Genomic DNA, 112,318 nt, shown 5'->3' with positions numbered 1-112,318 from the left:
TTAGCCCGGCTCAGCCCGCCGTCGGTGCCGCCGCCGCCTGCAGGTCCTCGCCGACGTCCCCGCTGACGCCGCGGCGCACCGCGCGCCGCCCGAGGGTGAACACATACGCGAAGAAGAGGCCGAGGGCCAGCGCGCCGATGCCGACCCGTGCCCACGTCGGCAGGGGCGAGGGCGTGACGAAACCCTCGATGAGGCCCGACACGAGCAGCACGAAGACCAGCCCGATCGCCACCCCCGCGGCCGTCCGGCCCTCGGCGGCCAGGTTGGCCAGCCGGGTCCGCCGCCCGGGCGCCACCCACGCCCAGAACAGCCGCAGCCCCACCCCCGCCGCGACGAAGATCGCCATGAGCTCGAGCAGGCCGTGCGGCGCGATGAGGCCCCAGAAGACGTCGCCGCGGCCGTGCCGGTGCATGAGCGAGCCGATCACCGCGACGTTGGCGATGTTCTGCCACAGCAGCCAGATGACCGGCAGGCCGAGCACGCCCATCCCGATGCAGCGGGCCGCGACCCAGGCGTTGTTGACCCAGACGAGGGTGGAGAAGCTGCTGGCGGCGTTCTCGGAGTAGTAGGACTCGAAGCTGACGTTGACCAGCTCGGTCACCTCCTCCGGCGACAGCAGCGACTGCTCGACGACCGGGTTCTGCACCAGCCACCAGCCGAGCACGAGCCCCACCACGACGTTCGCCAGGGCGGTGATGCCCCACCACCAGCGCAGCCGGTAGAGCGCCGCTGGGAAGTCCTCGGCGAAGAACCGCCCGATCCCCGACCAGCTCGCGGTCCGCACCCGCCCCGCCCGTGCCCGGGCCCGGGCCACCAGCGTCGACAGGTGGGTCACCACGCCGGCGTCCGGCGCGCTGGACCGCACCACGGACAGGTCGGTCGCCGCCCGCTGGTAGCCGTCGAGCAGCTCGTCGGCCTGCTGCCCGTCCAGGTGGCGCTGACGGGAGAGGCGGTCCAGCCGCTCCCACGCCGCGCGCCGGCGCCCGACCAGGGCATCGAGGTCCACGGCACCACGGTAGGTCATCCGACCGCTCGCCCGGACTAGAGTGCGGGACATGGCGACCCGGGGGATCTTCGAGGCGCAGCGCTTCGTGACCAGCGAGGCGGTGGAGGTCGAGCTGCCCGCTGCCCCGGTGCCGACGCGCATGGTCTCCGGGCTCATCGACCTGCTCGTCATCGCGGCCGGCGTCGTCGCCCTGGTCCTGCTGCTGCCCGGTGACCTGTTCGAGGCGGACGCCGCCCTGGGTCAGGTGTTCTTCATCGTCCTCACCGTGCTGGCGATGGCCGGGGTCCCCATCACCCTGGAGACGCTCACCCACGGCCGGACCCTGGGCAAGCTCGTCATGGGGCTGCGCACCGTGCGGGACGACACCGGCCCGATCGGGCTGCGGCACGCCGTCATCCGTGCCCTGGTCGGTGCGTTCGAGATCTGGATGACGCTCGGCAGCGTGGCGCTCATCACCGCCATGACCAACGAGAAGGGCAAGCGCCTGGGCGACTTCCTGGCCGGGACGTACGTCGTGCACGACCGGGTCCGGCTGCGGCTGCCCGAACCCCCGCAGGTGGACCCGGTCCTCGCGGACTGGGTGGGGGGCGCCGACATCGGGGTCGTCCCCGACGCCCTGGTGGTGGCCACCCGGCAGTTCCTCGCCCGGGCCCCCAGCCTGACGCCGGCGGCGCGCGCGCAGACCGGCAGCGAGCTGTATGCCGCTCTGCTCGGCTACGTCGCGCCGGCGCCACCGCCCGGCTCCCACCCCGAGCAGGTCATGGCCAGCGTGCTGGCGCAGCGCCGGCGCCGCGACGAGGAGCGGCTGGAGCGGGCCGACGCGCTGCGTGCCCGGGTGCTGCCCGAGGGGCGCTGAGGCCGCCGGCCACCCGGCGACGCGCACGGCGTGCCCGTCGGGCGCCCGGTCAGCCGTCGTAGGCCGGCTTGAGCACTCCCTCGATGAGCGCGAGCCGCTCGTCGAAGGGCAGGAACGCCGACTTCATCGCGTTGACCGCTACCCGCCGCAGCTGCGGCATACCCCACCCTGCCTGGTCCACCAGCAGCTGCGCCTCCCGCGTCATGGTCGTCGCGCTCATGAGCCGGTTGTCGGTGTTGAGGGTCACCCGGAAGCGCAGCGCGTCGAGCAACGTGATGGCGTGCTCGGCGATCGAGGGCGCGGCGCCGGTCTGGACGTTGCTGCTGGGGCACATCTCCAGCGGGATGCGCCGGTCGCGCACGTAGGCCGCGAGCTCGCCCAGCGCGAAGGCACCCGGGTCCACGCGGGCCCGGTCGACGGCGGCGGCCACGTCCTCGCCGACGGGCGCGCCGTCCAGGGTGATGTCGTCGATGATGCGGATGCCGTGCCCCAGCCGCTCCGCGCCGCACCACTGGATCGCCTCCCAGATGCTGGGCAGCCCGAAGGCCTCGCCGGCGTGGATGGTGAAGTGCGCATTGGCCTGGCGCAGGTACTCGAAGGCGCCCAGGTGGCGGGTCGGCGGGAAGCCGTCCTCGGCCCCGGCGATGTCGAAACCGCAGACCTCCTCGGCGCGGTGGCGCACCGCCAGCTCGGCGATCTCCCGGCTCCGCGCGGCGTGCCGCATGGCGGTGAGCAGAGCCCGCACCCGGACCGGCCCGGCGGGGGCGTCCGCGTCTCCCGCGGCCACGACCGCCTCCCCCTCGCGGAACCCGGCGTTGACCGCCTCGACCACCTCGTCCAGGCTCAGCCCGCCCTCGAGGTGCTGCTCGGGGGCGTACCGCACCTCGGCGTAGACCACCCCGTCCGCGGCCAGGTCGAGCACGCACTCCCGGGCCGTCCGGCGCAGCGCGTCGGACGTCTGCATGACCCCGACCGTGTGGCTGAAGGTCTCCAGGTAGCGCACGAGCGAGCCGCTGTCCGCCGACGCCGCGAACCACCGCGACAGCGCGTCGACGTCGTCGGCCGGCAGTGCGGCATACCCCTGCTCACGGGCGAGGTCGAGCACCGTCGCGGGGCGGACGCCGCCGTCGAGGTGGTCGTGCAGCAGCACCTTGGGCAGCCGGCGGACCTGCTCGGCACCGAGCGCCTCAGACATCGCGGTTCGCCCGCTGCAGCGTGAACGCGGGGGCGCAGACGGCGAGGTACTCGGCCCCGCCGGGCCCGACCGAGTAGCGCACCCACTCCCCCGCGCGCGTCAGGATGCACTCCCCCGCCCCCAGCTCGACCTGCCCCTCGTCGTGCTCGACCACGAGGTGACCGGCGAGGACGTAGGTGATCTCGTCGAACTCAGGCCGCTGCCCCGGCTCGTCCCACCCCGCCGGCGCGGTCATCCGCGCCACCGAGACGGTGTCCTGCCCGGTGCTCGCGGCACCGGCCAGCTCCTGGATCAGCTTCTCCCCGGTCCCGGGCACCCGGACCGGCCGCAACATCGTCGGCATGGCGAAGATCCTATTCTGGAGGGTATGTCGCACACGATCACCCCTGGCACCACGCTGACCACGCAGGATGTCGCCGACCTCATCGACCACGCCCTGCTCAAGCCCGAGCTCACCCCGGACGAGGTCGAGCAGGCCTGTCGCGAGCTCGCCGCCGACGAGATCTGGTCGGTCTGCGTGCGTCCCTCCGACGTGCGCCTCGCGCTCGCCGCGGTCGACGGGCACCGGACCCGGGTCTGCACCGTCATCGGCTTCCCCCACGGCACCACCTCCACCGCGGCCAAGGTCGCCGAGGCCCGGCAGGCGCTGGCCGACGGCGCGACCGAGCTCGACATGGTGCTCAACATCGGCCGGCTGCGCGGGGGTGACCTCGACGCCGTCAAGCAGGACATCGCTGCCGTCGTGGAGGTGGGCCACGCCGTGGACGCCCTGGTCAAGGTGATCTTCGAGACCGCCCTGCTCGACGACGAGCAGAAGCAGGCCGCCTGCCGGGCGTCCGAGGAGGCCGGCGCCGACTTCGTCAAGACCTCGACCGGCTTCGCCGGTGGAGGCGCGACCCTGCCCGACGTGCGTCTCATGCGGGCGCACGTGCCGGACACGATGCAGGTCAAGGCCTCCGGCGGGGTGCGTGACATCGACACGCTCCTCGCGATGGTGGCCGAGGGCGTCACCCGGATCGGCACGTCGTCGACGCAGGCGCTGCTCGCCGGCGCCCGGGAGCGCGAGGAGGCCGGCACCCTCGTCGTGCCTGAGCCGGGATCCGACGTCGCGGGTGCGGACGGCCAGGGCTACTGACGCCGGTCCGGTGCGCGTCCGGTGCGTGCTGGGCGCGCGTCCGGTGCGTGCTGGGCGCGCGTCCGGTGCGTGCTGAGCGCGCGTCCGGTGGGGGAGGTGGCGGGCGAGGTCAGCTCACGCGGTCGATGACGATGCTGTCGGCCGTCTCCACCTCGTCGGCGGACCCGATGGCCCAGGACCCGTCGAGCGCGGTGGTGGCCCGCTCGATGCGGCCGGCGTCGTCGGTGTGCAGCGTCATGAACGGCTGACCCTTGCGCACCTCGTCGCCCGGCTTGGCGTGCATGACGACGCCGGCGGCGGCCTGGACCGGGTCCTCCTTGCGGGCCCGGCCGGCCCCCAGCCGCCAGGCGGCCACGCCGACGGCGAGGGCGTCCAGCCGGGTCAGGACGCCGTCCGCGTCCGCGACGACCTCGTGGCTCTCCTTCGACTCCGGCATCGCGGCGTCCGGGTCGCCGCCCTGCGCGGCGATCATCCTGCGCCACACGTCCATCGCGCGACCGTCGGCGAGCGCGTCCGCCGGGTCGACGTCGCTCACGCCCGCGCCCTCCAGCATCTCCCGGGCGAGCGCCACGGTGAGGTCGACGACGTCCTGGGGTCCACCGCCGGCGAGCACCTCGACGGACTCGGCCACCTCGACGCCGTTGCCGGCGGTGAGCCCGAGCGGGGTCGACATGTCGGTGAGCAGGGCGACCGTGTGCACCCCGGCGTCCTGCCCGAGCGCCACCATGGTCTCGGCGAGCTCGCGCGCGTCCTCCTCGGTCTTCATGAACGCCCCCGACCCGACCTTGACGTCGAGCACCAGCGTGCCCGTGCCCTCGGCGATCTTCTTGCTCATGATCGAGGAGGCGATGAGCGGGATGGCCTCGACGGTGCCGGTGACGTCGCGCAGGGCGTAGAGCCGCTTGTCCGCCGGGGCGAGGCCGGAGCCCGCCGCGCAGATGACCGCGCCGACGTCCTCCAGCTGGTCCAGCATCTCCTCGTTCGACAACGACGCCCGCCAACCGGGGATCGCCTCCAGCTTGTCCAGGGTGCCGCCGGTGTGACCCAGGCCCCGTCCGGACAGCTGCGGCACCGCCACCCCGCAGGCGGCGACGAGCGGCGCCAGCGGCAGGGTGATCTTGTCGCCGACCCCGCCCGTGGAGTGCTTGTCGGCGGTCGGACGGGACAGCGAGGAGAAGTCCATCCGCTCACCCGAGGCGATCATGGCCTTGGTCCAGTCGCTGATCTCCCGCCGGTCCATGCCGTTGAGCAGGATGGCCATCGCCAGCGCCGACATCTGCTCGTCGGCGACGGCGTCACGGGTGTAGGCGTCGATGACCCAGGCGATCTCCTCCCCGCTCAGCTCCCCCCGGTCCCGCTTGGTCCGGATGATGTCCACGGCGTCGAAAGACTCGCTCATCCGCACAGTCTGACGTATGCCCCGCCCCGGGCGCTCGACCGGTCGACGCACACCCTGCTCGACCGGTCGCCCCGCCGCGCGGCTGCCCGGGCCGGCCCACCCTCCGGGGCGTCTAGGCATACCTCCCGGTGCTGGCCAGGGCACCGCAGGTCCGGACCACCCTGCCCACCTTGCTCCCGGCCGGCTCCTCGCCGCGGGCCGCGTCGACCTCACCGCCCAGGCGTCGCAGCCCGGACTCGAACTCCTTGCGCCCGCTGCCCGGGCCGCCGTAGGCGCCGGAGAGCATCATCAGCGAGCGCTCGACCAGCTGCTCGACCTCGCCGAGCAGACGGGCGACGTCCGGCCTGGCGCCGGTGCGCGCGGCGGTGTCCAGCTCCCGGCCCAGCCGCCCGAGGTGCAGCTGGCCGAGGGAGACGACCGGGTCGGTCGAGGTGCTGGTGGGGTATGCCGTGGCCTCGGGCCGCGGGGCACCCGGCGCCGCCCACGGGTTCGCGCGCGGCCCGCCCTGCTCCTCGGCGCCGTGGCCGGGCGCCCCCGGGCCCTGGGCGGGCAGGGGTGGCGGGGGTGGCGAGGTGCCGTCGGAGGAGCGCGGGGCGCCGTCGGGGTAGCGCGGCACGTCGATGCGGGGCAGCTCGGTGTCGTCGTCGTGGTGCCGGCCGTCATCTCCCGCGTCGTCGGGCCGTGGCCGCCGGCCGACCGGGGCCGGGCGGCGCCCGAGGCCGGTGACCATGCTGACGACGACCAGCCCGAGGATGATCGGGACGACCGGGATGTTCCCCTGGGTGATCACGTTGAACAGCACGACCACGGCCACGATGCCGAAGATCGGCACCTTCGGTCTCTTCATCCGGTCTCCCCTTCTCGTCCGCCACCGGTCCGCTGCCGGTGTGACATCCTGAGCGACGTGCTCCTCGCTGACATCATGGCCCTCGTCGCGCCGCCCGTCACGGATCTGCTGCGCCGCTCCCGCAGTGTGACGCAGGACCCGCAGCCGATGTTCCCCACCATCGTCGCCGTGCGCAACGACCGGGTCCTGGCCACCGTCTCCACGCTGCGCATCGAGGCGACGATGTCGGCCGCGCCGACGATGGCCGTCGGCCTGGACCCGCAGGCGCTCGTCGTGGCCACCGAGGCCCGCGTCGACGACCGGCCGGCCCTCACCTACGCGGTCATGACCCGCGAGCGCCAGGCACGGTGGGTCCTGCAGGAGATCCACGGCGACGGCCCGGAGGTGCGCTTCTCGGTGCCCGTCGACGGGGGTGAGCCGCGCGGGCAGGCCGCGGGCACCCTGCGCGTGCTGGCCGAGGCCCTCAGCCAGCGTCCGATGGACGTGTCGACGGTGGCGCGGCAGGACCGCTCCGGCACCTTCGGAGAGGACACCTTCCTCCCGCCGCAGCAGGGCCGGGTCGTGGTCGACGCGGGCGCGATGACGACGTTGCACGAGCGGGTCGCCGACATCGGCGGCCAGGTGCTCTACCTCCCCCGCAGCCACGAGGCCGGTCGCCTGGCCCTCGAGGCGGGCCTCCCCCGCGCCTGTCTCATCGTCCCGGACCCTCCCGCCTCGTCATGACCCCCACCGACTTCGGCACGCGTCCGCACTTCTGGCGGGTCATGGGGGGCGCCGCCGTCGTCGGGCTGATGGCCGGGGCGGCCTGCGTCGTCTACCTCGCGGTCGAGCACCTCGTCACCGGGCTCCTGTGGGGCGAGGACGGCACGCCGCTGGGGCTGTTCACCGGTTCGCTCGCGGGTGTCCTCGTGGTCCTGGCCGCGGGCGCCCTGGTGGGCTGGATCCGCAGCCGCACGGGTCTGACCGGCCCTGACCCCAACTTCGTCGGCGAGATGATCGAGGGCGAGGTCCCGCTGCGGCGCGGCGTCCGCTACGGCCTGCTCGGGCTGGTCAGCCTGGTCGGCGGTGGGTCCGTCGGGCCGGAGGCGCCGCTCGGCACCCTCGGCGGCGGCCTCGGCACCGCGGTGGGCCGCCGCTACGAGCGGCAGGAGGAGGCGACGCAGGACCTCACCTTCGCCGGCATCTCGGGGGTCTTCGGCGGCCTGGGCACCTTCCCCTTCACCGGTCCGATCATGGCCTGGGAGGTGCACCACCAGCGCTGGCAGCAGGCTCCTCACCGCATGCTCCCCGGCATCGTCTCGGCGACGACGGCCCTCGTCGTGCTCTACCCGCTGCTCGGCACGCCCTTCCTGAGGGTCTACGACCTCGGCGCTGCGGAGCTGCACGTGTGGTGGATCGGGCTGGCGCTCCTCCTGGGCGTCGTGGGGGCCGGGCTCGGGGTGGTGTGCGTCCTGGCGATGACGGCGTCGCAGCGGCTGAGCCGCCGGGTGCCGCACGTCATCGTCCGCGCGCTCGTCGGCGCCGCGGTCGTCGCCGCGATCGGGTATGCCGTCCCGCTCACCCTCTTCTCCGGCCGCGCCCAGCTGAGCGGAGTCCTGGAGGGGGGTGCCGCGGTGACCGTCGTCCTGCTCCTGCTGGTGCTCGCCGGGAAGATCGTGACCTTCGTGGTCTCGATGACCTGGGGCTTCTTCGGCGGCCCCATCTTCCCGCTGGTCTTCGTCGGGGCGGTCGCCGGGGTGCTCGTCCACCAGCTGCTGCCCGGCATACCGCTCGCTGTCACGGTGCCGGCGCTCGCCGCGTCCGTCACAGTCGCGCTCGTGCCGCTGCCGTTCATGGTCCTCGTCATCACCACGATGATGTTCGGCCTGCAGCTCGAGCTGGGCGTCCTGCCCGCGGTGGCCGTCGTCACGTCCTACGTGCTGGTGCGGGGGACCGGCCTCGCCGACCGCCTCTCCCGTCCCACCGCCCCCTCCGCCACCGCCGTGCGGAGAAACGCGCAGCGACCGGGGAAATAACGCTGTTCGCCGTGCAGATCGCCGCAGGATGTGTCCGCTGTGTCTCAGGGGACGCCGATAGCTCTGCCAGCGGCGTCCCGGCCGTCGTGAGAGGAGACCGTCCGGTGCAGGCCCGCGCCAGGCCGGCCCTGCAGCCCGCGTCGCGCCCGGCTCAGCGGCGGTCGAGGTCCTCCGGGCCGAAGGCCTGCGGGAGCGCCTCGTCCATCCGCAGCACCCCCTGCGGCGTCTGCAGGAGGCAGCTCGCGCCGCCGTGCTCCCACAGCAGCTGGCGGCAGCGCCCGCAGGGCATGATCGTCTCGCCCCGGCCGTCGACGCACCACACCGCGACCAGCCGGCCGCCGCCGCCGGCCACCAGGTCGGAGACCATGCCGCACTCGGCGCACAGGGTGACGCCGTAGCCGGCGTTCTCCACGTTGCAGCCCGCGACGACCCGTCCGTCGTCGACGAGCCCGGCCACCCCGACGGGGTAGCCGGAGTAGGGCGCATAGGCCCGCCGGGTCATCGTCACCGCCGCGTCGTGCAGCGGCTGCCAGTCGATCTCGGGCACGGGGGCCTCCTGGGGGTATGGGCCGGCGCGGCTCGGTCTGGGCCGGGCGCTCAGCTCTTGGTGTAGGGCACGCCCTCGGCGGCCGGCGGACGGACCCGCCCGACGAAGCCGGCGACGGCCAGGATGGTGATGACGTAGGGCAGCATGAGGAGCAGCTCGGAGGGGACCCCGCTGCCGATGCTCGACAGCACGTTGCCGAGGTTCTTGGAGAAGCCGAAGAGCAGCGCGGCCATGACCGCGCCCCACGGGTTCCACTTGCCGAGGATCATCGCCGCGAGCGCGATGTAGCCCTGGCCGGCCGACATCTCCCGCCCGAAGGCGAGCCCCGAGCCGACGGTGAAGAAGGCGCCGCCGAGACCGGCGATGGCACCACCCAGGATCGTGTTCCAGACGCGGCGCACGTTGACCTTGATGCCGACCGTGTCGGCCGCCTTGGGGTGCTCGCCGACGGCGCGGGTGCGCAGGCCCCAGCGGCTGCGGAAGAGCATGAACTGCAGCCCGAAGATGAGGGCGTACATGAGGTAGACCAGGATCGTCTGGTCGAAGAGCACCGGCCCGACGACGGGGATGTCGGACAGCAGCGGGATGGGGAGGCGCGGCAGCGGCATCCGGCTGTTCCACAGCTCCTTGTTGTCGGACAGCACGGTCGAGAACAGGAAGCCGGTGAGCCCGATGATGAGGGTGTTGAGCACGACGCCGACGATGATCTGGTTGACCCGGAAGGACACCGAGAACCACGCCAGCCCCGCCCCGACGAGAGCACCGGCCAGGGGCGCCGCGACCAGACCCAGGTAGGCCGACCCGGCGGCCGAGGCGACGACGGCGCCCATGAACGCCCCGGAGAGCAGCTGGCCCTCGATGGCGATGTTGATGATGCCCGAGCGCTCGCAGATGACACCGGACATCGCGCCGAAGACCAGCGGCACCGACAGCGCCAGGGCCCCCGCGAGGAGCGAGACCATGGGGATGACGGTGCTGCGGCCGGCGCCGACGAAGGTGAGGAACGCGAGGACGAAGGCGACCCCGACGACGACGTGCGCCCAGGACGGCATCGGCCGCCGGTCCCGCCAGCGCCACACGGAGAACCCGGTGGCGACGAGCATGACGACCAGCAGCACGACGAGGAAGCCCAGCGCCGGGACGTCGATGTCGGGGATGCTCACCAGGTCGCCGCTGGTGCCGAACTGGAAGGTGGTCCGGGCGTCCGCCGGGGTGTCGAGCACCCAGGCGAGCAGGGTCACCAGGGCGGCCAGGGCGTAGACGACGGTCGTCTTGAGACCCACCTTGCGACGGGCGCGCTGCGGCTCCTCCGGCAAGGAGGTGGTCTGCGGGGACGGGGTGGCGGTGCTCATGCCGTCGCCTCCTGGGGGGTCGTGCCGGGGCCGGCCTTGCGCCGTCGCCTCCGGTCGGGGTCGGGCAGCCGGAAGACGGTGCGCACCAGCGGGGGCGCGGCGATGAACAGCACGATGAGCGACTGCACCACGAGGACGATGTCGATCGGGGTGGAGGTCAGCGACTGCATGAGGAAGCCTCCGGCCTTGAGCGCCCCGAAGAGCAGCCCGGCGAAGAAGGTGCCCCAGGGCCGCGAGCGACCGAGGAGCGCGACGGTGATCGCGTCGAAGCCGAAGGACGCGGCCACGCCCGCGGTCAGCGAGCGCTCGGTGCCGAGCACCTGCCCGGTCGCCGCGAGGCCGGCCAGGGCACCGGCGACCACCATGGTGATGACGGTGATCCGGCCGACCGACATGCCGGCGGTGCGGGCCGCGGCCGGGTTGGCGCCGACCGCGCGGATCTGGAAGCCGACCGTGGACCGCTCCATGAGCCACCACACGAAGACGGTCGCGAGGATCGCGACGACGAAGCCCCAGTGCAGGCGGAAGCCGTTGTCCGGCCACAGCCACTGCGGCACGAGCAGCGGGTAGGTGGCGTCCGGGCTGACGGCCGGGCTGCGCTGCCCGGTGCGGCCGGGGTTGAAGCCCGGCTGCTTGAGGATGTAGCTGATGAGGTAGACCGCGATGTAGTTGAGCATGATCGTGACGATCACCTCGTTGGCGCCGAACCGGGCCTTGAGGACACCCGGGATGCCACCCCATACCGCCCCGCCGATCGCGCCACCGAGGATGGCGACGAGCAGGTGGATCACCGGCGGCAGGTCGAAGGCGAAGCCCAGCCAGGCGGCGACGATCGCGCCGACGATGATCTGACCCTGGGCACCGATGTTGAACAGCCCGGCCCGGAAGCCCACGGCGATGCCGAGGCCGGCGAGGATGAGCGGGATGGCGAAGACCATCGACTCGGTCAGCGGCTTGACCGCCCCGGCGAAGGTCGCCGCCTGCCAGTCGAAGACCGACCCGCGGAACATCGCGACGTAGGCCTCGGCCATCGCCGTCCACCCGGCCGAGATGGTGTCGAGGGGCCGGGCGAAGAAGTAGGTCGCGGCCTCTCTCGTGTCCTCGTCGGCGAACGCGATGAGCAGCCCGCCGATGAACAGCGCCAGCACGACGGCGAGCACCGACATGAGGGCGCTGCCCCCCAGGATCTGCTGGAGCACGCCGGGGCGCTCCTGCTCGCGCACGGTGGGGCCGCCGGTCTCCCCGGGCGGCGTCGCCGCGACGGACTGCTCCTCGCCGGCGTCCGGACGCTCGGGGGTGTGGCCGGGGGTCTGGTCGCTCACGGGCGCTCCTCGGTGCTCGCAGGGGCGGAGGTATGCCGGGTCTCACCCTCGGCGGAGGTATGCCGGGTCTCACCCTCGGCGGCGGGGCGCGGGCCGTCGTCGCCCAGGTCGGCGGCACCGAGCACCGAGTGGTGCTCCGCCGCCTGCCGCTGGGCGTCCTCGAGCGGCACGCCGGCCATCATGAGCCCGAGCACGTCGCGGTTGACCGGGGCGCCGTCCTCGCCCTTCGCGTCCACGATGCCGACGATCCGCCCGCGGTACATCACCGCGATCCGGTCGGCCAGACCGAGCACCTCGTCCAGCTCGGTGGAGACGATGATGACGGGGGTGCCGCGGTCGCGCTCGGCGACCACGCGACGGTGCACGAACTCGATGGAGCCGACGTCCAGTCCCCGGGTGGGCTGCGAGGCGACGAGCAGGCGCAGCGGCCGGGACATCTCCCGGGCCAGCACGACCTTCTGCGCGTTGCCGCCGCTGAGGGTGGAGATGGGGTCGTGCACCGAGGTGTAGCGGACGTCGAACTCCTCGGTGCGCTGCTCGGCGTTGGCGGTGACCTTGGCCGGGCTCATCGACACCCCGCGGGCGAAGGGCTGGGTGTCGTAGAGGTCGAGGACGAGGTTCTCGGCGATGGAGAAGCTGGACACGACGCCGTCGGTCGACCGGTCCTCGGGCACGAAGCCGATGCCCGAGCGCAGCCGCTCCTTGACGCCCTTGCCCAGGAGGTCCTCGCCGTCGAGGCGGACCGACCCGGAGTCGGGCTCCTCGATGCCGAGGATGACCTCGGCGAGCTCGGTCTGGCCGTTGCCCTGGACCCCGGCGACGCACAGGATCTCCCCGGCGCGCACGTCGAAGGAGATGTCGTCGACGAGGACGGTCCCGTTGGGTGCGACGACGGACAGGTTCTCGACCTCGAACGTGGCCTCGCCCGGCTGCGCCGGCTCCTTGTCGACGGTGAGGCTCACCGAGCGACCCACCATGAGCGAGGCCAGCTCGGTCTCGGTGGACGTCGGGCTGGCCTCCCCCACGACCGTGCCGCGCCGGATGACGGTGATCCGGTCGGCGATCGCCCGGACCTCGCGCAGCTTGTGGGTGATGAAGACGATCGAGGTCCCGGACTCCTTGAGCTCGCGCATGATGCGGATGAGCTCGTCGGTCTCCTGCGGGGTGAGGACCGCGGTGGGCTCGTCGAGGATGAGCACCTGCGCGTCCCGCGAGAGCGCCTTGATGATCTCGACCCGCTGCTGGACCCCGACCGGCAGGTCCTCGATCCGGGCGTCCGGGTCGACCTGGAAGCCGAACCGGTCGGAGATCTCGCGCACCCGACGGCGCGCCTCCTCCAGCCTGAGCACCCCGCCCGCGCCGGTGGGCTCGTAGCCCAGGGCCACCGACTCGGCGACGGTGAAGACCGGCACGAGCATGAAGTGCTGGTGCACCATCCCGATGCCCGCCGACACCGCGTCTCCCGGCCCCTTGAAGGTGGCCGGGGAGCCGTCCAGCAGGATCTGCCCGTCGTCGGGGTCGTAGAGCCCGTAGAGGACGTTCATCAGGGTGGACTTGCCGGCGCCGTTCTCGCCGAGCAGGGCGTGGATCTCCCCGGGCTCGACGACGAGGTCGATGTGGTCGTTGGCGACCAGCGAGCCGAAGACCTTGGTGATGCCCTGGAGCTCGAGCTTCATCGCAGAACCTGCTTCATACCTACCTCACGGGTGGGGCGGGCCGGGCGCCGGTGGTCGGGCGCGACCGGGTGGTGCGGAGGGACAGCGTAGCGGCCCGGCCCGAGGGGGGCCGGGCCGCTACCGGGGCGGTGGTCCGCAGGTCGGGGAGCCGACCGTCAGACCCTCACCTCACTGCTGCGGGCTGTTGGGCGAGTCGACGGTGATGTCCCCGGAGACGATCATCTCCTCGAGCATGGTGACCGCCTCGGCGAGCGACACCTCCTCGCCGTCGGGGCCGGTGACCATCGTGCCCTCGACGTCGCCGGCCATGTCGTGGTACTCGGCCAGGCCGACCCCGTCGTTCTCCAGCGTGCCGACGTAGGGCTCGTTGGTGAAGCCGCCCTCGACCGCCTCGGTGACGGTGGTCTCGACCGCCGGGCCGATCTGCTTCAGGACCGAGGTGAGCATGAGGTCGGAGTACTCCGACGCGGTGAGGTAGCCGTCGGAGTCCACCCAGATGATGTGCACGCCGTCCGCCTCGGAGGCCGCCGCGGCCGCGCCGAGGCCGACCGGCCCGGCGACCGGCATGACGATGTCCGCGCCCTGGGAGATGAACTGCTCGGTGAGGGTCTGGCCCTGGCTCTGGTTCTCGAAGTCACCGGAGAAGGCGCCCTCCTGGGCCTCCTTGTCCCAGCCCAGCAGGTTGACGTCGGTGCCGTTGTCCTCGTTGAACTTGTCGACGCCGTCGGAGAAGCCGTCCATGAAGACCGCCACCGACGGGATCTGCAGCCCGCCGAAGGTGGCGACGGTGCCGGACTCGGTCATGCCCGCCGCGAGGTAGCCCGCGAGGTAGCTGGCCTCCGCCGTGTTGAACAGGATGGGCTTGGCGTTGTCCAGCTCGACGGGGTTGAAGTCGGCGTCGCTGAAGGCGGAGTCGATGAGGGCGAAGTTGGTGTCCGGGTTCTCCTCGGCGGCCGACTGGATCGCGTCCTCGAGCAGGAAGCCGACCCCGATGGTGATGTTGCAGCCCTGGGACACGAGGTTGGAGACGTTGGTGGCGTAGTCGGTGTCCGCCTGGGACTCGACCTCGACCGGCTCCACGCCCAGCTCCTCGGCGGCCGCGTCGAGGCCCTCCTTGCCGGACTGGTTGAACGACTGGTCGTCGAACCCGCCGGAGTCGGAGACCATGCAGGCCTTGAAGTCTTCGGCGTCGCCACCGGCCGCGTCGCCCTCCTCGGTGCTCTCGGCGCTCTCGCCGCCGCCGGCGTTGGTGTCGTTGTCTTCGGGGGCCTCGCCGCAGGCGGCAAGGACGAGGGTGGCGGCCGCACCGGCGGCTGCGAGCTTCAGGACCCGACGCACGGGATACTCCTTTGTCCTGTGGGTATGACGCGACGATGGTAACCCTCGTGACTCACGGGTAGGTGCGTCGCCACCCGGAGTCCGGCCCAGACGTGACGAAGTCGTGACCTGCGACGTCACAGGCATCACACGCGTCCCACCCCCGGGGGTGGAGCGGTCAGGGACGCATCTCCCCCAGCGCGGTGAACACGGCGCCGGCGAGCAGCTTGGCGCCCACGAGGACCGACCCCTCGTCCACGACGAGGTCGCCCTGGTGCAGCTCGTAGGTCGGCCCGCCGGGGGCGCGCGTCCCGAGCCGGGCCATCGCCCCGGGCACCTGCTGGAGGTACCACCCGAGGTCCTCGCCGCCCATGGACTGCTTGGTGGGCTGCACCGAGCCGGCGCCCAGCAGCATCATGCCCGCCTTGGAGAGCGCCACCACCGACGCGTTCTCGTTGTCCACCGGGGGCACACCCTTGGTGTACTCGACGGTCGCGGTCACGCCGTAGGGCGCCACCACCGCCTCGACGGTCTCGGTGAAGATGGGCTCGACGACGTCCCACAGCTCGGCGTCCAGCATCCGCAGCGTGCCGAGGGCCTCGCCGCGCGCCGGGATGACGTTGGCCGCCGCCCCCGCCCGCACCACGCCCCAGACGAGGATCGCGGCCGCTCGCGGGTCCAGCCGCCGGGTCAGCGCCGCCGGCACCTCGGTGACGACCTTGGCCAGCGCGTAGGTGATGTCCTGGGTCAGGTGGGGGCGGGAGGTGTGCCCGCCACGGCCGGTGATGACGACCCGGACCTCGTCGGACGCCGCGGTGATCGGTCCGACGCGCAGGCCGACCCGCCCGACGTCGACGGAGGGGTCGCAGTGGACCGCCAGCATCCGGTCGACCCCGTCCAGCCCGCCCTGCTCCATGACCTTGAGGGCGCCGCCGGGGTGGGTCTCCTCGGCCGGCTGGAAGACGAGCCGGACCGCGGCCTGCCGCGCGACCAGCTCCTCGGACAGCTCGTGCAGGGCGAGGCCGGCCCCCAGCAGCCCCACCGTGTGCACGTCGTGGCCGCAGGCGTGGCAGACGCCGGCCGTGGTGGAGGCGAAGGGCAGACCGGTCGCCTCCTCGATGGGCAGGGCGTCCAGGTCCGCACGCAGCGCGATGCGGGTGCGCGGCTCCGGGTGACCGATGTCGACCAGCGCGCCGGTGCCGGGCAGCGTGCGGACCTGCGCCCCCGCCTGGGACAGCACCCCGGCGACGAGCTCGGTGGTGCGGTGCTCGGTCCAGCACAGCTCGGGGTGCTGGTGCACCTCGCGGCGCCAGCGCAGCAGCTCCTCGGCCCGACCGTCGACCACACCCTCGATCCGGCGCATCACCTCGGCGAGGGGGCTGGGGCCGGACGGCGCCCCCGCGCTCTGGTCGGGGGCGGTCTCGCGCTGGGTGCGGGCGTCGGTGGTCAACGGCTCTCTCCGGAAGGGGTTGGGGGCACCCTCGAGCATACGCGCGGCCCCGTCACCGCCCGCCCCGCCCCACCGGGCGCCGCGCATGGTTGCCCTCACCCCCACCGGGCGCCGCGCATGGTTGCCCTCACCCCCACCGGGCGCCGCGGATGGTTGCCCTCACCCCCACCCGGAGCTGCGCAGGGTCGTCGCGGCCACCGCGTCCGCGACGAGGGCGGGCCCGGCATACACCAGGCCGGTGTAGAGCTGGACCAGGTCGGCACCCGCGTCGACCAGCGCGGCCGCGTCCGCCCCGGTCAGCACACCACCCACCCCGATGACCGGCAGGTCGGTCCACCGACGCACCTGGCCGACGACCTCCCGGGCCCGCAGCGTCAGGGGTGCGCCGGAGAGCCCACCGGTCTCGGCCTGGGCCCGCACCCGGTCGACCGCCGCGACCCCGTCCCGCGACAGGGTGGTGTTGGTCGCGATGACACCGCGGACCCCGGAGTCCACCGCCACGCCCACCGCCTGCTCCAGCGCCGGCTCGGTGAGGTCGGGGGCCACCTTGACGAGCACCGGCACGTCGGCGGCCCGTACGACCGCGGTGAGCAGCTCGGCCAGCGGCCCGGCGTCCTGCAGCGAGCGCAGGCCGGGGGTGTTCGGGGAGGAGACGTTGACCGCCAGGTAGTCGGCGACCCCGGCGAGGGCGCGGACCGATACGAGGTAGTCCTCGACGGCCTCCTCCACGGGGGTCACCTTGTTCTTGCCGATGCTGACCCCGACCGGCAGCCGCACCAGACCGGCGGAGCGGGCCGCCCGGAGCCGGGCCGCGAGCGCCTCGACCCCCTCGTTGTTGAACCCCATCCGGTTGACGACCGCCCGGCTGGCCGGCAGCCGGACGAGCCGGGGCCGGGGGTTGCCGGGCTGCGGCCGGGGGGTCACGGTGCCGAGCTCCACGTGGCCCAGGCCCAGGGCGCCCCAGGCCGGGACCGCGCGCCCGTCCTTGTCCATGCCGGCCGCGAGACCGACTCGGTGGGCGAAGCGCAGGCCCAGCACCTCGACGCCCGCACCCCGCGGCACCGCCGCGCCGCCCACCGCGAGCAGGGCCCGGGTGAGCGGGGTCCGGCCCAGCAGGTCGAGCGCGTCGACGGTGGCGTGGTGAGCCCGCTCGGCGTCCGTGCGCCAGGCCACGGGCCGCAGCACCCGGCGGTAGCCGACCCGCTCCACGGCGCCGAGGACGCGGCGCGGGGCACCGGCGGACGACAGCGACGTGGGCATGGGGCAACCCTAGACTGGCGGGGGTGAGCACCTCTCCCCGCACGGTCGGCACCGACGACGCCTTCGCCGACCTCACCGCCGTCGTCCCGGCGGGGGGTGCCGGCACGCGGCTGTGGCCGCTGTCGCGCAGCGCCGCGCCCAAGTTCCTGCAGGACCTGACCGGGTCGGGGAGCTCTCTGCTGCAGGCGACGGTCGACCGGGTGGGCCGGCTCGTCGGGGACCGGGTGCTCGTCGTCACCGGCCGCGGTCACGCGGAGGCCGTGGCCCTCCAGCTCCCGGAGCTGGCCGACCACGGTCTCCTGCTCGAGCCCTCCCCCCGGGACTCCATGCCCGCGATCGGGTGGGCCGCCGCGGTGCTCGAGCGGCGCGACCCGCAGGCCGTCCTCGGCTCGTTCGCGGCCGACCACGTCATCGACGACGAGGAGGCCTTCGCGGAGGCCGTCCGCCAGGCGGTGGTGGCCGCCCGGGCCGGAGCGCTGGTCACCCTGGGCATCCGGCCCCGCTACCCCGCGACCGGGTTCGGCTACGTCGAGGTCGGCGAGCCGCGGTCCCACCCCGGTGCCTCCGACGTGCGCCGCGCCGCCTCGTTCGTGGAGAAGCCCGAGCTGCCCGTGGCCGAGCGCTACCTCGCGGGCGGTCGTCACCTGTGGAACGCCGGCATCTTCGTCGTGCGCGCCGGCGTCCTGCTCGACCTGCTCGCCGCCCAGCACCCGGAGATGGTGCGCACCCTGCGGCTGCTGGCCCGCCAGCCCGACCGGCTGGACGAGGTATGGGGCTCGCTCCCCGCCGTCTCCATCGACCGGGCGGTCGCCGAACCCGCCGCGCAGGCCGGTCACGTGGACGTGGTGCCCGCGGACCTGGGCTGGGACGACGTCGGCGACTTCGCCTCCCTGGCGACGCTGCTGGAGGAGCACCCGCGGCACGCGGGGGTGCGGGTGCTGGGCGACCCGTCCGACGTCGTGTCCAGCGACTCCAGCGGCCTGGTCGCGGCCCGCGGGGGTCGGACCGTCGTGACCCTGGGGGTGGAGGGGGTGGTCGTCGTGGACACCCCGGACGCGGTGCTCGTCACCACCCGGGAGCGCTGCCAGGACGTCCGGTCCGTGGTGTCCGCGCTGCAGCAGCTCGGCCGGGAGGACCTCACCTGAGATGACCTCCTCCCAGCACCCGACCCGACGGCGCCCCCTGCGGGACGGCCTCGGGCACCATCTGGTCACCCGGCGGCCACCCGACACACCCCCGGCATCCCCCGACGACACACCCCCGGCGACGAGGATGGACCACGTGCGCGTCGCCATCGTCACCGAGTCCTTCCTCCCCGCCCTCAACGGTGTCACCACGAGCGTGTGCAAGGTGCTGGAGTGCCTGCGCGAGCAGGGCCACGACGCGCTCGTCATCGCCCCGGGCACCAGCCCCTGGAGCCCGGTCATGACCCCGGAGCACTACGCCGGCTTCCCGGTGCACACCGTGACCAGCCTGCCGGTGCGCAAGTTCCGCGTGGGCCTGCCCTCCTACGAGCTCGAGACCGTCCTGCACCGCTTCGCACCCGACGTCGTGCACGTCGCCTCGCCCTTCGTGCTCGGGGTGCGCGGCCTCGTCGCCGCGCGGGCCCTCGGGATCCCGTCCGTCGCGATCTACCAGACGGACATGCCGTCCTACATCCGGCAGCACGCCGGACCCGCGGGCGACCTGACGGCGCGCGCCGCCTGGCGCTGGATCCGCCGCATCCACGAGCAGGCCGACCTCACCCTGGCCCCCTCCACCTCGGCGGTGGCCGACCTGGCCGCCCACGACGTCCCGCGGGTGGCGCTCTGGGGCCGTGGCGTCGACAGCGACCTCTTCCACCCGGACCGCCGTCAGGACCCGGCCGCCACGGCGCTGCACGACACGCTGGCGCCGCGCGGCGAGACCGTCCTGGGCTACGTCGGCCGGCTCGCACCGGAGAAGGAGCTGCACCGGCTCACCGAGCTCGCCTCCCTGCCCGGGACCCGGCTCGTGCTCGTCGGCGAGGGGCCCAGCCGGGAGATCCTGCAGGCGCAGCTCCCGGAGGCGGTCTTCCTCGGCCGGCGCGAGGGGGCCGAGCTGGCCCGCGCGTACGCCGCCTTCGACGTCTTCGTGCACACCGGCACCCGGGAGACCTTCGGCCAGACCCTGCAGGAGGCCTCGGCCGCCGGTCTGCCCGTCGTCGCCCCGGCGCGTGGCGGCCCGGTCGACCTCATCGAGCCGGGCAGGACCGGTGCGCTGTTCGACCCCGACGTCCGCGGGGCGCTGCGCGAGGCGGTCCTGCCCCTCGTCGGCCCCGGTGAGGTCGAGCGGGAGCTGCGCGGGCGGCTCGGCGCGGCCGGACGCCACCGGGTGGAGGAACGCTCGTGGCCCGCGCTGGTGGACCAGCTGGTCGAGCACTACTCCCGGGTCGTGCACGGCGCCACCCGCTCGGTGGCCTGAGGCCCTCGTCGCCGGACGGTCCTGGCGCGCCGAGTAGGATGCGCCGATGACCACCGGCCCCTCCCCCGACCCCGCGGTGGACCAGGTGGTGGTCGGGGTGGCCATCCCTGTCCCCGAACCGTGGGGAACCCACCTGCAGCGACTGCGGATCGGCTACGGCGAGGAGCGCGCCGCGCGGATCCCCACGCACATCACCCTGCTCCCGCCGACGCCGGTGGACCCGGCCGTGGTGGACGACCTGAGCGGGCACCTGGCGCGGGTGTCCGCGGCCGAGGCGCCGTTCGAGATCCTGCTGCGGGGCACAGGGACCTTCCGCCCGGTCTCCGACGTCGTCTTCATCCAGGTGGCCAAGGGGGTGGCGCCCTGCGAACGGCTCGAGCAGCAGGTGCGCTCCGGCCCGGTGCGCCGCACCGTCGACTTCCCCTACCACCCGCACGTCACCCTGGCCCACGACGTCCCCGCCCCGGCGCTGGACCGCGCGTTCGCCGACTTCGCGGCGTTCGGCTGCTCGTTCACCGCGGACGTGGTGCGCCTCTACGTCCACGAGGGCGACGGTCTGTGGCGCACGCGCGCCGACCACCCGCTCGCCGGCTGAGCCGCGGCCGGGCGGAGTCCGACGCGCTCGACCGGGTCTGCCAGGTCCGCGGGTTCAGCCGCGCGGCACCTTGAACACCTGGCCGGCGAAGACGAGGTCCGGCTCCTCGATGTTGTTGAGGCGGGCGATGGCGTCGGCGTCCACCCCGTGCCGGGCCGCGACGTCGGCGAGGGTCTCTCCGGGCTGCACGGTGGTGGTGGGGTGGCGCTCGGCCGCCGGGGCGGTCGCCGGCGCCTGCTCAGGTGTCGTCGCGGCCGCGGACGCGGACACGGACGCTTCTTTGGCGCCGGGACGGTCGTCGTGCTGCGGCCGCGCCTCGTCCCGGGTGGCGGTGCCGTCCGCATCCGTGCGGCGGCCGCGCAGGGCGCCCCTGATCCGGTCGATGAGTCCCATGCTCCACTCCGTTCCTGCGGGCCGGGCGGGGACGGCACCCCGCGCGCGACGGCCGTCGTGCCCGCGCACCGTAGCCCACCACCGTGCGGCCCGGCCACTCGGACGCGGCGCCCCCTCGGCAGGGTGCTAGCGTCGCTCGCACCAGCCGTCCGGCGGCACGGATCCTGCCTGGCACCGTGCGGGCACGGCGCCAGTCCAGCTGCACCCGAAGGAAGGTCCTCGCTCGTGAACACTCCCGTCAAGGTCGCCGTCACCGGAGCTGCCGGTCAGATCGGCTACAGCCTGCTCTTCCGCATCGCCTCCGGCGAGCTGCTGGGGCCGGACACCCCGGTCGAGCTGCGGCTGCTGGAGATCACCCCGGCCCTGGGCGCCCTCGAGGGCGTCGTCATGGAGCTCGACGACTGCGCTTTCCCGCTGCTCACCGATGTCCAGACCGGTGACGACGCCGACGTCGTCTTCGACGGCGTCAACGTGGCGCTGCTCGTCGGCGCGCGGCCGCGCACCAAGGGGATGGAGCGGGGCGACCTGCTGGAGGCCAATGGCGCCATCTTCACCGCCCAGGGCAAGGCCCTCAACGACCACGCCGCCGACGACGTGCGGATCACGGTGACGGGCAACCCGGCCAACACCAACGCCCTCATCGCCATGAGCAACGCTCCCGACATCCCGGCCGAGCGGTTCTCGGCCCTCACCCGGCTGGACCACAACCGGGCCATCGCCCAGCTGGCGGCCAAGGTCGGCTCCCCCGTCACCGACGTCTCGCACATGACGATCTGGGGCAACCACAGCGCCACCCAGTACCCGGACCTCTTCCACGCCCAGGTCGGTGGCCGCAACGCCGCCGAGGCCGTCGGCGACCAGCAGTGGATCGAGGACACCTTCATCCCGACCGTCGCCAAGCGCGGGGCCGCCATCATCGAGGCCCGCGGGTCCTCCTCCGCCGCGTCCGCGGCGTCGGCCACCATCGACCACGCCCGTGACTGGCTGCGCGGCTCGCCCGAGGGCGACTGGGTGTCGATGGCCGTGCGCTCCGACGGCTCCTACGGCGTCGAGGAGGGCCTCATCAGCTCCTTCCCGGTGACCACCCGCGACGGGTCCTACGAGATCGTCCAGGGCCTCGACATCGACGACTTCTCCCGGGGCCGGATCGCCGCCACGGTCGCCGAGCTGTCCGAGGAGAAGGCGGCCGTCACCCAGCTCGGCCTCATCTAGTCCGGCTCGCCCGTGGCGGGGCGAGGGAGGGCATACCCGGTATGCCGTGACCGGCGCAGGTGCGTGACGACCGCGGCTCAGCCCAGGCGCAGGGTGGCCGCGACGGCCACCGTCGCGGCACCGAGCAGCAGCAGGGTGACGATGTCGGTCGCCCGGCCGCGCACCGCCAGTCCCCCGGCCCGCCCGGGCGGGAGCACGGCGCGCAGGAGGGCCAGCACGCCCAGGGTGGCGCCGAGGGCGTAGCCGTAGGCCCGCAGGTTGGAGGACGTCAGGAGCACCGCCGAGACGACCAGCCCCAGCACGCCGACCCACCACGGGCCGAGCGGCTGCGTGGAGCCGCCCGCCTCCCGGCGCTGCTCGTCGCCCAGCGGGCCGCCCATCACGCCGCGTCGGCGGCGCGCTCCGCGGCCTCGACGACATTGCTCAGCAGCATGGCCCGGGTCATCGGGCCCACCCCGCCGGGGTTCGGGGTCAACCACCCGGCGACCTGCGCGACGTCCGGGTGCACGTCACCGGCGATCTTGCCGTCCCGCCGGGCCACGCCGACGTCCATGACGGCCGCGCCGGGCTTGACCATGTCGGGGGTGATCATGTCCGGCACCCCGGCCGCGGAGACGATGATGTCGGCCGACCGGGTGTGCGCCGCCAGGTCCCGGGTCCCGGTGTGGCACAGGGTCACCGTGGCGTTCTCGCTGCGCCGGGTGAGGATGAGCCCGAGCGGCCGCCCGACGGTCAGCCCGCGCCCGACCACGACCACCTCGGCGCCGGCGATCGGCACGTCGTAGCGCCGCAGCAGCTCCACGCAGCCCACCGGGGTGCACGGCAGGGGGGCCGGCTCGTTGAGGACGAGGGCGCCCAGGTTGGTGGGGTGCAGCCCGTCGACGTCCTTGGCCGGGTCGACCCGGGACAGGATCGCGAACTCGTCCAGCCCGGTGGGCTGCTGGACGAGGAAGGCGGTGACCGCAGGGTCGGCGTTGAGCTCGTCCACGGTCGCGAGCACCTCGTCGAGACCGGCCCCCGCAGGCAGCTCGCGCCGCACGGAGGTGATGCCGATCGCGGCGCAGTCCTTGTGCTTGGCCCCGACGTACCACCGGCTCGCCGGGTCGTCGCCGACGAGGACGGTCGCCAGCCCGGGGACGACGCCCCGCCGGGCCAGCGCCTCGACCCGGGTGCGCAGCTCGTCCTGGATGGTCGCGTGCACGGCCTTGCCGTCGAGGATCGTCGCGGTCATGGCGTCGAGTCTAGGACGCGGGGACGCCCCGGCTCACTCCCACTCCGGCTGGTCGTCGGCCTCGACGTCGAGGTCCACGAGCAGCTCGGAGGCCAGGGCCTCGAGAGCCTGGCGCAACGCTCCCTGGTCGGCCGTGCCGGGCACCCGCAGGCGCGCCTTCGCCGCGAAGAGGTCGCCACCGGCCTGCGGGGCCGGCACGACCTTGGTCTGCAGGTCCTCGACCGAGACGCCCTGCTCGGCGAGGACCGCGCTGATCTCCTTGACGATGCCGGGCCGGTCGTTGCCGATGAGGTCGAGGTGCAGCAGGTCGCCCTCGGGCACCGTCCCGGGCCCGGCGTCCGCGTCGTCGCCCACCAGCTGGACGGTGGTCTCCAGCACGCCCCCGAGCTCGCCCAGGGCCTCGGCCAGGGCCGGTGCCCGGCTGTCGGGGACCTGAACGGTGACGATCCCGGCGAACTTGCCGGCCAGCTCGGCCAGCTGGCTGCGCTCCCAGCTGCCCCCGTGCCCGGCCACCGCGTCGGCCAGCACGTTGACCAGTCCCGGACGGTCGTCGCCGATGACGGTGATCACGAGAGTCGCCATGGCGGGGAGCCTACCGGTGGGGGGCCGCCGCGGGCGAGGACACGCCCCGCCGCCTCGAGGGGCGGGCCAGCGCCGCCCAGACCGAGGCGGTGAGGGCCAGGAGCACGCCGAGCAGCAGCTGCGGGCCGAGCGCCGCCCGCCCGACCGGGTCGAGGGCGTCCAGCAGCATCCCCACCAGCAGCTGGGTGGTGATCGTCACCAGGGCGAAGACGAGCACCGGCAGGTGCTGCACGGCGTAGGCCGCGAGCGCGATGAAGACGATGCCCATGACGCCTCCGGTCCACGCCCACCAGGGCAACCCCGGCGCGACGGCGCTGGGGCGCAGACCACCGGCGGCGGAGGAGACGAGCCCGATCAGCACGAGCGTCAGCGTGCCCGTGAGGAAGTTGACCCAGGCGGTCGCGACCGGCGCCCGGCTCACCGTCGTGACCACGCCGTTGAGGGCCTGCTGCACGGAGGTCAGCGCGCCGGCCGCGCACACCAGCGTCAGCGCGAGGGCGAAGCCCACGCCGGCGCCGCCCCCGGGTCCGTCGTCGGCCGGCCGGGCGGAGGAGGCGACCGCCACCCCGACGACGGCCAGCAGCGCCGCAGCGGCCCGCCCGACCCGCAGCGGCTGTGCGGGTCCCGGCCCCAGCCCCACGCGGTCCACGAGCAGGGCGCTCACCGACTGCCCGCCGATCACCGCGACGAGGAAGGCGGTGACGCCGACCTGCGGCACGGCATACGTCTGGCTGGCGACGAGCAGGGCACCCCCGACCCCGCCCACGACCTGCCAGCGGCGCAGCCCCCCGGAGCGCACCGCGGACCAGATCACCGCGGCACGGCGCCGCAGCGGGGCCAGCCCCAGCAGCAGCGTGAGCACCACCAGGCCGCTGCCGAAGGACAGGGTCGCCGCGGGCAGCGCCCCCACCTGCTCCGAGAGCACGCCGTTGACCCGCGACTGGACCGGCAGCACCGCCCCGCAGGCACCCGCCGCGAGCAGCGGCAGCACGGTGCTGACGAGCGGCGCGGACCCGGCCGCCCGCTCCTCGGCGAGGTCAGTGGGCAAAGTGCCGGGTGCCGGTGAAGTACATCGTCACCCCCGCCTGCTCGGCCGCGGCGACGACCTCCTCGTCCCGGATCGAGCCGCCGGGGGCGACGACCGCACGGACGCCGGCGTCGAGCAGCACCTGCAGCCCGTCGGCGAAGGGGAAGAAGGCGTCGGAGGAGGCCACCGACCCGGCCGCCCGCTCCCCCGCCCGGCGCACCGCGAGCTGACAGGAGTCCACCCGGTTGACCTGGCCCATGCCGACGCCGACGGAGGCGCCGTCGTCGGCGAGCAGGATGGCGTTGGACCGCGTCGCGCGCACCGCGCGCCAGGCGAACTGCAGGTCGGCGAGGGTGGCCTCGTCGGCCGGGGCGCCGGCCACGAGCCGCCAGCGGTCGGCGTCGTCGCCGCCGCCGTCCACCTCGGCGTCGACGGCGTCGACCTCCTGCACGAGCAGACCGCCGGAGACGGCCCGGGTCTCCACACCGCCGGGTCGGGGCGAGGCGACGCGCAGCAGCCGGAGGTTCTTGCGGGCCTGCAGCACCTCGAGGGCGGCCGGCTCGAAGTCGGGCGCGACGACGACCTCGGTGAAGACCTCGGCGACCTGGCGGGCCATGGCCTCGGTGACCGGTCGGTTGGTCGCCACGATGCCGCCGAAGGCGGAGACCGGGTCGCAGGCGTGCGCCCGGGCGTGCGCCTGCGCCACGTCGGCGCCGACGGCGATGCCGCACGGGTTCGCGTGCTTGATGATCGCCACGGTCGGCTGGTCGCCGTGGTCGTGCGCGGCGCGGCGGGCGGCGTCGGCGTCGACGTAGTTGTTGAAGGACATCTCCTTGCCGCCCAGCTGCTCCGCCCCGGCGAGCGCCGGCCCGGTGCTGGCGGCGTCGACGTAGAGCGCGGCCCGCTGGTGCGGGTTCTCGCCGTACCGCAGCACCGCCGCGCGCTCCCAGGTGGCGCCCCGCCAGGCGGGGAAGCCGGTCCCGTCCCCGGTGTCCGCGAGGGCGTCCGCCATCCACGACGCGACGTGCACGTCGTAGGTCGCGGTGTGCACGAAGGCGTCAGCGGCCAGCCGCTGCCGCTGCGCCAGGGTGAAGCCGCCGCCGGCCACCGCGTCCAGCACCTGCGGGTATGCCGCGGGGCTAGTGACGACGGCCACGCTGCGGTGGTTCTTGGCCGCGGCGCGGACCATGGACGGCCCGCCGATGTCGATCTGCTCGACGCACTCGTCCTGGTCGGCCCCCGAGGCCACCGTGTCGGCGAACGGGTAGAGGTTGCCCACGACCAGGTCGAAGCCCTCGATCCCCAGCTCCTCGAGCTGGCGGACGTGCTCGGGGTCGGTGGTGTCGGCCAGCAGGCCGGCGTGCACGCGGGGGTGCAGGGTCTTGACCCTGCCGCCGAGGCACTCGGGGAAGCCGGTCAGCTCCTCGACCCGGGTGACGGGCAGGCCCAGCCCCTCGATGCGGGCGGCGGACCCGCCGGTGGAGACGAGGGCGACACCGGCCTCGGACAGCCCGGTGACCAGCTCGTCCAGGCCGGTCTTGTCGTAGACCGAGACCAGGGCGCGGCGGACCGGACGGCGCCCGTCGGTGGGGGTGTCGCTGGAGGGGGAGGGGGTCGGGATGCTCACGGCGGATCGCTCCTCGGGTGCGTGCCCGACGGCCGGTGCGGACCGTCGGACGGACGGTGCAGGCACCCAGGCGGGCGATGCCCACGCGTGCACTCCCCGGTGGTGTCCCACCCGCGCCAGTCGTGTCCGGCCAGTCTACCCGCGCCCGGGCACGCCTCCGCCCGGTAGGTTCGGGGCGTGGACGACAGGCAGGCGCGGCACGCGCGGCGCTGGGACCAGGTCGCCGACCGCTACGACGAGCTGTCGGCCGGCATCGAGCGCCGCCTGCTCGCACCGAGCCGTCCGTGGGTGGCCGGCCGCGCCCGCGGGGAGGTGCTGGAGGTCGGGGTGGGGACGGGGGCCAACCTGCCGTACTACCCCCCGGACGTCCGGCTGACCTGTCTGGAGCGCAGCGAGCCGATGCTCCAGCAGGCCCGGCAGCGGGCGGCCGACCTGGGCCGGCCGGTGACCTTCGTGCGGGGCGACGCGGGTGCCCTGGACGCCGAGGACGCGTCCTTCGACGCGGTCGTGTCGACCTTCACCCTGTGCTGCGTGCCCGACGTGGGGGCCGCCCTCGCCGAGATGGCCCGGGTGCTGCGCCCGGGAGGGTCCCTGCTGCTGGCCGACCACGTCGCCTCCGACCGCTGGTGGGTGCGGCTGCCGCAGGCGCTCGCCGACCTGGTGACCGTGCCGCTGGCGGGCGAGCACCTCGGCCGTCGCCCGGCGCCGCTCCTCGCGGCCGTCGGCCTGGAGGTGGCGGAGTCGGAGCGGACGTCGCTAGGCGTCGTCGAGCGGGTGCACGCGCGCCAGCCGGGGTAGCGCGGCCACCAGCATCTCCCGCTCGGCGACCTTGATGCGCTCGTGCAGGCTCTCCTCGGTGTCACCGTCCAGCACCGGCACGGCACGCTGGTCGAGGATGGGCCCGGTGTCGACACCGGCGTCGACCTCGTGCAGCGTGCACCCGCTGACCTTGACGCCGTGGGCGAGCGCGTCCCGGACGGCGTGCGCCCCCGGGAAGGAGGGCAGCAGGGCCGGGTGGGTGTTGACGACGCGGTGCGCCGCGAGCACCGACGGGCCGAGGATCCTCATGAACCCCGCGCTCAGCACCAGGTCCGGGTGGTGGGCGCCGATCCGGTCGGCCAGCGCCACGTCCCAGGCGTCCCGGTCCGGGTGGTCGGAGAGCGGCTCGACGAAGGTCGGCAGGCCCCTCCGGCGGGCCCGGTCCAGGCCCTCGATGCCGTCCCGGTCGGCACCGACGGCCACCACCTCCGCGGCGTAGGCAGGGTCGGCGCAGGCCTCGAGCACGGCCTCGAGCAGCGTGCCGGCACCGGAGACCAGGGCCACCACCCGGGGCCGGGGCAGCCCGCTCACCGGCGCCGGGCCGGGCTCACCGGCGTCCCCGGAGCCGTCGCCGGCTCAGGTGCAGCGCGGTCACGACGACCAGCCCGCCCACGGCCAGCTCCAGCAGCAGCAGTCCGGACGTCCGCCACGGCTCCACGCCGACGGTCCCCAGCAGGCCGGGGGTGAGCCCGCCCGTGGCCAGCCAGGACAGGATCAGCACGACCGCCGCGACGGCCACGCAGGAGGCCAGCATGATCTGCGCCTTGGTCCACCACGAGGACAGCCGGGACGCCGCCCCGACGGCCCGGTGGCCGAGCCAGCCGCCAGCGACGAGGGGCACCAGCGCGAGGGCCCACGGGCCGGGCGGCAGGGGCCCCGCCTCGGGCAGCGCGCCGAGGACCGGGAGCACCGGCAGGTCTCCCGGCGTGGTGGCGTTCCAACCCACGTGCACGGTGCCGACCGTCACCCCGGACCCGGTCATCCACGCCAGCGCCCACACCATGAGGTTCGGGAGCGCCAGCAGCTGGCCCACGGTGAGCAACGAGGTGCCGACGACCCCGGCGTCGAGCGAGCCGTAGAGGGTGATGATGCGCTCGCCGCGCAGCACCAGCAGCCCGAGCACGAGCAGCAGCGCCACGGTGACGAGGCCGACCAGCACCTCGGCGACCGGCGGCAGGGCGCGCCGCACCAGCACGGGGGTGCGCGCCTCGAGGAAGGCCAGGCCGGCGCCGACGGTGGGGTGCTCCTCGCGCCGGTGCTCTCCCAGCCACACCAGGCCCAGCGCCACCAGGGGCACGAGGACCGCTCCGGGCACGAGGGTGAGCAGCCGGACCGGGGCCAGCCCGAAGCTGGCCGTGTGCGCGACGAGCAGGCCGGCGAGGAGGTAGCCGAGGACGAAGGCCGTGCCGTCGGACCCGCCGAGGGCGCTCCACGCGGTGCGCCAGCCGCCGATCCTCGGGACCCGCGCCGTGAGGTGGTGGCGGCTCAGGACGACCTGGCGCGCGGCATACCAGCAGAGGCCGAGGAAGAGCAGGGTGAGCAGCAACGGCGCCAGCACCAGCTCGGCCGCGGGGGTGACGACGCTCGCGCGGTGGGCGAGCGCCCAGACGTCCACGCCGACGCCCACCGACTGCCAGAAGCTCGCCGTGCTGCGCTCGTCGACCACCCACGCCAGCACGGTGGGCAGCACCACGACGAGCAGGCCGAGCAGGACGCACACCACCCCGGCCGTCCCGGCCCCGAGCAGCTCCCCCAGCCGTCGGACGGTCAGCACCGGGCCCCGCCCGGCCACGCCGTCACGTGCCGCCTCGGGGGTCCGTCTGCCGCTCGTCCGCTCCGCCACAGTCATCCCCCTCATGGTCGGCGACGGGGGGTGGTCCCGGCGTGCGCGTGGTGCCCGTCAGCCGAGGCCGGCGATGATCTCCCGCATGAGCTCGGCGGTCTCCGACGGCGTCTTGCCGACCTTGACACCGGCGGCCTCGAGGGCCTCCTTCTTCGCCGCGGCCGTGCCCGAGGAGCCGGACACGATGGCGCCGGCGTGGCCCATCGTCTTGCCCTCCGGCGCGGTGAACCCGGCGACGTAGCCGACGACCGGCTTGGTGACGTTGTCCTTGATGTAGGCGGCGGCCCGCTCCTCGGCGTCGCCGCCGATCTCGCCGATCATGACGATGGCGTCGGTGTCCGGGTCGTCCTGGAAGGCCTGCAGGCAGTCGATGTGGGTGGTGCCGATGATCGGGTCACCGCCGATCCCGACGGCCGTGGAGAAGCCGATCTCCTTGAGCTCGTACATCATCTGGTAGGTCAGCGTGCCCGACTTGGACACCAGCCCGATCCGGCCGGGGCCGGTGATGTCCGCCGGGATGATGCCGGCGTTGGACTGCTCGGGGCTGATGAGCCCGGGGCAGTTGGGGCCGATGATCCGGGTGGTGCCCTTGTCCTGGGCGTAGGAGAAGAACTCCGCGGTGTCCTGCACCGGCACGCCCTCGGTGATGACGACGGCCAGCGGCATCCCCGCGTCGACCGCCTCGACGACGGCTGCCTTGGTGAAGGCCGGGGGCACGAAGAGCACGGACACGTTCGCGCCGGTCGCCTCCATCGCCTCGGCGACGGAGCCGAAGACCGGCACCTGCACGCCGTCCTCGAAGTCGACCGTCTGGCCGGCCTTGCGCGGGTTGACGCCGCCGACGACGCGGGTGCCGGAGCGCAGCATGCGCTGGGTGTGCTTCATCCCCTCGGAGCCGGTCATGCCCTGGACGATGACGTGGGAGTCGTGGGTGAGAAAGATCGCCATGGTGGTCTCGTCGTTTCCTTCGGTATGTCGTGTCGGCAGGGTCAGTTCGCGGCCAGCTCGGCGGCCCGGCGGGCGGCGCCGTCCATGGTGTCCTCGATGGTCACCAGGGGGTGGGCGGCCTCGGCGAGGATCGCGCGCCCCTCCTCGACGTTGTTGCCGTCCAGCCGGACGACCAGCGGCTTGGTCGCCTCGTCGCCCAGGATCTCCAGCGCCTTGACGATGCCGGTGGCGACCGCGTCGCAGGCCGTGATCCCGCCGAAGACGTTGACGAAGACCGACCTGACCTGCTCGTCGTTCAGGATGACGTCGAGCCCGTTGGACATGACCTCGGCCGAGGCACCACCGCCGATGTCGAGGAAGTTCGCCGGGCGGGCCTGGCCGGCGGTGTGCTCCTCGCCGGCGTAGGCGACCACGTCGAGGGTGGACATGACCAGCCCGGCGCCGTTGCCGATGATGCCGACGTTGCCGTCGAGCTTGACGTAGTTGAGGCCCATCTCCTTGGCCTTCGCCTCCAGCGGGTCCGCGGCGGCCGTGTCGGCCAGGGCCGCGTGGTCCTCGTGCCGGAAGTCGGCGTTGTCGTCGAGGGTGACCTTGCCGTCCAGGGCCAGCACCTGGCCGTCCTCGGTGCGCACCATCGGGTTGACCTCGACCAGCGTCGCGTCCTCCCCCTTGTAGACGTCCCACAGGCGCACCAGCGCCGGGGCGATGGCGTCCACGTCGGCGGTCTCGAAACCGGCCTGCTCGAGGATCTCGCGGGCCTTCGCGTCGTCGATGCCGGTGCCGGGGTCGACGGCGACCCGGGCGAGGGCCTCCGGCCGCTCCTCGGCCAGCGTCTCGATGTCCATCCCGCCCTCCTTGCTGCACATGGCGAGCAGCGAGCGGTTGGTCCGGTCCAGCAGCAGCGAGAAGTAGTACTCCTCCGCGATCCGGGCCCCCTGGGCGATCATCACCGCACCGACGGTGTGGCCCTTGATGTCCATGCCCAGGATCTGCTCGGCGGCCTCCACGGCCTCCTGCGGGCTCTTCGCCAGCTTGACGCCCCCGGCCTTGCCGCGCCCCCCGACCTTCACCTGGGCCTTGACGACGACGACCCCACCGCTGTCGGCGCCGACCCGCTCGGCCGCCGGACCAGCATCGGCGGCCTCGGTGACGACCTCGGCGGCGAGCACGGGTACCCCGTGCTTCTCGAAGAGGTCACGTGCCTGGTACTCGAACAGATCCACAGTTGCGGTTCCCGTCTGTCGATGGTCGCCGGAGGTGCTCCGGCATGCCGGTGGACACCGCACGACCGCACGCGAACTGCGCCGTCGGCGGCACTGCGAGGCAGACTATCGCAGGCCCGTTCAGAGCTTGACCAGCGGCGCCACCCGCACGAGCAGGCGTTTGAGCCCGGCGTCGCCGAAGTCGACGTGGGCCATCGTGTGCTGGCCGGTGCCCTCCACGAGGACCACCGTGCCCATCCCGAAGCTGTCGTGGCTGACCTTGTCGCCGGCCGCCAGACCCGCCAGCTCGGCCTCCTGCTCCTGGGTCCGGTCGCGGCGCGGGGCGCTGCCCCGGGGGTCGAGCCGCACCGCGGCGGGACGACCGCCGCCGGAGGACCCGCCCCGCCCCCCGGCATACCCGCCGGACCAGCTCAGCCCTAGGCCCTCGGCCGCCGAGCGACGACCCCCCATGCTCATGCGGTCGGAGTCGGTGCGCTCCCAGGTGACGAGCTCGTCGGGGATCTCGTCGAGGAAGCGGGACGCCGGGAACCACTGCGGGGCGCCGAAGGCGGCCCGGCTCCCGGCCCGGGACAGGTGCAGCTGCTCGCGGGCCCGGGTGATCCCGACGTAGGCCAGCCGTCGTTCCTCCTCGAGCTCCGCGGGGTCGTCGAGGCTGCGCTGGTGCGGGAACGTGCCGTCCTCCAGGCCGGTGAGGAAGACGACCGGGAACTCCAGCCCCTTGGCGGTGTGCAGCGTCATCAGCGTGACGACGCCCTGGTCCGGGCCGGCGCCGGCCGGACCGTCCGCCGAGCCCTCGGGGATCTCGTCGGCGTCGGCGACCAGCGAGACCTGCTCGAGGAAGTCGACCAGCCCGCCCTCGGGGTAGTTGTCGTCGAACTCGCGGGCCACGGTGACGAGCTCGGTGAGGTTCTCCACCCGCGTCTCGTCCTGCGGGTCGTGGCTGGCGCGGAGCTCGGCGAGGTAGCCGGTGCGGTCCAGGATCGCCTCGAGCAGCCGGCCGATGCCCGAGTCCTCCTGGGCCGCCAGCTCGCCCAGCTCCTCCAGCAGCGCCGTGAAGCCGCTGATCGCGGCGACCGACCGGGAGGCGATGCCCGGCGCGTCGCCGGCCCGCCCCAGGGCGGCGACGAAGGGGATGCGCTCGCGCTCGGCGAGCGCCGTCACCGCCGCCACGGCCCGGTCGCCGATCCCCCGCTTGGGCGTGTTCAGGATGCGCCGCAGGTTGACGTCGTCCGCCGGGTTCGCGATGACCCGCAGGTAGGCCAGCGCGTCCTTGATCTCCCGACGCTCGTAGAAGCGGGTGCCGCCGACGACCTTGTAGGGCAGCCCGGTGCGGACCAGCACCTCCTCCAGGGCGCGCGACTGCGCGTTGGTCCGGTAGAACACGGCGACGTCACCGGGCCGGACCCCCCGCTCGTCGGCCAGCTCGTCGATCCGCCGGGCCACGAAGGACGCCTCGTCGTGCTCGCTGTCGGCGACGTAGCCGACGATGGACGCCCCGGTGCCCTGGTCGGTCCACAGCCGCTTGTCCCGGCGCTTGGGGTTGCGGGCGATCACCGCGTTGGCGGCCGAGAGGATGGTGCTCGTCGACCGGTAGTTCTGCTCCAGCAGGATGGTCCGCGCCTCGGGGTAGTCCTGCTCGAACTCGACGATGTTGCGGATGGTGGCGCCGCGGAAGGCGTAGATCGACTGGTCGGCGTCACCCACGACGCACAGCTCCGCCGGGGGCAGCTCCCGGCTGCCCCCGTCGACGATGTCGCCGGCGTACCCGACCAGCTCGCGGACCAGGGCGTACTGGGCGTGGTTGGTGTCCTGGTACTCGTCGACCATGACGTGCCGGAACCGGCGCCGGTAGTGCTCGCGCACCGCCGGGAAGGCCCGGAGCAGGTGCACGGTCGTGGAGATGATGTCGTCGAAGTCCAGGGCGTTGGCCGCGCGGAGCCGCCGCTGGTACATCGCGTAGGCCTCGGACACCTTGGCCTCGTAGTTGTTGGCCCCCACGGTCGCCGCGAAGGCCTCCTCGTCGACGAGCTCGTTCTTGGCGTTGGAGACCTTGGCCAGGAAGGCCCGGGCCGGGTAGCGCTTGGGGTCCAGGTCGAGGTCGCGGATCACCATGCCCATGAGGCGCTGGCTGTCGGCGGCGTCGTAGATCGAGAACGAGCTCTTCAGCCCGGCGGTCTGCGCCTCCCGGCGCAGGATCCGCACGCAGGCCGAGTGGAAGGTGGAGACCCACATGGCCTTGGCCCGGGGCCCGACGAGTGCCGCGACCCGCTCGCGCATCTCGGCGGCCGCCTTGTTGGTGAAGGTGATGGCCAGGATCTGCCCGGGGTGGACGTGCCGCTCGGCGAGCAGGTAGGCGATGCGGTGCGTGAGCACCCGCGTCTTGCCGGAACCGGCACCGGCGACGATGAGCAACGGGCTGCCCTGGTGCCGCACCGCCTCCGCCTGGGGCTCGTTCAACCCGGACAGCAGCTCCTGGACGGTCGGCCCGGGGTGCTGCCGGCCGCGCGCCGACGCGGACGGTGGGGTGTCTCCGGACACCGCCCAGGCCGGCACGCCGCGGTCGTCGACCGGCCCGTCGCCGGGGTGCGGGTGGGCGTGCCCGCTGGCCGCGTCCGCGCTCATCGGGGGGACCGGGTCGTCGAAGGGGAGGTGGTCGAAGAGGCCGCTCATCGCCCTCCATCCTAGGCAGCCGCACCGACGTGCCCACCCAGGTCGTCCACAACCGGGAGCCCTACCCTGGTGGGCGTGACCCCCGCCCCCGTGCCGCAGGTGCCCACCCGTGACGACTGACTCCTCGGCCTACCTCGACGTCCCCACCCTCGCCGTCCTGGTCGGCGGCATGGTCGTCGCCGTCGCCTGCCTCCTGGCCGGCCTCAACGGCCGGGCGCCCGGGAAGGTGACGGTGGGCCTGACCCTGCTGCTCCAGGCGGGGGTGGTCGCCTACTGCGGGAGCTACCTCGGGCGACAGCTGGGGGGTGCCGCCCCGGTGGGTCCCGGCTGGGAGCTGTGGGCCTACCTCGTGACCATCCTGCTGCTGCCGGCGCTCGCGCTGGTCTGGGCGCAGCAGGAGCCGACCCGCTGGAGCACCTTCGTGCTCGCGGTCGCGGCCTTCACCGTGGCGGTCATGGCCGCGCGCACCGCCCAGATCTGGTACGGCCTGGGGACGTCCGCGTGAGCCGCGTCGTCGCGGACGCGGGCGACCGGAGGCACGGCCCCGGACGGGTCATCCTCGCGCTCTACCTCGTCTTCGTCATCGGCACGGTCTCCCGGTCGGCGGCACAGATCTCCACCCGCTTCGACCAGGCTCCCCTCGCCTACTCGCTGTCCGCCGTGGCGGCACTCGTCTACGTGGTGGCGCTCGTGTCGCTCTCGCTGCGGGGCCGGTCCGCGTGGTGGGTGAGCCTGGTGGCGCTCTCGGTGGAGCTGACCGGGGTGCTCGTCGTCGGCACCTGGAGCTACCTGGCCCCCGCGATGTTCCCGGACCAGACGGTGTGGAGCCACTACGGGCAGGGCTACCTCTTCATCCCGCTCGTCCTGCCGGTCGCCGGGCTGTGGTGGCTGCTGTCGGCGCGCGGGGCCCGCGCCGTGTCGCGCCCGTCCCCGGACGAGGACTCTGCCAGCATGAAGGGCATGCCCCGGGGATCGACGTGAGCGAGGAGCCGCGCGAGCCCGCGCTGCGCCGCCTGACGTGGCGCGACGCCGCCGGGTCGGTCGCGGGCACCACCGCCGCCGCGCTGCTCATCGCCGTCGGCCTGCCCCACTTCCTGGACACCTCGTGGGCGGAGATCGGGACGCAGCTGGGTCGCATCCGCCCCGGCACGGCGGTCGTCATGGCCCTCCTCCTGCTCGGCGGCCTGTTCAGCTACACCTGGGTGCTCATCGGCTCGTTGCCGGGCCTGGGCCACGTGCAGGCGCTCAAGGTCAACGCCGTGTCCGCGACCGCCGCCAACCTCCTCCCCCTCGGCGGGGCCGTGGGGGTGGGCCTCATGGTCCTCATGCTGCGCTCCTGGGGCTTCGCCCGGCGCGCGCTGTCCTCGAGCATCGCCGTGGTGGGGCTCTGGAACCTGCTGGCCCGGGTCGCGCTGCCGGTCGTCGGGTGCCTGGTGCTCGTGGCCGGCCCCATCGACGCCCCGGAGGTGGTGGTGCGCGGCGGCTGGGTCGCGGTGGGGGCGGGCACCGCTCTGGTGCTGCTCGCCAGCCTGCTCGTGCTCTCGGACCGCGTGGCGGACGCGCTCGTCGACCTCAGCCGTCCGGTCCTGACCCGCGTCCTGCGCCGCCGCCCCGGGCGCGCACCGGTCGACCAGCTCCTCACCGACCAGCGGCGCCGCGTCGCGGACGTCGTCCGCACGGGCGGCGTCGCCATGACGCTGGGGATGGCCGGCCAGTTCCTCCTGCTCTTCGGGCTCTACTGGTATGCCGCCCGCGTGGTCGGCCTGGACGTCCCCCTCGCGGAGCTGGTGTGCGCCTACACCTTCCGGCAGTTCCTCACCGTGGTCGCCGTGACCCCCGGCGGGCTCGGCGTCACCGAGGTCGGCACGGCGGGGCTGCTCGTGCTCCTCGGCGGGGACCCGGGCGCGGCGTCCGCGACCGCCCTGCTCTACGCGATCTACGCCCACGTGGTGGTGGTGCCGCTCGGCGTGGCGGCGCTGGGCGCGTGGTGGCTGTCCCCCGCACGGTCCGGCGCGCTGCCGGCTCAGGAGCCGAGCAGCCTGCGGACCTGAGCCGCGTGGGCCCGCTCGGCGACGGTGTCGTCGACCTCTGCCGGGTCCCACCCGCCGGTGGCCCGGCGGGCGGCGATCTCGAGCAGGCCGTCGGCGAGCGCCGGGTTGGCGGGCAGGACCGGCCCGTGCAAGTAGGACCCGACCACGTTGCCGGTCCGGGCGCCCTCGTGCCCGTCGGTGCCGTTGTTGCCCTGCCCGTGCCGGACCCGGCCGAAGGGCTGCTGCCCCGCGCCCAGCACGGTGGACCCGGAGTGGTTCTCGTAACCCACCACCGAGCCGAAGTCGGTGTCCAGCACGACGGGGCCGATCATCCGGGTCGCGTTGCCGCGGGTGGTGACGTCGAGGATGCCCAGGCCGGGCAGGCGCTGGCCCTCGACGGTGATGAAGGCCTCGCCGAACAGCTGGTACATCCCGCAGATCATGAGCATCGGCAGCCCGTCGGCGGCGAGCTCGCGCAGCCGGTCCGCGTGCCGCGCCAGGTCGTCGGTCACCCGGGCCTGGCCGCTGTCCTGGCCGCCCCCGCCGAGGAGGATGTCGGCCCGCTCCGGCCAGGCGGCGCCCGGGTGGTGGTCGTGCACGACGGGGCGGTAGCCGTGCCACCGCAACCGGGCCGCGAGGCACCGCGTGTTGCCGAGGTCGCCGTAGATGCTCATCTCGCGCGGGTAGAGGTGGACGACGTGCACCTCGCCCTTGTCGGCGGGCACGTCGGCCAGCGCGGCCACGTCCGCCGGCAGCGCCTGCGCGACGCCCTGGCCCTTGCTCATGCTGCCGGGTCCTCTCCGAAACGGGCCAGCCCGAAGCGGTCGGCCAGCCGGCGACGCAGGTGCATCATGGCGGTGTAGGTGCAGAAGACCCGGGTCGGGCGACCCCGGTGGTCGGCGAGGAAGCGGTCCAGCGCGAGGTCGAGATCCTGCTCGACGTGGTCCACCTCGACCCCGTCGTAGCGCAGCCGCAGCGCCATGTCCCAGGCCCGGACCCCCGACGTGAGTGCCACCCCCCGCTCGCGCAGGGAGTCGAAGGAGACGTCGTACAGCCACGACACGTCCCGCCCGTCGGCGTAGTTGTCGTTGATGGCCACCATGGTCGCCACCGGCTCCGCGCCGTAGGTGCCGAGCGCCACGGTGAACCCGGCGGGGTTCTTGACGAGCACGAGCTCCAGCGGCGCCCCGTCGACGTCGATGACCTCGCCGCGGCCGAAGGGCGGGGACACGGCCGCGAGAGCCTCGGCGGCGGTGACGGCCGAGAAACCCGGGCCCAGCAGATGACGGGCGGTGGCGGTCGCGGCGGTGGCGTTGATCATCGCGGCCAGGCCCCGCTGCCGGAGCGTGACCGGCCCGACGTCCACCGCCTCGTCGTCGACGAACCGGACGGTGAACGCCCGGCCGTCGTCCTCGGGCAGCAGCAGCGCGTCGCCGGGCCCCGGATCCCGGCCCGGGTCGGCGTCCTCGAAGCGCACGTCGGCCTCCTGCAGCTCGGGCAGCCGGTCGGCGATGCTGGGGTCCACCCCGAACCACCGCACCTGCACCCCGTCGGCGACGTGGCCACGGATGCGCGAGATGAACGGGTCGTCGGCGTTGAGGACGACGCCGTCGGTCGTCTGCTCGGCCAGCGTGGTGAGCAGCCGCGCGGTGTGGTCGATCTCGGCGAAGCGGTCGAGCTGGTCGCGCGCCACGTTGAGCAGCAGCGACTGGGTGGGGGGCACCTGGGCGCTGAAGTGCAGGGCGTGCGCCTCGTCCAGCTCCACCACCGCCACGTCCGCGGCGAGTCGGCCGGAGAGCCCCACCTCCCCCAGCAGGGAGGAGATGACGCCCCGGGTGAAGTTGGACCCGGTCGGGTTGGTGAAGACCCGCAGCCCGTGGGCGCGCAGCAGCGCGGCGAGCATCTTCGTGGTCGTCGTCTTGCCGTTGGTCCCGCTCACCACGACGACGCCGTGCGGCAGCTCCCCGAGGGTATGCCGCAGCACGGCCGGGTCGAGGCGCTCGGTGACGAGACCGGGCAGCGCCGACCCCCCGCCCCGGAGCCGGGAGATCGCCCGGGCGCCCTTCCCGGCGGCCAGGGCGACGCTGGTCCTCACTCCCATTCGATCGTCCCCGGCGGCTTGCTGGTCACGTCCAGGGTCACCCGGTTGACCTCCTCCACCTCGTTGGTGATGCGGGAGGAGATGCGGGCGAGCACGTCGTAGGGCAGGCGGGTCCAGTCCGCGGTCATGGCGTCCTCGGACGACACCGGGCGCAGCACCACGGGGTGGCCGTAGGTCCGGCCGTCGCCCTGGACGCCCACCGACCGCACGTCCGCGAGCAGGACCACCGGGCACTGCCAGATCTCGCGGTCCAGGCCGGCGGCGGTGAGCTCCTCCCGGGCGATGGCGTCGGCACGCCGCAGGATGGAGACCCGGTCCGCGGTGACCTCGCCGATGATGCGGATGCCCAGCCCGGGGCCGGGGAACGGCTGGCGCCAGACGATCCCCTCGGGGACGCCCAGCTCCAGTCCCACCTGGCGCACCTCGTCCTTGAAGAGGGTGCGCAGGGGCTCCACCAGGGAGAACTGCAGGTCCTCCGGCAGACCGCCGACGTTGTGGTGGCTCTTGATGTTGGCGGCACCGGTGCCGCCGCCGGACTCGACGACGTCCGGGTAGAGCGTGCCCTGGACGAGCCAGCGCACCGGGTGGTCGTGCTCGCCCGCGGCCGCGTCGTCGGGCTCGGGCTGGTGGGCGCGGACGACGTCGCGGGCCGCCTGCTCGAAGACCCGGATGAACTCGCGGCCGATGACCTTGCGCTTGGCCTCCGGGTCGGTCACCCCGGCCAGGGCGTCGAGGAAGCGCTCCCGGGCGTCGACGACGACGAGGTCCACCCCGGTCGCGGCGACGAAGTCGGTCTCGACCTGCTCGGCCTCCCCCTCCCGGAGCAGCCCGTGGTCGACGAAGACGCAGGTCAGCTGGTCCCCCACCGCCCGTTGGACGAGGGCCGCCGCCACCGAGGAGTCCACGCCCCCGGACAACCCGCAGATGACGCGGTCCTGCCCGATCTGCTCCCGCACCTGCTCGACGAGCTGGTCGGCGACGTTCTCACTGGTCCAGTCCGGGGTGAGCCCGGCGCCCCGGGTGAGGAAGTTGCGCAGCACCTGCTGGCCGTAGGTGGAGTGCAGCACCTCCGGGTGCCACTGGATGCCGTAGAGCCGGCGCTCGTCGTCCTCGAAGGCGGCGACGGGGGCGCCCGAGGTGCGCGCGGTGACCGCGCACCCCTGGGGCGCGGCGGTCACGGCGTCCCCGTGCGACATCCACACGACCTGCTGCTCGGGCTGGTCGGCGAACAGCGTGCTCGGGGGGCCGGCGACGGTGGCGTCGGCCTGGCCGTACTCCCGGCGACCGGTGCGCTCGACGGTGCCGCCCAGGGCTTGGGCCATGGCCTGGAAGCCGTAGCAGATGCCCAGCACCGGGACCCCGGCCGTGACCAGCGCCGGGTCCAGGGAGGGGGCGCCGTCGGCATACACCGAGGAGGGTCCTCCGGACAGGACGATCGCCGACGGGTCGCGGGCGAGCATCTGCTCCACCGGCATCGTGTGCGGCACGATCTCGCTGTAGCAGTCGGCCTCGCGGACCCGACGCGCGATGAGCTGGGCGTACTGCGCGCCGAAGTCGACGACGAGAACCGGGCGGGCGTCCAGAGGGGGTGCCGAGGTCACGCGGTCACCCTACCGGCGGCCGGGTCCGCGGCCTCGCCGCCCTCGATCTGGGCGCGCGCCTGCCGGGCCACCCGGTGCTCGACCCAGAAGGACAGGAACGGGACGCACCCGGCCAGCATCACACCCACCATCCGGCCCAGGCTCCAGCGCAGCTCGAAGCCGAGCAGCGCGGTGGCGACGAGGTAGACCATGTAGACCCAGCCGTGCGGCGAGGGCCACCAGGCGAGCGCGTGGCTGCCGAAGCCGTAGCGCAGCACCATGTGCACGACGAGCAGGAGCAGGCCGACGCCGACGACGAAGGCCATGAGGCGGAAGAACAGCAGCTTGCCGCGGGGGGTCATGGGCGGGGCTCCTTCACGGGAGGGGCGGAGACCGGCAGCGCGGGCTCCGACGTGGTGGTGTCGGACGACCTGCGCGAGGCGTCGCGCAGGAAACGGAGGTACATGTAGACGGCGAACCCGGCGAAGAGGAACCACTGCAGCCCGTAGCCGACGTTGCGCCAGATCAGGCCGGTCTCCCCGAACACCGGCGGGGGCACCCGCTGCACCGCCGACCCGGTCAGGTCCGGACGCTCCTCGGTCGCGAAGAGGAAGCCGTCGTAGATGGGCGCGTCCCAGTCGTTGACGAGCTCGGCGGTGTCGATCGACCCGCGCTGCCCCTGGGGCAGGCCGGCGGGGCCGGGCGCCTCCCCCGGCGCCAGCGTGCCGGTGAGCTCGACCCGGGTGCCCGGCGGCCGGTCGGCCTGCGCCGGGTCGGTGACGAACCCGCGCACGACCGGCAGCAGCGCGCCGGTGGGCTCCACCCGGACCGGGGTCACCACCCAGTAGCCCTCCTGCCCCTCCAGCAGCCGCCGGGGCACGAGGAACTGCTGGTCGGAGCGGTAGCTGCCGGTGACCAGGACCGACCGGCCGGCACCGTCGTCGGGGAAGGTGCTCTGGGGATCGATCGCCTCGGTGAGCGGGACCGTGGGGCGGGCCGCCTGCTCGGCCGCGAAGTCCCGGGAGGCCTCGCTCGAGCTCACCCCGAGCTGCCACATACCGAGCTGGTAGAACGCCACCACCACCACGACCAGCAGCGCGAGCAGCGCCAGCCAGGCTGGTCGGAGGGCGGTCCGGATCACCCCACCAGGGTAGGTGGTGGACCTGGGCGGTCAGAGCAGGCTGCCCTGGTCGTCGAAGACGTAGATCGAGCCGCCGTAGCAGGCCACCCAGACGGTGTTCGTCACGGGGTCGTAGTCGATGCCGATGGGGTTGGCGTCCACGTCGACCGTGTCGATGACCTCCATGTCGGAGGTCCGCACCTTGGACACGCTGGCCTCGTCGTAGTTGACGACGTAGAGCGCCTTCTCGTCCGGGCTGAGGGCCACGCTGCGCGGCTCCACCCCCGGCGTCGCCTCGTCGACCACCTCGTCGGTGGCGGTGTCCATCTTGAGGACGGCGTTGCCGCCGCTGGTCGTGAGGTAGAGCGTCCGGCCCTCGTCGGCCAGGTTGAGGTGGCGGGGCCGCGGCGGCGTCTGCATGACCACCTCGGCGGTGCCCTCCGCGAGGTCCACCTTGTAGAGCTCGTCGGCGTACATGGCCACGGCGTAGACGGTCCGGTTGTCCGGCATGATCGCCAGCCCGCGCGGCGCGGCGGCCAGCTCGACGGTGCCGGTCTCCTCGCCCTTCTCGGTGTCGACGACGCTGAGCGTCGCATCGCACCAGTTGCTGACGAGCAGGGTCCGCTGGTCGGGGCTGAGCGCGAGGTACTTCGGCACCGCACCCACCCGGAACACCTGGTCCCAGGCCATCTCCTGGGCGTCGAAGCGGTAGACGAAGGAGGCGCCGACCCCGCTGTCGCGGGTGCACGCGTCGAAGCCCTCGACGCCGAAGTTCTCGCCGTACATCGTGTACTGGGACACGTAGGCGTAGCGGCCGTCCGCGGTCCACACCGCCTCGACCGGCGATCCCTGGGAGATCCCCGGGTGACCCTCGATCCCGAAGGCGGCCAGGTCGACCCCGTCCTGCAGCACCTCCACCTGCTCCCGGGTGGTGCTGTCGAAGACGGTCGAGGTGTGGGAGTACATCATGTTGTTGGCGATCATCAGCCCGTGCCCGGAGGCCATGACCGACTTCGGGGTCAGCCCGCCGGTGAGGTAGTCCACCTGTTCCAGGGCGGTCGTGTCGCTGGGGTGCTCAACCGGCGCCGGCTCCCGCTGCCAGATCTGCCCCGCCTGCTCACCTCCGTCGGCGTCGGCGTCGGCGTCGGCGGTGTCGTCGTCCTGCTCGGTGGCCGTGGCACCCTCGTCCGACCCCGTCTCGGCGGAGCCGCCCTGGGCGGTGCCGTCGTCCTCCCCCTCGGCGCCCGGCTGGGGGGCGGTGGCCTCCGTCGGCCCGGCCGTGGCCGCGTCCGGGCTGCCGGACCGGTCGCCGCCACCGAAGACCTGGCTCATGCCCCAGCCGCCCAGCAGGACCGCCCCCAGCAGGGCGCCGGCGGCCAGGCGCCGTCGCCGCACGTGCACCGGGTCCGTGCTGACGCTCACCGAGGGCACCGCCCCCGGGCGGGGCCGACCGTGGCTGCTCCGCTCCTCGTCACCGCTCGCCATACGGCGCCACCACCACATCCACGCGCTGGAACTCCTTGAGCTCGGTATAACCGGTTGTCGCCATGGCGCGCCGCAGCGCGCCCATCATGTTCGTGGTGCCGTCGGCCGTGCGGGCCGGCCCGACGAGGACCTCCTCGAGGGTGCCGACCGTGCCGACGTGCACCTTCTCCCCCCGCGGCAGCTCGGGGTGGTGCGCCTCGCTGCCCCAGTGGTAGCCCGCCCCCGGCGCCTCCTCCGCCCGGGCCAGCGCGGCCCCGAGCATGACGGCGTCGGCGCCGCAGGCCACCGCCTTGACGACCTCGCCGGACACGCTCGTCCCGCCGTCGGAGATGACGTGCACGTAGCGCCCGCCGGACTCGTCGAGGTAGTCCCGCCGCGCGGCCGCCACGTCGGCGATGGCCGTCGCCGACGGCGCGTGGATCCCCAGCGCGGTCCGGGTGCGGTGCGTGGACCCGCCGCCGAACCCGACCAGCACCCCGGCCGCCCCGGTGCGCATGAGGTGCAGCGCGGCGGTGTAGGTGCCGGCCCCGCCGACGATGACCGGCACGTCGAGCTCGTAGATGAAGCGCTTGAGGTTGAGCGGCTCGGCCTGGCTCGAGACGTGCTCCGCCGAGACGGTCGTCCCGCGGATGACGAAGAGGTCGACCCCGGCGTCCACGACCGCCTTCCAGTGGTGCTGGGTGCGCTGGGGCGAGAGGGCGCCGGCGACGGTGACGCCGGCGTCCCGGATCTCCCGCAGCCGGGCGGTGATGAGCTCCGGGCGCACGGGTGCGGCATACAGCTCGCGCATCCGGGCGGTCGCCTCCTCGCCCTCGAGACCGGCGATCTCGGCCAGCCGGGCGGAGGGATCGTCGTAGCGGGTCCAGAGCCCCTCGAGGTCCAGCACACCGAGGCCCCCCAGCCGGCCCAGCGCGATCGCGGTCTCCGGGGAGACCACGGAGTCCATGGGGGCGGCGAGGATCGGCAGGTCGAAGTGGTAGGCGTCGATCTGCCAGCTGATCGAGACGTCCTCGGGGTCCCTGGTGCGGCGGGAGGGGACGACGGCGACGTCGTCGAAGGAGTAGGCCCGGCGGCCCCGTTTGCCGCGTCCGATCTCGATCTCGCTCACCACGTCAGGCTACCGTCCGGGGCACCCGCGGCCGCCGCGCGCCACGCGACCCCGCGCTGCTCAACCGTAGTTGGGAGCCTGCGCGGTCATCTCGATGTCGTGCGGGTGCGACTCCTGCAGGCTGGCCTGGGTGATGCGCACGAACCGCCCCTTGGACCGCAGCTCGGGGACGGTGCGGGCCCCGACGTAGAACATCGCCTGGCGCAGCCCCCCACCCATCTGGTGCACGACGGCGCTCGCCGCGCCGCGGTAGGCCACCTTGCCCTCCACGCCCTCGGGGACGAGCTGGTCGTCGCTCGCGACCTCGGCCTGGAAGTAGCGGTCCTTGGAGAAGGAGGTCTTGCCCCGGGAGCTCATCGCGGCGAGCGAGCCCATGCCGCGGTAGCTCTTGAACTGCTTGCCGTTGACGAAGATGAGCTCCCCCGGGCTCTCCTCGCACCCGGCCAGCATCGAGCCCATCATCACCGACTCGGCGCCGGCGACGAGGGCCTTCGGGATGTCGCCGGAGTACTTCATCCCCCCGTCGGCGATGACCGGGACGCCCGCCGGGCGGCACACCTGCGCCGCCTCGTGCACCGCCGACAGCTGCGGCACCCCCACGCCCGTCACCACCCGGGTGGTGCAGATGGCGCCCGGGCCGACCCCGACCTTGACCGCGTCCGCCCCGGCATCGACGAAGGCCTGCGCCCCGGCGCCGGTGGCGACGTTGCCGCCCACGACCTGCACGTGCCGGGTGGCCGGGTCGCTCTTGAGCCGGGCCACCATGTCCAGCAGCAGCCGCACGTGGCCGTGGGCGGTGTCGGCCACGAGCACGTCGACACCCGCCTCGACGAGCGTGGTGGCCCGCTCCCAGGAGTCCCCGAAATAGCCGATGGCGGCCCCCACGAGCAGCCGGCCGTCCCCGTCCTTGGAGGCGTGCGGGAACTGCTCGCTCTTGACGAAGTCCTTGACCGTGATGAGCCCGGACAGGCGTCCCGCCTCGTCGACGAGCGGCAGCCGCTCGCGCTTGTGCGCGCGCAGGATCGCGGTGGCCTCCTCGCGGGACACGTCGGCCGGGGCGGTCACCAGCGGCATCGGGGTCATGACGTCGCGCACCAGGGTGCGGTCCCACTCGGCCACGGGGGTGAACCGCAGGTCCCGGTTGGTGCAGATCCCCATGAGCGTGCCCTGCTCGTCCACCACCGGGAGCCCGGAGACGCGGTACTGGCCGCAGATGCGGTCCAGGTCCTCCAGGGTGGCGTCCGGGCCGATGGTGACCGGGTTGGTGATGCGGCCGGTCTGGGTGCGCTTGACCAGGTCGACCTGCAGGGCCTGGTCCTGCACCGACAGGTTGCGGTGCAGGATGCCGATGCCGCCCTGACGGGCCATGGCGATCGCCATCCGTGCCTCGGTCACGGTGTCCATCGCCGCCGACACCAGCGGCAGCCGCAGGGTGATCTCCCGGGTGAGGCGGCTGCTCGTGTCGATCTGGTCGGGGGACATGTCGGTCTCCCCCGGCAGCAGCAGGACGTCGTCGTAGGTCAGCCCGAGCCGGGCGAACGGGTCGGCGGGGCCGTCGGGGTCACCAGCGCTCATGCGGGCCATTCTAGGCGGGCGCGCACGGCCCGGACCGCCCGGCACCCGCTGCTATGACATGGGACGTGTACGACGTAGAGTGACCGCACGACGAGGTACTCGTCACGCCCGGACCCCTGTTGCTCGCGGCCCCAGACGGGGCGGGCTGGCGGACCGGGCACCGCCCTCGAGAGGAGGAACGCGTGGCCGAGACCGGCCATCAGCCCGGCCCGGTGGCAGACCTGTGGGAGTGGCAGTTCCAAGGGGCGTGCCGGACCACGAGTCCCGAGGTGTTCTTCCACCCCGAGGGTGAACGCGGACCCGCCCGCCGCCGTCGCGACGAACGCGCCAAGCAGGTGTGCGCCAGCTGTCCCGTGCTGGAGCAGTGCCGCACCCACGCCCTGGCGGTGCGCGAGCCGTACGGCGTCTGGGGCGGCATGACCGAGGAGGAGCGCGCGGCCCACTACGAGCAGGTGGACGCGGCCCGGCCCCACCAGCAACGCTGAGCCCGACGACCGGGCGGTCCGACCCCCGACGGACCCGCACACGCGACGACGAAGCCCCTCCGGGCGTCCCGGAGGGGCTTCGTCGCGTCAGCGGCCCCGGACCCGCCGCGGGCGGGGGTCCGGAGGGCCGGCCTCAGTGCGAGTGGCCGTGGCCGTCCTCGTCGTCGTCCTCCGGCTTGTCCACGACCAGGGTGTCGGTGGTGAGCACCATGGAGGCGATGGAGGCGGCGTTGCGCAGCGCCGACCGGGTGACCTTGACCGGGTCGATGACCCCGGCGGCGAACAGGTCGCCGTACTCGCCGGTGGCGGCGTTGAGGCCCTGACCGGGGCTCATCTCCGCCACCCGCGTGGTCGCGACGTAGCCCTGCAGGCCGGCGTTCTCGGCGATCCAGCGCAGCGGCTCCGCGGCGGACTTGCGCACGATGGCCGCACCGACCGCCTCGTCACCCTCGAGCTGGAGCTCCTGCGCGGCACCGGCGGCGTGCACGAGGGCCGAGCCACCGCCGGCGACGATGCCCTCCTCTATGGCCGCGCGGGTCGCCGAGACGGCGTCCTCGATGCGGTGCTTCTTCTCCTTGAGCTCGACCTCGGTGTGCGCGCCGACCTTGATGACGCAGACGCCGCCGGCGAGCTTGGCGATGCGCTCCTGGAGCTTCTCGCGGTCCCAGTCGGAGTCGGTGGCGGCGGCCTCGGCCTGCAGCTGGGCGACCCGGTCGGAGACCGCCTGGGCGTCGCCGCTGCCCTCGACGATCGTCGTGGTGTCCTTGGTCGCGACGACGCGGCGCGCGGTGCCGAGCACCTCCAGGCCGACCGACTCCAGCGACAGGCCGACCTCCTCGGCCACGACCTGGCCACCGGTGAGGATCGCCATGTCCTGCAGCATCGCCTTGCGGCGGTCACCGAAGCCCGGCGCCTTGACCGCGACCGCGTTGAAGGTGCCCCGCACCTTGTTGACGACCAGGGTCGACAGCGCCTCGGCCTCGACGTCCTCGGCGATGATCATCAGCGGCTTGCTCTCGCCGACGACCTTTTCGAGCAGCGGCAGCAGGTCGGAGACCTTGGAGATCTTGCCCTGCACCAGCAGCACGTAGGCGTCCTCGAGGACGGCCTCCATCCGCTCGCTGTCGGTGACGAAGTAGGGCGAGAGGTAGCCCTTGTCGAACTGCATGCCCTCGGTGAACTCGAGCTCCATCGCGGTGGTGGAGGACTCCTCCACCGTGATGACGCCGTCCTTGCCGACCTTGTCGAAGGCGTCGGCGATGAGCTCGCCGATCTGCGGGTCCTGCGCGGACAGCCCGGCGACCTGGGCGATCTCGTCGCGGCCCTCGAGCTCGCGCGCGGTCTCCAGCAGGCGGTCGTTGATGGCGGTGACGGCGGCGTCGATGCCGCGCTTGAGGCCGGACGGCGCCGCACCCGCGGCGACGTTGCGCAGCCCCTCCTTGACCATGGCCTGGGCCAGCACCGTGGCCGTGGTCGTGCCGTCGCCGGCGATGTCGTTGGTCTTGGTCGCGACCTCCTTGGCGAGCTGGGCGCCGAGGTTCTCGTAGGGGTCCTCGAGCTCGACCTCACGGGCGATGGTGACGCCGTCGTTGGTGATGGTCGGGGCGCCCCACTTCTTGTCGAGGACGACGTTGCGGCCCTTCGGGCCGAGCGTCACCTTGACCGCGTTGGCCAGGGCGTCGACGCCCCGCTCCAGCGCCTTGCGGGCGTCGTCGTTGAACTGCAGCTGCTTCGCCATGGGCGAGCGCTCCTTTCAGGTATGTCGTGCGAGGGCGTGCGCCGGTGCCGCGCGGCACGCCCCGGTCACCACCGGACGGGGTGACCGGGGCGTGCGGACGCGGCGGGTCGGGCGGGTCGTCAGCCGACGACGGCCAGGACGTCGCGCGCCGAGAGGATGAGGAACTCCTCGCCGGAGTACTTCACCTCGGTGCCGCCGTACTTGCTGTAGATGACGCGGTCACCGACGGAGACGTCCATGGGGACGCGGTTGCCGTTGTCGTCGACACGACCCGGGCCGACCGCGAGGACCTCGCCCTCCTGGGGCTTCTCCTTCGCGGTGTCCGGGATGACCAGGCCGGAGGCCGTGGTCTGCTCGGCCTCGACGGCCTTGACGACGATGCGGTCCTCGAGCGGCTTGATGGAAACCGACACGGTTACCTTCCTTCTCGTTCAGGTGGCGGACCGGTGCGGCCCGCCAGGTGGTCATGTGCTGGCCGTCACTCCTCCGCGAACGCCCACCGCCGTCGCGGGGGTCGGTCGGCTCTCGCGGCTGGCACTGACGTGCCGAGAGTGCTAGGGACGAATCTAGGCACCGGGTTAGCACTCGGTCAAGCCGAGTGCCAACACGCCGAGGCATCCCGCGCGGGGGCCGGCGCCCCCGGGTGGCGGGTCGGGGTCAGATGAGGACCTGCAGCGGCTGCAGCACCCGCTCGACCACGCGGGTCCCCATGCCGCGCCCACCCCACTCCGCCAGCGTCAGCTCGTCGCAGTGCTCCAGGTCGGCCCGGAAGATGTCCTCCATGTGGTCGGCCTGGTCGGCGTCCACGATCTCGAGGTTGATCTCGTAGTTGCCCTGGAGGGAGAGCCGGTCGATGTTGGCGGTGCCGATGGTCGCCCAGCGCCCGTCCACCGTCATGGTCTTGGCGTGGACCATGACGTCGCGGTAGAGGAACAGCCGCACCCCGCCCTCGAGGAGGGTCTCGTAGTAGGACTGCGCGATGACGTCCGCCAGGACGTGGTTGGACTTCTGCGGCATGACCACCCGCACGTCGACCCCGCGGGAGGCGGCCGTGAGCAGCCCGTGGAGGATCTCGCGGTCCGGGATGAAGTAGCCCTGGGTGATCCAGATGCGGTGCACCGCTCGGTCGATCGCCTCGAGGTACAGGGCCCGCACCGGGTAGATCACCCGGCTGGGCTCGTTGCGCGCGGCCCGGATGCTCGTGTTCCACTCCACCGTGCCGCTGTCGAGGAGCTGCGGGCGGCGCCTGCCCTTGTGCCGGTTCCAGAAGTCGACGAAGGAGTTCTGCAGCTCCCAGACGCTCTTGCCCTCCACCCGCACGTGGGTGTCCCTCCAGCTCGTGGCGTAGAGGGAGCCGATGTTGTAGCCGCCGACGAAACCGACACGACCGTCCACGACGAGGATCTTGCGGTGGTCGCGGCCGGAGGCCCGGATGTCGACGAGGGGCAGCGCCGTGCGCATCACCGGGAAGCGCAGCATGTGCACGCCGTCGGGGAAGCGCAGGAAGTCCCTGGGCACCACGAGGTTGGCGAACCCGTCGAAGACGAGGCAGACGAGGACCCCACGGTCGGCGGCCCGGACGACGGCGTCCTTGAAAGCGCGGCCCGTGTCGTCGGCCTTCCAGATGTAGGACGCCAGGTAGACGAAGTCCTCGGCCGCGTCGATGGCCGCGATCATGTCGTCGTAGAGGTACTGGCCGTAGGTGTACGTCGTCAGGCGCGACTCCTCCACCGTGGTGCTGACCGGCTCCTGGACCGGGGCGTCCCGGTCGACGTGGTCGCGCCGCTTGCGGACCGCGTCCACCGCCACCACCCCGGCGGCGAGCGTCAGCTGGCCGGCCACGGCGGCACCGGCGGTGGCGAGCGCCACCCGCCGGCCCCGGCGCAGCAGACGGTTGACCTTACGGCTGAACACTCGGGGCATGGCCCCAATCTACTGCCGCACAATGAGGGGGTGAGCGCCGATCCCGCAGCCGACCTCCTGCGCCGTCTGGGAGACGGGCCGGGGGCCCGGTTGCTGGCCCACCTCCCGCCCTACGACGAGGGTTCGACCCTGCCGCTGCTGGCCCGGCTCCGGGCGGAGGGGCACGACCCCGAGCTGGTGTCCGCCGCACTGACGCAGTCCCGGCTGCGGACCAGCGGGCGGGCCCGGCTGGGGAGCGGGGTCGACGACCTGCTGCTGACCCAGGACGGCCTGGAGCAGGCCACCCGCCCGCAGGTGGCGGCCCGGCGGGCTCAGCTCATGGTGCGCGCCGGGGTACGCCACGTGCTGGACCTCGGGTGCGGGCTCGGGCTCGACGCCATGGCCTTCGCCCGGGCCGGGCTCGCGGTGACGGCGGTGGAGAGGGACGCCGTGGTGGCGGCCGCCGCCCGGGCCAACCTCGCCCCGTGGCCGGACGCGCGGGTGGTCACCGGTGACGCGCTCGCGCTGCCTGTCGGGCCGGACGACGGCGCGTTCCTCGACCCGGCCCGACGCACCCCCGGGGTCGCCGACGTCCACGGCCGGACCCGCCGGGTGCGGGGGCTCGACCAGCTCTCCCCCTCCTTCGAGCAGGTCCGGGACGTCGCCGCACGCGCCCGTGCGACCGTCGCCAAGCTCGGCCCGTCCTTCGACCCCGCCGACGTCCCGTCCGGCGCGGGCGCGGAGTGGGTGTCGCTGGACGGGGACCTGCTGGAGTGCGCCCTGTGGTGGGGCGCCGGACCACCTGGCCGCCGCGCGGTCGTGGGCCGCAGCGACGGTGGGCCGGACGGGAGCGTCACCTGGCACGAGGTCACCGACCTCGACCCCACCGCGCCCCTGCCCCGGGTGGAGGACCTGGAGGGCCACCTGGCCGAGGTCGACGACGCCGTGTCCGCGGCCGGCCTCACCGGCTCCCTCGCGAGCGTGGTCGACGGTCGCGAGACGGCGCCCGGGACCGGCTACCTCACCGCCGGGGCGCCCGTCCCCCACCCCGCGCTGCGGTGGTATGCCGTGCGCGAGGTGCTCCCGCTGCGCGCCACGACGGTGCGGTCCTGGCTGCGGCAGCACCACCAGCCGGCCGGCCCGGTCACCCTGAAGAAGCGGGGGGTGCGGGTCGACCCCGACGCGTTCCGCCGGGAGCTGCGGCTGCCGCGCCGGGCCCGCGGCTCCGAGGAGGTCGTCCTCGTGCTGACGACGGTGGCGGACTCCCCACGGGCCCTCGTCGTGGACCGCCTGCAGGTCTGACCCGGCGTCAGCGCTCGAGCACCGAGCGGCGGTGCGGGGTCCGCGGCAGGGCGATGAAGCGCTCCACGTCGCTGATCCGACCCGAGACGACCAGCTCGTCACCCTCCTCGACCACGGTCTCGGGCACGGCATACGTGAACTCCTCGCCCTGCCGTTTGCGCCCGACGACGGTGATCGTGTGGCGGGTGCGGACCCCGCTGTCCGCGAGGGTCCGTCCCCACGTCTCCGCCGGGGCGGTGCAGCGGGCGATGGCGAACTGGTCGTCGAACTCGAGGTAGTCCGCCACCCCGTCGGTCACCATGTGGGCCACCCGCTGTCCCATGACGTACTCGGGGTAGATGACGTGGTGCGCACCGATGCTGGCCAGGATCTTGCCGTGCTTGCGGGTGATCGCCTTGGCGTAGATGCGCTCCACCCCCGCCTCGTGCAGGGTGATGACCGACAGCACGCTGGCCTCGATGTCGGACCCGATCGCGACGACCGCGCGGCTGACCGAGCCGATGCCGAGCTGGCGCATGGCCTCCCCGTCGGTGGCGTCGGCGACCACCGTGTGCGTGAGGTCGTCGGCGTACTTCTGCACGCGCCGCTCGTCGGTGTCGATCGCCATGACCTCGACGCCCTGCCGGACCAGCGACTCGCAGACCGCCGTCCCGAACCGGCCGAGGCCGACGACGAGCACCGTGTAGGCGCCGCTGTCCGCGGGCCGCCTTCTCCTAGCCAACAATGGGTCTCTCCTCCGGGAGTCGGTAGTGGCGGTGGCGGGTGTTGAGCGCCAGGGCGGCGGCCACCGTGATCGGCCCGAGCCGGCCGAGGAACATCAGGACCATGAGGACGAGCTGGGCCGAGGGGGGCAGGCTGGCGGTGATGCCGGTGGACAGCCCCACCGTCGCGAAGGCCGAGACGACCTCGAAGCCGAGGTCGAGCGGGGGGAGGTCGGTGAGGATCATCAGGGTGATGGTGCTGGTGATGACGAGGCCCACCGCGAGCAGGGCGACCGACAGCGCCTGCCGCACGACCGGCATCCCGACCCGGCGGCGCCCGATGACGACCTCGGGCTCGCCGCGCACCTCGGACCAGATGACCGCGGCCAGCAGCAGGAAGGTGGTGACCTTGATGCCGCCCGCCGTCCCCGCGCTCCCGCCACCGACGAACATCAGCGCCATGGTGATCGCCTCGGTCTCGTCCGTGATCATCCCGTAGTCGACCGAGTTGAAGCCGGCGGTCCGCGGGAACAGCCCTCCCCCGAGCGCCCCCACCAGCTGCCCGCCCGGCGAGAGGTCCGCGATCGTGCCCCCGGGCTGGGCCTCGAACACCCAGAACGTGGCCACCCCCAGGACCATCAGCGTGAGCGAGCCCCACACGGTGAGCCGCGTGTGGATGGTCCAGGTCCCCGGCCTGCGGCCGCGGAGCAGCTCGCGCAGCACGGGGAAGCCCAGGCCGCCGAGCACCAGCGCCAGGCAGACGGGGCCGATGATCCACAGGTCGCCCACGAAACCCATGAGGCTGTCCTGGTACAGCGCGAAGCCGGCGTTGTTGAAGGCGGAGACGGCGTGGAAGAGCCCGTGCCACAGCGCGGTGGGCCAGTCGTAGCCGTACCCCAGGTGGAAGCGCAGCGTGAGCATCAGCCAGGTCACCGCCTCGATGGCCAGCATGAGCTGCAGCATGCGGCGCAGGATCCCGCGGACGTCCCCGAGGGAGCGGCTGCGGGTGTCCACCTGGGCCGCCAGGGACGTGCTCAGCCGCAGCTTGCCCCGGACGACCAGGGCGATGAGGGTGGCCAGCGTCATCACCCCGAAGCCGCCGATCTGGATGAGCAGCAGCAGGACGGTCTGGCCGAAGGGCGACCAGTAGCTGGCGGTGTCGACGGTGATGAGGCCGGTCACGCAGGTGGCCGACACGGTGGTGAAGGCGGCGACCATGAGGTCGGCCTCGGCTCCCGGTCCACGCGAGACGGGGAGCATGAGCAGCGTCGTCCCGGCGAGCACGACGATGACGAAACCGAGGGTCACCGAGCGGGCCGGGTGCGCCCAGAAGACTCGCACGAGGGTCCATGGTGCGCCTCGCCGCCACGAGGAGCAAGTCGCCCGCGCCGGGCCGGGCCGGAGGAGACCCCGGCTCGATCAGGACCGGACCTGCTCGACCGGCTGGGAGGAGTCGGCGGGCAGGTCCAGACCGGACGGCGGACGGCCTCTCATGACCATCTGCGCGCCCAGCGCGGCGACCATGGCCCCGTTGTCGGTGCACAGCCCGGGCCGGGGCACCCGGAGGCGCACCCCCGCGGCGTCGCACCGCTCCTGCGCGAGGGCCCGCAGGCGGCTGTTCGCCGCCACCCCACCCCCGATGAGCAGGTCGTCCACGCCGTGCTCCCGGCACGCCAGCAGGGCCTTGCGGGTGAGCACGTCGACCACCGCCTCCTGGAAGCTGGCCGCGACGTCCGCCACAGGCACCGGCTCACCGGCCGCCTCCCGCGCCTGCACCCACCGGGCGACCGCGGTCTTGAGGCCCGAGAACGAGTAGTCGAACCGGTGCCGCTGCAGGTCCCGGCCCGAGGTGAGCCCGCGCGGGAAGTCGATGGCCACCTGGTCGCCCTCCCGGGCGACCCGGTCGATGTGCGGCCCCCCGGGGAACGGCAGCCCGAGGATGCGGGCCACCTTGTCGAAGGCCTCGCCGGCCGCGTCGTCCATCGTCGCTCCCAGCGAGCGGATGTCGTGGGTGACGTCCGGCACGAGCAGCAGGTTGGAGTGTCCCCCGCTCACCAGCAGCCCCAGGGTGGGCTCCGGGAGCGGTCCGTGCTCGACGACGTCCACCGCCACGTGCGCGGCGAGATGGTTCACCCCGTAGAGGGGTACCCCGAGGGCGAGCGCCAGCGCCTTCGCGGAGGCCACCCCCACCAGGAGGGCGCCCGCGAGCCCCGGGCCCGCGGTCACCGACACGGCGTCGACGTCCGCCAGGCGGACGCCCGCCTCACGGCAGGCCCGCTCGAGGGTGGGGACCATGGCCTCGAGGTGGGCCCGGCTGGCGACCTCGGGCACCACCCCGCCGAAGCGGGCGTGCTCCTCGACGCTGCTGGCGATGGCGTCGAAGAGCAGCGTCCTGCCCCGGACGAGCCCGACACCCGTCTCGTCGCAGCTGGTCTCGATGCCCAGGACGAGGGGGTCGTTCACGGGTCCAGCTCCTTCCTCAGGACGAGGGCGTCCTCACCGGAGCGGTAGTAGCGCTCCCTGGTGCGGACCAGGTGGTAGCCACGGGTGGCGTAGAGCCTCCGGGCCACGTCGTTGCCGCTGCGCACCTCGAGCATGACGCTGGTGGCACCGGCGTCCCGGGCCAGCTCGTGCAGCCGGCCCAGCAGCCGGGCCCCCATCCCGGTGCCGCGCGCGGCGGGGTGGACGGCCACGGTCATGACGTCGGCGACGTCGCCGGCCACGTCCAGCCCGGCATACCCCTCGGGGACCGCCTGCCCGGGGCGGGCCGCGACGACGTAGGACCGTCGCGGGCGCGCGGCCAGCTCGGCCCACAGCCCGGCCTCGTCCCAGGAGTCCTCCGGGAAGGCGGCGCGCTCCACCTGCAGCATGGCGGGGATGTCCCGCCAGGTGGCGGGACGCACCAGCACCGTCGTCGTCACCGGGCTCACCGCGACCTCGCCTCGACCGCGTCGGGACGGCGCAGGTAGAGCGGCTCGGGCGGGAGCAGCCCCCGCCCGCTGTCCGGGTGGGTCCCGCCGCTCAGCCGGACCGCCAGGTCGGCCAGGACCCCGGGCGAGACGTCCAGGGGCGCGTCGGGCAGCTGCCCGGGCAGGGCGTCGGGGTAGAGCAGGCCACCGCGGCCCACGGCAGGCAGGGAGCGCACCTGCTCGGGCAGCGACGCGGCCGGACCGACCGCCGGCCCCTCGAGCCGTCGCGCCCCGGAGGGGGTCATCTCGTAGCGGGCCCAGTAGACCTCGCGCCGACGGGCGTCCGTGGCCACCAGCACATCGGTGGCCGGCGCGCCGCCGAGGTGGACGGCGTGCGCGAGCGCGTCGAGGGAGCACACGCCCCGCGGGGCCGGGAGGCCGCGACCGTGGGCCAGCACCAGGGCGGTGACGACGCCCACCCTCAGGCCGGTGAACGGGCCCGGCCCGACACCGCAGACGACCTCGGTGAGATCGGCCACCGTCAGACCGGCCTCCTCGAGGACGGCGCTGACCGCCGGGGCCAGCAGCTCACCGTGCCGTCGGGAGTCCTGCCGGACCACCTCCGCACGGGTCCGGTCGCCGTCGTGGACGGCGGCACCGACGGTCCCGGTGGCGGTGTCGATCGCGAGCAGCACCCGCCCAGGCTAACGTGGTGGGTGTTGGAGTCCCCCTCACGACCTACTGCAAAGGATGGCCGATGTTCACCAGGTTCTTCGCCCCCACCATCGAGGTCAGCGCCCACTGCGACCTGCCCTGCGGCGTCTACGACCCCGCCCAGGCCCGGATCGAGGCCGAGTCCGTCAAGAAGATCTGCGAGAAGGTCGCGGACAACGACGACCCGGACTTCCGGATGCGCGCCATGATCATCAAGGAGCAGCGCTCCGAGCTCGTCAAGCACCACCTCTGGGTGCTGTGGACGGACTACTTCAAGCCGCCGCACTTCGAGAAGTACCCCGAGCTGCACGTGCTCGTCAACGAGGCCACCAAGCTCGCCGGCGCCTCCGGCACCAAGGGCAGCTTCGACGTCGCGACCGCGGACGAGCTGCTGGGCAAGATCGAGCGCATCGCGGAGATCTACGCCGAGACCAAGCAGGGCTGACCTCCCGCGACCAGGGCCGCCCCGCCACCGCGCGGGGCGGCCCTCGTCGTGCCGGTCAGCGGCTGAGCCACTCCGCCTGGGCGGCCGACAGCGACCCGCGCCGCTCCAGCTGGTGGACCAGGACCCGCACGACCTCCGGGTCGTACTCGTGCGGGGTGCTGCGCAGCAGTCGTTCCAACGCCTCCAGCGGTGCGCTGCCGCCGCCCGGCCGGGTCCCCCGCCCGGTGAGGTCGTCGTAGGCCGAGGCGACCCGCACGATCCGGGAGGCGAGGGCCACGTCCCCGCGCTCGTCGGCCCGGTGGTGCGCGAGCCCGACGTCCGCGACGACCGAGGCCAGCCGCGACAGCTCCGCGGTGCGGCCGAGGATGGACGACCCGGTCGAGGCGATCTCACGTTGGTCGCGGGCCGAGAGCTCGACCGTCGCACCGCCCGGGACGGGGCGCGAGAGCCCGACCTGGCCGATGTCGTGCAGCAGCGCGGCCGCCTCCACGTCGCGCAGGTCGGCGGCCTCGACCCCCAGGTCGCGGGCGATGGGCACCGCCAGCTCGGCCACCCGGGCGGCATGGCCCGACATGGCCAGCCCGGCCTCCTCCGGGAGGCGGGCCAGCGCGAAGATCGTCTGCCGCTGGGCCCGGCGGATGTCCCGTTGGCGGGTCACGGCGGGCTGCAGCACCAGCAGGGGCACGAGGAACAGCACGAGGCTGAGGGGACCGAGTTCCCTCAGCGCCAGCGCCATGACGACGGCCGTCGAGGCACCGGCCAGGGAGACCGGCCCCTGCCGCTCGAACTCGCCGCTCAGGGTGGCCCACGCCATCGTGCGGCTGCGCACCGACGCACGCACCCCCCTCCACACCAGGGGGGCCGCGGCGGCCAGCACAGCGACGAGCAGCAGGAGGACGGCGATGACCACGGTCGTCTCGCGCTCGTGCCACACGCTCCGCAGGAGGGTCTCACCCCCGGGCCCGGGGATGCGCACCAGCAGACCCGCCACGACGACGGAGGTCCCGAGGCGCATCAGCTCCCGACGGGCGGACGGGATGCGCCTGCGCCAGGCCGCCACGAGGAGTACCGCGGCCGCGGCCACGACCAGCGGGCCCAGCATCCCGACCAGGTGGTCCGGGTGCCCGCGCGGGAAGGGCCAGGCCGTCGCCATCGCGAGGGCCACGGCGGTCGCCTGCGCCAGCGGCGCGTCCCGCGCCGGCCCCGAGGAGGACTGGCGCCAGACCTCGCTGAGGACCATCACGACGAGCCCCACCAGGGCCGTCTCCCAGCTCAGGGCCACGGCGTCTCCCCCGTCCCCGGTGTCAGCACGTCCTCCGACTCCGGCTGCCAGTCGGCGAAGGCGTCGCTGACGCTCGGGTGGTCGTGGTCCGGGAGCAGCCGAGCGGGGTTGCCCGTGGCCGGTCTGGCCCGGGCGAGCAACGCGCTGCCCGGGCGCCCGAGCACCTCACCCAGCGCCTCGACGACCCGCGGGTCGAGGTGGGTGCCGGCGCGGCGGCGCAGCTCGTGGAGCGCCTCGGACGCGCTCAGGGTGCCGGTGGCGGACCCCGCCACCAGTGCGTCGAAGGCGTCGGCCACGGCGACGACGCGGGCCGCCGGCGGGATGTCCTCGCCGCGCAGCCCGGAGGGGTAGCCGCGGCCGTCCCACCGCTCGTGGTGGTGCGCGATGGCCGGCAGCGAGTCCTCGAGGAAGTCCAGCCCCTCCAGGACGTTCACGCCGGCCAGGGGGTGGGCGCTGATGGCGCTGAGGTAGCCGATCTCGTCCTGCGGGTCGGTGGGCAGGTCCGGGCGGACCACCATGAGGCCGATGTCGTGCAGCAGCGCCGCGTAGCGCAGGTCCTCGGTCTCGGTCGCCCCGAGCCCCAGCTCGCCCGCCAGGGCCTCGGCGAGGTCCGCGACCCTGGCGCTGTGGCCGACGGAGGCCGGGTCCGCCTCCTCCAGCGCGGCGACGAAGGTGGTGACGGTCTCCTGGTGCTCACGTCGGGCGAGGGCGTCCCGGCCGATGGCCCAGTGCGCGATGAGGAGCGGACCGAGGACGAAGATCGCCGAGCCCGCACCGAGCCCGACCGGCCCCCAGAGGACGACGAAGAGGAAGCCGATGACCGCGTGCGACAGATAGCCCCAGCCCAGGCTGCGCAGCACGGACTGCGCCACGGGGACGACCCGGGTGCCACGGGACACGTGCGAGATGAGGCCGATGCACAGGACGTTGACCGCGATCATCACGACGTAGGCGACGAGGAGCGGGAGGCCCACCCGCAGGAGCAGGCCCCCGGCGCTGGAGGGCGCGTGGTCCACCAGGACCCCGCCGGTCGCCAGGTAGACCAGGGACCCGGTCGCACCCATGGTCCCGGTCATGCCGCAGTTGAAGACGCGCGTGCGCCAGTTGCGGCTGCGGAAGTCGCTGAGGTAGGGCAGCCCCGCCGCCACGGTCGTGCCGATGGGGCCGGCGATGGGGATGGCCGCGGCCAGCACCACCGTGGACACCGAGACGCTCCAGTGGCTCATCCCCCGCTCGTGGATCTGCACCCCCAGGGTGACCAGGCCCATGAGCAGGAGGGTCACCCCCACCCCGGCACCGTCGTCGTACCCCCTGAGCCACCCACCCGCGGCCGCGAGCACCGCGGCGATCAGGACGAGACTGCCCGCCAGCAGGACGACAGGCATGGACGAGGGGCGCGGATCGGATCGATCCGCGCCCCTCGGTGAGTCAGTGCGTCGACTCAGCCGTTCCACTGGACGACGTCGATGACGCGGAAGATGGCGTCGAACGCCCCCGCGGTGAAGAGGTCGGCGATGAGCTGCAACATGATGATGTCCTTCCGTAGAGACGCCCCCGGCGGTAGGGAGCGAGCGCCGGTGAGACCTCCGGCTTGTCACTAATGTGCCACATCTGCACCAGAGACGAGAGGTCGAGATGACCGAGGATGCAGAATCTTGGACAAACCTTTACCATACCCGTGACGGGGGTCACAAGGATCGACGCCGCGCACACGTGTGGGACACTGGTCCTTTGACCCCGTCGTCGGGAGGACGAAGATGAGCAAGCGCGCCCGCAAGCGTCGTGACCGCAAGAAGAAGGCGGCCAACCACGGCCGCAAGCCCAACGCCTGAGCCAGCACGCACCGAGGGCCGCCCCGTCACGACGGGGCGGCCCTCGGTGTCTGTCCGGGTCGACCGGTTAGGACTCGGTACGCCGGACCACGGTCACCTGGGTGCTGGTGATCCGGGTGAGGATCTGGCTGCGCAGCTGGGCGGGGGCGCTCTGCCGGGCACAGGCTCGGCGGACCAGCGCCTTGAGCAGCAGGTCGCGGTCGTACTCCGCCAGGCACGAGCCGCACTCGTCGAGGTGGGCCTGGATCCGGGCGCGGTCGACCGGCTCGGTCTCGTTGTCCACGAACTCGAACAACCTGAGCAGCACACCGGCGCAGTCCACGGCGTCGTCCGGCTGGCGAGGGTCCTGGGCCATCACGACCCCTCCCCCGCGCGGACGATGCCGCGCTCGGCGGCGTAGTCCGTCAGCAGCTCGCGCAGCTGCTTGCGCCCGCGGTGCAGCCGCGACATCACGGTCCCGATCGGGGTGTCCATGATGTCGGCGATCTCCTTGTAGGAGAAGCCCTCCACGTCAGCCAGGTAGACCGCCATGCGGAAGTCCTCACCGATGCTCGCGAGAGCCCGGGTGACGTCGCTGTCGGGCAGGTGGTCCAGCGCCTCCGCCTCGGCCGAGCGCAGACCGGTGGAGGAGTGCGAGGCGGCCCGGGCCAGCTGGTAGTCCTCGACCTCCGCGGCGTCCGACTGCAGCGGCTGGCGCTGCTTCTTGCGGTAGCTGTTGATGTAGGAGTTGGTGAGGATGCGGTACATCCACGCCCGCAGGTTGGTCCCCGGACGGTACTGGTGGAAGGCCGCGAACGCCTTCGCGTACGTCTCCTGCACCAGGTCCTCGGCGTCCGTAGGGTTCCGGGTCGTCCGCAGCGCGGCGCTGTACATCTGGTCGAGCAGGGGCATGGCCTCGCGCTCGAACCGCGCTGAACGCTCCTGCGGGGTCTCGGTCGCGACGTCGACGGCCGCGTCCGCCGCTGCCTGGGCGTCGATCTCCTCGACGGCCGGCTGGTCAGTAGTCATCACCGTCCAGCCTAGCCCGTGCGGGCTGGCCAGGGCGAAGCCACCAGCCAGCTCACCGGGAGCGGTCGTGGTCCTCAGCACTCTCGTCTCCTCCGCGTGTCGTCCGATCGGGGTGGTCAACGTGGAGATCCGGCGCGCGCATTCCCGGCTCCGGGTCGGAGGAGGGCCGGATGGGACGATGGGCAGGTGAACCCGAGCACCCGCCCCCACCGGCTCCGCCCGCTGACCCAGCCGGCGAAGCTGCAGAACGTCCTCTACGAGATCCGCGGCCCGGTGGCGGCCCGTGCGGCGGCCCTGGAGGCCGAGGGGCACCGCATCCTCAAGCTCAACATCGGCAACCCGGCCCCGTTCGGCTTCGAGGCCCCCGACATCATCCTGCAGGACATGATCGCGGCGCTGCCCTCGGCGCAGGGCTACTCGGAGTCGAGGGGCATCCTGCCCGCCCGACGTGCCGTGGTCTCCCGCTACCAGGAGGAGCCCGGCTTCCCGCCGCTCGACGTGGACCACGTCTACCTGGGCAACGGCGTCTCCGAACTCATCATGATGGCGCTCAACGCCCTCCTGGACCCGGGCGACGAGGTCCTGGTCCCGGCGCCCGACTACCCGCTGTGGACCGCCGCCACCAGCCTGGCGGGCGGCATACCCCGGCACTACCTGTGCGACGAGACGGACGGGTGGAACCCGCAGGTCGAGGACATCCGCGCCAAGATCACCCCCCGCACCAAGGCCCTGGTGGTGATCAACCCCAACAACCCGACCGGGGCGGTCTACTCCCGGGAGGTGCTCGAGCAGATCGTCGAGCTCGCCCGCGAGCACTCCCTGCTGCTGCTCGCCGACGAGATCTACGACCGCATCGTCTACGACGGCGCCCGGCACGTCTCCCTGGCCTCGCTGGCCCCTGACCTGCTGTGCCTCACCTTCAACGGGCTGTCGAAGACCTACCGGGTGGCCGGGTACCGCGCCGGGTGGCTCGCCATCACCGGCCCCACCGGCCACGCCAAGGGCTTCCTGGAGGGCATCGAGCTGCTGGCCTCCACCCGGCTCTGCCCCAACGTGCCGGCGCAGCACGCCATCCAGGTGGCGGTGTCCGGACACCAGAGCATCGAGGAGCTGATCGCCCCCGGGGGGCGGCTCGCCGAGCAGCGCGACCTCGCGACCGGCATGCTCAACGCCATGGAGGGGGTGAGCTGCGTCGAGCCGCGGGGCGCGCTCTACGTCTTCCCTCGGCTGGACCCGGAGGTGCACGAGATCCACGACGACGTCCAGCTGTGCCTGGACCTGCTGGAGCAGGAGAAGATCCTCGTCGTGCACGGCACCGGCTTCAACTGGCCCACCCCCGACCATCTACGGGTCGTCACCCTCCCCTGGGCGACCGACCTGGGGGCCGCCCTGGAACGGATGGGCAACTTCCTGTCCACCTACCGCCAGTGAGGGTGCGGACCTGATGTGCGGACGGTATGCCGCGAGCGCCCATCCCGACGAGCTCGTCGAGGCCTACGACGTCGACCTCGACGCCACCGACCAGCCGTCCATGAGCCTGCTCAAGAACCCCCAGACGCCCCCAGCGGGCCAGCCCGACCACAACGTCGCCCCGAGCAAGCAGGCGCCCGTGGTGCTGACCCGGGCACCACGGGGGACGTCGGGGGGCACCGGCGCCGAGGACCAGCCGGCGGTGCGTCAGCTGCGCCTGCTCACCTGGGGGCTGGTGCCGTCGTGGGCCAAGGACCCGTCGGTCGGCGCGCGGATGATCAACGCCCGTCAGGAGACCCTGCTGGACAAGCCGGCCTTCGCCCGGGCCGCGCTCGCCCGTCGGGCCCTGGTGCCCATCAGCGGGTGGTACGAGTGGCAGACGAGCCCGGTGGCGACGGATGCCCGCGGCCGGCCCCGCAAGCAGCCCTTCTACGTCACCCGGGCCGACGACCTGCCGTTGGCGCTGGCCGGGGTCTACGAGTTCTGGCGCAACCCGCAGGCCGCGCCCGACGCCGACGACGCCTGGCTCGTGACCTACGCCGTCGTCACGACCGCCGCCGAGCCGGGTCTGGACCGGATCCACGACCGGCAGCCGCTGGCCCTTGAGCCCGACCAGTGGGGCGACTGGCTGGACCCCGGCCTGACGGACGCGCACGACGTCCGGTCGATGGTCGACGCGGCGCACGTCCCCGGCCGGTTCCAGGCCTGGCCCGTGGACCGGGCCGTCGGCAGCGCGGCCGCCAACGGCCCGGGCCTGGTCGAGCCGGTGCCGACCGAGGCGCTCGTGGGGGTCGTCGACCCCGTCACCGGAGAGGTGCTCGGCGGGTGAGCCCGCGGTGAAGGTCGTGGTGGCTGCCATCGGCAGCCGGGGTGACGTGCTGCCCTTCACCCACCTCGCGGGGCGCTTCGCCGACGCCGGTCACGAGGTCACCCTGGTCACGCACGCGACGCTGGTCGGCGCCGGGCACCCCGGGCTGAGGGTGGCGGACGTGTCGAGCGACCCCGAGGAGCTGCTCGCCGGGCCGGCCGCCCGAGCCGTGCGTCGTGGGAGCCCGCGGCAGCTCAGCCGCACCCGGCAGCTGTTCGCCGACTTCATCGACTCCGCCCGCCAGCCCTCGCTCGAGGCCCTGGACCGGGCGGACGTCCTGGTGGCGTCCACCTTCGCCATCGCCGCGGTCCACGAGGCCCTGGACCGGTCCGTGCCGGTGGTGCGGGCCCACATGTGGCCGGAGCACGCAGACCTGCGGGGGCCCATGCCGCTGCTGCCGTACTCGTGGTGGTTGCCGGCACCGGCCCGGGTCCTCGCCCGACGCGCCCTGCGCAGGGTGGAGCCCTACCTGGGCGGTGTCGACGGGGGGTGGCGGCGCGGCCGGCTGCACCTCGTCGCGCGACACCCGGTGAGCCTGACGACGTCCACGCTCGGCTCGCTCTACGCCTACAGCCCCGAGCTCGTCGCCGACGAGCCGGCGGACGGCACGGTGACCGGGTGGTGGACGGGGAGCGGGCCCGACCGTCCGTTGACCCCGCGGGTGGCTCAGGCGCTGGACGACGGCGGCGACTGGATCTACGTCGGCTTCGGGTCGATGCACCAGCGCGACCCCGGCGCCCTGCTGCGCCGGGTGGACGCGGTGTGCGCCCGGGTCGGCGTGCGGGCGGTCGTGCAGGTGCCGGGTGCCCCGGCAGAGGACCTGCCGCGCCTGCTGGCCGTCACGGACGAGCCGCACGACGAGCTGTTCCGCCGGGTGCGCGCGGTCGTGCACCACGGCGGGGCGGGGACGACCGGGGCGGCGGTCCGGGCGGGTGCCCCGTCGGTCGTCGTCCCGCACTTCGCCGACCAGTTCTACTGGGGCAGCCGTCTGCACCTGCTGGGGGTGGCACCCCGACCGGTCCCCCGGGCCCTGGCGACGACCGGGGCGCTGGCGCGGGCGGTCGAGGCCGCCCTGGACGCACCGGTCCGCCGGCGGGCCCGCGAGCTGACGGCGCGGGTACGCGGCCAGGACGGGTGCGGGGTCGCCGTCCGGCAGGTCGAGGAGTGGCTGGCCCACGCGGAGAGCAGGTGAGGCCCGCCCTCCCCGCGGCCTCCGACCCCGGCCCGCTGCGGGTCGCCGCGCCCCCGATGGTCCTCGTCGCGCTGGTGCTGCTCCTCGTCGCCCCACGCTACGGGCCGCACTGGGACGAGCTCTACTTCGGCATGCTGCCTCCCCGGTGGTGGTACGTCGACCAGCCGCCGCTGACGGTGTGGTTCACCTGGCTGCTGGGCCGGGTGAGCGACCACCTGTGGGTGCAGCGCCTGCCGGGGGTCGCGGCGGCCGTCGCCGGCGCCTTCGTGGCGACCCTGTTCCCGCGGGCCCTCGGTGCCCCGCCGTCGGTGCAGCGGCTGGCCGGGTGGGCGCACGCGTTCACCGTCTACCCGCTCATCATGGGCCACCTGTTCACCACCGCGACGCTGGACCTGCTGGCCTGGCAGGTGGTGGTCCTCCTCGTCCTCCGGGCCTGCCTGGGTCACCCGCACGCTCTCCTGTGGGCCGGCACGGTCGCGGGTCTGGCCTGCTGGAACAAGCTGCTGGTCGTCGTCCTCGCGGCGTCCCTGCTCGTCGGCCTGCTGCTGACCCGGCGTCCGCTGCTGCGGACCCGGGACGCCCTGCTGGGCTCGTCGGTCTTCGTCCTCCTCGGCGCGCCCCAGGTGCTCCTGCAGCTCGTCCACGGGCTGCCGATGGCCGAGGTCTCCGGCGGCCTCGTGGACGAGCAGGGCGACCTCGTGCGGCTCGTGCTGCTGCCGGCGCTGGCGCTGTTCGCGGGGCCACCGCTGCTGCGCGTCTGGCTGAGCGGGTTCCTCACGCCCTGGAGACGCCCCGACCACCCCGCCCGCTTCCTGCTGCCGACCTTCGCGCTCGTCCTCCTGTGGACCTTCGCCAACCCCTCGCAGCCGTACTACCCGGTGGGCGTGCTGCTCCCGGCCCTCGCGGTGGGGTGGGCCACCCCGGCGGTGGCGGACCGGTGGAGCCGCACGAGGAGCCGGACGGTCGTCGCGGCGAACGGCGTGGTGGCGTGCCTGCTCTGCCTGCCGGTCCTGCCGCCCACCGAGACGTGGGTGTCCGCCGTGTCCCGGCTCAACCCGACCATCCGCGACCAGGTCGGCTGGCCCGGCTACGCCCAGCAGATCAGCGACCTGCGCCGACCCGGCGAGGCCGTCGTCACCGACACCTACGCCCTCGCCGGCGCCGTGCACCGCTACGGGAGCTCGGCCGACCGGGCCGCGGTGCACTCGGGCCACAACGCGCTCTGGGACCTGGGGCCGCCCGAGGGGGACGAGGTCCTGCTGGTCGGCGAGCACGCCGTCGCCCGACGGGGGGACTTCGGCCGCTGCGGGGCGGCGACGGAGCTCGACACCGGCCCGGTGGTGCATCCCCGGCTCGAGCACGTGCCCGTCCTGCACTGCGCGGACCCGGTCGCCGACTGGGCGACGCTGTGGCCACGGTTCCGCCGCCTGGGCGGATGACCGCCCTCCCCCGGGCTCAGGGGGACCGGACGGCCAGCACGCGCACGGACTCGACCACCAGGGTCAGCACCAGGCTGCCCACGATGATGATCTGCCCGGTGCCCTCCTGGACCAGGGCGGGCGGCACCTGGTTCTCCGCGCAGAACACGAGCGCCACCACGGCCAGCGTGCCGCGGACCGCTCGACCGCTCTCGAGCCACCGTGTCTCCGGGCGTACCGCCGAGAGCAGGAGACCGGCTGCCGGGACCACGAAAGCCATGACGACCCCGGCCAGGTGGATGGCACCGGTGTCACCGGCGGGGAAGACGGCGGCGACCACGAGGCCCAGCCCCATGACCACGACGCTGCCCGCGAGCAGTCGGCCCCAGCGCGGGATCAGCGCCAGCGCGGCGCCCGCGAGCAGCACCCCGGTCAGCGCCAGGCCGACGTTGAACGCGGCCGACCCCGGTGAGCAGATCCACCGTCCACCCCGAGGACGGCACGCACCGTCCCCCAGGTCGCTGAACATGTTCACCGTCCACACGAAGGTCGTCCCGGTGGTACTCAGGGCGACGACCACGGTGACGACGAAGAGGACGATGGCGACCAGCACACCCGCCGCACCCAGGACGGGCCATCGGGGCGAGACCGGGGGGCGGGTCATGTCGGGGGGTCCTCCGGCCTCGTCGGCCAGCGTCTGCAACGGTCGTGGCGGCCGGTCGGGGACGGGCCGCGCCACTCCGCTGCGACCAGGGGCAGCCGGGCCGGCACCGACCGGTCGATGCGGGAACGGTAGCACCGCGGGCCGTCCGGACCGCCGGGAGGCGCTAGGTTGGGCCGGGACCGAGACCGAGACGAGGAGGCGACCGCGATGAGCACAGTGCCGACCTGGGCCGCCCCCCACGTCCAGGGCGCCCTCGACGCCCGGGTCCGCGTGCCCGGCAGCAAGTCCCTCACGAACCGGTGGCTGGTGCTGGCGCTGCTGGCCGACGGCCCCAGCACGCTGCGGCACCCGTTGCACTCCGACGACAGCCGGCGGATGGTCGACGCGTTGCGCGCCCTCGGGGCGGGGGTGGACGACGACGACCCGGCCGCCTGGGTGGTCCGCCCGCCGTGGGGCGGACCGCGCGGCGACGTGGACATCGACTGCGGGCAGGCCGGGACCGTCATGCGTTTCGTGCCCCCGGTCGCCGTGCTGGCCGACGGCCCGGTGCGCTTCGACGGCCACCCCAGCGCCCGGGCCCGGCCCGTGGGCCCGGTCCTGCAGGCCCTCCGGGATATCGGGGCGAGCGTCCTGGACGAGGGCCGCGGCACCCTGCCCTTCACGGTCGAGGGCCCCCTGCCCCAGGCTCCCGCCGGAGGGCCGCCCACCGTGCTCGTCGACGCGTCGGCCAGCTCCCAGTTCGTCTCCGCGCTGCTCCTGTCGGCCGCCGCCTACCCGCACGGCCTCCGGGTGCAGCACACCGGACCCACCCTGCCCAGCCTGCCGCACCTCCAGATGACCGTGGCCACGCTCCGCGCCGCGGGGGTCCCGGTCGAGCAGCCCGGCGCCGCCAGCTGGCTCGTCCCCGCGTGCCCCGTCCGGGCCCTGGACGTCGTCGTCGAGCCCGACCTCTCCTCTGCCGCACCCTTCCTGGCCCTGGCCGCCGCGACCGGTGGGAGGGTCCTCGTGGCGGACTGGCCCGCTGCCACGACCCAGCCCGGAGAGCGGATGCGCGACGTGCTCGCCGCGATGGGGGCGGCCACCGAGCTCACCGCCGAGGGGCTGCTGGCGACCGGTGCAGCGGGCGGACGCCTGGCGGGGGTCGACTTCGACCTCTCCGAGGTGGGTGAGCTGACGCCGGTCGTGGCCGCCCTCTGCGCGCTCGCGGGCTCCCCCAGCACGCTGCGCGGGATCGGGCACCTGAGGGGGCACGAGACCGACCGCCTCGCCGCGCTCGTGGCCGAGCTGACCCGCCTGGGGGCGCGGGCCCGCGAGCTGCCCGACGGCCTGGCCATCGAGCCGGGGCCACTCACCGGGTGCCGGGTCCGGACCTACCACGACCACCGGATGGCGATGTTCGGTGCCGTCGTGGGTGCGGTCGTCCCCCAGGTCGAGGTCGAGGACGTCGCCACCGCCGGCAAGACCTTCCCCGGCTTCGACCGGGCGTGGGAGCAGGCCGTAGGCTCCGTGCGCCCGCAGAGCCGGGCCGGGTGAGCCCGGCATGAGCGGACGCTACGACCACCTGGACGAGTCCGACGTCCGCGTCCGCCCCTCGCGCAAGGGATCCCGCCCACGCACCAAGGACCGGCCGGCCCACGAGGACGCCGTCGTGGGGGTGGTGACCACGGTCGACCGGGGGCGCTACACCACCCGGGTGGCGGACCGGACCGTCATCGCCATGCGCGCCCGGGAGCTCGGCCGCAGCCGCATCGTGGTCGGGGACCGGGTGGGGATGGTGGGCGACACGTCCGGGCGACCGGACACCCTCGCCCGCATCGTGCGGGTCGAGGACCGGCGCACCGTCCTGCGCCGCAGCGCCGACGACTCCGACACGGTGGAGCGCGTCATCGTGGCCAACGCCGACCAGCTCGTCGTCGTCACCGCGCTGGCCGACCCCAGGCCGCGGGCCCGCATGGTCGACCGCTGTCTGGTGGCGGCCTACGACGCAGGGCTGGACCCGTTGCTCGTGCTGACCAAGGCCGACCTCGCCTCCCCCGACGCGTTCCTGCGGCACTACACGGCGCTCGACGTGCCCGCGGTCGTGACGGGAAGCGTCCTCGATGAGGCACGTCTGACCGTCGACCCGGTGGCGCTCGGGCAGGTGCGCGAGGCCCTGCGGGGCCGCACCAGCGTGCTCGTGGGGCACTCCGGGGTCGGCAAGTCCACCCTGGTCAACGCGCTGGTACCGGACGCGGCCCGGGCGACCGGGGAGGTCAACGCGGTCACCGGGCGGGGGCGGCATACCTCGACGTCCGCCGTCGCGCTGGAGCTCGCGGACGGCGGGTGGGTGGTGGACACCCCTGGCGTGCGCTCGTTCGGTCTGGGGCACGTCGACCCGGCCACCTTCGTGGAGCACTTCGAGGACCTCGCCGCCGGCACCGCGGGGTGTCCACGCGGCTGCAGCCACGACGAACCGGACTGCGCCCTCGACGCCTGGGTGGCGGCGGGGCACGCCGGGTCCGCCGGGCCGGCACGGCTGGAGTCGCTGCGCCGGTTGCTGCGCAGCCGCACCGGTGAGGAGCACGGCTGAACCCTGACCAGCGGTTACGGTGAACGGGTGCCCGGCTACGACGACGACCTGAGACTCGCCCACGTCCTCGCGGACGCGATCGAGCGCACCTCCCTCGAGCTCTTCGGCTCTCTCCAGGCGGAGGTCGAGGTCGACCCGGACGGTGGCCTGAGCGCGCCGGCCGCCCGTCGGCTCGAGGAGCTGCTGCGCCACCAGCTGCACCGGACCCGTCCCCGGGACCGCGTCGAGGGGCGCACCATGGACCCGACCGGGCACGGCGCCCGGAGGTGGGTGGTCGACCCGATCGACGGCACCGCCAACTACGTGCGGGGCGTCCCGGTGTGGGCGACGCTCATCAGCCTCGTCGTCGAGGACGAGCCGGTCCTGGGCCTCGTCGCCGCACCGCACCTGGCCCGGCGCTGGTGGGCGGGCGTCGGCTCCGGGGCCTGGACCGGTCGGACCCTGGCCCGTGCCCGCCGCATCACGGTGTCGGGCACCGGGGTGCTCGAGCACGCGTCGCTGTCGACCGACGACGTGGCGGGGTGGCTGCACGGGGGCCATGGCGCGGGCTTCGCCGCCCTGACCGACCGGGTGTGGCGCACCCGCGCCTACGGCGAGTTCTGGAGCCACGCGCTGGTCGCCGAGGGGGCGGCCGACCTCGCCCTGGCCGCGTGGGGCGACGGCTACCAGCTGGCCACGCTGGCGCCCCTCGTGCGCGAGGCGGGCGGGACCGTCACCGACCTCACCGGCGCCCCGGCCGCGTCCCCGCTGGTCACCGCCGCCGACGCCGGCCCGGTGGTGACCACCAACGGGCGGGTCCACGAGGAGGTGCTCATGACCCTGGGGGTGGCGAACCAGGCCGAGGGCTGAGCGGGGAAGCCCCGGCCACCTGCACCGGCCCGAGACCGGCGTCCATGACCGGGGCGATCGCCTCCGGGTCGCCGACGACGACGACGGTCCACCCCGGTCCGGTCCGGACCTCCTCCCACGCCCGGGCGGCCTGCTCCCGGGTCAGCTCGCGCAGCTGCCGCAGGGTGCTCGTCACGGTGTCGGGACCCAGCCCGTCGGCGAGCAGGGAGACCAGCTCGTCCGCGACGCTGTCCGCCGTGAGGTACCGCGCCGGGGCCGTCATCGCGACGAAGTCGGCGGCCTCGCGCACCTCACGCTCGCCGAGCTCCGAGCCCGGGGTGTCGAGGATGCGCAGCGTCTCCTGCAGCGCGGGCAGGGTCGCATCGGCCCGCACCGCGCCGGCGACGACGCACTGACCCCCGACCTGTCGCGGCCGGAAGCCCAGCCGCATGCCGTAGGTCCAGCCCCGTTCCTCCCGGAGCACCCGGTCCAGACGCGAGTGCGGAGCGCCCCCGAGGAGCAGGGCCAGGGCCTGGTAGGTGCCCCAGCCGTGCGGGGTGCGCCGGTCCGGTCCGCGGCGGCCGAGCAGCAGCTCGGTCTGCCCCGCCCCCTCCCGGGGCACCAGCAGCACCCGCGCGGCGTCGTCGGCGCGCAGCGACTGTCGCGGGCCGTCGTCCACCGGGGCGCCGGCCGGGCGCCAGGCACCCACCGTCGCGGAGATCAGCCCCACCGGGTCCTCGATCCCCGAGAGGTCGCCCGCCAGCACCACCACCCCGCCGTGCGGCGTCAGCGCCTCGTGCCGCTCGCGGAGCATCTGCGGGGTCAGGGTCGCCACCGAGGCCGTGGAGCCGCCGACGGGCACCCGGGCCCGCTCACCCGCGGCGAAGTAGGCCTCCCGGAACTCCCGCTGCGCGCGACCGGTCGGGTCCGCCAGCTCGTGGGCGATGTCAGTCAACCGGTGACGCACCTGCCGGGTGACCTCGGCCTCGGGGAAGGTCGGCTCGGCGAGGCACTCCACGAGCAGGTCCAGGGCCGTCCCAAGATGGCGTCCGGTCACCTCGAGCCCCAGGTGCACCCGTCGCTCGCCGGCCCCGGCGCCCAGGGCGATGCCGTGGCGTTCGGCGAGCTCCGCGAGCTCGGTGGCGGTCCGCGAACGCGTCCCCTCGTCGAGGCAGCGCGCCATCATCAGGGTGGACCCCTCCCGCCCCGGCTCCTCCTGGGCGAGGGGGGCGCGGAGGGCGACGCGCAGCGAGAGCACGTGCTGCCCGGGGAGGTCGACGAGGAGCAGCTGCAACCCGTTCGGCAGCTCAGCACGGGCCGGCTCGGGGAAGCGCCACGGCGCAGGGTCGCCCACCTCGGGACGCCTGCGGACACGCGGCGTACCGGTCATCGTTCTTCCTCCCACCGGTAGACCAGGGTGGCCAGGGCGTCCGGCACCAGGTAGCGGGCGGCAGCCGCACCCACCTGCTCCGGGGTCACCGCGAGGACGTCGTCGACGTAGCGTGCGACCTGCCCGGGGTCCTCGAGGAGGAGGGTGGCCCGGCTGAGGAGCGCCGCCCGCTCGTCGTAGCCGGCCAGGGCCTCCAGCCAGGACCGCTCGGTGTCGGCCCGGGAGGCCTCGAGCTCCACCTCCCGGGGCCCGTGGTCGGCGAACTCCCCGAGGATCGTCGCGAGCTGCTGCTCGACCGCGCGGGGGTCCACGCCCTCGGTGACGTCGAGGACGAGCAGGCCCAGGGAGGTGCCGTCGCGCAGCCCCAGCGCCGAGGCGGACGCGCCGCTGACGACCTCGGTCCCGAGGACCAGACGCTCGTGCACGCGGGAGATCGTCAGGCCGGCGAGGGCGTCCATCGCCAGGGCGCAGGCCACGAAGTCCGGCTCCGTGACGGCGGGGAGGCGGGCGGCGAGGTAGAGCCGCTCGGACGGGATCTCGGCCCCGCCCACCACCACCTCGCGGACCGGGGCGGTCAGCGGTGGCAAGGCAGGGGTCGCCGTGGGTCGGGGTCGGGTGGCGTCGGCGAGGTGGCCGAAGTAGCGCTCGACGAGGTCGAGGCCCTCCTCGACGTCGACGTCGCCCACGAGCGTGAGCACGCTGGTGCCGGGTCCGTAGTGCGCGGTGTAGAACGCGTGGGCGTCCTCGAGGGTCGCGGCGTGCAGGTCCTGCATCGAGCCGATGGTCGGGTGGTGGTAGGGGTGGTCCGACGGGAAGACGAGCCCACCGAGCAGCGCCAGGGCGGTGCCGTAGGGCACGCTGTCGTACCGCTGCCGCTTCTCCTCCACCACGACGTCGCGCTGGATGTCCAGGTTGGCCTGGGTGAGCGCCGGCAGCAGGTGCCCCTGCCGGTCGGCCTCCAGCCACAGGGCCAGCTCGAGGGCGTTGCGGGGCACCGACGCGACGTAGGACGTCCGGTCGTAGCTGGTCGTCGCGTTCGCCCGGCCGCCGTGCGCCATCAGCGCGGCCATGTGCTCCCCCTCGGCCACCAGCTCGCTGCCCTGGAACATCAGGTGCTCGAAGAGGTGGGCCAGGCCGGTGCGCCCCGGCGCCTCGTGCCTCGACCCCACGTCGACCCACAGGTCCATGCTGACGCTGGGCACGGCGTGGTCCTCGCTGACGACGACCTGCAGACCGTTCTCCAGGGTGCGTCGCGCGACGGGCAGGTCCAGGGGCATAGGACCGACACTGTATGCGTCGCGTGACCCTCCCCCGCGCACGCGGTCTCCCGACCGTCTCGTCGTCAGGGGGCACCGGCACGACGAAGGCCCGGACCGTGTGGTCCGGGCCTTCGTGCGCGTCCGACGCGATGCGTAGCGGGGGCAGGATTTGAACCTGCGACCTCCGGGTTATGAGCCCGGCGAGCTACCGAACTGCTCCACCCCGCGTCGTGGTGAGCACCACTCTACGTGATGCCGAGGTGCTCACCAAATCCCGGTCGTGGGACGCCCTGCGCCTTCGCTCAGGGCTCCTGCGTCTGGGCCGCGCCGTCGTCGGTCGTGTCCTCCTCGCCGCCGTCGACGCTCGTCGAGCCACCCGAGGGGTCGGCGTCGACCGCACGGTCGATGGCCTCCCGCAGCCGCTCCTGGGCCTGGCCGTAGGCCTCCCAGTCGCTCTCCGCGAGGGCGGCCTGGCCGTCGTCGTAGGCGGCCTGGATGTCGTCCAGCGCCTGCGCCAGGGCGTCCTGGTCCACCTCGCCCGCTCCGTCACCGCCCTCGCCGCCACCGGTGTCGCCTGACGCGTCATCCCCACCGGTGGGGCCGGCGTCCCCGGCGTCGCCGGCTGTGGCTCCGGAGTCGCCGCCGAAGAGCTCGTCCAGGGCCCCGTCGAGGGTGTCCGACCAGGCCAGGTCGTTGCCGAAGGCCACGACGACGATGCGCTGCAGCGGGAAGGCGTTGCCGCCCTGGGCCTGCACGTAGACGGGTTCGACGTAGAGCAGCCCGCCACCCACCGGGAGGGTCAGCAGGTTGCCCATGAGCACCTCCGAGGACTCGGTGCTCCGGTTGAGGTTGAGGAACTGGGACAGCGTCTGCCCGAAGGCGTCGGAGTTGGCGTCGGAGGAGTTGATGTCGTTCTGGAACTGCCCTGGCCCGCGCACCGTCGTGTCGCGGGGCAGCACCAGCATGCGCATCTGGCCGTAGCCGTCGCGGGGTTCGCCGGAGGTCGTGCCGGCGTCGGCGTCCACGGCGACGTACCCGGTGAGGTTCTGCCGCTCGTTGCCCCGCGGGATGTAGGTCGTGGTGAGGCTGAAGGTCGGCTCCTCCTGACCCGGCATCGTCACCGACAGGTAGTGCGGCGGCATGTCCGGCTGGTTCTCGCCCGAGACGGTGGGGTCCTCGGAGACCGCCCAGAAGTCCTGCCCGGTGAAGAAGGACCCGGCGTCGTCCACGTGGTAGCGGGAGAGCACCGAGCGCTGCACCTTGAAGAGGTCCTCCGGGTAGCGAAGGTGCGCCATCAGCTCGCCGTCGATCTCGGACAGCGGCTGCACGGAGTTGTCGAAGGCCGAGGACCAGGCCCGCAGCAGCGGGTCCTCCTCGTCCCAGGCATACAGGTCGACCGACCCGTCGTAGGCGTCGACCGTGGCCTTGACCGAGTTGCGGATGTAATTGACCTGGCCACCGCCGATGGAGCTGACGTTGTTGGCCGTCTGCAGCGAGTCGAGAGTCACCTCGCCCAGCTCCTCCATCTGGCTGTAGGGGTAGCGGTCGCTGACGGTGTAGGCGTCGACGATCCACTTCACCCGGCCGTCGACCACCGCCGGGTAGGGGTTGCCGTCCAGCCGCAGCCAGGGCGCGACCCGCTCCACCCGCTCGCGCGGCTCGCGGTGGTCGAGCATGCGGGACTCGCTATTGACCGAGTCCGAGAGCATGATCTCGATCTGGCGGTACTTGATGGCGTAGGCCGCGCGGCGTGCGAAGCTGCCCATCGCGACCCCGCCCCCGCCGCTGTAGGTGTTGCGCACCTCGCCGGTGTCCTGACCGCTCACCGGGTAGTCCAGCTCACGCGGGGGCTGGTCCTCGGGTGCCCCGACGATCGAGTAGTCGGGCGAGGACTCGCCGAAGTAGATGCGCGGCTCGTACTCGCCCAGCCCTCCGACGGGCGGGATGTTGCGCTCGAAGAGGATCGGCTCGCCCTCGGTGGAGCGACGGTTGCCGTAGCTGGCCACGACGCCGAACCCGTGGGTGTAGACGGTGCGGTCGTTGACCCAGTTGCGCTGGTCCGCGGAGATCCCCTCGAGGTTCAGCTCACGGACAGCGATCACGGTGTCGACGAGCTCGCCGTCGACCTCGTAGCGGTCGACGTCGAGGGCCTCGGGGAACTGGTAGTAGTTGCGGACACCCTGCAGCTGCCGGAACGTCGGCGACACGATCGAGGGGTCCACGATGCGGATGCCGGGGATCGTGTCCGCGTCGCTGCGCAGCTGACCGGGCTCGGCCTCGGTCACGGCGTTGTAGTCGGTCCGCTCGATGTCCTCCAGGTCGTAGGCGCTGAGGGTCGAGTCGATCGCGCGCTGGATGTAGGGCGCCTCGAGCTGCGCCTCCGAGGGGTTGACCCGGAACTGCTGCACCAGCGAGGGGTATGCCCCGCCCAGCACCAGCGCGATCACCAGGAGACCGGCCAGCCCGATGATGGGCAGCCGCCACGCCCTCGTCCAGATGGTGGCGATGAAGAAGGCCGCGCAGAGGAGCGCGGCCACCGCCAGGATGCTCCGGGTGGGGAGCAGCGCGTTGACGTCGGTGTAGGTCATGCCGGTGATGCGGGCGTGCTGGGTCATCGAGAGCGAGAACCGCTCGACCCAGTAGGCGGCGGCCCGGACGACGAGGATCAGTCCCAGGAGCACGGCGAGGTGGATGCGCGCCGCGGTCGTCGTGCGCTGGCCGCGGTTGGCCCCCTGGAGCTGGATGCCGCCGTAGATGTAGTGGGTCAGGAGGGCGCCGATGAGGCTGAGCCCCAGCACCAGGGTGCTGAACGAGATGACCATCTGCCAGAACGGCAGGCTGAAGACGAAGAACCCGACGTCCATCCCGAACTCGGGGTCCGTCTCGCCGAAGGGCTGGCGGTGGATGAAGAGCAGCACCGTCTGCCACTGGGCGGCGGCGGCGGTGCCGGCGAAGAGCCCCAGGACGGCGGGCACGGCGATGAACACCAGACGTCGGACCGGGTCCAGGGCGCTGCGGTAGCGGTCGAGGGCCGCCTGCTCGGGGGTCGACGGAGCGTAGATCGGCCGGTGCCGCCAGCCCAGCCAGAGCCCGGACCACACGACGAGCCCGGTGACGAGCGCCGCCAGGACGAAGAGCCCGACCTGGGTCAGCAGCCGGGTGACCAGCACCTGCCGGAAGCCGAGCTGCTGGAACCACAGCAGGTCGGTCCACAGCGTGGCGCCCCACCCGAGGAGACTGAGCACGGCGAGCACGATGAGCACGGTCGGCAGGACCCGCCCCCGCGGGAGCCCGCCGCGACCCGAGGGGCGGCCCAACCGGCCGCGGCCTCCGCCGCCTCCACCCCCGGACGCCCGTCCCCGGCCGTCGTCGCGTCCCCCGCGACCCGCCGCGGGGCTTTCTGAGCGCCCCCGGGCCCACCCCTCGCCGGCCGGGCCGCCGCCGGCCCCGGCGGCGGGTCCGCGACCGTCCTCGTCGGGATCCGGGCCGTTGTCTGGCTCGCGCTCACTCACCCCTCCAGCGTAACCGCCGCAGCCCCGCGTCCCCACGGCGACCCGGATGCGACGATGGCGGGGTGAGCACCCCTGACCGCACCGCCGACACCGACCCGAGCCGCCCCAGCGCCCTCCTGCGGGCCGCCGTCGACACCGAGAGGCACGTCGCACGGTCGGGCTGGGACCAACCGCCCCGCCTGTTCGCCCTCGTCCGGACCGCGCTGCTGCGCGAGCGCGAGCCCTCGCTCGCCGGCCAGCTCGCCGACCCCGAGGACGACGGCTTCACCGCGGTCGAGCAGGAGCGACTGCCCCCCACGGCCGACCTGGAGTCGCTGCTGGGCCGCATGGCCTGGCCCCCGGACGTGGAGGGCGTGGCCCTGTCGGTCGAGCGGATCGTGGTGCCGCCGGAGGCCGAGCGGGAGCTCCCCCGGCAGCCGCAGGAGGCGACCGACGCGCTCATGGCCCACCCCGAGCGCAAGGACGTCCGCCTGCTGGCCGCCTGTCTGCGCGACGGCTCGCGCACCTGCCTGCTGCGTCAGCGCGACTTCGACGAGGACGACGCCGTCGCCGTCGGGCCGGACATCGCGCCGGGGCTGACCCACGCCCTGGCCTCCACCCTCGCCGACGAGGCGGAGTAGGTCAGCCGGTCTGCTCGGCGCCGTCCTCCAGCACCTGATCGCAGGTGGGGAAGGACAGCTCCTCGGGTGAGGCGTCGGGCGAGGAGTCCAGCTCGTCCATCACGTCGAGGGCCTCGTCGAAGGTCCCGACCGGGACCACCGTCAGGCCGCGCGGGTCTCCCTCGACCACCTCCGCGCAGTTGTCGCGGGGGGCGAGGAAGACCTCGGCGCCGGCCCCGCGGGCGGCATACATCTTCTGCGTGATACCACCGATGCCGCCGACCGTGCCGTCCCCGGTGATCGTCCCGGTGCCGGCGACCGACCGGCCACCGGTGAGCGGTCCGGGGGTGATCTCGTCGTAGACGGCGAGCGAGAACATCAGCCCGGCGCTCGGCCCACCGACGTTGCCGGCGTCGATGGTGACCTCGTAGGGGTTGTCGTAGACCGGGGCGAGGTAGACCCCGACGATCGTCCGGCCGCTCTCCTCGTCGAGCCGGGTGGGCACGTCCAGCTCGAGCTCCTCTCCCCCGCGACGCACCGTGACCGGGACCTCCTCGCCGGGCTCGACGCCCTGGATCTGGTCGCGGACGGCCGTGGTGTCGCTGACGTCCTGGCCCGCCACGCGGACGATCTCGTCCTCGACCTCGAGCACCCCGTCGGCCGGGGCGTCGGCGATGACCTGCGCCACGACCACGTTCTCGTCGATCTGCACGCCCTGCGCCCGCAGCGCCACCACGGCGGCGTCGTCCTGGGAGTGCTGCATGAGCTCGGTGTTCTGCTCGCGCACCTGCTCCGCGGTCACGTCCTCGGGGAAGACGTCCTCGCGCGGGACCACGGTGGTGGCGGGGTCGATCGTCGCCCGCAACGCCTCCCAGGCGGAGACCGTGTCACCGGGACCACCCTGGAGCCGGATGGTGGTGAAGTACAGGTGGCCGTCGGTGTCGTCGTAGCTGGTGAGACCCTCGTCCACGCTGACGATGTCGGTGCCGTCGATCTGCCCGAGGGTGTCGTAGACCGGCCCGGGCACGTAGATCACCCGCTCGACGGTGACGAGGTTGAGCACGGACCCGGTGAGCACCCCGGCGGCGGTGACCACCAGCAGCGCACCCGCGGTGACCCCGACGCGCGTGTGCGGCGGCCGGCCGGCCCGGTGCTCCGCCCCGGTCTGGTCCGCACTCACAGCCCCACCCACTCGTGCTCGTGGCCGTCGAACTGCTGCCGCTTCCAGATGGGTATGCCGCTCTTCAGCTCCTCGATGAGCAGGCGCCCCGCGGCGAAGGCCTCGGCCCGGTGCTCGGCCGACACGGCGCAGACGACGGCCAGGTCGCCGACCTCCAGCTGACCGACCCGGTGCACGGCATACACCCCGTGCACCTGCTCCTGCGCGGCCACGGAGGCGGCCAACGCCGTCAGCCGATCCGTCGCCTCCGGGTGCGCCGAGTAGTCGAGGCGCGTCACCCCGGCGCGTCCGCCGTCGTGGTCGCGGACCGTGCCGACGAAGATCGTCACGGCACCCGCCCTGGGGTCGCGCACCGCGCGCAGCGCCTCGTCCACGGACAGCGGCGTGTCGCGCACCCCGGCGACGATGCTCTGGTCCTCGGTCACCGCGTCATCATGCCTGATCTCCCTGACCGTTCCCGGGACCACCCCGGCGCCGTGAGGGAACTCTCCCGCGTCCGCCGGTGTTGAGCCCAGTGACAGACGCCCGCCACCACCGCGCGCCGGTTCGCGGGCCGTCTCGTGACAGGCTGGACCGCCGGCACCATCGAAGGAGAAGGACGAGGACCGTGTCAGACCAGGACAACCCGGAGCGCCGCGACGATCCCGACCCCCTCGAGTCGCTGTTCGGCGGGCCGGTCCCGCCCGAGCTGCGCGAGACGCTGAGCTCGATGGGCCTGGGCGACCTCGGCCCCGACCAGGTGGCGCAGATGCGCTCGCAGATGGAGATGCTCATGGGGGGTGGCGGCGGCGACGGCCCGGTCAACTCCGAGCTTGCCCGGGACGTGGCCCGGCAGGCGGTCGCCGACGACGACTCCTCCATCAACGACAGCACCCGGCGGGACGTCGAGCAGGTCGTCCAGGTGGCGACGCTGTGGATCGACCAGGTCACCGACCTGCCCCGCCCCGAGGGCGCCGCCCTGGCGTTGAGCCGCGCGGAGTGGGTCGAGCGCACCCTCCCGCTGTGGGAGCGGCTGACCGCTCCGGTGGCCGAGGGCCTGCAGTCGGCGATGACCGCGGCGATGGAGCAGCAGCTGGGCCAGCTGGGTGAGGAGGGGGCCCCTCCCATCCCGGGTCTGCCGCCGGGGATGAATCCCGCCGCCATGATGGGCCAGATGGCGCCCATGGTCCGGCGCATGTCGGCGAGCATGTTCGGCGGCCAGGTGGGTCAGGCCGTCGGCACCCTGGCCGGGGAGGTGCTCTCCGGGACCGAGGTGGGCCTGCCGATCCTGGGCGACGAGAGCGTGGCGATCCTGCCGGCCAACGTGGCGGAGTTCGCCGAGGGCCTCGAGGTGGACCCCGGGGAGCTCCACCTCTACCTCGCCGTGCGGGAAGCGGCCCGGGTCCGCCTGTTCGCCGGTGCGGCGTGGCTCGGACCGCAGCTGCTGACCGCGGTCGAGGAGTATGCGCGGGACATCCGGATCAACACCGAGGGCATCGAGGAGGCGGTCCGCAACGTGGACCCCAGTGACCCCGCCTCGATGCAGGACGCGCTCGGGGACAGCCTGTTCTCGCCCGAGCACAGCGCGGCCCAGCAGGCGGCCCTGACGCGGCTGGAGACCCTGCTGGCCCTGGTCGAGGGGTGGGTGGACGTCGTGGCGGCCCAGGCGGTCGGACCGCACCTGCCGCACGCCGAGGCGCTCGCCGAGGCGGTGCGCCGGCGACGGGCCACCGGCGGGCCCGCCGAGCGGACCTTCTCCTCGCTGGTCGGGCTCGAGCTGCGGCCGCGCCGGCTGCGGGACGCCGCCAACCTCTGGGCGGCGCTGGAGTCGCGTCACGGTCGCGACGCGCGGGACGAGGCGTGGGGGCACCCGGACGTCGCCCCCACCGGGGCCGACCTCGACGACCCGCTGGGTTTCGTGGACCGTCACGGTGCCCTCTCCGCCGAGCTCACGGTCACCGACGAGGACATCGAGCGGCTGCTGAGCGACGGCGAGGGCGAGGGCCCGGAGGGTCGCCAGGGCTGAGGTCCGGTCGTCGACCGGGTCGGTCCGGCCGTCGACGGGGCTGTGGACGACGCGACTCGGCCTGCGCGCCGCGTGGCAGGGTCGGTCCATGGGGCACGCGCGAGGGCGGGAGGACCCGCACCACTGGTGGCCGGCCGGGGACGACGGCAGCCTCCACCTCGGTGTCGGCCCCGGCGCCTTCGCCGTGGCCGGAGGGCTCCCCGCCGACCCTCGGGGCACCCTGGGGTGGGGCGTCGTCGAGCGGCTCTCGGCCGCGCCTGCGCGCCTGCGCCGGGACGTCACACCGGACGACGTACGAGGGCCAGGGCAGCTGGCCGGGCCCGTGTGCGCGTCCCTGCGCGCCGTCGCCCCCGGTTCCCGGCGCCCTCGGGCCCCGGACGACGGGGCCGGGGCCGGGTCCGCTGGTCCCGGCGCCGTCGACCGGCCGTCCGGCTCGCGGCCCGTCGTGACGGTGCACGACCACGTGGTGCCCCTGGGGTCGGTCCGGCACCCGGCGCTGGCGGGGCGGCCGGTGCTGCCCGTGGTCGCCCAGACCGCCCGGGTGGTCATCGGCCCGTGGACCGGTCTGCCCGGCGGGCCGTGCCTGCACTGCCTCGACCTGCACCGCCGCGACCGCGACCCGCGCTGGCCGGCGACCGCGGCGTCGCTCGAGGACCCGCTCACCGCGCCGCTGCCGCCGGTCCTGCCCGACGAGGTCGTGCGGGCGGTGGTGGCCCTCACCGTGCTCCTGGGCGCCCGGGTGCCGCGGGTCGCCACCGGGGCCGCGCACGAGGTGGGGCCGTGGCCTCCGCACCTCGTGACGCGGCGCTGGCCGCGGCACACCGGCTGCCCGTGGCACCCCGCGGCGGCCGCCGGCTGAGCGGGGGGCAGCCACGGCCACGCTGGTCCGGTCGCGCCCATGGGCCGGTCCGCGCCAGGGAGGCCGGGCGCGTCAGGCGGCGACCTCGTCCTTGCGCGGACGCCCCCGGGGCCGCTTGCGCGGCACCACCCTGCCCTGGAGCAGCAGCTGGCCGCCCCAGACGCCCCACGGCTCACGGCGTTCCAGGGCCCCGGTCAGGCACTGCTCGCGCAGCGGGCAGGGGCCGCACAGCTCCTTGGCGTGCTCGACCTCGGCCGGCAGCTCGGCGAACCACAGGTCCGCCGGGTGCTCGTGGCAGGGCAGGGCCGCCCGGTCGAGGACCAGCCGGGGCCCGAGGTGTCTCTGGGCGGCCTCGTCGTCTGGGCGCGCTGGGGGATGCACGGTGGTTCCTTCCTGATGTCGCTGCTGCTGCGGGCGGGTGCTGGTCGTCATGGCGTCTGTCTTCCGGGAGGTCGGATCCGGGACCGCCGATGACGCCGGCTGGGCCGGCGAGCAACGAGAACGGCCGCGGATCCTCAGGCGAGGACTCGCGGCCGGAACGGGAAGGTGAAGCCTTCTACGGTGTCCGTGCTGAGCCCAGGCCCTGGGAGGGGTCGGCAACGTGCGGGAACGACGTCTGCGCGGTCCGGGACCCGAACGGCGCGGTCGTGGACATCCCCACCACGAGGACCGTGGCGCGGGGGCGGACGGTCCGGAGGGGGGACGTGACGAGGGTCGCTCGGGCGGGGAAGCCGCCGGTGACGATCGTGCTCTCCATCGTGATCCACCCTCCTCTCGTCCGTGCTCGACCCCAGGGCAGCAAGGGCCGTGGGTTTGACTCGGTCACTGTATGCCTCCCCGCGAAGACGGCGCAACGCCTTTTTTGCGGGGTGGGTCAGCGGGTCGTCGGAGGGGTGGCGGACAGGATGCCGAGGACCGCCTCCCCGTAGAGCTCCAGCTTGCGCTCCCCCACCCCGGAGATCTGGGCCAGGGCGTCCCGGTCCGCGGGCTCGTGCTCCGCGATGGCGATGAGGGTGGCGTCGGTGAAGACGACGTAGGCGGGGACGGAGGTCTGCGCCGCGACGTCCCGCCGCCACTCCCGCAGCGCGGCGAAGGTCGCCTCGTCGTAGGTGGCCGGGCAGTCGTCGCAGCGGCCGATCTTGCGCTCCGCCGCCGACGTGAGGATCGCTCCGCACGACCGGCAGGTGCGCGGGGGTGCCGGCGTGCGACGCCCGCGCTCGCGCCGGCCCCGCGCTGGTCGGGACGACTGGGCCCCGGCGCCGAGGACGCCGGACGCGGAGGCCAGGAAACGGCTGACCGACCGGCTCGAACGCGCCCCCGGGCTGCGGGCCCCGGCCCAGCTCACCTCGAGCCGGCGGCGCGCCCGGGTCAGGCCGACGTACAGCAGCCGGCGCTCCTCCTCCACCCGTTCAGGGGTGTCGGCCAGGGTGATGGGCAGCAGGCCCTCGCTCGCCCCGACGAGGAAGACCGCGTCCCACTCCAGCCCCTTCGCCGCGTGCAGCGAGGCCAGGGTGATGCCCTGAACCGTGGGGGCGTGCTGCTCGGCCGCGCGTCGGTCCAGCTCGGCCACCAGGTCGGAGGTGCGCGCACCGGGGGTCTGCTCCACCAGGGAGTCGGCGAGCAGCGCGAGCGCCTGCAGGCTCTCCCAGCGTTCACGCACCGCCCCTGACCCCTCGGGCGGGCGAGGCGCCCACCCGGCACCGGACAGGACGTGCCGGACACTCTCGCCGAGGGGCTGTGAGCCGTCGTCCGAGCGGACCGCCGCGCGGAGCAGCACGATCGCGTTGCGGACCTCCCCCCGGGAGAAGAAGCGCTCTCCACCGCGCACGAGGTAGGGGATGCCGGCCCGGGCGAGCGCGCTCTCGAGCACCTCGGACTGGCTGTTGGTGCGATAGAGCACCGCGACCTGGCTGGGCTCCTGCCCGCCGTCCAGCAGGGCCCGGATGCTCTCGGCCACCCCCGCCGCCTCGGCCTCGTCGTCCGGGTAGGAGGTGAGGACGGGCGGGGGGCCGTCGTCGGACTGGGCGACGAGATCGGCGGAGGTGTCCCGCCGCCCGTCGGCCGAGCTGAGCACGAGGTTGGCGAGGTGCACGATCTGGGGGCTGCTGCGGTAGTTGCGGACGAGCCGCACCCGTCGGGCGTCGGGGTGGAGCCGGGAGAAACCGAGCAGGTGGTCGGCACTGGCCCCGGTGAAGGAGTAGATGGACTGAGCCGGGTCTCCCACGACGCAGACGTCCTCGCGCCGGCCCCGCCAGAGCTCGAGCAGCTGCTGCTGGAGCGGGTTGACGTCCTGGTACTCGTCGACGACGAAGTGGCGGTACTGGTCGTGGATGGTCGCGGCGATCTGGGGGTGCTCGTCCAGCATGCCGACGGTGAGCAGCAGGACGTCCTCGAAGTCGATGACGTGCCGTTCCGAGCAGACCTCGTGGTAGGCCTCGAGGAGCCGGGCCATGGCCGTCGGGTCGAGGTCGGCCACCGACCGTCGCAGGCTCCGGGCCCGGGCGGCGTAGGTCTGGGAGGTCAGCATCGAGACCTTGGCCCACTCGATCTCGGCCGCCACGTCCCGCAGCGCGGGCCGGTCCAGCCGCAGACGGAGGCGTCCCGCGGCCTCGGCCACCGCCGGGGCCTTGTGCGCGACGACGTTCGGCGGCGGGCCGCCCACCGCCTGCGGCCAGAAGAACTGCAGCTGGCGCAGGGCCGCTGCGTGGAAGGTGCGCGCCTGGACCCCCCGCACGCCCAGACCGCGCAGCCGGGTCCGCATCTCGCCCGCCGCCCGGGCGGTGAAGGTCACGGCGAGGACCCGGTCGGGCGGGTAGGCGCCGCTCGCCACGCCGTAGGCGATCCGGTGGGTGATGGCCCGCGTCTTGCCGGTCCCGGCGCCGGCCAGCACGACCATGGGACCCAGCGGCGCCGCCGCCACCTCCCGCTGCTCCGGGTCGAGCCCCTCCAGGAGCCGGTCCGGCTCCGGGGCGCCGCTCACCGGGGCACCGCGGGCCCGTGCCCCGGCAACGGCCCACCGAACCACTCCTCGATGAGACGGTGGGCGATCGAGACGCGGGAGGGCAAGGTGTACCTGCCCTCCGCGAGGCCCTCGCGCAGCTGGTCGCGGGTGTACCAGGAGGCGGACCGCAGCTCGCTCTCCTGGACGACGATCCGCGTCTGCGCGGTCCGGGCGCGGAAGGCGAGCATGAGGGAACCAGGGAAGGGCCACGGCTGGTTGCCGCGGTAGGTCAGCGACTCGACCCGCACCCCGACCTCCTCCTCGACCTCACGGACGACGGCCGCCTCCAGGGACTCACCGGCCTCCACGAACCCGGCGAGGACGGACAACCGCCCCTCGGGCCAGGGGATGCCGGTGGCGAGCAGGAGCCGGTCGTCCGGGTCGGTCACGGCCATGATGACGGCCGGGTCGGTGCGCGGGTGGTGCTGAGACCCGTCCTGGGAGCAGCGACGCAGCCACCCTCCCTGCAGCACCTCGGTCGGGGCCCCGCACCGCGGGCAGTGCCGGTGCCGGTCGTGCCAGGCACGCAGCGCCGTCGCCGCGGTGAGCAGCCCGGCGTCCCGGTCGTCGAGCTCGGCGCCCACCTCGCGCAGCCCCACCCAGGTGGCCTCGTCGTCGGAGGGTGCGGGAGCGGCCCCGCCGCCGTCGAGGGTCACCGCCACGTAGTCGAGCCCGTCGTCCCGGCCCAGGAACCACGGCTGGTGGTCAGCGTCGTCCGGGCGGGGGGCGCGCAGACGCAGACGGGTGGGGGACGGCAGGACCGCGGCGGTGTCACCGCGCAGCTCCAGCACCCGGGTGCCCTCCCGCCGCAGGACCGCACCCAGCTCGGTGTCGTCGGTGCGCACCCGCGCGAGGCGGTCCACCCGGGACCGGGAGAGGGCCAGGTCCAGAAAGGTCTCGTCGGTGGCGCTCACCCCGACACTCTAGGTGCCGCGACCGACACCGGCGGACCACCGGGGCGGGCCGCTTCGAGGACGTGCCGGTCGAATGACACGCTGGGTGGACCGCACCGCATACGGTGGGAGCGTGAAGCGCACTGACCTGGCTCTGGCTGCCCTCGCGAGTGCCGCCGTCCCTGGGATGAAGCCGGTGACGGTGGCCCGGATGAGTGTCGAGAGGGGGGCCGAGGCCGAGCTCGAGCAGGCCGTCGTCGAGGACGCCACCGGTCGCCGGTGGCTGGTGCGCTCGCCCCTCACCCCCGTGGCGGGGGCGCGGCTGCACCGCAACGACGAGCTGGTGCGTCAGCTGGCGCGGCACCTGCCGTTCAAGGTGCCCGCCGCCGCCGGCTACGCCGCGGTCGGCCGCGAGGGTCACGCCGCCGTGTACCCGCACGTCGAGGGCGCCACCCTCGACTTCGCGCGGCTCCCGGCCGGGGCCGGGCTGGCGCACGCCGTCGGCCGGGCCGTGGCCGCCGTGCACAACATCCCCGCGCCCGTCTTCGAGGAGCAGGACGTCCCGTGCTTCGACGCCGCCGGGTGGCGGCAGCGACTCATCGCCGAGGTCGACCGCGCGGCGGAGACCGGCCGGGTCCCGACCAGGCTCCTGGCCCGCTGGGAGGAGGCCTTCGACGCCTCGCCCCTCTGGCAGTTCGCCAGCACCCCCGTGCACGGCTCCTTCCGCGGCGCCACGGTGGTCGTCGCCTTCGCCGACCAGGACGCCGACAGCGGACGGGTGGTCGCGGTGACGGACTGGGACGAGGCCATGGTGGCCGACCCGGCGACCGACCTCGCGGACGTCTACTCCCAGGCCTCGCCCGAGGCATGGGAGTCCGTGCTCGACAGCTACGCGCTCGCCAGGGCGCAGCGCCCCGACCCCTACCTGCACGCGCGGGCCCGGCTCCTGTCCGAGACGGCCCGCCTGCGCGGCCTCGCCCAGCACGTCGCGTCGGGGGACGAGGAGGCCACCCGCAGGATCGTCGAGGGTCTGCGGCGGATGGACCGGCTGAACGAGGACGAGGACTCCCTCGTGCCCGCCACCGCCCGTGGGGCCGCTGCGGCGACGACGGTGTCGGCGACCGAGGTTCCCGCGACGCCTGCGTCCGAGGCAGCCGTCCGGCCGTCGACCGAGCAGGAGGTGCCGCCCGAGGCCCCTGCGGACGAGGGTGGCTGGATGGACGACGACGTCGACCCCGGGGAGGCGGCCGTCGACCCTGCGGGTGGCGGGCCTGACGAGAGGGACGACGACGCCGCGGACGCCCCCGACACGGACGAGGGCCTCGGGGGTGACGACCTCGAGGACGACCTCATCGACCTCGACGAGGACGACGAGGACGACGACGTCGGTGGACGGGGCGCGGCCCAGGAGCCGGACCCCTACCTCGACGACGGCGAGGCGGACCCCCACCCCGACGACGAGCCGTCACCGACGGCACACGGCGCTCACCCGGTCGGCGAGGATGGCCCGGACGAGGCGGACATCACCGCTGAGGTGCCCGTCGTGCGGCTCGACGGCCCTGGGCAGGAGGCACCCCCGACCGAGCCTGCGGTCGCCGGTCCGACGACGACGGTCGACGCGGTGCCGTCGGACCAGGACGCGGCCTCCGTCGGCCCCGCCGGTCCCCCGCAGCCGGACGCCTCCGGGCGGCGGGACCGGGACGCGGACCCGGACGCCGAGCTCCTCGACGACGACACCCGGCTCCAGGAGCTCTACGGCATGCCCGCCGAGGACGACCCCCGCAGCTGACCGGACCCAGGCCCGGCGGCGACCTCCGCCGCTGCGGGGTCCGCGGCCAGCAGCCGGGTCAGCTCGGCCTCGCCGGGCAGCGGCGGACGCACCGTCGTGCCCGTCGCGGCGTAGAAGAAGGCGGCCCGCACCTCCTCCGGCGGCAGACCCCGGAGCCGCGCGTAGGCGAGGCGGTAGACGGCCAGCTGGACCGCCCGCGCCTGCTGCTGCTCCGGAGACCCGCGCGATCCGGTCTTCCAGTCCACGACCGTCACCCCGCCGTCGGGGTCGGGGAACACGGCATCGATCCGCCCCGCGACCGTGCGCCCGGCGAGGGTCGTCTGGAGGGGGACCTCGACATCGAGCGGGACCCGGTCGGCCCACTCGCTGGCCAGGAAGTGCTCCCGCAGGGTGGCCAGCCCCCCGGCCTCCGCCGCGTCGGGTCCGGAGTCCAGGTCGAACAGGTCGACCAGGGTGGGTGAGGCGTAGTGCCGCTCCACCCACGCGTGGAACGCGGTGCCGACCCTGGTCCGTGGCGCGGGCGGGCCGGGCAGCGGCCGACGGAGGTCGCGGAGGTAGCCGGCCCGGTCGGTGGCCAGGGCCACCACGGCCGAGGTGGACAGGTGGTCGGGCAGCTCCGGTGCGTCCGGGCGGGCCTGGCGCTCGGCACGTTCGGCCAGCAGCAGGTCCACGGTCTCGACCCACGGCGTCGTCCGCCCCCCGTCCGCGGGACGGGCGGGCGGCCGGCGACCCGCCGCGGCCGCGGCCACGAGGGCGGCCGCGACGTCCCGGACCGTCTCGCGGCGGTCCTCGCGCCGCAGCGGCCAGGCTGCCTCTTCCTGCTCACCCAGCCGCGGGTTGACGAGCTCGTCGTCCGCCTGGGGGTCGGGCAGGTCGGCCCAGGGCCCGACGAGGACCCCCGGGAGCATCCGGACCTCGTCGAGGAAGCGGGAGGTCACCCTCGGTTGCTTGCCGGTGGACCAGACGGGTGCCGTGAGCAGCAGCCGCCGGCGCGCCCGCGTCAGCGCCACGTAGGCCAGGCGGCGCTCCTCCTGGACCCCGAAGCTGCCCTGGTCCAGGGCGAGCCGGGCGAGACCCTCCCTCAGGGCCCGGGTGTCGGGGATGCGCCACCAGGGCAGGTCCGGACGGCCTTCCCGGTCGCCCCGCAGCGGGGTCGGGAGGCGGCCGATCCCCGCCAGCCAGCCCCGGTCGCTGCGCTCCTTGGTGCGCCACCGCCCGTCGCGGTGCTCCGGCGTCACCCGCCCCGAGGGGAAGACTCCCTCGACGAGCCCGGGGACGGCGACGGCGTCCCACTCCAGACCCTTCGCCGCGTGCACGGTGAGGACCTGCACGGCCGCGGTGTCGACCGACACCTCGGCCAGCTCCGGGACCTCGGCGTCCTCCAGCCCACGCTGGTGCTCGCGGGCCGCGTCCAGCCAGTCGAGGAACGCGCCCAGGCTGGCCCGGTCGGCCCCGTGGTCGAAGCCCGCGGCCACCTCGACCAGGGCGTCGAGGGGTGCCCGCCCCCAGGTGGGGTGCAGGTCCGGGTCCGCAGCCACCTCGATGTCCAGGCCGAGCAGCCGCTCGGCCTCGGAGACGAGGTCGGGCAGCGGCAGCCCGGTGAGCGAGCGCACGCGACGGAGCACCTCGGCCAGCCAGACCACCCGTTCGCGTCCCTGGGAGGTCAGCCGCTGGCCCTGCGGCCCGGTCCACGAGTCGGTGGGGACGTGCTCGAGGGCCTCGGCCAGCACCGGCGCGTGCTCGCGCTCCTGCGACACCGCACCCCCTGCTGCACCGGCCAGCTCCCCGGCCCGGACCCACAGGGCGTCGAGGTCCGCGGCGCCCAGCCTGAGGACCGGACCGGCCAGCAACCGCATCACCTGGTCACCACGGGTGGGTTCCTGCGCCACCCACAGCAGGGCGACCAGGTCGAGCACCTCGGGTGTGTCGAGCAGCCCGCCGAGGCCGACCACCTCCACCGGTAGCCCACGGCGGCGCAGCGCGTCGACCACGGGACCGAACTGGGCCCGGGCGCGGCACAGGACCGCCGCGGTGGAGCCGGGTGCGGCGGCCCGGTGGTCGCGCACCCAGTCCGCCACGTGCTCGGCCTCGACCACGTGGTCGACCAGCCGGGCCACCTCCAGCCTCCCCTCCCCCGCGCCGGGGCGGGGACGCAGGGTGGCCACCGGGACGGGGGTCTGCTCCCGCAGGGGCGCGGCCACCACGTTGGCGGCGGCGAGCACCGCGTCGTCGTTGCGCCACGAGGTGCTGAGCTGCAGGACCTGGGCCGGCTGTCCCTCGACGCGGAACTCGTCGGGGAACCGGGTCAGCGTCGTGGCGCTCGCGCCCCGCCAGCCGTAGATCGACTGGTGCGGGTCACCGACCGCCGTGACCGGCATGGGGACGCCGGCGAAGAGCGAGGTGAGCAGCACCAGCTGCGCCTCCGAGGTGTCCTGGAACTCGTCGAGCAGGACCGCGGCATACCGGTCACGCTCCGTGGCGCCGACGACAGGTACGTCCCGCGCGAGTCTCGCCGCGATAGCCATCTGGTCGCCGAAGTCCAGGGCCCCCCGGGCGGCCTTGGCCTGACGGTAGGCGAGGACGAGGGGATAGAGGCAGGCCTGCTGGCGCAGCACCCCCGCGAGGTCCCTGCCCGTCTTGAGCGGGCGGCCGTCATGGGGCAGGTCCTCGAAGCGCTCGGCCATGTCGCGCAGCAGCTGCTCGGCGGCCTCCGGCTCCACGAGGTGCTCGCCCAGCTCGCCGGACAGGGCGATGACCGCGCGGACGACCGTGCTCGGGGCCCGATCCACGGGCGTCATGTCACCGTCGTAACGGCTGACGACGTCGTGCGCCAGCTGCCAGCAGGCCGCCTCGGAGAGCAGGACGGCGTCGGGTTCGACGCCCACGCGAAGCCCGTGCTCGCTCACGAGGCGCCCGGCGTAGGCGTGATAGGTCGAGATGGTGGGCAGGTCGAAGCCGTCCCCCGCCCCGCCACTCTCACCGGAGCCCCCTACCGCCTCGGTCTCCGGCCACAGGCCCACCTCCCGGAGCCGGCGGAGCTTGCCGGTGAGCCGGGTCGTCAGCTCGATCGAGGCCTTGCGCGTGAAGGTCAGCCCCAGGACGTCCTGCGGGGCGACCAGGCCGTTGGCGACCAGCCAGAGCACCCTGGAGGCCATGGTCTCGGTCTTGCCGGACCCCGCGCCCGCCACGACGACGTTGGGCAGGGCCGGCGCGGTGATGACCGCCGCCTGCTCGGGGGTGGGCTCAGGGGTCCCCAGCGCGGCGGCGAGCTCCTGCGGCGAGAACCGGGCGCGAGCCGCCGGGCTCACCGCTGGCCCCCTTCGGGCTGCAACGGGCAGGCGAACCGCGCCGGGCACCTGCGGCACCGTCGCTCGAGGTCGCGGGCCGTGAACTCGGCCCCGGCCATCCGGGAGGCCGCCCCCTGGATCGCGACCAGGGCCCAGTCCGGGTCCTCGGACGCCATGAGCGGCGGCTGCGCCTGCTCCACCCGGCCGGGCGCCCCCAGCTGCACGAGGCGGGCGCCGCCGCTCACGGCACCGAGGTCGGCGAAGGCGCCCCGCGTCACGGCGACCTGGTATGCCGCCAGCTGGGCGTGCCGGTCCACGTCGGACCGCGGGACCGCCGTGCTGCCCGTCTTGAGGTCCGCCACGACGAGGGCACCGTCGGCGTCCCTCTCGAGGCGGTCCACGGCCCCCACCAGACGGGCCTCGCGCGACCCCTCACCGTCCCCGGGCGGGACGGTGACCGACAGGTCGAGCTCGGCCCCGACGAGCTCACGTCCGGCGGCCCGGGCGTCCTGGACGTAGGAGACGTAGCGCTCGATCATCCGGTGGGCGTCGTTGCGGGTCCGTTCCGACACCCAGCCCTCGACCAGGCCCAGGTCGGGCCATCGACGGTCCAGCTCGGCGACCAGCTCACCGGCGGGCGCATCGGGGCGTGTGGCCACGATGTCGTGGACCAGGGTGCCGAGCGCCGCGCCGGTGGCCTCGCCGGTCTCCGCGCCCCGGGAGGTGAGGAACCACCTCAGCTCGCAGTCGAAGAAGGTCTGGAGCCGGGAGGGGGACACCCGCACCGGCCCGTCCGGGCGTACGGGGGCCGTGGAGGAGATCTCCCGCAGGTCCCACCACGCCACCGGGTCGGCTCCGGGGACCTGCTCCTGCGCCAGCCGGACCAGCAGGTCGACGCTGGCCTGACGGGCCGGGCGGTCGCCGTCCCGGTGCGCGCGCACGGCCGCCCGGCGCAGCTCCCCCGCCACCCCCCGCAGGGTCAGCGGGGGCGGCACCTCCAGCGGGGGGCGGTCGCGGAAACCGGGGTCGAGGAGGTCCAGCAGCGCGGAGGGCTGGTCGTCCGTGCTGGCGGTCGCGGTGACGAGCAGCTCCTCGCTGGCCCTGGTCACGGCGACGTGGAACTGACGCAGCTCGTCCGAGCGCACGGCGGCCTGAGCGTGCCGTCGGGCCTCGGTGCCCGACACCGGGCGGCCCTCCACGGCGGCGACCAGCGACCCGGAGCCCAGCAGCGTGTCGCGCAGCCGCAGGTCCGGCCACACGCCCTCCTGCACCCCGACGACCGCGACGCGACGCCACCGGCGGCCGGCGGCGGAGTGCGGGGTGAGGACCTCGACGGCAGCGGGTTGCTGCGCCCCGACGACCAGCGTGTCCGCCGCCACCTCGGCGCCGCGGACGGTGTCGAGGAAGGTGCGGGCCCGAGCACCGGGACGTCGCTCCACGTGGTCCTCGGCGGCGGAGAAGAGGACCAGGACGGCGTCGAGGTCGCGGTCCGCGCGAGCACCCAGGGGCCCCCCGGCGAGCGCCTGGCGCGACCACGACCTGGCCAGGCCGCTGCGTGACCACAGCGCCCAGAGGATCTGGTCGGGGCCTGCCGCGGCCGGCTGAGCCTCACCCGTCGCCCCCGGCGACCCGGCCGGCGACCCCTCCGGAGCCGTCACCGCGACGTCGCGACCGGCCTGCAGGATGCCGGCCACCCGCCGGGCCGCCTCCAGCTCGACGGGGACATCGCCGGCGGCCTGACGACGCAGGTCCGGGTCTCCGAGCAGCAGCGCGAGCAGCTCGTCTGCGCCCCGGCGACCGCCGGTCGCCAGCTCGGCGGCCCGCAGCCGACGCCGCAACCTCCGCAGGCCGACGGGGTCCAGTCCACCGAGCGGGCTCGTCAGCAGGTCCACGGCCTCCTCCGGCTCCACCGACCAGCCGGCGTCGTCCGGGGCCCCACGGGTCACGACGTCCAGGGCCAGGAGGAGGGGCCGCACGGCCGGGTCCGACCCCAGCGGCACGGACGATCGATCCGCGCGGACCGGGACGCCACCGGTGGCCAGCGCGCGTCGGACGGTCGCCTGCTGACCCCGGCTGCGGGCGACCACGGCCAGCTCCTGCCAGGGCACCCCGTCGACGAGGTGCGCCTGCCGCAGCCACCGCGCCACCACGGCCGCCTCCTGGGCCGCGCTGCGGGCGGCGTGCACGCGCACGGTCCCCTCCCCCGCCCCCGCGGCGGGACGGCGGTGCCCCCCTCCCCCCGCCGACCCGATCCGCTCGGCCACCCGCCCGGCGGCGTCTCCCACGGCGCGGGTCATGCCGTGTCGTGTGCCCAGGACCAGGGTGTCGGGGCCCGCCGGTCCGGCCCACCGGCGGGCGAGATCGATGAAGGCACCGGGGACCGCGCCGCGGAACCCCAGCACCGCCGCGTCGGGGTCCCCGACCAGCACGCTGTCCGTGCCCGGGGCCCGCACGGCGTCCAGCAGGCGGGCGGCGGACGCGGTGAGGTCCTGCGCGTCGTCGACCAGCAGGGCCCCCACCCGCTGCTGGACCAGGGAGCGCAACTCGTCGTCGTCCTCCAACGCCTCGGCGGCCGCGGTGCAGATCCACGCGGGGTCGTAGCTGCCGGGGTCCGCCAGCGCGGTCACCTGGTCGTACTCCTCGAGCACGGCCCCGGCGCACGCCCACTCCGGCCGGTCGTGCCGGTCCGCCAGCGCCTCCAGCTCCTCCCGACCCACCCCGTGCTCGACGGCGCGCATGAGCAGGTCGCGCAGCTGGGCCCGGAAGCCGTCCGTGCGACGCGCCTGCTCCAGCTCCTGCGGCCAGTCGGGCCCGCGGCCGCCCGCCTCGTGGCCGGCCAGCAGCTCGCGGAGCACGGCGTCCTGCTCGGCCCCCGAGATGAGCCGCGGGAGGGGCTCGTCGTCCCGGGCCGCCGCCAGCCGGAGGACCGCGAAGGCCAGCGACGCCGCGGTCCTGGCCAGGGGCTCGGCGTGGGTGGCCCCCAGGCTCTCGCCGACGAGGGACCGCAACCGGGTCGCGGCCTGCCGTGTCGGGGCGAGCACCAGGCAGCGGTCCGGCTCCAGGCCCTCCCGCAACCGGGCCCGGGCGTGCTCCACCAGGGCCGTGGTCCGGCCCGTCCCGGGAGCCCCCAGCACGAGCAGGACGCCGCCGCGGTGCTCCACGAGCCGCCGCTGCTCGGGGTCGTCGACCGGGAGTCCGGACCGGGGGACGGGGCGGGCAGGCATACGACACATCACATCACCCGGACCCGACAGACCTGCCGTCGGCGGCCGGGGGGCCTACGATGGGAGGATCGAGAAGGAGGGAGAACCGTGACTACTCCCCTGACCACCGAACGACGTGTCCGCCTACCCCGTCAGCAGCGCCGGGCCCAGCTGCTGCGTGCCGCGCTGGAAGCCTTTGCCGAGTCCGGCTACCACTCCACCGCCATGGACGACATCGCCGACCGTGCCGGCGTCAGCAAACCCGTGCTCTACCAGCACTTCGACAGCAAGCTCGACCTCTACGTCGCCATCGCCGACTCGGTGGCGGACGAGGTGGTGCGGCGCATCGAGGGCGCGCTCGCGTCCGGCGAGGGCAACCGTGCCCGCATCGCCGGGTGTCTGGGCAGCTTCTTCGAGTTCGTCGAGCAGCCGTCCTCCGGCTACCCGGTGCTGTTCCGCTCCGACATGACGTCCGAGCCCGCGGTCGCCAGCATCCTGGAACGGACCCGGCGCGCCTGCGGCGAGTCCATGGGCCGGGTGCTGGCCGAGGAGACCGAGCTGAGCTGGGACGAGTGCGTCCTCCTCGGGACGACCATGGCCGGTATGGCCCAGGCCGCTGCGGTCGCCTGGTACGACCGTCGGGGCAACCTGACCCGGGAGCGGGTGCTCGAGCTGCTGTCGACGATCGCGTGGCGGGGCCTGGGAGCGGTGCCCCCGCGCGCCAGCGTCGTCGCGGTCCCGGGCTAGGCTGGCCCTCCGCCCTCACCGGGCGACCCACTGCTACTCGTCAGGGAGGTATCCCACCGTGGAGGTACGCATCGGAGTCCGCGACGTCGGACGCGAGGTCACCTTCGAGTCGGCGCAGACGCCGGCCGCCGTCCGTCAGGCCGTGACCGAGGCGCTCAGCGCCGAGTCGAAGGTCCTGGAGCTCGAGGACGAGAAGGGCCAGACCATCATCGTCCCCACCGCGACCGTGGCCTACGTCGAGATCGGGGTGCAGGAGAAGGGCCGCGTCGGGTTCGGGAGCCACTGAGCCCGTCCCTGGTCACGCCAGGGTCACGAAACGGCCCGACGCGTCGTGTCAGGTGGTGTTCGGGGCCCGGATTGCCTACATTGAGCGCGATCCGCGCGGGGTCACATCCACGCGTCGGTCACCCAGAGGGTTGTCACCTCCTGGGCTGTCTTGTGCGAAAGGGTCATCCTCATGATCACCACCATCATCGTCGCTCTCATCGTCGGCTGCATCGTCGGCCCCCTGGCCCGGTTGATCCTTCCGGGTCGGCAGAACATCTCGATCCCCATGACCATCCTGCTGGGGGCCATCGGCTCCCTCATCGGGTCCTTCGTCGGTGCCAACTTCCTGGGCACCAGTGGTGACCAGTTCAGCTTCTGGGGTCTCATCCTCGGCACCATCTTCGCGATCGTCGCGGTGCTGGCCTACGGCGCCATCACCGGGCGCAAGGCGGTCCGCTGACCGGTCCCGGCAGCTCGCCGAACGGCGCGTCCCTCCGGGGGCGCGCCGTTCGGCGCGTCCGGACCCTCGACACCGCTCGGGTAGGCTGGTAGACGTTCACCGGTGCCCGGTCGGCCGTCCTGCCACGATGGTCAGACGGTTGTTCGCGGGTCGGGCGAGTGGCCCGGCCCCTTTCATCGCCCAGTTCCCGATCGGCCCGGACCGCCCCGACGACGCCTCGTCGGGAGTCGGCCGCACTCACCCGATCAGGGAGTACCCATGCAGGAGACCCGCACCTTCGCCGACTTCGGACTGCACCCGGACATCGTCCGGGCGCTCGCCGACGGCGGGATCACCCACCCGTTCCCCATCCAGGCCATGACGCTGCCGGTGGCCCTCTCACGGCACGACATCATCGGCCAGGCCAAGACCGGGACGGGCAAGACCCTCGGGTTCGGACTCCCGCTGCTGCACAACGTGGTCGGCCCGCAGGACGCCGGGTTCGACGACCTGGACAAGCCCGGCGCCCCCCAGGCCCTGGTGGTCGCGCCCACCCGCGAGCTCGCGGTCCAGGTCGCCGGCGACCTCTCCAAGGCTGCGGCGCACCGGTCGACCCGCATCTTCACCGTCTACGGCGGCCGTGCCTACGAGCCGCAGATCGAGGCCCTGAACCGCGGTGTCGAGATCGTCGTCGGCACCCCGGGCCGGCTGCTGGACCTCGCCTCCAAGGGCCACCTCGACCTCGGGCACGCCCGCACCGTCGTCCTGGACGAGGCGGACGAGATGCTGGACCTCGGCTTCCTGCCGGACGTGGAGAAGCTGCTGGCGCTGACCCCGGCCGGCCGCCAGACCATGCTGTTCTCCGCGACCATGCCGGGCGCCGTGGTCTCCCTGGCCCGCAGCTACATGACCCAGCCCACGCACATCCGCGCGGTGAGCGACGACGACGACGGCCGGCAGACCGTGGCGGCGGTCGAGCAGTTCGCCTACCGCGCGCACGCCATGGACAAGGTCGAGATGCTGGCCCGCATGCTGCAGGCCGACGGGCGCGGGTTGACCATCGTCTTCGCCCGGACCAAGCGCACGGCCGCCAAGGTCGCCGACGAGCTCAACGACCGCGGCTTCGCGGCCGCCGCGATCCACGGCGACCTGGGCCAGGGGGCCCGGGAGCAGGCCCTGCGCGCCTTCCGGAGCGGGAAGGTCGACATCCTCGTCGCCACCGACGTGGCAGCCCGCGGGATCGACGTCGAGGCCGTGACCCACGTCATCAACTACCAGTGCCCGGAGGACGAGAAGACCTACCTCCACCGGATCGGACGCACCGGCCGCGCCGGTGCGACCGGTGTGGCCGTGACCTTCGTGGACTGGGACGACATGCCCCGGTGGGGCCTGATCAACAAGGCGCTGGACCTCGGCTACCCCGAGCCGGAGGAGACCTACTCCTCCAGCCCGCACCTCTTCGAGCAGCTGGGCATCCCCGAGGGCACCCGGGGCACGCTCCCGCGGTCCGCCCGCACCCGCGCGGGGTTGGACGCCGAGACGATGGAGGACATCGAGGGCACCTCGGGCCGGGAGCGCGGCGACCGTCGCGGCCGCGGCCGCTCCGGACGGAGCGGCCAGCGCGGCGGGCAGGACGGAGGACGCTCGGGACGCGAGGGCCGGGCCACGAGGCCGGCCGCCGGCACGGAGGGGTCCGGAGGTTCGACGCGACGGGCCAGCTCGACCGAGTCGTCGGGCTCCGGTGGCCGTCGCCGTCGGCGCCGCCGCACCAGCGCCGGTCAGGGCGAGTCGCCCAGCAGCTGACCACCGGTCATCTCGAGGAGCGTCTCCAGCACGCGGGGCGGGGTGGTGTGCTCCCCGAGGCGGTTCGGCTTCCCGGCCCCGTGGTAGTCGCTGGACCCCGTGGGCAGCAGCCCGTGACGGGCGGCCAGACCCGCGGCGCGCTCCCGGTCCCCGGGGCCGTGGTCCCGGTGCTCGACCTCGATGCCGGCCAGGCCGGCACCCACGAGGTCCTCCAGCACCTCCGGCGGCACCGCGTGACCGCGGGCCGAGGCGAACGGGTGGGCCAGCACCGCCGCGCCCCCGGCCGCCCGCACCAGCTCGACGGCCCGCCGCGGGTGGGGGGCGTAGTGCGCGACGTGGAACGGGCTGCTCGAGTGCAGCACGTCGGCGAAGGCGGCGTCCCGGTCGGGGTAGCGCCCACGCCGGACGAGGACGTCGGCGATGTGGGGACGACCCAGCGAGGCCCCGGCCGCGGCCTCGGCCTGCACCTCCTCCCACGACACGGAGAAGCCCGCCGAGGCCAGCCTCTCGACCATCCGGCGCAGCCGGCCGTCGCGGCTGTCGCGGACGCGGTCCAGCTCGGCCCGCAGGTCGGCGTGGTCGGGGTCCACGAAGTAGCCCAGGAGGTGGACCGAGGCCCCGGCCGCGCTGCACGACATCTCCAGCCCCGGCACCACCGCGACGCCCTGCTCCTGACCGGCCCGGTCGGCCTCCTGCCATCCCGAGACGGCGTCGTGGTCGGTGAGGGCCACCACGTCGAGGCCGGCCCGGCGCGCCCGCCCCACCACGTCCGCGGGGGTCTGCGTGCCGTCGCTGTGCGTCGAGTGCACGTGCAGGTCGATGCGGGCGGAGGGGGCGAGACGGGGCATGAGGCCACCGTAGGCGCCGGCCCGGGACCGGCATACTGGAACCCCACGTCCGTCCGCCGCGTTCCACCAGCGCGCCCGGTACCGCACCACCACGACACGAGGAGAAGCATGACCACGACCCGAGCCTCGCTCCGGACCGCTGCGGCCGCGACCGTGCTGACCGTGCTGGCCCTCGCCGGTTGCGCGGAGGAGGAGCCGGTGGCGGAGCCGACGGCCACGGCCACCGAGACCGACGACGCCGCCACGAGCAGCCCCGCCGAGGACACCGGGGAGGCGACCGCAGCCCCGGAGGAGGCGACGGACGACGCCGCGCAGACCGAGCAGGCGGCGGCGACGAGCGAGCCCGAGGAGCCGGAGGAGCTGGAGCTCAGCGCGAGCGACGACTCCTTCGAGGTCACCTTCCCCGCCGGGTGGGAGGACGCCACCTCGACCGCGCAGGAGCAGACCGAGACCGCCGTGCTGGCGGCCCGGGCTGCCGAACGGGTGGACTCGTTCTACAGCAACATCGTCATCACGCAGGAGGAGTACGTCGGCAACCTCACCTCCGCCGTGGAGAACGCCGCGGAGGAGCTGGCCGGGGAGGGCGGCGAGTACCAGCTGCTCGAGCCGGCCGAGGTGGACGGCAACCGGGCGCCCGGCTACACCCTCGTGCGCGAGGTGCAGGACGCCACGGTGCACCAGACCCAGCGCTGGGTCTCGCACGAGGGGACGCTCTACGTCGTGACGCTGTCGGCCGTGGAGAGCCAGGCGGAGGAGGCGCAGCCGGTCCTCGACGACCTGCTCGCCAGCTGGTCCTGGAACGACTGAGCGGGGACCGCACCTCCCCCGGACCGGTCCTGGCGAGCCGTCCCGGCGCTCAGGCGTCCGCCACGTAGGTGCCCCGGGACCGCCGCCGGGCCCGCATCGCGGCGCGGTCCAGGCCGAGCTTGCGGCGGGCGGCGAAACCGCCGATGGCCAGCCCGCCCGCCAGGCCGAGGCCGGTGGCCACGGCGTCGACGAAGTGGATCACCGCCTCGGCCACGGTGTCCGGGTCGTTCTGCATGATGACGTAGAGGGCGCGGTAGACCGCCATCCCCGGGAGCAGCGCGACGATGCCTGCCGTGGCGATCGCGGCCTCCGGGACGTGCAGCAGCCGGTACGCGAGATAGGCCAGGGCCCCCACCAAGGAGGCCGCGAAGGCGACACCGGCGGGGGTGGCCAGGCCGACGTAGATGGCGACCTCGAGGGTCAGCCAGGCCGGCACGGCGACCCCCACGCTCACCAGGATGGTCCTGGTGCCGGAGTAGGTGCTCAGGCAGAAACCGAGCGCGATGAGCATGGCACCGATGGTCGAGAGCAGGGGGGTGCCACCGAGCCCCAGGAGCGGGTTGGCCTGCATGTTGACGCCGAACCAGCGCGAGATGCCCAGCACGGCGGCGACCCCCACCGCGATGCCCAGGGTCATCATGACCACCTCGAGGCCACGGGCCCCGGCCGTGACGTAGTAACCGTCGATGGCGTCCTGCGCGGCTCCCAGGACACCGAGGCCGGCGAGCAGGACGACGATGCCGGAGATGACGACGACGGACGGGCTCTCCCGGCCGACGGCATACATGACCAGGGCGATGCCCGTGGGGATGGCGGCGCTGAGCACCTGGGTGAAGAAGGCAGCCACACCCCAGATGAAGAGCTGGCGCTGGACGCGGTCCACGGTGGCTGCGGACAGCGCGGCCACCGCCCACATCAGCGGGCCGGCGCCGAAGAGCATGACGACGCCCACCGACATGATCGCGGCACCGACGGTGACGACCCAGCGGCGGTAGGGGTGGGGCGAGGCGAGCAGCGCCGACAGGTGGACCCGCGCCGTGTCGACGTCGAGCGACGGCCCGTCGCCGGAGCTCTCCGCCGAGCGGACGATCTCCTCGATGTGGCGCTGCACCGCCTCCAGCCGGGTGTAGTCCGGCGACCGGTCGTTGATGACCCGCATGACGGTCAGAGAGTCCTCGTCCACCCCGCGGTGCACCGAGACCGAGATCGAGGTGTAGGTGATGTCGACGTGCATCGACCGGATGCCGTAGGCGTGCCCGAGGCGCAGCACGATGGCCACCGTGTCGGCCGCCGACGCCCCGGTCGACAGCAGCGCCTCACCGACCCGCAGGGCCAGGTCGCAGACCGCCCGGGCGTGCCGCTGGCTCGCCTCGTCGGCGCCGGTGCGCACCCCCAGCGCCTTGGTCGGCGGCGAGCTGGAGCGCACCACGTGCACGGCGGCGTGCTTGAGGTGGCGACCGAGGCGGGCCGCGGGGATCAGCTGCGGGCGACCGATCCGCTGGGGTCCGGTCACCTCGCCGGGCATGGTCGTCAGAGGGGTGTGCTCGCTCATCAGGATCCAGGGTAGAGCTCTCCGCTGACCATCCGCTCGACGCTCCCTGGGCACCGCCTACGATGAGCCGGGTGAGTGAGAAGCAGCACAAGGCAGAGCACCGGAACCGGCCCACCGGCGAGGCCTTCATGGCCTTCATGCGAGAGGGGTGGGCACCCCGGGAGAGCGAGCTCCCCGGGCTCACCGACGCCGCCCGGTATGCCGCGGCGCGCCGGGACGCCCTCTCCGCCGCCTTCCCCGGCGAGCGCCTGGTCGTCCCCGCCGGCGGGCTGAAGATCCGGAGCAACGACACGGACTACGTCTTCCGCCCGCACAGCGCCTTCGCCCATCTCACCGGGCTGGGTGCCGACCGCGAGCCGGACGCGGTGCTCGTCCTGGACCCGCTGCCCTCCGAGGAGGGCCACGAGGCGACGCTCTACTTCCTGCCGCTGGCCGACCGGGACAGCGAGGAGTTCTTCGCCGACTCGCGCTCGGGGGAGTTCTGGGTCGGCTCCCGACCCACGCTCGCCAGCGCCTCGGCCGAGCTGGGTCTGTCGACCCGTCACCTGTCCGAGCTGCCGGACGCCGTCGCGAAGGACCTCGGCCCTTCCGGGCTGGCGGTGCGGGTCGTGCGCGAGGCCGACCGCGAGGTCACGGCCACCGTCGACCGGGTCCGCGAGCAGTCCGGCCTCGGCGCCGCCGCGCAGGACGGATCCGTCCAGGAGGCCGACCTCGAGCTGTCCCGCACCCTCTCGACGATGCGCCTGGTCAAGGACGAGTGGGAGGTGGCGCAGATGCAGGAGGCGGTCGACGCCACCGCGACGGCCTTCGACGCCGTCGTGGAGCACCTCCCGGAGGCGGTCCGCCGCGGCCGTGGCGAACGCTGGGTCGAGGGGGTCTTCGGGCTGCACGCGCGCCACGCCGGCAACGGCGTCGGCTACGACTCGATCTGCGCCGCCGGCGACCACGCGACCACCCTGCACTGGATCCGCAACACGGGCGAGGTGAGGGACGGCGACCTCCTGCTGCTCGACGCCGGCGTGGAGACCGACGCCCTCTACACCGCCGACGTCACCCGCACCGTGCCGGTGTCCGGCCGCTTCACCGAGCCCCAGCGACGCGTCTACGAGGCGGTGCTGGAGGCCCAGGAGGCCGGCCTGGCCGCGGTGCGGCCGGGCCACCGGTTCAAGGACGTCCACGCCGCCGCCATCGAGGTCATCGCGCGCCACCTGCTGGAGTGGGGGCTGCTGCCGGACGACGTCACCCTCGAGCAGACCCTGGACGCCGAGGCCGGGCAGTTCCACCGCCGCTGGATGGTGCACGGCACGAGCCACCACCTCGGCCTCGACGTGCACGACTGCGCGCAGGCCCTCCGCGAGGACTACGTCGAGGGCGAGCTGCGGGAGGGGATGGTCCTCACCGTCGAGCCCGGGCTCTACTTCAAGTCCGACGACCTGCTCGTCCCCGAGGAGCTGCGCGGCATCGGCGTGCGCATCGAGGACGACGTCGTCGTCACCGCCGACGGCTCGCGCAACCTGTCGGCCGCGCTGCCGCGGACGGTCCACGAGGTGGAGGCCTGGGTGCGCGGCGGGGGACGCAGGGGCTGAGCCCGCGGGCGCGCCTGCCTGGGCGCCCGGAGGCCCGGTCAGGGCAGCCGGTTGCCCAGCAGCTCCCGGGCGCGCTCGACCAGCTTGTGCTCGGTGAGCACCTCGTAGCGGGTGGCCACCACCTGCGTCACCGAGGTGAAGTCGCGCCGTCCCCGCGTGAGCGCGTAGCCGATGAGGCCCCAGACCAGGCCGAAGACGGCGCCGAAGCAGACGGTCCAGATCACCGTCATGAGGGCGTCCCGCGGGCCGGCGAAGAGGGCGAAGATCAGGCCGACGAACAACCCCAGCCACACCCCCGACAGGGCACCGCCGAGCGCGACGCGGCCCGTCGTGAGCCGGCCGGTGACCCGTTCCACCTGCTTGAGCTCGGTCCCGACGATGAGCACCTGGTCGACCGGGAACTCGCGGTCGGAGAGGTAGTCGACGGCCTCCTGCGCCTGGTCGTAGCGCTCGAACACCCCGAGGCTCTTGGGGTAGTCGAGGTCCAGGGTCGGCCGGGGCAGGGCAGCGCGGGAACCGGTGGGAGTAGTCACCCCCTCATTGTGCCCAGGACGCCGGGGCCGGCGCCATCCCACCGGACCGCGCCCTCGGGGGCGGTCCCTCCCCCGTCGTATTCTTCCTGGGGTGAGCACCCACCGCGTCTTCGTGGCCCGACTGAACGGGCTCAGCGTCTTCGACCCGCTGGGTGACGAGGTGGGTCGGGTGCGCGACGTCGTCGTGACCCTGACGGTGCGCTCGGCGTCGCACGGGCCGCGCGTCATCGGCCTGGTCGTCGAGGTCCCCGGGCGCCGTCGCGTGTTCGTCCCGATCACCCGGGTGACGTCGGTGGACGCCGGACAGGTCATCACGACCGGGCTGGTCAACATGCGCCGCTTCGAGCAGCGGGCCGGGGAGACCCTCGTCGTGGGGGAGCTCTTCGACCGGCAGGTGACGGTGACCGACGGGCCGGAGCGGCACCCCGCCGTGGTCGAGGACATGGCGATGGACCAGCAGCGGGGCGGGGACTGGCGCATCACCAAGGTCTTCGTCCGCAGGGGCCGGGACGAGGCCCCCCGACGGGGGCTGCTCCGTCGACGCCGCGGGGAGACGCTGCTGGTCGACATCGAGTCCGTGGAGGGCCTGCAGGAGCAGGGGCCACCGCAGGCCGCGACGGCCCTGCTGGAGGCCTACGAGGACCTCAAGCCGCAGGACCTCGCCGAGGCCATCCACGACCTGTCGGCCAAGCGTCGCGCCGAGGTGGCCGACGCCCTCGACGACGAGACCCTGGCCGACGTGCTGGAGGAGCTGCCGGACGACGACCGGCTCGAGATCCTCACGCATCTGCCGACCGACCGGGCGGCGGACATCCTCGAGGTCATGCAGCCGGACGACGCCACCGACCTGCTCTCCGACCTCCCCGAGGCGGTGCAGGAGCAGCTGCTCGCGCTCATGCGGCCCGACGAGGCCGCGGACCTGCGGCGGCTGCTGACCTACGACGAGAACACCGCCGGTGGTCTCATGACGACCGATCCGGTCATCCTGGGCCCGGAGGCCAGCATCGCCGAGGCCCTGGCCCTGGTGCGACGGGAGGAGATGCACCCGGCCACCGCTTCGCTGATCTACGTCACGCGACCGCCGCACGAGACGCCCACCGGGCGGCTGCTCGGCAGCATCCACATCCAGCGGCTGCTGCGTGAGGCGCCGCACCAGCCCGTCGGCTCCATCCTGGACAGCGACATCGACCCCGTCTCCCCCGGCGCGAGCCTCGGTGTGGTCACCCGCGCCCTGGCCACCTACAACCTGGTGGCCCTCCCCGTCGCCGACCCGGAGGGTCGCCTGCTGGGCGCGGTGACCGTCGACGACGTCCTCGACCACATCCTCCCGGACGACTGGCGCGAGGCCGACCTGACGGAGGTCGGCGATGTCTGAGCCCACCCGTCACACCGCCCGCTCGCGCGGCGGCGACCGCCGCACCGTCGCCAAGCCGGCCGGGCCCCGGCTCGACCAGCCGCTGGCCAAGCAGTCCCGCTGGATGCCGCAGGCGCGCATGGACCCGGAGAGCTTCGGCGCCTTCGCCGAGCGCTTCGCCCGCTTCATGGGCACGGCGCGCTTCCTCGTCTGGATGACGATGTTCGTCGCCATCTGGCTGGCCTGGAACACCCTGCTCCCCGCCGAGGCGCGCTTCGACCCCTACGCGTTCATCTTCCTCACCCTCATGCTCAGCCTGCAGGCCTCCTACGCCGCGCCCCTCATCCTGCTCGCGCAGAACCGCCAGGACGACCGCGACAAGGTGCAGATGGAGCAGGACCGCACCCGCGACGAGCGCACCCAGGCCGACACCGAGTTCCTCACCCGCGAGGTAGCGGCCCTCCGGCTGGCCATGCGCGACATCGCGACCCGCGACTTCGTCCGCTCCGAGCTGCGCGACCTGCTGGACGAGCTGCGCGCCCAGGACGACGCCGCCGAGCACGCCGGGCCCGGGCAGCGCGACCCCGCGGACGGGTCGGCCGCGCCGCACCGCGACCGCTGAGGGGCCCGCCCCGGGCGTCCGGAGGGCAGCCGCGGAGGCCTACCATGGGGAGTATGCCCACCCCCAGCGACGACGCCCTGCACGCTGCCCTGGCCCGCGTCAACGACCCGGAGATCAAGAAGCCCATCACCGAGCTCGGCATGCTCGAGTCGGTCGACGCCGGCGACGACGGTCACGTCCAGGTCACGGTCCTGCTGACCGTCCCCGGGTGCCCGCTCAAGGACACCATCACCCGGGACGTCACCGCCGCGGTGAGCGAGGTCGAGCACGTCACCGGCGTCGACGTGCGTCTCGGCGTCATGAGCGAGGAGCAGCGCGGCGCGCTGCGCGACCAGCTGCGTGGTGGGCAGGCCGAGCGCGAGATCCCCTTCGCCCGGCCCGACTCCCTGACGACGGTGTATGCCGTGGCCTCCGGCAAGGGCGGCGTGGGCAAGTCCTCGGTCACCGTCAACCTCGCGGTCGCCCTGGCCGAGGAGGGTCTGCGGGTGGGGGTCGTCGACGCCGACATCTACGGTTTCTCGGTGCCGCGCATGATGGGCATCACCCAGGCCCCCACGCAGGTGGACGACATGATCCTGCCCCCGGTGGCCGAGCCCAGCGGGGTCAAGGTCATCTCCATCGGCATGTTCGTCCCCGGGAACCAGCCGGTCGTGTGGCGCGGGCCCATGCTGCACCGGGCCATGCAGCAGTTCCTGGCCGACGTCTACTGGGGCGACCTGGACGTCCTGCTGCTGGACCTGCCGCCCGGCACCGGCGACATCGCCATCACCGTGGCCCAGCTGCTGCCGAGCAGCGAGCTGCTCGTCGTCACCACGCCCCAGCAGGCCGCCGCGGAGGTCGCCGAGCGGGCCGGGGCGATCGCCCTGCAGACGCACCAGCGGCTGGCCGGGGTCATCGAGAACATGTCCTGGCTGGAGCTGCCGGACGGCTCGCGCTCCGAGCTGTTCGGCAGCGGCGGCGGGCAGGCGGTGGCCGACTCGCTCTCCCGGTCGATCGGCGCGCAGGTGCCGCTGCTGGGCCAGGTCCCCATCGACGTCGCGCTGCGCGAGGGGGGCGACCACGGCACCCCCGTGGTGGCTCAGGACGGGGCCTCGGACTCCCCCGCTGCGACCGCCCTGCGCGGTGTCGCCCGTCAGCTGGCCCGGCGCGGCCGCGGTCTGGCCGGACGCAAGCTCGGCATCACCCCGACAGCCCGGGCCTGACCCTCGTCGGCTCGTCTGCCACCGGCTCAGGTGGCGTCGGTGTCGAAGGGCGTCGGCCGTGAGGGGTCGAAGCCCGCGCCGAGGGCCGGGCGCATGCGGGCGGACACCGGCTTCTCCTCCGTCCCGCCCGTCGCGGCCGTTGCCGCCGATGCCCGGGTGGCCGAGGGCCTCGCACCGGGACGGGGCTCGCTGAGCGCCTCCCGCACGATGCGCCGCGGGTCGTACTGCCGCGGGTCCAGCTGCTGCCAGTCGATGTCGTCGAAGCCGGGGCCGAGCTCGTCGCGCAGCTGCCCCTTGGCGCCCTCGGCGAGGTCCCGCAGGTAGCGCACGCCCTGCCCGAGCTTGGCGGCATACCCCGGCAGGCGGCTCGGACCGAGGATGATGAGAGCGGCCAGGACCAGCAGCAGGATCTCGCCGCCCGCGAAGTTGCCGATCACGCCGCTCCTCCGCTCCGTGGACCACCCCGTGCGGGTGGTCGCGTCGACGCCGTCACCCTACCTAGTCTCCGGACCCGGCCAGGGTCACGCTGACCGTCCGGTCGTCGCCGGCCGCGGTCCGCAGCTCGATCTCGACGGTGTCACCGACGGCGTAGGAGCGCAGGACGACGATGAGGTGCTGCGAGTCGCGGATGGTCGTCCCGTCGACCGAGAGGATGACGTCGCCGGGCCGCACCCCGGCGCGGTCGGCCGGACCACCCTCGACCACGGGGGTCTCCTCGCCGGCGACCTGGCGGCGGACCCGGGCGCCCTCCCCGGTGTAGGCGAGGTCGACGAGCACGCCCATGACCGGGTGCTCGCTCGTGCCCGTCTCGATGAGCTGGGTCGCCGTGCGGTCGGCCTGCTCCGCGGGCACCGCGAAGCCCAGCCCGATGCTGCCCGCGCGGCCGCCGAAGCCGCCCGCCTGCGGCAGCTGCGCGATGGCGGAGTTGACCCCCACGACGCGGCCCGACAGGTCGAGCAGCGGGCCACCGGAGTTGCCGGGGTTGATGGCGGCGTCGGTCTGGATCGCGCTGATGTAGCTGGTGCTCTCCTGCGTCTCCCCGGCGACGACCGGCCGGTCCTTCGCCGAGACGATGCCGCTGGTGACGGTGCTGTCCAGGCCCAGCGGGGCACCGACGGCGACCACCGTCTGACCGACCTGCACCTCGTCGGAGTCGGCGAACGCCAGGGGGGTGAGGTCCTCCCGGTCCACCCGCAGCACGGCGATGTCGTAGGCCTGCTCGCTGCCCACCACCTCGGCGTCCAGCGGCTCCTGACCGGGCAGCTCGACGACGATCGGGTCGCCGTCGCCGGCGACCTCGATGACGTGGTGGTTGGTGACGAGGTACCCGTCGCTGCGGACGACGAAGCCGGACCCCAGCCCGAGGGAGCCGTCCTGGCCGATGGAGATGAGGGCGACGCTGGGCAGGACCGCACGCGACAGGCCGCTGATGGTGCCGTCGGCCTGCGCCGGAGGGTCGGGCGGGCTGGTCGGTTCCGGCTGGGGGGCGGCCGGCTGCGCCTGCCCCCCTGTCTGTCCCTGCTCCGCGGGCGCCGCGCCCGGGGCGGGGTCGAGGCGGTCGGCGAGGACGGCGCCACCGAGCCCACCGAGGCCTCCGCTGACCAGCGCGACGAGCACCACCGGGGCCAGCGACCTCCGCGCCGCGCGCCTCGGGGCGGGACGTCGCGGGACCGGCGCCGGGGGAGGTGGGGCCGCCCCGTCGACGGGGCGGTGCACGGTGGGGTCGGTCATACCCAGGGATTCTGCCAGCGCGGGCCTCAGCCGAGCGCGGCGGCCGGGCGACCGAGCCCGGCGGCGCTGGGCCGCAGCCCACGGGTGGGCCGCCGGTGCTCCAGGGACTGCCGCAGCAGCGCGCGTCCCCGGTGGATGCGTGAGCGCACGGTGCCCATCTTGATGCCCAGCGTCTGGGCGACCTCCTCGTAGGAGAGGCCCTCGATGTCGGACAGCACGACCGCCGCCCGGAACTGCGGCGGCAAGGCGTTCAAAGCCGCCTGGATGTCGCCGTCCAGGTGGGTCATGGCGTAGACCTGCTCGGGGTCGGTGCCGGTGGCCCGCAGCGGCAGCCGGGCGGACAGCTCCTCGGTGAGAGCGTCGAAGCGGATCCGCTGACGTCGACGCATCTTGTCGAGGAAGAGGTTGGTGGTGATCCGGTGCAGCCACCCCTCGAAGGTCCCGGGCCGGTAGGAGTCGAGGGACCGGAAGACGCGCACGAAGACGTCCTGCGTGAGGTCCTCCGCCTCGTGCGGGTCGCCGGTCAGCCGGTAGGCCAGCCGGTAGACCCGGGGCGAGTGCTCACGCACGATCTCCTCCCAGCTCGGGGGGACCCAGTCCGGCGTCGACATAGCCATCACGGTTCCAGGTCCGGCTGGGAGGAGGCTGGACGGGACGGGCGGGATAGGCTACGCGCATGGCAGCACCCAAGGCATCCTCGGTCGCCTACGCCGAGGACTTCATCGCTCCCCACCCCGTCATCGAGTCGGCCCAGCGACGCGGCGAGGAGCTCGGCGCGACCCCGCTCGGCAACGGGGCCGGCGCCACGCTGCGCCTGCTGGCCGCGGCGGTGCGGGCCACCCACGTGGTGGAGGTCGGCACCGGCGCCGGGAGCTCGGGCCTGTGGCTGCTGCAGGGGATGGCGCGCGACGGCATCCTCACGACGATCGACAACGACCCGGAGCACCAGCGCGCGGCCCGGGAGGCGTATGCCGCGGCCGGCATCCCCCCGCAGCGCACCCGCGTCATCAGCGGTGAGGCGGCCGCCGTCCTCGGCCGGCTCACCGACGGCGCCTACGACCTGGTCCTCGTCGACGCGGACAAGGACGGCTACCCGGTCTACGCCGAGGCCGCGCTGCGGCTGCTCCGGCCGGGCGGGCTGCTCGTCCTCGACAACATGCTGTGGCACGACCGGGTCGCGGACCCGGCGGCCCGCGACGAGACGACGACCGTCCTGCGCGACCTCGGGAAGAGCCTGCGCGAGGAGGACGGGCTGGTCCCCGTCCTGCTCCCGGTGGGCGACGGGCTGTTCGTCGCGGTCAAGCGCTGAGACACGCGGGAGCCCCCGGACGACGGGACGTCCAGGGGCTCTCCTGCAGCGCGGCGGGGGTCAGCCCACGCAGTCCTTGATGGCGTCGCCGAGAGCGCTCGCCTCCTCGGCGTTCATCTCGACGACGAGCCGGCCACCACCCTCCAGAGGCATGCGCAGGACGATGCCGCGCCCCTCCTTGGTCACTTCCAGCGGACCGTCCCCGGTGCGGGGCTTCATAGCTGCCATGGTTGCCCTTCCTCGTGGCGCGGCTGCGCCGCTCCTCCGCCGCGGTGTCGACGGAGACATACCCACCGTATTATTCCCCCTCCCCGACGGCGCGCCTAATCGGGGTGGACCCTCGTGCGGCACACTGTCCCCGTGCACGCCCGCTCCGCCGTCGTCGACCTCTTCGGCGACCACCTGCGACGACGTGGCTGGTGGGCCCCGGTCTCCGCGGTCCTCGCGCTGACCGGGACGGTCGACGTCGCGGGCCCCGCGACCCGCACCGCCATCTCCCGGCTCGTGGCCCAGGGCTGGCTCGAGGCGCACTCCGAGGAGGGGGTGCGGGGGTATGCCGCGACGCCCCGCGCGCGCCACCGCTGGGAGCGGGCCCACGACCGGGTCTACGCCCCGGGACCGCCCGCCTGGGACGGCCGGTGGCACCTGGTGCACGTCGACTCGGGGGGCGACCGTCGACGCCGCGAGCAGGTGGCGCGGACCATGACCTACCTCGGCTACGGCCGGTGGGGCTCGGGCGGCTGGGTCAGCCCCCGTCCCAGCCCCGAGCTCGAGCCGTCGCTGGAGCCCCTCGAGGTCGGCTGGGTAGCGGTGCACGGTCGGCTGGAGCCGGCCCAGGACGCCGCCGGCCTCGCCGCCCGGGTGTGGGACCTGGACGCGCTGGCCGGGGAGCACCGCAGGTTCGAGCAGGCCCTCGACGCCTCCCCCGCCGTCGCCGGGCTGGGTCCGCAGGTCGCGTACCGGGAGCGCACCGTGCTGGTCCACGCGTGGCGGCGCTTCCTCTTCCAGGACCCGGACCTGCCGCCGGAGGTGCTGCCGCGCGACTGGCCGGGACACCGCGCGCGCCGCCACTTCCTCGACCGGGCGGCCGCCCTGGCCCCGGCCGCCGACCGCTACGTCGATGACGTGCTCGCCGAGACCAGACGCTAGGTTGGGACGATGAGCAGCGCCGCCTCCCCCGTCCACGTGGACCACGACGCCGGGAGCGGTGTCGCCGTCGTCCGGCTCGACCGCGCGGACGCCATGAACTCCCTCGACGTCGCCACGAAGGAGGCCCTGCTCGACGCGCTCCGGACGGTCGCGGGCGACCCGGAGGTCCGGTGCGTCGTCCTCACCGGGTCGGGCCGGGCCTTCTGCGTCGGCCAGGACCTCAAGGAGCACGTCAGCCTGCTGGGCCAGGACGCCGAGGCCCTGTGGCGGACCGTGGCCGAGCACTACAACCCCGTCGTCGAGCTGCTCGCGACGATGGACAAGCCGGTGGTCGCCGCGGTCAACGGGGTGGCGGCGGGCGCCGGGGCCGCCTTCGCCTTCGCCTGCGACCTGCGCTACGTCGCGGCCTCGGCGGGCTTCAACCTCGCCTTCACCGGGATCGCGCTGTCCTGCGACTCGGGCACGTCCTGGTCGCTGCCCCGCCTGGTCGGCACCGCGCGGGCCAAGGAGCTGCTCCTCTTCCCGCGGACGGTGCCCGCCGAGGAGGCGCTGGGGCTCGGGCTGGCCACCGAGGTGGTGCCCGACGAGGAGCTCCTGCCGCGGGCGATGGACGTGGCGCGGCGGCTGGCGGCCGGCCCCACGCTGGCCTACGGCGCCGTGCGGCGGGCCGTGGCGTTCTCCGCCGGCCACGGGCTCGCCGACTCCCTGGAGGTCGAGGAGACCCTCATGGCCCGCACCGGCACGAGCGCGGACCACCGCGCGGCCGTGGACGCGTTCCTGGCCAAGGAGAAGCCGGTCTTCTCCGGTCGCTGAGCCGCCCGTCACGGCGAACCGGGCGTCCGGCGGCACCCGGGCGGACGGTCACGGCGGGTAGTCGCTCGGGGGCTCGAACCGGAAGAGGTACCACCCCCACCAGACCTGCCAGCCGACCATGAGCGCGGCCAGGACCGTGGTGCGCAGGACCAGCAGCCAACGGGGCTGCGGGGACGTGCCCGGCGCCCAGCCCGCGCCGGCCATCACCACGAACAGCGGGAACAGCAGCATGAGGTAGCGGTAGAGGCTGGTCCACGGGTCCAGCGCCGCGAGCAGGTAGAACGCGTACCCCAGGCACCAGGTGCGCAGGGCCAGCCCCAGCCCCGCCGCCCACGGCCCGACCACCGCCAGCACCAGCAGGCCGCAGCCGGCTGCCAGGACGAGCAGCCCGGTGAGGTCGCCCCACAGCCACTGGGCCCGCTCGATGCTCGGCAGGAAGGGCCGTACCTCCTCGCCCCCGCGCCACGCGGACATGGTCGCCGTGTAGGCGTCCGCCCGCCCCGTCCGCAGCCAGGCCACCGCCGGCCAGACCAGCCCCGCCAGCCCGCACCCCACGAGGGCGGCCCCCATCGCCAGGTAGTCCCGCGGGTGCAGCGGGTCCGTCCCGCGCCGTCGCCACCGCGCCACGACGACCACGAGCGCCACCAGACCGAGGGGCAGGGCCACCGGTCGCGCGAGCCCGGTGAGCAGCGCGACCACGCCCGCGGCCCACCACCGCTCGCGCACGAGCAGCCAGAGCGCGCCCGCGAGGACCAGCAGGGCGAGCGACTCGGTGTAGGCGACCTGGAAGGTGGGCGAGCTGGGGTAGGCGCCCAGCAGGGCCACCCCGGCCAGCGCCCCGGCCGGCCCCACACGGTCGCGCAGCAGCCCGGCCACGACGAGCGCAGCGGCATACCCCAGCACCGTCGCGACCACCGGACCGGCGACCGCGAACGGCCACCCGGTGAGGGCCATGACGCCGCGGGCCAGCAGCGGGAAGGTCGGGTAGAACGCCCACGGGTTCTGCCGGACGAGGCCGTCGGACCCGACAGGCAGCCGGTCGGGGTACCCCTCGGTGGCGATCCGCTCGTACCACTGCCCGTCCCACAGGGTCGCGAACTGGAAGTACAGCCCGACGCCGGGGTCGTCGTACACCGACGGGTCCTGGTAGTCGTGGGCCAGCCGCACGAGGATGACCCCGCTGACGACCCGCAGCACGGTCCACAGGAGCACGACCGCCCCGAGGAAGCGCAGGTCGGGCCGCCGGCCCACCGCCGGCGTCGCGGCGGCGACGGTCATGAGGTGGCGCGCATCTCCGTCGGCCGGACCCCGGAGCGCGACGACCCGGCGCGGAAGCAGCCGACGAGGTGGTCGTCGACCAGGCCGCAGGCCTGCATCGCGGCATACAGCGTCGTGGGCCCGACCTGCTCGAACCCGGCCTTGCGCAGCCGCCTGGCGAGCAGCTCGGACTCGGCCGTCTGGGTGGGGACGTCGGCGAAGTGGCGCGGCCGGGGCGTCGGCTCCGGGGCGTGCGTCCACATGAGCTCCTCGAGACCGCCGTGCTCGCGCAGCGCGAGGGTCGCGCGGGCGTTGGCGATGGTGGCCTCGATCTTGCGCCGGTTGCGGACGATCGACTCGTCGGTCAGCAGCCGCTGGACGTCGTCCTCGGTGTAGTCGGCGACCACCTCGGCGTCGAACCCGGCGAAGGCGCGCCGGAAGCCCGGGCGCTTGCGCAGGATGACCAGCCAGGACAGACCGCTCTGGAACCCCTCCAGGCACAGCCGCTCGAGGAGGGCTGACTCACCGTGGACCGGCTTGCCCCACTCCCGGTCGTGGTAGTCGCGGTAGTCGGCGTGGTGGAGGCCGGGCCACCCGCACCGGGGGACCCCGTCCGGGCCGACCGTCAGGTCCTGCGCACGCGCGTCGCTCACGGTCGCCCCTCCGCCGTCAGGTCCGGCCGCTCCTCCGCGCCCCCGGCCGTCCCGTCCCGCAGCCTGGTGATCTCGGCGTCCCGCTCGCCCAGCTCGTCGGACAGCCGGGCCAGGACCTCGTCGACCTGCTCCATGCGGTAGCCGCGCACCGCCGGGTCGAAGCGGAGCGCTCGCACCGCGTCCGGCCCGACCGGGCCGGACGGCAGGCCGCGCGCGGACTGCGTGCCGACGGCGGGGCCCACTCCGGGCACCTCCTGCCGGGTGACCGCCCACGCCAGCACGGCGCCGAGGGCGATCACCGCGCAGACGACCCCGAGGATGATCACGGCACCGATCATGGCACGGCGGGACCGCCGGACCCGACACCGGGCCCGACGCCCTCAGACGTCGCGGTGCTCCGGTGCCGCGCGGTGCTCGCGGTGGGCCCGGACCCACCGGACGGCCTCGTCCACGTCATCGGTGACCTGGAGCAGGTCCAGGTCGGCCGCGGAGATCATCCCCTCGGCCAGCAGCGTCGACGTCAGCCACCCGAGCAGGGGCGACCAGTAGTCGCGGCCGAGCAGCACGATGGGGAAGTTGGTGACCTTGCCGGTCTGGATGAGGGTGACCGCCTCGAAGAGCTCGTCCAGCGTCCCCACGCCGCCGGGCAGCACGACGAAGCCCTCGGAGTACTTGACGAACATCGTCTTGCGGACAAAGAAGTAGCGGAAGTTGACGCCGAGGTCGACGTGGTCGTTGAGGCCCGTCTCGAAGGGCAGCTCGATGCCGAGACCGACCGAGGTGCCGCCCGCCGCGGCGGCGCCCTTGTTGGCCGCCTCCATGGCCCCCGGTCCCCCGCCGGTGATGACGGCGTAGCCGGCCTCCACGAGGGCACGGCCGACCCGTTCACCCCAGGCGTAGTAGGGGTGGTCCACCGGGATGCGGGCCGACCCGAAGACGGCCACGGCGGGGCCGATCTCCGCCAGCGCCCCGAAGCCCTCGACGAACTCGGCCTGGATGCGCATCACCCGCCACGGGTCGGAGTGGACCCAGTCCGCCGGCCCGTGGTCGTCGAGCAGTCGCTGGTCGGTCGTCGTCCGCGGCACCTGCGTGCCCCGGAGGGTCACCGGCCCCTTGTGGTAGTCACGGCGCGTCACCCGGCCGACCCTACGCGAGGGTCCCGGGCGGCCCTGGCGCGGGCTCCTAGACTGGCCGGGTGCCCCGATCCGTCGCCGCCCGCCTCCTCGTGCCCGCGCTGGCGGTCGGTCTCACCGCGACCGGCGCCGTCCTGGGCACCCGGTGGGCGGCCACCGAGCTGGCGCCCGCCCGGTGCACCTTCGTCGCGGCGGACCGGGAGGTGCGGCTCACGCCCGAGCAGGCGGCGAACGCCGCGACCATCGCTGCGGTCGCGGTGCAGCGCGACCTCCCGCCGCGGGCGGCGAGCATCGCGCTGGCCACCGCCATCCAGGAGAGCAAGCTGCGCAACCTGCGCTACGGCGACGCCGACAGCCAGGGCCTGTTCCAGCAGCGCCCCAGCCAGGGCTGGGGCACCGTCGAGCAGGTGACCGACCCGGTCTACTCGAGCAACGCCTTCTACGACGCGCTCGTGCAGGTGAGCGGGTGGGACCAGGGCGTCGTCACCGAGGTCGCCCAGGAGGTGCAGCGCAGCGCCTTCCCCGACGCGTATGCCGACCACGAGTGGGAGGGGCGCGTCCTGGCCTCGATCCTCACCGGGCAGGAGGGGTCGGCGACCCGGCTCGACTGCCGGCTCGGCCGTGGCGCCGGGACCGGGTCGGCCCAGGGGGTCGCCGACAAGGCGGCCACCCAGCTGGGGGTGGACGGCCGCGCGGACGGGCGGCTGCTGCTGCTGGAGGCCCGGGACCCCGCGCGCGCCTGGGCCGTCGCGACCTGGGCGGTGAGCCACGCGGAGGCCGAGGACGTGGTCCGGGTGCAGGTGCAGGGGCGTACGTGGACCCGCTCGTCCGGGACGTGGTCCTCGGACGCGGACGACGACGGGGCGGCGACGTCGTCGCCGACCACCGTCGTCGTCGAGGTGGGCTGAGCGGCGCTCAGCCGCGCTGGTCCACCGGCGTGTAGTCGCGCTCGCCCTCGCCGACGTAGACCTGCCGCGGGCGGCCGATCTTGGTGGCGGGGTCGTTGATCATCTCGCGGTACTGCGCGATCCAGCCGGGGAGGCGCCCGATGGCGAAGAGCACGGTGAACATGTCGGTGGGGAAGCCCATCGACTCGTAGATCAGCCCGGTGTAGAAGTCGACGTTGGGGTAGAGCTTGCGCTCGACGAAGTAGTCGTCCTCCAGCGCCTTCTGCTCCAGCTCCATCGCGAGCTCCAGCAGCGGGTTGTCACCGGCCTTGGC

107 protein-coding genes, 1 tRNA gene and 1 riboswitch (1 of these 109 cut by a window edge) are annotated in these 112,318 nt (G+C 74.1%); of the genes, 41 read left to right on the top strand and 67 right to left on the bottom strand.

The genetic code is table 11. The features are described from left to right. On the top strand, positions 1-4 hold the final stretch of the coding sequence (locus tag EUS26_RS08485) for a DUF58 domain-containing protein (protein WP_130013099.1). 1,307 nt of this gene lie to the left of the window's left edge; 4 of the gene's 1,311 nt are visible here — the last part of the coding sequence; its start codon lies beyond the left edge, outside the window; its stop codon occupies positions 2-4. Between the two features lie 6 nt (positions 5-10). Here the strand turns inward: EUS26_RS08485 and EUS26_RS08480 are convergent, their stop codons facing one another. Continuing rightward, positions 11-1,006: a stage II sporulation protein M gene (locus tag EUS26_RS08480; protein ID WP_130013097.1), complete on the bottom strand. Its 996-nt coding sequence runs from the start codon at positions 1,004-1,006 to the stop codon at positions 11-13. A 49-nt stretch (positions 1,007-1,055) separates the two neighbouring features. Here EUS26_RS08480 and EUS26_RS08475 point away from each other — a divergent pair, with 49 nt between their 5' ends. Beyond that, the gene (locus tag EUS26_RS08475) at positions 1,056-1,862 is read left to right on the top strand and encodes an RDD family protein (protein ID WP_130013095.1); all 807 of its coding nucleotides are present in this window, start codon (positions 1,056-1,058) and stop codon (positions 1,860-1,862) included. 49 nt (positions 1,863-1,911) lie between these two features. On the opposite strand, the gene EUS26_RS08470 is transcribed toward EUS26_RS08475, so the two are convergent. Together EUS26_RS08470 and EUS26_RS08465 are read right to left on the bottom strand one after the other, a co-directional pair. Continuing rightward, positions 1,912-3,057, bottom strand: coding sequence for an adenosine deaminase (locus EUS26_RS08470; protein ID WP_130013093.1), 1,146 nt, complete (start codon positions 3,055-3,057; stop codon positions 1,912-1,914). Further along, on the bottom strand, positions 3,050-3,400 hold the full coding sequence (locus EUS26_RS08465) for a cupin domain-containing protein (RefSeq protein ID WP_130013091.1): 351 nt from the start codon (positions 3,398-3,400) through the stop codon (positions 3,050-3,052). The genes EUS26_RS08470 and EUS26_RS08465 overlap by 8 nt, the downstream gene beginning before the upstream one ends. A 24-nt stretch (positions 3,401-3,424) precedes the next feature. Between EUS26_RS08465 and deoC the strand changes: the two genes are divergently transcribed. Then, entirely contained in the window at positions 3,425-4,192 is a 768-nt protein-coding gene (gene deoC / locus EUS26_RS08460) for a deoxyribose-phosphate aldolase (RefSeq protein ID WP_130013089.1), read from the top strand. Positions 4,193-4,301: 109 nt separating this feature from the next. On the opposite strand, the gene EUS26_RS08455 is transcribed toward deoC, so the two are convergent. Together EUS26_RS08455 and EUS26_RS08450 are read right to left on the bottom strand one after the other, a co-directional pair. Next, complete coding sequence (locus EUS26_RS08455; RefSeq protein WP_130013087.1) at positions 4,302-5,591, bottom strand: thymidine phosphorylase; 1,290 nt, start codon at positions 5,589-5,591, stop codon at positions 4,302-4,304. Positions 5,592-5,703: 112 nt separating this feature from the next. After that, positions 5,704-6,438 (bottom strand): hypothetical protein, encoded by a 735-nt coding sequence (locus EUS26_RS08450; protein ID WP_130013085.1) that lies wholly within the window; start codon positions 6,436-6,438, stop codon positions 5,704-5,706. 57 nt (positions 6,439-6,495) lie between these two features. Here EUS26_RS08450 and EUS26_RS08445 point away from each other — a divergent pair, with 57 nt between their 5' ends. Both EUS26_RS08445 and EUS26_RS08440 read left to right on the top strand, forming a co-directional pair. Continuing rightward, complete coding sequence (locus EUS26_RS08445; protein WP_130013083.1) at positions 6,496-7,161, top strand: hypothetical protein; 666 nt, start codon at positions 6,496-6,498, stop codon at positions 7,159-7,161. Continuing rightward, positions 7,158-8,453 carry a chloride channel protein gene (locus EUS26_RS08440; RefSeq protein WP_130013081.1) on the top strand — a complete coding sequence of 432 codons (1,296 nt, stop codon included), beginning with the start codon at positions 7,158-7,160 and terminating at the stop codon, positions 8,451-8,453. The genes EUS26_RS08445 and EUS26_RS08440 overlap by 4 nt, the downstream gene beginning before the upstream one ends. 151 nt (positions 8,454-8,604) lie before the next feature. Here EUS26_RS08440 and EUS26_RS08435 read toward each other — a convergent pair whose 3' ends face one another. The 7 genes from EUS26_RS08435 to EUS26_RS08405 all read right to left on the bottom strand — a co-directional run bounded on the left by EUS26_RS08435 (position 8,605) and on the right by EUS26_RS08405 (position 17,377). Next, positions 8,605-9,000 carry a cytidine deaminase gene (locus tag EUS26_RS08435; RefSeq protein WP_130013079.1) on the bottom strand — a complete coding sequence of 132 codons (396 nt, stop codon included), beginning with the start codon at positions 8,998-9,000 and terminating at the stop codon, positions 8,605-8,607. A 50-nt stretch (positions 9,001-9,050) separates the two neighbouring features. Then, complete coding sequence (locus EUS26_RS08430; RefSeq protein WP_130013077.1) at positions 9,051-10,352, bottom strand: ABC transporter permease; 1,302 nt, start codon at positions 10,350-10,352, stop codon at positions 9,051-9,053. Beyond that, positions 10,349-11,674, bottom strand: coding sequence for an ABC transporter permease (locus EUS26_RS08425; protein WP_130013075.1), 1,326 nt, complete (start codon positions 11,672-11,674; stop codon positions 10,349-10,351). The genes EUS26_RS08430 and EUS26_RS08425 overlap by 4 nt, the downstream gene beginning before the upstream one ends. Continuing rightward, the gene (locus tag EUS26_RS08420; RefSeq protein ID WP_238148873.1) at positions 11,671-13,350 is read right to left on the bottom strand and encodes an ABC transporter ATP-binding protein; all 1,680 of its coding nucleotides are present in this window, start codon (positions 13,348-13,350) and stop codon (positions 11,671-11,673) included. The genes EUS26_RS08425 and EUS26_RS08420 overlap by 4 nt, the downstream gene beginning before the upstream one ends. A 168-nt stretch (positions 13,351-13,518) precedes the next feature. After that, on the bottom strand, positions 13,519-14,688 hold the full coding sequence (locus tag EUS26_RS08415; protein ID WP_130013073.1) for a BMP family lipoprotein: 1,170 nt from the start codon (positions 14,686-14,688) through the stop codon (positions 13,519-13,521). 157 nt (positions 14,689-14,845) lie between these two features. Continuing rightward, positions 14,846-16,117, bottom strand: coding sequence for an amidohydrolase (locus tag EUS26_RS08410; protein ID WP_130013071.1), 1,272 nt, complete (start codon positions 16,115-16,117; stop codon positions 14,846-14,848). A gap of 159 nt (positions 16,118-16,276) precedes the next feature. Then, the gene (locus tag EUS26_RS08405) at positions 16,277-17,377 is read right to left on the bottom strand and encodes a quinone-dependent dihydroorotate dehydrogenase (protein ID WP_130013069.1); all 1,101 of its coding nucleotides are present in this window, start codon (positions 17,375-17,377) and stop codon (positions 16,277-16,279) included. Between the two features lie 23 nt (positions 17,378-17,400). On the opposite strand from EUS26_RS08405, the gene EUS26_RS08400 reads away from it, so the two are divergent. The 3 genes from EUS26_RS08400 (at position 17,401) to EUS26_RS08390 (ending at position 20,414) form a co-directional block, all read left to right on the top strand. Next, entirely contained in the window at positions 17,401-18,522 is a 1,122-nt protein-coding gene (locus EUS26_RS08400) for a mannose-1-phosphate guanylyltransferase (protein WP_130013067.1), read from the top strand. Positions 18,523-18,658: 136 nt separating this feature from the next. Next, a complete protein-coding gene (locus EUS26_RS08395; RefSeq protein WP_202865090.1) occupies positions 18,659-19,819 on the top strand; it encodes a glycosyltransferase family 4 protein in 1,161 nt (386 codons plus the stop codon). Positions 19,820-19,865: 46 nt separating this feature from the next. Continuing rightward, positions 19,866-20,414, top strand: a complete 549-nt coding sequence (locus EUS26_RS08390) for a 2'-5' RNA ligase family protein (protein WP_130013063.1) — start codon at positions 19,866-19,868, stop codon at positions 20,412-20,414. A gap of 54 nt (positions 20,415-20,468) precedes the next feature. Here the strand turns inward: EUS26_RS08390 and EUS26_RS08385 are convergent, their stop codons facing one another. Further along, complete coding sequence (locus tag EUS26_RS08385) at positions 20,469-20,807, bottom strand: LysM peptidoglycan-binding domain-containing protein (protein WP_130013061.1); 339 nt, start codon at positions 20,805-20,807, stop codon at positions 20,469-20,471. A 225-nt stretch (positions 20,808-21,032) separates the two neighbouring features. Between EUS26_RS08385 and EUS26_RS08380 the strand changes: the two genes are divergently transcribed. Beyond that, positions 21,033-22,019 carry a malate dehydrogenase gene (locus EUS26_RS08380; protein WP_130013059.1) on the top strand — a complete coding sequence of 329 codons (987 nt, stop codon included), beginning with the start codon at positions 21,033-21,035 and terminating at the stop codon, positions 22,017-22,019. A 77-nt stretch (positions 22,020-22,096) separates the two neighbouring features. Here the strand turns inward: EUS26_RS08380 and EUS26_RS08375 are convergent, their stop codons facing one another. From EUS26_RS08375 to purH, 5 genes are read right to left on the bottom strand one after another with little or no spacing between them, the layout of a single operon-like run. Beyond that, the gene (locus EUS26_RS08375; protein ID WP_130013057.1) at positions 22,097-22,399 is read right to left on the bottom strand and encodes a DUF3017 domain-containing protein; all 303 of its coding nucleotides are present in this window, start codon (positions 22,397-22,399) and stop codon (positions 22,097-22,099) included. After that, on the bottom strand, positions 22,399-23,250 hold the full coding sequence (locus tag EUS26_RS08370; RefSeq protein ID WP_130013055.1) for a bifunctional methylenetetrahydrofolate dehydrogenase/methenyltetrahydrofolate cyclohydrolase: 852 nt from the start codon (positions 23,248-23,250) through the stop codon (positions 22,399-22,401). Before EUS26_RS08370 ends, EUS26_RS08375 begins: the two co-directional genes overlap by 1 nt. A 33-nt stretch (positions 23,251-23,283) precedes the next feature. After that, entirely contained in the window at positions 23,284-23,832 is a 549-nt protein-coding gene (locus EUS26_RS08365) for a glycine cleavage system transcriptional repressor (RefSeq protein WP_130013053.1), read from the bottom strand. A gap of 10 nt (positions 23,833-23,842) precedes the next feature. Then, entirely contained in the window at positions 23,843-24,880 is a 1,038-nt protein-coding gene (locus EUS26_RS08360; protein ID WP_130013052.1) for a DMT family transporter, read from the bottom strand. Then, on the bottom strand, positions 24,870-26,486 hold the full coding sequence (gene purH / locus EUS26_RS08355; RefSeq protein ID WP_420330000.1) for a bifunctional phosphoribosylaminoimidazolecarboxamide formyltransferase/IMP cyclohydrolase: 1,617 nt from the start codon (positions 26,484-26,486) through the stop codon (positions 24,870-24,872). Before purH ends, EUS26_RS08360 begins: the two co-directional genes overlap by 11 nt. Positions 26,487-26,543: 57 nt before the next feature. After that, positions 26,544-26,620: riboswitch (ZMP/ZTP riboswitch) on the bottom strand. A gap of 43 nt (positions 26,621-26,663) precedes the next feature. Here purH and EUS26_RS08350 point away from each other — a divergent pair. After that, a complete protein-coding gene (locus EUS26_RS08350; protein WP_130013050.1) occupies positions 26,664-27,284 on the top strand; it encodes a class I SAM-dependent methyltransferase in 621 nt (206 codons plus the stop codon). Here EUS26_RS08350 and purN read toward each other — a convergent pair. The 5 genes from purN to pcrA form a co-directional block, all read right to left on the bottom strand. Beyond that, entirely contained in the window at positions 27,243-27,836 is a 594-nt protein-coding gene (purN, locus tag EUS26_RS08345) for a phosphoribosylglycinamide formyltransferase (RefSeq protein ID WP_420329999.1), read from the bottom strand. The two genes, EUS26_RS08350 and purN, sit on opposite strands and share 42 nt — an antisense overlap. Before the next feature lie 16 nt (positions 27,837-27,852). After that, positions 27,853-29,154, bottom strand: coding sequence for a cell division protein PerM (locus tag EUS26_RS08340; protein ID WP_130013048.1), 1,302 nt, complete (start codon positions 29,152-29,154; stop codon positions 27,853-27,855). Between the two features lie 51 nt (positions 29,155-29,205). Further along, on the bottom strand, positions 29,206-30,096 hold the full coding sequence (sucD, locus tag EUS26_RS08335; RefSeq protein WP_130013047.1) for a succinate--CoA ligase subunit alpha: 891 nt from the start codon (positions 30,094-30,096) through the stop codon (positions 29,206-29,208). Positions 30,097-30,137: 41 nt separating this feature from the next. Next, positions 30,138-31,319 (bottom strand): ADP-forming succinate--CoA ligase subunit beta, encoded by a 1,182-nt coding sequence (sucC, locus tag EUS26_RS08330; RefSeq protein ID WP_130013045.1) that lies wholly within the window; start codon positions 31,317-31,319, stop codon positions 30,138-30,140. Positions 31,320-31,439: 120 nt separating this feature from the next. After that, on the bottom strand, positions 31,440-33,989 hold the full coding sequence (gene pcrA, locus EUS26_RS08325; protein WP_130013043.1) for a DNA helicase PcrA: 2,550 nt from the start codon (positions 33,987-33,989) through the stop codon (positions 31,440-31,442). A gap of 109 nt (positions 33,990-34,098) precedes the next feature. On the opposite strand from pcrA, the gene EUS26_RS08320 reads away from it, so the two are divergent. Genes EUS26_RS08320 through EUS26_RS08310 form a run of 3 tightly spaced genes read left to right on the top strand, consistent with a single transcriptional unit; the run spans position 34,099 to position 36,040 of the window. Then, positions 34,099-34,494 carry a hypothetical protein gene (locus tag EUS26_RS08320; protein WP_130013041.1) on the top strand — a complete coding sequence of 132 codons (396 nt, stop codon included), beginning with the start codon at positions 34,099-34,101 and terminating at the stop codon, positions 34,492-34,494. Then, positions 34,491-34,970 carry a hypothetical protein gene (locus EUS26_RS08315; protein WP_238148872.1) on the top strand — a complete coding sequence of 160 codons (480 nt, stop codon included), beginning with the start codon at positions 34,491-34,493 and terminating at the stop codon, positions 34,968-34,970. The genes EUS26_RS08320 and EUS26_RS08315 overlap by 4 nt, the downstream gene beginning before the upstream one ends. Beyond that, positions 34,967-36,040, top strand: coding sequence for a lysylphosphatidylglycerol synthase transmembrane domain-containing protein (locus EUS26_RS08310; RefSeq protein WP_165368554.1), 1,074 nt, complete (start codon positions 34,967-34,969; stop codon positions 36,038-36,040). Before EUS26_RS08315 ends, EUS26_RS08310 begins: the two co-directional genes overlap by 4 nt. On the opposite strand, the gene EUS26_RS08305 is transcribed toward EUS26_RS08310, so the two are convergent. The 8 genes from EUS26_RS08305 to guaB are packed head-to-tail and all read right to left on the bottom strand — an operon-like array spanning position 36,013 to position 44,988. Continuing rightward, positions 36,013-36,804 (bottom strand): type 1 glutamine amidotransferase, encoded by a 792-nt coding sequence (locus EUS26_RS08305; RefSeq protein WP_130013037.1) that lies wholly within the window; start codon positions 36,802-36,804, stop codon positions 36,013-36,015. The two genes, EUS26_RS08310 and EUS26_RS08305, sit on opposite strands and share 28 nt — an antisense overlap. Further along, the gene (locus EUS26_RS08300) at positions 36,801-38,120 is read right to left on the bottom strand and encodes a Mur ligase family protein (protein WP_130013035.1); all 1,320 of its coding nucleotides are present in this window, start codon (positions 38,118-38,120) and stop codon (positions 36,801-36,803) included. Before EUS26_RS08300 ends, EUS26_RS08305 begins: the two co-directional genes overlap by 4 nt. Beyond that, positions 38,111-39,721, bottom strand: coding sequence for a glutamine-hydrolyzing GMP synthase (gene guaA, locus EUS26_RS08295; protein ID WP_130013033.1), 1,611 nt, complete (start codon positions 39,719-39,721; stop codon positions 38,111-38,113). Before guaA ends, EUS26_RS08300 begins: the two co-directional genes overlap by 10 nt. Beyond that, a complete protein-coding gene (locus EUS26_RS08290; protein ID WP_130013031.1) occupies positions 39,718-40,062 on the bottom strand; it encodes a DUF3817 domain-containing protein in 345 nt (114 codons plus the stop codon). The genes guaA and EUS26_RS08290 overlap by 4 nt, the downstream gene beginning before the upstream one ends. Beyond that, positions 40,059-40,841 carry an SURF1 family protein gene (locus EUS26_RS08285; protein ID WP_130013029.1) on the bottom strand — a complete coding sequence of 261 codons (783 nt, stop codon included), beginning with the start codon at positions 40,839-40,841 and terminating at the stop codon, positions 40,059-40,061. Before EUS26_RS08285 ends, EUS26_RS08290 begins: the two co-directional genes overlap by 4 nt. A gap of 30 nt (positions 40,842-40,871) precedes the next feature. Next, positions 40,872-42,242, bottom strand: coding sequence for a YncE family protein (locus EUS26_RS08280; protein WP_238148871.1), 1,371 nt, complete (start codon positions 42,240-42,242; stop codon positions 40,872-40,874). Positions 42,243-42,291: 49 nt separating this feature from the next. Continuing rightward, complete coding sequence (locus tag EUS26_RS08275; protein ID WP_130013025.1) at positions 42,292-43,416, bottom strand: GuaB3 family IMP dehydrogenase-related protein; 1,125 nt, start codon at positions 43,414-43,416, stop codon at positions 42,292-42,294. Between the two features lie 57 nt (positions 43,417-43,473). Next, on the bottom strand, positions 43,474-44,988 hold the full coding sequence (gene guaB / locus EUS26_RS08270) for an IMP dehydrogenase (protein WP_130013023.1): 1,515 nt from the start codon (positions 44,986-44,988) through the stop codon (positions 43,474-43,476). A 182-nt stretch (positions 44,989-45,170) separates the two neighbouring features. On the opposite strand from guaB, the gene EUS26_RS08265 reads away from it, so the two are divergent. Beyond that, a complete protein-coding gene (locus tag EUS26_RS08265; RefSeq protein WP_130013021.1) occupies positions 45,171-45,473 on the top strand; it encodes a WhiB family transcriptional regulator in 303 nt (100 codons plus the stop codon). 133 nt (positions 45,474-45,606) lie between these two features. Here the strand turns inward: EUS26_RS08265 and groL are convergent, their stop codons facing one another. From groL to EUS26_RS08250, 3 genes are all read right to left on the bottom strand, one after another. Then, complete coding sequence (gene groL, locus EUS26_RS08260; RefSeq protein WP_130013019.1) at positions 45,607-47,211, bottom strand: chaperonin GroEL; 1,605 nt, start codon at positions 47,209-47,211, stop codon at positions 45,607-45,609. Between the two features lie 119 nt (positions 47,212-47,330). After that, positions 47,331-47,624 (bottom strand): co-chaperone GroES, encoded by a 294-nt coding sequence (gene groES, locus EUS26_RS08255; RefSeq protein WP_130013017.1) that lies wholly within the window; start codon positions 47,622-47,624, stop codon positions 47,331-47,333. Between the two features lie 244 nt (positions 47,625-47,868). After that, on the bottom strand, positions 47,869-49,134 hold the full coding sequence (locus EUS26_RS08250; RefSeq protein WP_238148870.1) for a phospholipase D-like domain-containing protein: 1,266 nt from the start codon (positions 49,132-49,134) through the stop codon (positions 47,869-47,871). 30 nt (positions 49,135-49,164) lie between these two features. Here EUS26_RS08250 and EUS26_RS08245 point away from each other — a divergent pair, with 30 nt between their 5' ends. After that, entirely contained in the window at positions 49,165-50,415 is a 1,251-nt protein-coding gene (locus tag EUS26_RS08245; RefSeq protein WP_130013016.1) for a THUMP-like domain-containing protein, read from the top strand. 7 nt (positions 50,416-50,422) lie between these two features. On the opposite strand, the gene EUS26_RS08240 is transcribed toward EUS26_RS08245, so the two are convergent. From EUS26_RS08240 to tsaB, 5 genes are all read right to left on the bottom strand, one after another. Beyond that, on the bottom strand, positions 50,423-51,136 hold the full coding sequence (locus tag EUS26_RS08240; RefSeq protein ID WP_238148869.1) for a potassium channel family protein: 714 nt from the start codon (positions 51,134-51,136) through the stop codon (positions 50,423-50,425). Then, positions 51,129-52,457, bottom strand: coding sequence for a TrkH family potassium uptake protein (locus EUS26_RS08235; protein WP_238148868.1), 1,329 nt, complete (start codon positions 52,455-52,457; stop codon positions 51,129-51,131). Before EUS26_RS08235 ends, EUS26_RS08240 begins: the two co-directional genes overlap by 8 nt. 78 nt (positions 52,458-52,535) lie before the next feature. Next, the gene (gene tsaD, locus EUS26_RS08230; RefSeq protein ID WP_130013015.1) at positions 52,536-53,579 is read right to left on the bottom strand and encodes a tRNA (adenosine(37)-N6)-threonylcarbamoyltransferase complex transferase subunit TsaD; all 1,044 of its coding nucleotides are present in this window, start codon (positions 53,577-53,579) and stop codon (positions 52,536-52,538) included. Beyond that, complete coding sequence (rimI, locus tag EUS26_RS08225) at positions 53,576-54,046, bottom strand: ribosomal protein S18-alanine N-acetyltransferase (RefSeq protein ID WP_238148867.1); 471 nt, start codon at positions 54,044-54,046, stop codon at positions 53,576-53,578. Before rimI ends, tsaD begins: the two co-directional genes overlap by 4 nt. Further along, complete coding sequence (gene tsaB / locus EUS26_RS08220) at positions 54,043-54,720, bottom strand: tRNA (adenosine(37)-N6)-threonylcarbamoyltransferase complex dimerization subunit type 1 TsaB (RefSeq protein WP_130013013.1); 678 nt, start codon at positions 54,718-54,720, stop codon at positions 54,043-54,045. The genes rimI and tsaB overlap by 4 nt, the downstream gene beginning before the upstream one ends. Positions 54,721-54,782: 62 nt before the next feature. Between tsaB and sodN the strand changes: the two genes are divergently transcribed. Further along, on the top strand, positions 54,783-55,184 hold the full coding sequence (gene sodN, locus EUS26_RS08215) for a superoxide dismutase, Ni (protein ID WP_130013011.1): 402 nt from the start codon (positions 54,783-54,785) through the stop codon (positions 55,182-55,184). A gap of 55 nt (positions 55,185-55,239) precedes the next feature. Here sodN and EUS26_RS08210 read toward each other — a convergent pair whose 3' ends face one another. Then, positions 55,240-56,466 (bottom strand): HD-GYP domain-containing protein, encoded by a 1,227-nt coding sequence (locus EUS26_RS08210; RefSeq protein ID WP_130013009.1) that lies wholly within the window; start codon positions 56,464-56,466, stop codon positions 55,240-55,242. After that, complete coding sequence (locus tag EUS26_RS08205; RefSeq protein ID WP_130013007.1) at positions 56,457-57,851, bottom strand: HD-GYP domain-containing protein; 1,395 nt, start codon at positions 57,849-57,851, stop codon at positions 56,457-56,459. Before EUS26_RS08205 ends, EUS26_RS08210 begins: the two co-directional genes overlap by 10 nt. Positions 57,852-58,223: 372 nt before the next feature. Here EUS26_RS08205 and EUS26_RS17670 point away from each other — a divergent pair, with 372 nt between their 5' ends. After that, complete coding sequence (locus EUS26_RS17670) at positions 58,224-58,298, top strand: 50S ribosomal protein bL37 (RefSeq protein ID WP_373288732.1); 75 nt, start codon at positions 58,224-58,226, stop codon at positions 58,296-58,298. Positions 58,299-58,365: 67 nt separating this feature from the next. Here the strand turns inward: EUS26_RS17670 and rsrA are convergent, their stop codons facing one another. Together rsrA and EUS26_RS08195 are read right to left on the bottom strand one after the other, a co-directional pair. Further along, on the bottom strand, positions 58,366-58,653 hold the full coding sequence (gene rsrA / locus EUS26_RS08200) for a mycothiol system anti-sigma-R factor (protein ID WP_130013005.1): 288 nt from the start codon (positions 58,651-58,653) through the stop codon (positions 58,366-58,368). Then, positions 58,653-59,306, bottom strand: a complete 654-nt coding sequence (locus tag EUS26_RS08195; RefSeq protein ID WP_130013234.1) for a sigma-70 family RNA polymerase sigma factor — start codon at positions 59,304-59,306, stop codon at positions 58,653-58,655. The genes rsrA and EUS26_RS08195 overlap by 1 nt, the downstream gene beginning before the upstream one ends. A gap of 186 nt (positions 59,307-59,492) precedes the next feature. Between EUS26_RS08195 and EUS26_RS08190 the strand changes: the two genes are divergently transcribed. The 4 genes from EUS26_RS08190 to EUS26_RS08175 are packed head-to-tail and all read left to right on the top strand — an operon-like array spanning position 59,493 to position 64,275. Then, positions 59,493-60,737, top strand: coding sequence for a pyridoxal phosphate-dependent aminotransferase (locus EUS26_RS08190; RefSeq protein WP_130013003.1), 1,245 nt, complete (start codon positions 59,493-59,495; stop codon positions 60,735-60,737). Positions 60,738-60,750: 13 nt separating this feature from the next. Further along, entirely contained in the window at positions 60,751-61,605 is an 855-nt protein-coding gene (locus EUS26_RS08185) for an SOS response-associated peptidase (RefSeq protein ID WP_130013001.1), read from the top strand. A gap of 19 nt (positions 61,606-61,624) precedes the next feature. Continuing rightward, positions 61,625-62,836 (top strand): glycosyltransferase, encoded by a 1,212-nt coding sequence (locus tag EUS26_RS08180; protein WP_165368553.1) that lies wholly within the window; start codon positions 61,625-61,627, stop codon positions 62,834-62,836. Next, entirely contained in the window at positions 62,833-64,275 is a 1,443-nt protein-coding gene (locus EUS26_RS08175) for a glycosyltransferase family 39 protein (RefSeq protein WP_130012997.1), read from the top strand. The genes EUS26_RS08180 and EUS26_RS08175 overlap by 4 nt, the downstream gene beginning before the upstream one ends. Before the next feature lie 16 nt (positions 64,276-64,291). Here EUS26_RS08175 and EUS26_RS08170 read toward each other — a convergent pair whose 3' ends face one another. Then, entirely contained in the window at positions 64,292-64,918 is a 627-nt protein-coding gene (locus EUS26_RS08170; RefSeq protein ID WP_130012995.1) for a DUF998 domain-containing protein, read from the bottom strand. Between the two features lie 207 nt (positions 64,919-65,125). On the opposite strand from EUS26_RS08170, the gene aroA reads away from it, so the two are divergent. The 3 genes from aroA to EUS26_RS08155 are packed head-to-tail and all read left to right on the top strand — an operon-like array spanning position 65,126 to position 68,336. Next, positions 65,126-66,451: a 3-phosphoshikimate 1-carboxyvinyltransferase gene (aroA, locus tag EUS26_RS08165; RefSeq protein ID WP_130012993.1), complete on the top strand. Its 1,326-nt coding sequence runs from the start codon at positions 65,126-65,128 to the stop codon at positions 66,449-66,451. Positions 66,452-66,458: 7 nt separating this feature from the next. After that, positions 66,459-67,487, top strand: a complete 1,029-nt coding sequence (rsgA, locus tag EUS26_RS08160; RefSeq protein WP_130012991.1) for a ribosome small subunit-dependent GTPase A — start codon at positions 66,459-66,461, stop codon at positions 67,485-67,487. Between the two features lie 27 nt (positions 67,488-67,514). Continuing rightward, positions 67,515-68,336 (top strand): inositol monophosphatase family protein, encoded by an 822-nt coding sequence (locus tag EUS26_RS08155; protein ID WP_130012989.1) that lies wholly within the window; start codon positions 67,515-67,517, stop codon positions 68,334-68,336. On the opposite strand, the gene EUS26_RS08150 is transcribed toward EUS26_RS08155, so the two are convergent. The 4 genes from EUS26_RS08150 to EUS26_RS08135 form a co-directional block, all read right to left on the bottom strand. Next, positions 68,299-69,705, bottom strand: a complete 1,407-nt coding sequence (locus tag EUS26_RS08150) for a M16 family metallopeptidase (protein WP_130012987.1) — start codon at positions 69,703-69,705, stop codon at positions 68,299-68,301. The two genes, EUS26_RS08155 and EUS26_RS08150, sit on opposite strands and share 38 nt — an antisense overlap. Then, a complete protein-coding gene (locus EUS26_RS08145) occupies positions 69,702-70,982 on the bottom strand; it encodes a M16 family metallopeptidase (RefSeq protein WP_130012985.1) in 1,281 nt (426 codons plus the stop codon). The genes EUS26_RS08150 and EUS26_RS08145 overlap by 4 nt, the downstream gene beginning before the upstream one ends. Positions 70,983-71,118: 136 nt before the next feature. Continuing rightward, positions 71,119-71,192: transfer RNA gene (locus EUS26_RS08140), tRNA-Met, on the bottom strand. Positions 71,193-71,266: 74 nt separating this feature from the next. Continuing rightward, positions 71,267-74,227: a UPF0182 family membrane protein gene (locus EUS26_RS08135; protein ID WP_130013232.1), complete on the bottom strand. Its 2,961-nt coding sequence runs from the start codon at positions 74,225-74,227 to the stop codon at positions 71,267-71,269. Between the two features lie 311 nt (positions 74,228-74,538). Between EUS26_RS08135 and EUS26_RS08130 the strand changes: the two genes are divergently transcribed. Further along, complete coding sequence (locus tag EUS26_RS08130) at positions 74,539-75,096, top strand: PPA1309 family protein (protein WP_130012983.1); 558 nt, start codon at positions 74,539-74,541, stop codon at positions 75,094-75,096. Between the two features lies 1 nt (position 75,097). Here EUS26_RS08130 and EUS26_RS08125 read toward each other — a convergent pair whose 3' ends face one another. Next, entirely contained in the window at positions 75,098-76,255 is a 1,158-nt protein-coding gene (locus EUS26_RS08125; RefSeq protein ID WP_130012981.1) for a YlbL family protein, read from the bottom strand. Beyond that, entirely contained in the window at positions 76,252-76,680 is a 429-nt protein-coding gene (locus tag EUS26_RS08120) for a molybdenum cofactor biosynthesis protein MoaE (RefSeq protein ID WP_238148865.1), read from the bottom strand. The genes EUS26_RS08125 and EUS26_RS08120 overlap by 4 nt, the downstream gene beginning before the upstream one ends. Positions 76,681-76,862: 182 nt before the next feature. On the opposite strand from EUS26_RS08120, the gene EUS26_RS08115 reads away from it, so the two are divergent. Then, entirely contained in the window at positions 76,863-78,260 is a 1,398-nt protein-coding gene (locus EUS26_RS08115) for a zinc-dependent metalloprotease (RefSeq protein WP_130012979.1), read from the top strand. A gap of 88 nt (positions 78,261-78,348) precedes the next feature. Further along, positions 78,349-79,119, top strand: coding sequence for a hypothetical protein (locus EUS26_RS08110; RefSeq protein ID WP_130012977.1), 771 nt, complete (start codon positions 78,349-78,351; stop codon positions 79,117-79,119). Positions 79,120-79,191: 72 nt separating this feature from the next. Here EUS26_RS08110 and EUS26_RS08105 read toward each other — a convergent pair whose 3' ends face one another. From EUS26_RS08105 to nudC, 3 genes are all read right to left on the bottom strand, one after another. After that, on the bottom strand, positions 79,192-79,551 hold the full coding sequence (locus EUS26_RS08105) for a WhiB family transcriptional regulator (protein WP_238148864.1): 360 nt from the start codon (positions 79,549-79,551) through the stop codon (positions 79,192-79,194). Positions 79,552-79,993: 442 nt separating this feature from the next. Continuing rightward, positions 79,994-82,099 (bottom strand): ATP-dependent DNA helicase UvrD2, encoded by a 2,106-nt coding sequence (locus EUS26_RS08100; protein ID WP_130012975.1) that lies wholly within the window; start codon positions 82,097-82,099, stop codon positions 79,994-79,996. After that, positions 82,096-83,034 (bottom strand): NAD(+) diphosphatase, encoded by a 939-nt coding sequence (gene nudC / locus EUS26_RS08095; protein ID WP_130012973.1) that lies wholly within the window; start codon positions 83,032-83,034, stop codon positions 82,096-82,098. The genes EUS26_RS08100 and nudC overlap by 4 nt, the downstream gene beginning before the upstream one ends. A 112-nt stretch (positions 83,035-83,146) precedes the next feature. Between nudC and EUS26_RS08090 the strand changes: the two genes are divergently transcribed. Then, positions 83,147-84,802, top strand: coding sequence for a phosphotransferase (locus tag EUS26_RS08090; RefSeq protein ID WP_165368552.1), 1,656 nt, complete (start codon positions 83,147-83,149; stop codon positions 84,800-84,802). On the opposite strand, the gene EUS26_RS08085 is transcribed toward EUS26_RS08090, so the two are convergent. Then, positions 84,766-88,110 carry an ATP-dependent helicase gene (locus EUS26_RS08085; protein WP_202865089.1) on the bottom strand — a complete coding sequence of 1,115 codons (3,345 nt, stop codon included), beginning with the start codon at positions 88,108-88,110 and terminating at the stop codon, positions 84,766-84,768. The two genes, EUS26_RS08090 and EUS26_RS08085, sit on opposite strands and share 37 nt — an antisense overlap. After that, positions 88,107-91,313, bottom strand: coding sequence for an ATP-dependent helicase (locus tag EUS26_RS08080; protein ID WP_238148863.1), 3,207 nt, complete (start codon positions 91,311-91,313; stop codon positions 88,107-88,109). Before EUS26_RS08080 ends, EUS26_RS08085 begins: the two co-directional genes overlap by 4 nt. Positions 91,314-91,400: 87 nt before the next feature. On the opposite strand from EUS26_RS08080, the gene EUS26_RS08075 reads away from it, so the two are divergent. From EUS26_RS08075 to EUS26_RS08060, 4 genes are all read left to right on the top strand, one after another. Continuing rightward, positions 91,401-92,039, top strand: coding sequence for a TetR/AcrR family transcriptional regulator (locus tag EUS26_RS08075; protein WP_165368551.1), 639 nt, complete (start codon positions 91,401-91,403; stop codon positions 92,037-92,039). Between the two features lie 58 nt (positions 92,040-92,097). Further along, positions 92,098-92,325 (top strand): DUF3107 domain-containing protein, encoded by a 228-nt coding sequence (locus EUS26_RS08070; protein WP_130012964.1) that lies wholly within the window; start codon positions 92,098-92,100, stop codon positions 92,323-92,325. 171 nt (positions 92,326-92,496) lie between these two features. Continuing rightward, on the top strand, positions 92,497-92,766 hold the full coding sequence (locus EUS26_RS08065; RefSeq protein ID WP_130012962.1) for a GlsB/YeaQ/YmgE family stress response membrane protein: 270 nt from the start codon (positions 92,497-92,499) through the stop codon (positions 92,764-92,766). A gap of 258 nt (positions 92,767-93,024) precedes the next feature. Continuing rightward, entirely contained in the window at positions 93,025-94,548 is a 1,524-nt protein-coding gene (locus EUS26_RS08060) for a DEAD/DEAH box helicase (RefSeq protein WP_130012960.1), read from the top strand. Here EUS26_RS08060 and EUS26_RS08055 read toward each other — a convergent pair. After that, positions 94,524-95,396, bottom strand: a complete 873-nt coding sequence (locus EUS26_RS08055; protein WP_130012958.1) for a PHP domain-containing protein — start codon at positions 95,394-95,396, stop codon at positions 94,524-94,526. The two genes, EUS26_RS08060 and EUS26_RS08055, sit on opposite strands and share 25 nt — an antisense overlap. A gap of 108 nt (positions 95,397-95,504) precedes the next feature. Here EUS26_RS08055 and EUS26_RS08050 point away from each other — a divergent pair, with 108 nt between their 5' ends. Then, a complete protein-coding gene (locus EUS26_RS08050) occupies positions 95,505-96,203 on the top strand; it encodes a DcrB-related protein (protein WP_130012956.1) in 699 nt (232 codons plus the stop codon). 49 nt (positions 96,204-96,252) lie between these two features. Here the strand turns inward: EUS26_RS08050 and EUS26_RS08045 are convergent, their stop codons facing one another. After that, on the bottom strand, positions 96,253-97,755 hold the full coding sequence (locus EUS26_RS08045) for a threonine/serine exporter family protein (protein ID WP_130012954.1): 1,503 nt from the start codon (positions 97,753-97,755) through the stop codon (positions 96,253-96,255). Positions 97,756-97,826: 71 nt separating this feature from the next. On the opposite strand from EUS26_RS08045, the gene EUS26_RS08040 reads away from it, so the two are divergent. Continuing rightward, complete coding sequence (locus EUS26_RS08040; RefSeq protein ID WP_130012952.1) at positions 97,827-99,341, top strand: aminopeptidase P family protein; 1,515 nt, start codon at positions 97,827-97,829, stop codon at positions 99,339-99,341. 38 nt (positions 99,342-99,379) lie between these two features. Here the strand turns inward: EUS26_RS08040 and EUS26_RS08035 are convergent, their stop codons facing one another. Continuing rightward, entirely contained in the window at positions 99,380-99,874 is a 495-nt protein-coding gene (locus EUS26_RS08035; RefSeq protein ID WP_130012950.1) for a YflT domain-containing protein, read from the bottom strand. Positions 99,875-99,965: 91 nt separating this feature from the next. Between EUS26_RS08035 and EUS26_RS08030 the strand changes: the two genes are divergently transcribed. Genes EUS26_RS08030 through EUS26_RS08020 form a run of 3 tightly spaced genes read left to right on the top strand, consistent with a single transcriptional unit; the run spans position 99,966 to position 103,052 of the window. Further along, the gene (locus tag EUS26_RS08030) at positions 99,966-101,249 is read left to right on the top strand and encodes a magnesium transporter MgtE N-terminal domain-containing protein (RefSeq protein ID WP_130012948.1); all 1,284 of its coding nucleotides are present in this window, start codon (positions 99,966-99,968) and stop codon (positions 101,247-101,249) included. Then, the gene (locus EUS26_RS08025; RefSeq protein WP_130012946.1) at positions 101,242-101,850 is read left to right on the top strand and encodes a DUF1003 domain-containing protein; all 609 of its coding nucleotides are present in this window, start codon (positions 101,242-101,244) and stop codon (positions 101,848-101,850) included. The genes EUS26_RS08030 and EUS26_RS08025 overlap by 8 nt, the downstream gene beginning before the upstream one ends. A 53-nt stretch (positions 101,851-101,903) precedes the next feature. Further along, a complete protein-coding gene (locus tag EUS26_RS08020) occupies positions 101,904-103,052 on the top strand; it encodes an Mrp/NBP35 family ATP-binding protein (protein WP_130012944.1) in 1,149 nt (382 codons plus the stop codon). Between the two features lie 26 nt (positions 103,053-103,078). On the opposite strand, the gene EUS26_RS08015 is transcribed toward EUS26_RS08020, so the two are convergent. The 3 genes from EUS26_RS08015 to sigE form a co-directional block, all read right to left on the bottom strand. Beyond that, complete coding sequence (locus EUS26_RS08015) at positions 103,079-103,489, bottom strand: twin-arginine translocase TatA/TatE family subunit (protein ID WP_130012942.1); 411 nt, start codon at positions 103,487-103,489, stop codon at positions 103,079-103,081. A 61-nt stretch (positions 103,490-103,550) separates the two neighbouring features. Beyond that, entirely contained in the window at positions 103,551-104,783 is a 1,233-nt protein-coding gene (locus EUS26_RS08010; RefSeq protein WP_130012940.1) for a S1C family serine protease, read from the bottom strand. A 26-nt stretch (positions 104,784-104,809) separates the two neighbouring features. Then, positions 104,810-105,394, bottom strand: a complete 585-nt coding sequence (gene sigE, locus EUS26_RS08005) for an RNA polymerase sigma factor SigE (protein ID WP_130012938.1) — start codon at positions 105,392-105,394, stop codon at positions 104,810-104,812. Positions 105,395-105,459: 65 nt separating this feature from the next. Here sigE and EUS26_RS08000 point away from each other — a divergent pair, with 65 nt between their 5' ends. Further along, positions 105,460-106,092 carry an O-methyltransferase gene (locus EUS26_RS08000; protein WP_130012936.1) on the top strand — a complete coding sequence of 211 codons (633 nt, stop codon included), beginning with the start codon at positions 105,460-105,462 and terminating at the stop codon, positions 106,090-106,092. A 60-nt stretch (positions 106,093-106,152) separates the two neighbouring features. On the opposite strand, the gene EUS26_RS07995 is transcribed toward EUS26_RS08000, so the two are convergent. Next, positions 106,153-106,320, bottom strand: a complete 168-nt coding sequence (locus EUS26_RS07995; RefSeq protein WP_010147956.1) for a DUF3117 domain-containing protein — start codon at positions 106,318-106,320, stop codon at positions 106,153-106,155. A gap of 132 nt (positions 106,321-106,452) precedes the next feature. Between EUS26_RS07995 and EUS26_RS07990 the strand changes: the two genes are divergently transcribed. After that, positions 106,453-107,241, top strand: a complete 789-nt coding sequence (locus tag EUS26_RS07990) for a PaaX family transcriptional regulator (protein ID WP_165368550.1) — start codon at positions 106,453-106,455, stop codon at positions 107,239-107,241. Positions 107,242-107,250: 9 nt separating this feature from the next. Continuing rightward, a complete protein-coding gene (locus EUS26_RS07985) occupies positions 107,251-108,054 on the top strand; it encodes an enoyl-CoA hydratase/isomerase family protein (RefSeq protein WP_130012932.1) in 804 nt (267 codons plus the stop codon). A 48-nt stretch (positions 108,055-108,102) separates the two neighbouring features. Here the strand turns inward: EUS26_RS07985 and EUS26_RS07980 are convergent, their stop codons facing one another. The 4 genes from EUS26_RS07980 to EUS26_RS07965 are packed head-to-tail and all read right to left on the bottom strand — an operon-like array spanning position 108,103 to position 111,100. Beyond that, positions 108,103-109,332, bottom strand: a complete 1,230-nt coding sequence (locus tag EUS26_RS07980; RefSeq protein WP_130012930.1) for a hypothetical protein — start codon at positions 109,330-109,332, stop codon at positions 108,103-108,105. After that, a complete protein-coding gene (locus EUS26_RS07975) occupies positions 109,329-109,964 on the bottom strand; it encodes a DNA-3-methyladenine glycosylase I (protein ID WP_130012928.1) in 636 nt (211 codons plus the stop codon). The genes EUS26_RS07980 and EUS26_RS07975 overlap by 4 nt, the downstream gene beginning before the upstream one ends. Further along, positions 109,961-110,290, bottom strand: coding sequence for a DivIVA domain-containing protein (locus EUS26_RS07970; RefSeq protein WP_238148862.1), 330 nt, complete (start codon positions 110,288-110,290; stop codon positions 109,961-109,963). The genes EUS26_RS07975 and EUS26_RS07970 overlap by 4 nt, the downstream gene beginning before the upstream one ends. Before the next feature lie 54 nt (positions 110,291-110,344). Beyond that, positions 110,345-111,100, bottom strand: coding sequence for an LOG family protein (locus EUS26_RS07965; RefSeq protein ID WP_130012924.1), 756 nt, complete (start codon positions 111,098-111,100; stop codon positions 110,345-110,347). A 59-nt stretch (positions 111,101-111,159) separates the two neighbouring features. On the opposite strand from EUS26_RS07965, the gene EUS26_RS17120 reads away from it, so the two are divergent. Further along, complete coding sequence (locus EUS26_RS17120) at positions 111,160-112,005, top strand: hypothetical protein (protein WP_202865088.1); 846 nt, start codon at positions 111,160-111,162, stop codon at positions 112,003-112,005. A 7-nt stretch (positions 112,006-112,012) separates the two neighbouring features. Here the strand turns inward: EUS26_RS17120 and EUS26_RS07955 are convergent. Then, the coding region (locus EUS26_RS07955) for a citrate/2-methylcitrate synthase (protein WP_272947954.1) at positions 112,013-112,318 on the bottom strand (306 nt) is incomplete at its 5' end.

Origin of the sequence: Serinicoccus sediminis (assembly GCF_004153545.1) — a bacterium.
GTDB lineage: Bacteria > Actinomycetota > Actinomycetes > Actinomycetales > Dermatophilaceae > Ornithinicoccus > Ornithinicoccus sediminis_A.
The sequence above is the reverse complement of the archived record's forward strand: the minus strand, read 5'-3'. Positions and strand labels throughout refer to the sequence as shown.

What these genes read in the sequence shown, in the direction of transcription:
- EUS26_RS08475 (WP_130013095.1), top strand. Translation starts at nt 1,056, where the DNA reads ATGGCGACCCGGGGGATCTTCGAGGCGCAGCGCTTCGTGACCAGCGAG.
- EUS26_RS08470 (WP_130013093.1), bottom strand. Translation starts at nt 3,057, where the DNA reads ATGTCTGAGGCGCTCGGTGCCGAGCAGGTCCGCCGGCTGCCCAAGGTG.
- EUS26_RS08465 (WP_130013091.1), bottom strand. Translation starts at nt 3,400, where the DNA reads ATGCCGACGATGTTGCGGCCGGTCCGGGTGCCCGGGACCGGGGAGAAG.
- deoC (WP_130013089.1), top strand. Translation starts at nt 3,425, where the DNA reads ATGTCGCACACGATCACCCCTGGCACCACGCTGACCACGCAGGATGTC.
- EUS26_RS08455 (WP_130013087.1), bottom strand. Translation starts at nt 5,591, where the DNA reads ATGAGCGAGTCTTTCGACGCCGTGGACATCATCCGGACCAAGCGGGAC.
- EUS26_RS08450 (WP_130013085.1), bottom strand. Translation starts at nt 6,438, where the DNA reads ATGAAGAGACCGAAGGTGCCGATCTTCGGCATCGTGGCCGTGGTCGTG.
- EUS26_RS08440 (WP_130013081.1), top strand. Translation starts at nt 7,158, where the DNA reads ATGACCCCCACCGACTTCGGCACGCGTCCGCACTTCTGGCGGGTCATG.
- EUS26_RS08430 (WP_130013077.1), bottom strand. Translation starts at nt 10,352, where the DNA reads ATGAGCACCGCCACCCCGTCCCCGCAGACCACCTCCTTGCCGGAGGAG.
- EUS26_RS08420 (WP_238148873.1), bottom strand. Translation starts at nt 13,350, where the DNA reads ATGAAGCTCGAGCTCCAGGGCATCACCAAGGTCTTCGGCTCGCTGGTC.
- EUS26_RS08405 (WP_130013069.1), bottom strand. Translation starts at nt 17,377, where the DNA reads ATGCCCACGTCGCTGTCGTCCGCCGGTGCCCCGCGCCGCGTCCTCGGC.
- EUS26_RS08390 (WP_130013063.1), top strand. Translation starts at nt 19,866, where the DNA reads ATGACCACCGGCCCCTCCCCCGACCCCGCGGTGGACCAGGTGGTGGTC.
- EUS26_RS08385 (WP_130013061.1), bottom strand. Translation starts at nt 20,807, where the DNA reads ATGGGACTCATCGACCGGATCAGGGGCGCCCTGCGCGGCCGCCGCACG.
- EUS26_RS08375 (WP_130013057.1), bottom strand. Translation starts at nt 22,399, where the DNA reads ATGGGCGGCCCGCTGGGCGACGAGCAGCGCCGGGAGGCGGGCGGCTCC.
- EUS26_RS08370 (WP_130013055.1), bottom strand. Translation starts at nt 23,250, where the DNA reads ATGACCGCGACGATCCTCGACGGCAAGGCCGTGCACGCGACCATCCAG.
- EUS26_RS08365 (WP_130013053.1), bottom strand. Translation starts at nt 23,832, where the DNA reads ATGGCGACTCTCGTGATCACCGTCATCGGCGACGACCGTCCGGGACTG.
- EUS26_RS08340 (WP_130013048.1), bottom strand. Translation starts at nt 29,154, where the DNA reads ATGACTGTGGCGGAGCGGACGAGCGGCAGACGGACCCCCGAGGCGGCA.
- sucD (WP_130013047.1), bottom strand. Translation starts at nt 30,096, where the DNA reads ATGGCGATCTTTCTCACCCACGACTCCCACGTCATCGTCCAGGGCATG.
- pcrA (WP_130013043.1), bottom strand. Translation starts at nt 33,989, where the DNA reads ATGAGCGGCCTCTTCGACCACCTCCCCTTCGACGACCCGGTCCCCCCG.
- EUS26_RS08305 (WP_130013037.1), bottom strand. Translation starts at nt 36,804, where the DNA reads ATGAGCAAGGGCCAGGGCGTCGCGCAGGCGCTGCCGGCGGACGTGGCC.
- EUS26_RS08300 (WP_130013035.1), bottom strand. Translation starts at nt 38,120, where the DNA reads ATGGGAGTGAGGACCAGCGTCGCCCTGGCCGCCGGGAAGGGCGCCCGG.
- EUS26_RS08290 (WP_130013031.1), bottom strand. Translation starts at nt 40,062, where the DNA reads ATGACCCCCCGCGGCAAGCTGCTGTTCTTCCGCCTCATGGCCTTCGTC.
- guaB (WP_130013023.1), bottom strand. Translation starts at nt 44,988, where the DNA reads ATGAGCGCTGGTGACCCCGACGGCCCCGCCGACCCGTTCGCCCGGCTC.
- groL (WP_130013019.1), bottom strand. Translation starts at nt 47,211, where the DNA reads ATGGCGAAGCAGCTGCAGTTCAACGACGACGCCCGCAAGGCGCTGGAG.
- EUS26_RS08250 (WP_238148870.1), bottom strand. Translation starts at nt 49,134, where the DNA reads ATGCCCCGAGTGTTCAGCCGTAAGGTCAACCGTCTGCTGCGCCGGGGC.
- sodN (WP_130013011.1), top strand. Translation starts at nt 54,783, where the DNA reads ATGTTCACCAGGTTCTTCGCCCCCACCATCGAGGTCAGCGCCCACTGC.
- EUS26_RS08205 (WP_130013007.1), bottom strand. Translation starts at nt 57,851, where the DNA reads ATGCCTGTCGTCCTGCTGGCGGGCAGTCTCGTCCTGATCGCCGCGGTG.
- rsrA (WP_130013005.1), bottom strand. Translation starts at nt 58,653, where the DNA reads ATGGCCCAGGACCCTCGCCAGCCGGACGACGCCGTGGACTGCGCCGGT.
- EUS26_RS08195 (WP_130013234.1), bottom strand. Translation starts at nt 59,306, where the DNA reads ATGACTACTGACCAGCCGGCCGTCGAGGAGATCGACGCCCAGGCAGCG.
- EUS26_RS08185 (WP_130013001.1), top strand. Translation starts at nt 60,751, where the DNA reads ATGTGCGGACGGTATGCCGCGAGCGCCCATCCCGACGAGCTCGTCGAG.
- EUS26_RS08170 (WP_130012995.1), bottom strand. Translation starts at nt 64,918, where the DNA reads ATGACCCGCCCCCCGGTCTCGCCCCGATGGCCCGTCCTGGGTGCGGCG.
- aroA (WP_130012993.1), top strand. Translation starts at nt 65,126, where the DNA reads ATGAGCACAGTGCCGACCTGGGCCGCCCCCCACGTCCAGGGCGCCCTC.
- rsgA (WP_130012991.1), top strand. Translation starts at nt 66,459, where the DNA reads ATGAGCGGACGCTACGACCACCTGGACGAGTCCGACGTCCGCGTCCGC.
- EUS26_RS08150 (WP_130012987.1), bottom strand. Translation starts at nt 69,705, where the DNA reads ATGACCGGTACGCCGCGTGTCCGCAGGCGTCCCGAGGTGGGCGACCCT.
- EUS26_RS08145 (WP_130012985.1), bottom strand. Translation starts at nt 70,982, where the DNA reads ATGCCCCTGGACCTGCCCGTCGCGCGACGCACCCTGGAGAACGGTCTG.
- EUS26_RS08110 (WP_130012977.1), top strand. Translation starts at nt 78,349, where the DNA reads ATGGGGCACGCGCGAGGGCGGGAGGACCCGCACCACTGGTGGCCGGCC.
- EUS26_RS08105 (WP_238148864.1), bottom strand. Translation starts at nt 79,551, where the DNA reads ATGACGACCAGCACCCGCCCGCAGCAGCAGCGACATCAGGAAGGAACC.
- EUS26_RS08080 (WP_238148863.1), bottom strand. Translation starts at nt 91,313, where the DNA reads ATGCCTGCCCGCCCCGTCCCCCGGTCCGGACTCCCGGTCGACGACCCC.
- EUS26_RS08065 (WP_130012962.1), top strand. Translation starts at nt 92,497, where the DNA reads ATGATCACCACCATCATCGTCGCTCTCATCGTCGGCTGCATCGTCGGC.
- EUS26_RS08060 (WP_130012960.1), top strand. Translation starts at nt 93,025, where the DNA reads ATGCAGGAGACCCGCACCTTCGCCGACTTCGGACTGCACCCGGACATC.
- EUS26_RS08055 (WP_130012958.1), bottom strand. Translation starts at nt 95,396, where the DNA reads ATGCCCCGTCTCGCCCCCTCCGCCCGCATCGACCTGCACGTGCACTCG.
- EUS26_RS08050 (WP_130012956.1), top strand. Translation starts at nt 95,505, where the DNA reads ATGACCACGACCCGAGCCTCGCTCCGGACCGCTGCGGCCGCGACCGTG.
- EUS26_RS08045 (WP_130012954.1), bottom strand. Translation starts at nt 97,755, where the DNA reads ATGAGCGAGCACACCCCTCTGACGACCATGCCCGGCGAGGTGACCGGA.
- EUS26_RS08025 (WP_130012946.1), top strand. Translation starts at nt 101,242, where the DNA reads ATGTCTGAGCCCACCCGTCACACCGCCCGCTCGCGCGGCGGCGACCGC.
- EUS26_RS08020 (WP_130012944.1), top strand. Translation starts at nt 101,904, where the DNA reads ATGCCCACCCCCAGCGACGACGCCCTGCACGCTGCCCTGGCCCGCGTC.
- EUS26_RS08010 (WP_130012940.1), bottom strand. Translation starts at nt 104,783, where the DNA reads ATGACCGACCCCACCGTGCACCGCCCCGTCGACGGGGCGGCCCCACCT.
- sigE (WP_130012938.1), bottom strand. Translation starts at nt 105,394, where the DNA reads ATGTCGACGCCGGACTGGGTCCCCCCGAGCTGGGAGGAGATCGTGCGT.
- EUS26_RS08000 (WP_130012936.1), top strand. Translation starts at nt 105,460, where the DNA reads ATGGCAGCACCCAAGGCATCCTCGGTCGCCTACGCCGAGGACTTCATC.
- EUS26_RS07995 (WP_010147956.1), bottom strand. Translation starts at nt 106,320, where the DNA reads ATGGCAGCTATGAAGCCCCGCACCGGGGACGGTCCGCTGGAAGTGACC.
- EUS26_RS07985 (WP_130012932.1), top strand. Translation starts at nt 107,251, where the DNA reads ATGAGCAGCGCCGCCTCCCCCGTCCACGTGGACCACGACGCCGGGAGC.
- EUS26_RS07980 (WP_130012930.1), bottom strand. Translation starts at nt 109,332, where the DNA reads ATGACCGTCGCCGCCGCGACGCCGGCGGTGGGCCGGCGGCCCGACCTG.